This window comes from Streptomyces sp. NPDC023541 (genome assembly GCF_055559995.1).
The window spans coordinates 1-108,843 of the sequence record NZ_JBVHJO010000005.1; the positions used below are offsets into that span (position 1 = coordinate 1).

A 108,843-nucleotide genomic window follows, 5' to 3' on the forward strand; every position below is an offset into this window, starting at 1 on the left:
GAGCGCAGCGACATCGCGAAGCGACGCGAGGAACGAGCGCCCTTGAGGGACCGGCCCGACACGGAGAGACGATGGGACTGACGGGAAACCCCCAGCACATCCCTGACACCGCTCCAGCGGCTCCCGACCTCCCGAAGCCACCCCTCGCCCTTCCCTCACGGCCCGGGCGTCTCCCGCCCCCGCGAAGCCCCCGCGCCTCCTCCGTCCCCGCCCGCGTGGAACCCGCCCCCCGAAGCCCCCGCCCCGCCCCGCTCCCCTCCCCCGCCCGCCGCCCGCCCGCCTGGCCGCACGCCTAGCCGCACGCCCGCCCCCCACCACGCGCGGCAGGCCAGGCTCTCGGGTCCAGATCAGCCTTCCTCCGGCTTAGGTGCCTTCAGGACCTTGCTGACCCATTCCAGGGAGCCTTCCTTCATGCCCCGGACGTAGTGCCAGCCGTTGTGCTCGCCGTTCTGGATGTCGCGGATGGTGGTCTTGACCGGGCCCTTGCCGTACTGCTGCTGGAACTTCACCATTCGGTCCTTGCCGGACTCCTTGGTGCCGACCTGGAAGTTGATGTACACCTCGGGGCCCTTGGTGTCGATCAGCTTCTGGGCGAGCTTCTCCGGGTTGTTCGCGTCCATCTCCGCCTGGTGCCCCTTCCACAGCGGGGAGTCGGGGACTATCTCGCCGCCGGAGGCGATGACGGCCTTGAACTTGTCCGGGTGCTGGAGGACCGTCTTCATGCCGACGAACGCGCCAGAGGAGGAGCCCATGAAGGCCCACCCGTCACGGGACTTGTAGGTACGGAAGTTGGCCTTGGCGAACGCCGGGACGTCCTCGGCGATCCACGTGCCCATCTTGGCCTGGCCGGGGATGTCGGAGCCGTCGTAGTAGTACTTCGCGTCCGGGTTGAGCACCGGCATGATCACGATGTAGGGGAGGCTGGTGCCGGCCTTGACGCCCTCGTTGATGGCCTTCTGGAGCCCGAGGCTGGTGTCCGCCCAGTAGTTGTTGGGGAAGCCGTTGCCGCCGGGGAGCGCGATGAGCACCGGGAAGCCGCTCTTCGCGTACTTCGGGTCGTCGTACTGCTTGGGGGCCCACACCCACACGTCGCCCTCGAAGCCGGACTTCGCGCCCGCGAGGCGGGTCTTCGCGATGATCGTGCCGTCGTCCAGCTTGGCGGTCTGCTTGAAGTCCGACTTCGGGCCGGTCGGCATGAGCACGTCCGGGTCGCCCGAGGGCTTGGCCTCGGCGCTCGGCGTGCCCGCGTCGGACGCGCCTGCGGCCGGGGACTGCGGCGGGTTCTTGCCGAAGGTCACTGCTTCGCCGTTGCCCGAGAACCAGTCGAGCTTCCAGGCGGCGAACCCGCCGCCGCCGAGGAGGAGCGCGAGGGCGACCACGGCGCTGACCCATATTCGGCGCCGGGACCGCTCGGGCTGCCGGAGCTCGGTGTCGTGCTGGTACCCGGCCGCGGTGGGCGGCTCACCGTACGGCGGCCGGCCCGGGTAGGGCGAGGGCGTCTCGTACGACTGGTGCTGCTGCTGGCCCTGCTGCTGGTGCTGCTGGCCGCCATGCCCCTGGGGCGGGTAGTCCTGGTACGACTGCTGGTCGTCAGGCCGCGGGCGCTGCGGGTACTGGTGCACGAACTTCGCTCCGAACGGTCTTGACTGCCCCCGAGGGCAGAGCGGCTGGTCTCCCCTAAGTCCTGATGAGCAAACCACCCGCACAGTTCCAAATTCGAGCAAAAAACATACGTTGATCCGTGCGGGCGGAGAGATCACCGCTCGGCGTCGAGCACCTCCGCGCAGCGCCCGAGCAGCGCGATGAACAGTTCCCGCTCCTCCTCGGTGAACGCGGCGGCGAGGGCGCGCTCCACCCGTACGGCGCCCGTGTCCGCGAGTTCCATGGCCGCCCGGCCCACTTCGGTGAGCCGGGTCTCCAGCACGTTGCGGTGCCACTCGTGCGGGGTCCGCTCGATGAGCCCGCGCTCCTGGAGGTTCTTCAGCACGGTGTTCATGGTCGGCGGCGTCACCCCGCACAGGCGCGCGAGCGCGGCGGCCGAGATGCCGGGCTTCTCGGCGAGCCAGAGCAGGGCGGCGTACTGCGGAACCGTTACTGCGGCGGGCTTGCAGGCCGCGTTCTTCGCCGCGAGGAGTGCCTGCTCGGCGCGCTTGATGTGAGAGCCGATGCGCTCCTCGGGGGCCATGGAGGTCATTCCGGCATCCTACGGCCCGGCCCTTGCATGCATTAGAGCTCTAACATAGATTCATCCTCACATGATCAGTAGAGGACATCGAACGAGGCGGGCGATGACGCAGAAAACGAAGAGGGCCGCAGCGGAGAGCGCCGCAGCGGAGAAGGGCGCACCGAAGAAGGGCGCGGTGGCAACGGCCCTCAGGAGGAGGTCCGTCCTGGGGGCGGCCTCGCTGGCCGGGGCCCTCGCACTCGGCGCGGCGGCGCCGGCTCCGGCCCTGGCCCGGCCGCAGACGGCGTCCGGCGATGCCCGGATATCCACCGCCTTCGCCCTGCCCGGCGCGAAGGTCTATCCGGAGGGCATAGCCGCGGACCCCCGCACGCACACCGTCTACGTGGGCTCGTACGCGGACGGCACGGTCTACCGGGCCCGGCCCGGCCGGCACGAGGCCGAGGTGTTCCTGCCCTCGGGAACCGACGGCCGCCGTACGGCCAACGGCCTGCGGGTCGACGCCCGCGGCCGGCTGTGGGTCACGGACTCCACGAAAGGCGTGGCCGTCTACGACACCGCGACCGGGCGCCGGCTGGCTCACTTCGAGGTGGCCGCGGGGACCTCGGCGCGCTTCGTGAACGACCTGGTCCTCACCCCGGACGGCACCGCGTACCTGACGGACAGCAGCCGAGGCGTGATCTACCGCGTGACCCCGCGGCAACTGGCCGCCGGCAGCGGCATCCTGACCGAGGCCTACGACCTCACCCCTGCCCTGCGCCCCCGCCCGTCCGGCACCTTCAGCCTCAACGGCATCACCTCCGACCGCGCGGGCCGCTACCTCCTGACCGTCGACATGACGGCGGGCGACCTCTACCGCGTCGACCTGCGGACCGGCGACGTCCGCCGGGTCGCCCTCACCGGCGGCGACCTGAAGGCCGCCGACGGTCTCGACCTCGCCCCGGACGGCACCCTGCGCGTGGCGCACAACGCCACCAACACGCTGACCCGCTGGCAGGTCGGTGCGGACGGCACCCGCGCCAGGCTGACCCGTACGATCACGGACCCGTCGCTGCAGATCCCCACGACCCTCGCGCGCGTACCCGGACGCACCCTCGTGGTCCGCTCCCAGTTCGACAAGGGAGGCCCCATGGACCCCGGCACGGGCACCCCGACCACGTTCACGGTGGCCTCGGTGCGCGGCTTCTGAGCGGGCCGCGCCCGTCGCCGGACGGCACCGTCAGGCGGCGCCGTTCCTCCTGGCCCGTACGTCGGCGACGGCGTAGGGCAGCCCGGGCAGCAGCAGGAGCGCGGCAGCCCACAGCGGCACGGTGAACAGCGGCTCGTCACCAACCAGCCAGTCCGCGACAATCCCCGCGGGGAGCGCGATGAGGAGAGCGACGGCCCAGCTTCGGCGGATGCCGAGGCTGCCCCGCCGCAGCTTCCAGGTGACGGTGACCGTGGCAAGGACCACCCAGAAGACGGTGTTGCCGGGGGTGACGTCCAACTGCGTAGTCCACCGGATCAGGTACGCGATCAGCAGGACCCAGCCGGCGACGTAGCAGCCGAGGGAGGCGGTGCGCAGCACGCGGCGCGGCAGCGGGGAGCGGGCCCGCGCCCACGCGGCGGCGAAGGTGCGCACGTCGGGGCCGACGACGTCCTGCCCGGTGCGGCCGGCCGCCTCGGCGTCCTCCAGGTGCGCGGAGAGCTCGTCGAGCATCTCCCGCACAGACGCGTCGTCGATCCCGCGGTACTCCCAGTTGCTGCGGCAGGCCGCGAGTATCTGCGCGTTCGTCATGCCGTGTTCTCCCCCGTGGATGGCGTGGGCGTGGTGGTGGCGGTCACGATCCGGCCCACCGGTCCGGTGAAGGCCTGCCAGTCGGCGCGGCCCCGGCCGAGTTCGGCGTCCCCCGCCTCGGTCAGCCGGTAGTACTTGCGGGGGGCGCCGCCGCTCGGGGACGGGGCGCGGTACGAGGAGATGAGCCCCGCCCGCTCCATCCGGGCGAGCAGCGGATAGATGCTGCCGTCGCTGACGAGCTCCAGCCCGCCGGCGGCGAGCGCCTCGGCGAACTCGAATCCGTACCGGGGCCGTTCGGCGATCAGGGACAGCAGACACAGGTCGAGCACCCCGCGCAGGAGCTGGCTGCGCCGTTGGTCACCGGTCGCCGGCGGCTCCTTTGTCATGCGGCACAAGATACTCGCGCACTACCTTGCGCCACAAGACACTAGACGGCGCCCGCCGCCTACCTGGGCGCGGTGATGCGACGGGTGGCGGAACGCATGACGAGGGCCATCACCACTTCGAACACGCCGAGCAGGACGAGCCACAGGCCCAGCAGCCGCGTCAGGGCGACCGCGGAGTCCACCGGGAAGCAGAGCACGACGATTCCGGCGACGGTGCCGAGAGCGCCCAGGCCGAAGAGCAGCCCGCGGTGGACGAGGAGCCGGTCGGCGATCGCGACGTACGCCGTGAGCACGCCGGTGATCAGCCAGAACACTCCGACGATCAAGGACAGCGCGCCGATGGTCTGCATCGGGTGGCGCAGTACGAGGACGCCCGCCAGGAAGGCCAGTACCGCGACCAGCACGCTCGCCAGCCGGCTGCCGCCGGCGTCGTTGCTGTGCGAGAAGGCCGATACGAAGCGGAACCCGCCCGCAACCAGGAACTGCAGCCCGATGATCACGGCCAGGATGTGCAGGGTCTCGTCGGGCCAGACGAGCACGAGGATCCCCGGGATCAGGGTCGCGAGGGCGACACCGAGCGCCCAGTGCCATGAACTCCCGAGCTGGTTGAGCGTGTCCTCGGGATCATGCTGCGCGCGCTGCGGCGGCGCGTCGGGTCGTACGGACATCACGCCTCCCGAACCCACCTGGAGTACCTTTACACCCATTTTATGCCGATCTGCCCTACCCCGCGGCCCCACACCGCTCGCCCGCTACGCCTCGCCGGGGCCTGCTCCGAGCTGTGCCGTCCAAGCCGCCGCCTTCTCTGTGAGGGCGTCGGCCGGGACAACTGCTCTCGCCTGCCGACGGTTGTAGACGGAAGCCCGAAACGCGGCCGTCGTCGCTGAGACGGGAGCCGCCACGCAGGTGACCACCATGGCCACCTGGACCGATGAGTCACTCATGGCCGAACGCTGGGCGCGTGGCCGGTCATGGCACGGCAAGTTGCCGAAAACCACCGGATCGGGTTCGTTGGCTCTCCGGCTTGAGCCGCGGGCCGCTACCGTGAAGCCATGACCGCACTGCCCGACTGGATGCGCCCGCCGCGCGCGGAAGGCTGGTTCGCGGAGGACCTCGACCGCCTCCCCGAGGCGCCCCGCCACACCGAGCTGATCGACGGAGCCCTCGTCTTCATGATGTCGCCCCAGAGGTGGTGGCACGGCCACCTCGTCACCATGCTCACGGTCGCACTCATGGAGCAGGTCCCCGCTGACACCCGAGTCGGCCGCGAGATGACCATCAAGCTCGACCCGCGCAACCGTCCCGAACCGGACCTGCTGGTGACGACGGCCGACTTCGACGGCGACCGCACCTGGTTCGCACCGGAGGAGGTCCGACTCGTCATCGAGGTCGTCTCCCCCGAGTCCGCCCATCGCGATCGCACAGTCAAGCTCCGCAAGTACGCGGAGGCCGGCATCCCGCACTACTGGTGCATCGAGGACGAGGACGGGGCGCCCGTCGTCCACGCCTACGAACTCGACGAACCCACCGGCGCCTACGCGCCCGCCGGGATCTTCCGGGGCACCCTCCAGCGCCCGGTGCCCTTCGAGATCAGCCTGGACCTCGACAAGCTCACACCGCCGCGCAGCAGCTGAAGAGTCAGCGCCAAGTCGGCACGGGAATGCGGAAGGGGTCGGACTCACCGGAGTCCGACCCCTTCTGACTGCACGTTGACGAAATCATTCAACGTGCGGCAACGCGATGACTACACGTTGAAGCGGAATGTCTGCGGACCGATTCTGACCTGCGGCGGAGCCCCGCACAGCGCCCTGACCAGGCATTTCTCCGTTGGCGTGCGTTGGGTCCCGACGGCCGCTTACGGGTGTGCTGCGGACTCTCTGCGGACTGGCCGGGTGTGCCGAGGCGCGGAAATCCATGGCACGCCGACCGGACCGTCGACGAGACTGCGCAGGTGAGCCATCTGTACCCCTGTCCCTGCTGCGGGCACCGCGTGCTGGACGCCATGCCCGGCTCCTACGAGATCTGCCCCATCTGCTTCTGGGAGGACGACGGGGTCCAGTTCCGCTGGCCGGCCTCGCCCGTCGGAGCCAACAGGGTCTCCCTGATCGAGGCGCAGCAGAGCTACCAGGACTTCGGCGCCTGCGACCAGCACGGCAGCCAGTACGTCCGCCCTCCGGTAGCGGACGAGCCGCTCGACCCCGCCTGGCGCCCCATCGACCCGACACGCGACTCCTTCGAGGACTGGGACTCGGACGAACGCACCCCGTGGCCCGACGACCGCTCGGTGCTCTGCTGGTGGCTCCCCACCTTCTGGCGCCGCGACCACCCGGCGTCATGACGTCCCGCATCGACGCACTCAGCACGCGATCGACATCCTTATCGGAGACCCGCGTCTCCGGACCGGTGTGGGCCTCCATCGCCAACAGGGTGCGGATCCGGGCCCGCGCCTCGTGTGTCGCGCGTCGACCGGGCTTAAGCAGAGAGGCGATCTGCGTGTACTCCTCGTCGAGAAGAAGCGCAAGATCACCCGGAGGGTGGGCGGAGACGGGCAACACTCGCACCGGCAAGTGATCGGCAAGCGGTTCCTTGAACACTCGTTGAAGGAAGTCATCAAAGAGCGTCACGCCGGCACGAGCATGCACATACAGCAACTGCTCGGACACCTGGTTGAACCAATGCTGCTCGTCGTCCCGCATGGCATCAATCGCCCTGAGCATCCCGGCGTCCGCTTCGCTGAGCTTGATGTCGGTGTGCTGCATGGCCTTGCGCACACATGCCTCGAAGCCGATCGACCGACCCAGAGTCGGATCGAGTACGCGGATTCCCCTTTGGACAAGGGCGGCTTTCAACAGCATTTCGAAGGAGTGCTGAAGGTGCAACAGAACCTTCGTCGCGCGCCCGCGATCGTACGGCGAGTTGAACGCTTCCGCCGCAGCGACCATCGACGAGATGGCCTTCTCTTTCAGGACGCGAGTTTCTTGCCTAAGTCTCACCCGCAACCTCATTTGCTCCGGGCTTGCAGTGCCTGCCGCTGATCAGCGTAGAGGGATCACGCCAGGGACTGAACAGGTGAGCGAGGTCTGGGGCCGCAGTCAGGACGCAGCCGCAGCAAATCGGTAGCGGCGCTGCGGACTCTGCGCGGACAGCAAAAGCCGCCCAACCCGCTCCGTCGCAGGTCAGGCGGCCTTCGCCGTACGTGTTAGACGTTGAAGCGGAACGTTCAAGAGGCCTCCCACTCCCCAGTATTCCCAAGGGTTTCAGCCCTCTGAAGGGGTGCAGGGTCAGCACCAAGTCAGCACAGTGTCGGCAGGTCAGCACGTCACGCCGCCAGCTCGGTCGCCGACGCCTGACGGGGAAGCCCGGGGCGCAGTGCCTGCTGCATCACGTCCCGGCAGCGGTCCCACGCCTCCGGCACCAGGTGCCCGTACGTGTCGACGGTCGTCTTTATGTTGCGGTGCCCGAGCCAGCGGCTCACCTCATGGATCGGCACACCGTTCGCGAGTGCCGTCGAGGCGAAGAAGTGCCGCAGCGAGTGTGGCGTGTACTTCGGCTTCCCGTCCGGCGTCACCACGCCGGCACCCGTCAGCGCCTTGCGCCAGTGGTATCCGTACGTCGAGGCCGTGGGCATGTTGCCCTTGCCTCGCTCACGCGGAGCGAACAGCACCTCCAAGCCGTCGATCTCGACCGTCCCCCAGCGCTTCAGGTGCAGCCCGATCTCTTGATCAAGGAAGACCGGCGTGGGCACATCCCGGAACTCCTCCGGCGTGCGGTGCTTCAGCGGCACGAAGCGCGTCACGCATTCGCCCTGGTTCGCCTTGGCGCTGATCTGCCGACGCAGCCGGAGGAAGCCGTCTCGCTGACAGTCGGCGGAGAAGCCGAGGGCCTCGCTGATGCGCAGCCCTGCGCCCGCCTGGAGCCACACGGTAAGCCGGTACTGCTCAGACATGGCGGCGGCGATGGCGTACACCTCAGCAAGCGTCGGGATCTCGTCCGGGTCGACCGCAGCGCCCGCGGTCTTGAGCGGCGGCACCTCGTCGCACGGGCTATCCGGTATGCGGCGTTCCTTCACGGCCGCCGTCATCATGCTGCGCAGGATGTGGCCGAGTACTTGGGCAAGAAGCCCGCCTGGATCTACAACAACCACCGGATGCTCGGCATCCCGTCACGGAAGGTCGGCGGCAGCCTGCGCTTCCGGCTATCAGAGGTCGACCGCTGGATCGATCGGGAGTGCCCGGTCTCGGCCTGACCAGCGCATCCCCATCACCGAAAGCCAACCGAAAGGAGGCACATGTCCCGCCGTCTGGCGGGGATCACTGGCGCACCCGCGTGCGCCACACAGAGACGGAGTCACGCTCTTGATGAGCGAGCACAAGCCACGGATTCAGCTCAAAGAATGGGCTGCCATCTCCCGTCCGGAATTCCGCCGTATGGCCACGGTGCCCGATTGGCCGCTCCCTCTTCGAGCCTTCTTCGCCGCCCTGGGCAGGGCAAACCAGATCGGCCACGCTGAGCTAGGCCCAGGCGAACTTGCGAACATCCTCCGCCGCAAGGACGGCTCGGAACAGACGAAGCAAGGGGTGAGTCGCGCTGTCCGCGAAGCCAAAGTCCGCCGGCTGCTGCACGCGTCATCCACTGCCCGGTGCCTCGTCCTCCCCTCACACATGTACGACATGGGGCAAGGGTCCCTGTCCTGCCGAGAACACGGCATTCGCCGCGCTGCCTGACCCGAGGTAGGCGACGAGCGCCTACTCGGTAGACGCGTCGCGCCTACCTCTACGGCCTCATTCCATAGGAAAACGATCCTGCCCTCTATATCTATATGTGCAGCAGCGGATCCGCCCTCCTCCGCGCAGACGCATAACTACACGTCTGCGTTGAACCGGGAAGGACGGAGAGGCCGCGTCGCGGCCCCAGCGGCAGGCAGGACGGAGCGATCCGGCCCCGGCAGGGGCCGAAAAAGCAGGTCCGGCTCGACGGCGAAGTAGCTACTGGGAAGCGTGCAGGGGCGGCCGACAGGCCGCCACAGAAGGAAAACGGGTAGCGGCTTCCTTCGGCCCCTTCCGGGGCCGCATCACGAAGCCCAGCAAGCCAGCAATGGGGGCGCTGACGCGCCCCGTCTAGCGATGGAACCAGCGCGCCAACGCGGCCCCGACAGAGGCCACACAGACAACGAAGAGTGGACCAAGCTCTTACGTTGGGCCGCTACGCAACCAAAATGTGAAGCCCCTGAGGCTTCCACCGTTACTTACATCGGGGCCACCATGGCGGCTACTCGACAGGTTCTGTCCAGGCTTCACTTCAATGGTCTGCACCGCCGTTGCGTACGTCATGCTACTCCAGGATGTCGAGCGCCGGGAGAGCATCCACGATCTTCATCGTTTCCAGGCTGACGGTGACGATCCGCTTGAGCAGGTCGATGATGTATCGCGGATTGTCGGACCAGTCGTTGGGATCGTCGACGATCTCCGACGCCTTGTCGACTTTGACCTGGTAGCGATCGATGATCCACTCGATCGCGGAACGTGCGCCGAGCTGGTAGCGGTACGCCTCCTCTGGAATGTTGGCCAGTTTGATCCGGTTGTTGTAAATGATGGTCGACCGGTCAGCCTGGCCCTTGACCTTCGGGATCTTCATCTTGGCGACGCGGTACAACTCGTTCGGCGGGGTTACCGAAATGTCGCCAGTCGGCGTCTCAACGATGCCCTTGTACGGCTCAGCCTGCTCATAGTTGATGTGCAGGTCAGCGAGCTTACGCCCGGCCTCCGCGAAGCCATGGAAGTCTCGCACCTTGGGGATGCGTGGCAGGGACCTCTTCAAGTCTGCGGCAAACCGCTTGCGATACTCCGCGGAGTGGAGCAGGGCGTACACGTAATAGAAGACGTCATCCTTGGTAATGGCAGGGTCTGTATACACCTTGCGGTAGTCAGCCAGAGCAACATCGGTGATGTTGTCGACACGCTCGTAGCTGGCATCGCCTTCGCTGAAGTCGAAGCCGCCATCGACAGACAGTTCGTGGTACATGTAACGGACGAAGTGCGGGCCGACACTCTTGGTGCCAACAGCATGTAGGTCCGGCACAGCATCCGTCATCAGGAGCGAGAACGGCTCGTCGGACCCAGTACCGGTGGTATAGAAGCCGAAGTTCTCGTGATCCGGTGTCGGGAACATTTGCGGCAACTTGCCGGGACGGTGATTGAGGTCGCGGTCAAAGTACACCGCACGGCGATCGAAGGGCCGGTACGTACCGACGATGGCGCGCTCCGCCACGTACTCGATCTTCTTTCCCTGCATCAGCTTGGAAATCAGGCTCGACGACCAGCTGATCCGCATCGGATTGCGATCGATGAACTTCTCGGCATCTGCAATGCTGGGTTTGGAGATCCCCAGGGCATTGCAGTGTACCCGAAAGCCCTCTGCCTGCGTGTTGTAGAAATCGATGAGCGCCTCAACATTCTCGCCAAGTTTCTGACGAGAATGGTTGTAAACCCAAGCGTCCCTATTGGTCTGCAGTCCGGGGGTGTACAGCGCAAAGATCGCCTTTTCTGCCGCCTTCTTATCCTTCTCCCCGATCGCCTGGAATTCAACGAACCGCTCATCTCGCTGATTTATCCAGTCACCCTCGGCGTTCGGGCTGACCCTCTTCCACTCGACGCTGCCCAGACTCTGTGTGCGGAGCTTGTTCAGCTTCTCCTCGCGGGTGAGGTAGTCATCGACCTCGTGGTAGTACAACTCGCACCCGGACGCAGAGACACCATTCTTGTCGCCCTTGGCGAGAATCAAGATGGCGACGGTGTTCTGGCTCCCCGAGCCAAAGATCTTGCCGCCTTCTCGCTTCCAGTCGTGTGTGCGCTGATTGCCACGCAGGTTGTAACAGTAGATAGCGTCGAACTCCTCGACGAGCGACTTGCGTAGTCCGTCCGCTGTATTGCCGTCGATGTAGCCACCGTTGGAGACGAAAGCGACCACGCCGTCATCCTGAATGCGGTCGGATGCCCAGCGGATAGCTCGGATGTAGGAGTCATATAGCGAGTTCTTATTTGTCGCTGTCGACTTGGCGGCGTACGTCTCCTGGATACGCGTGTCCAGGGTTTCGTACTTGAGGTTCTGGTTGTCGTCGTTCTGGCTGTCCTGCCCCACTGAGTACGGCGGGTTCCCGATGACGACCGTGATTGGCTGGGCCTTCTGCTTCTTCGCCCGTTCGCTGTTACCTTCCAGGACCTCCATGCCGTCGAGCTGCGCCGTCCCCTCGGCGAGCTGGAAGGTATCCGCGAGCACGATGCCCTCGAAGGGCTGGTACTCCCCGCCGGCGATGTCGTGGAAGGCAGCTTCGATGTTGACAGCAGCGATGTAGTAAGCGAGCAGCACGATCTCATTGGCGTGCAGTTCGCTCGTGTACTTGCGCAAGAGGTCTTCGGGCTTGATGAGACCGGACTGGAGGAGGCGTACAGGGAAGGTGCCAGTGCCAACGAAGGGGTCGATGATCTGGACCCCCTGGTCGGACAGGGACTTACCGAAGTGCTTCGCGAGGGCCTGCTCCGTGGAGCGGATGATGAAGTCGACAACCTCGATGGGGGTGTAGACGATGCCGAGCGCGTCAGCGGTCTTGGGCAGGGCGGTCTTGAAGAACTTGTCGTACAGCTCGACGATGACGCGCTGGCGGCCCTCGTGGTTGTCAATGCCCTCGGCGCGCACGCGCACCGACTCGTAGAAGCTCTCCAGGGTCTGGGCCTCGGCGTCGAGACCGGTGTCGTCGAGGACGTCAAGCATGCCCTGCATGGCCTTGGACACCGGGTTGTGCTCGGCGAAGCCGTAGCTGCTGAACAGGGCATCGAAGACGGGCTTAGTGACGATGTGCTGGGCGAGCATGTCGACGGCAGCGGCCTCGGTGACGCCGGGGTTTATCGTCGCCCGCAGTTCAGTGACGAACTCCTGAAAGGCCACCTGCTTCTCGGGGATGTTCAGCGCAGCCTTGATGCGGGTGACGTGGCGGTCTGCGATCTGGGCGATGTCCTTGGCCCAGTCCTCCCAGTAGTGGCGCTCGCCGACCTTGTCGACGATTCGGGCATAGATGGCCTCACGCCAGTCGGCCACGGAGAACAAGGCGTCCTGGATGTGCTGGGCGCTCTGGGCTTCCTGGTCCTTAGCGGCCTTCGCGCTGTCTTCGGTGCTGGAGCCGTCCTGGTCGCCGACCGTCTCGTCACCGGCACAGATGTGACCGATGCCGATCGTGTCGGGCTTGGCCTTGTTCAGCTCGATCTGGTTAACCGTCGCGTTGAAGCGGTCGTCGTGGGCGCGGAGCGCCTGAAGAACCTGCCAGACGGTCTTGAAGCGCCTGTTGTCTGACAGGGCCTGCTCGGGTGTCATTCCAGCCGGGACGGCCACCGGCAGGATGATGTAGCCGTAGTTCTTGCCGGGCGCAGTGCGCATCACGCGGCCGACGGACTGGACGACGTCCACCACAGAGTTGCGCGGGTGGAGGAACAGCACCGCGTCGAGGCTGGGCACGTCGACGCCTTCGGACAAGCAGCGGGCGTTGGACAAGATGCGGGCGTTGGCCTGGCCCGGATCCTGCTTGAGCCAGTCAAGGAGCCGGTTGCGCTGGAGGGTGTTAAAGGTGCCATCGACGTGGTTGACCTCGCAGTGCAGCACCTCGTCGTCCGCGTCCTCGTAGGCATCGACGATCGCATTGAAGTTGTCAGCGACGCTCTTGGAATCGGCGATAGAGCGGGCAAAGGCGACGGCCCGCTTCATCGGGGCCTCGTCCTTGCCGAAGCCGGAGCCATCAGCGAAGGTTCCGGTGCGCTTGGCCATGGCGTTCCAGCAGCCGATGATCTTGGCGGCGTCATCGAGGTTCAGTTCGGAACCCCCGCCGGCGAAGCCCTCCTGGAGAGTCTTGGCGACCACGCCCTCGTCAATGGTGAGGATAAGGACCTTGTAGTCGGTGAGCAGACCCTGTTCGACCGCCTTACCGAAGCCGAGACGGTGGAATTCGGGGCCGTACTTCGTCTCGTCATCCATGGACGCGACGGCTGCCTGAGCGCCCTTGGCGTCCTGCTTGGCGTCGTCGTTGTACACGCGAGGCGTCGCGGTCATGTACAGGCGCCGGTCGGCACCGATGAAGCTGTCGTCGTGAACGCGGACGAACGCGGACTCGTCGTGACCGGAGAGAGTGACACCGGTGGTGCGATGCGCCTCGTCGCAGAGGATCAGGTCGAACCGGGACAGGCCCTTCTTCTGGGCCGCCGAGATGGTCGCGATCGACTGGTAAGTGGAGAACACCACCGTCAGGCCAGGGGCCGCCTCGACGCTCGCCATCTGCTCGACCAGCCGGTCCGCGTTAGTGGTAGCGGGCAGGGCCAGGTCATGGGTGGACATGTCCTTGTCGTCGCCCTGAGCCTTCTGCTTACCGACCTGGGCGTCCGAACAGACGGCGAAGGCATTCAGCGAGACCTCTGCCTCATACGACCACTCGCGCAGCGTCTGCGAAAGCAGCGCGATGGAGGGCACCAGGAACAGGACCGTGGTGTGTTCACCCTTACCGGCCTCGGCGCGCTCACGCCGCAAGCGCTCCACGAGCTTAAGACCGGTGAACGTCTTGCCGGTACCGCAAGCCATGATCAGCTTGCCCCGGTCGTGTTCGGCGAAGCCCGCGAAGACGTCGTCGATGGCCGCCTTCTGGTGCGGACGCGGTTTCTTCTTCTCCCGCAGCGTCATCTCGAACTCGACGTGCAGCCCAGGAGTGGGCATGTGCCACTCAACCGGACTGTTGGCGATGTCGGAAAGCCCGACGCGGGTCACGGGGACTTGCTGGTCGGTCAGTGCTTCCTCGGCGTGAACGCTCCACTTGTCGGTGGTGGAGATGATCATTCGGCGAGTGAAGGCGCCCTTACCGGAGGCGGTAAAGAAGGAGTCGATGTCCTCCTTGTGGATCGTGTGCTGCGGCTCGTAGAACTTGCACTGGATAGCGCAGTAGCCGCCGGTCTCCCGGTCCTGCGCGACCAGGTCGATGCCCGTATCCCTCTTGTCGTGCTCGGTTCCGGGCCAGTCAGTCCACATCCATACCCGGGTGAACTGCTCAGTCCACTGGGGGTCGGTGCTCAGGTACTGGACCATGAGTTCCTCGAAGCGGGTCCCCCGGTCACGGTTCACGGTGGAGCCGTCGCGGATCGCCTTGAGAACGTCGTGCACCGTCGTCGCAGTCGTGGTCCCGCTCAACGCGCCTCGCACCCCATCACAGTCAGTAGCGCGCGTATCCGCGCGCTACGTGGCTCACACCAGAATCGTCACAACACTACTGGCGAGTCCCTCAGCAAAGGCATCGAATCAGCCCCGCGACTGTCAGTGCCTGCTCGTACGCTCACTTCCATCTGTCGGGACTACGGGGAGGAACGCGATGGACACGGTCCGCCGCGGCGAGAGAGGCAAGCAGAAGACCTGGCAGTGGCTCATGGTCCTGACGGCGCATCGCGGCCTGTGCGTCTACTGCGGGCGATCTTCTGCCACCACCATCGACCACGAAAGACCCGTCGTCGACGAGGGAGCCGACATCTGGTGGAACTTCGTCCCAGCGTGCGAGCACTGCAACCGCTGGAAGAAGGGCCGTAGCGCCAGGGTCTGGGTACGCGACATGGATCTCCACGTCATGCACCCGACGGCCGGCTTTGCAACGCGCGCCATGGCCCCACGCGTCTACGCGGGCATCACACGGCGCGTGGAACGTGTGCAGCGAGAGATAGCAGACATGGACCGCCGAGAGTGGTTCGAGCTGCACTACGGCGACGCGAAGCACCGGAACAAGGACGAGCTGTTCAAGATCCTCGACCGCTGCAAGAAGGAGCTGCGGGGATACCCCATTACCCCTGGCGTACGCCGAACGTCGGCACGTCCGCGAGGCGATGCATGCGTCTGATCTGCTGTGGCTACCAACACCCAAACGCGGAGTTCCTGGTGGCCATCCTGGACCCCACAGACCGCGCCGCCCTGCGACGAGCGGCGTTCAACGAGCGGCTGCACGAGGGCGAGGTACTTGGCCGGATCATTCGGGAGTACCTCACGGACAAGCGACGCAAGCTGAGTGATGAAGCAGCGTAGTCTCGCATCAGCGACACGACGGAAGCATGCCTCGCATGGGGCCTGATCTGCGAATTCTCTCTACTCTGGCCTGCATCTTCAGTTCTCTCGTCGCCCCTGGAACCGTGGCAGAATCCGAGCTGCTAAGACACGGCGGACTGGAGCACAGGCCCAAAGGGGTCACACCCCACCCCCTTCGCTCTCTCCCGGTTCTCCGCCACCACCTCTACGATCCGACCCATGATCAAGCTGTCGTGGGCGCTGATAGCCCAGCACGTGGATGACTGGACCGGCGACGACACAGCAGAGGGCGCGGCCGTCCTCGAAGCGAGAGTGGGGGCCGTGGTGGACGCGAGCGGCATGAAGCCGGAGACCATCCAGCATTGGCGAACGACCTTCCTCGCGCCCGTGATCGAGTCTCTGCGCACTGAGGGGACAGCGGCTCTCGCACGGGGCGAGTCCTGGAGCAAGGCAGCTGGCCCTTTCCTGGCTTGTGCCTCCCCTGCGAGCTGACCTCAGCAAGGGGAGAGGCAGGCACCTGTCGCCCATGAAGGCTCTCCGCAGCAGCTCGCGCGGACCGGGCCCCGGGTCACACTCCTCAAGGGCCCTGTGGCGTATCCGCGTGAAGCTTGCCTCTTCCGTCTCGCGCCGCCGCGATCACGGAAGAAGCAGGCGCCTCGTGGGCCTCGTCTTCAGGGAAAATCCCGAACCACCGAAGCATGGCTCGGACCCACTCGTCGTCTCGCTCGGGCGCCTTGGCCAGCTCTCTCTCGATCCACTCTTCCTTCGTCATGAACGTCCCTCCTGGCTCGCATCGCCCAGTGACTCCGTGCGGCGATTGCCACGTACGACCGACGGCCTCCGTAGCTGCCTTCTGGCGGGGTCCTCGCCACTCGACAGGACGAGCCCTGCTTCGGTGCCGTCCCTCATCACCATGGCGAACGAGGTGCACACGCGGCGGAAGCCTCTGTGTCCGCTGCGTCCGGTGTGTCCCATGCACTCGACGTCCACGGCTGCCCCGTCCTCGGACGGATTTGCCATCCACGCGCAGTGGAGGCACTCGGCCTCGAACGTCACGTCGGTGTCCGGGTGCTGGGTGATCCGGTGCGTGACGTAGCGCAGGACAGCGCGGGTCATTGCTCGCCCCCGTGCTGGTCGCGCAGGTGGGCGCGCAGGGTCACGTTCATGTCGGACACCTTGGAGTAGTCCCAGACCGACCCGGCGTTGGCCCGTTGTACCGCGAGGCCGAGGCAGTCCCGGCAGCCCGGGACGGGTTCCGGCCGTGCCGGCGGTAGGGAAGAAGCCACCGGCTCCGGCAGCGTCGACGGTTCTCCGTGCATCTCGTATGCCTCCCCGCATCTCGTCGAGAAGGCCATGGTCAGCCGGTCCGAGGGGCCGAAGCTAGGGCGTTTCCCGTTCGCGCAAGAACGCGTCCCGAATGCCCTCGACTAGGTCGCGCATTGCGTCCCCGGCAAGGGACACGGAGGCGAAGCGGTCGAACTTCTCGACGTACAGGGAGACGTCCCGTGGGTCGGTGACGACCACCTCGGCGTGTGTCGTCTCGACCGTCACCACACGGTCGTCCCGGATGACGAAGGAGTGACCGGGCACGTCGCGCTGCGGCGCGTCGAGGGGGACCACGCGCACGTCCACGTTCGGCAGGCGGGACACCGACACGATGCGGTCCAGCTGGCCCGCCATCATCGCAGGCGGAAGGAGACGCCAGCGCAGGACGGGTTCCGTAACCACGAAGTGCAGGGTTTTGCTGGTGTCGTACAGGACGCGTTGCCGCTCGATCCGGGCGGAGACCGTACGGGAGAGCTGTTCGTCCGTGAGGCCCTTCGGCTCCAACACTGCCCGGATGTATTCGGGCGTCTGGAGCAGACCGGGAACCAGGGACGGCTGGAAGAGGCGCAGGAGCGTCATCGAGGACTCCAACGCCCTGATCTGCTCCTGCTTCTTGTGGTAGCCCATGCGCCGAAAGAGGCGCCATGCGGTTGCCTCTGTGGCCTGTGCGCGGGCTACAGCGAGGTACTCGGCCTTGATCTCCGGGGACACGTCCAAAGCCGTGAGGATGCGTTCCACATCCGCCGTCGCCGGGGCGACACGGCCGTTCTCGATCTTCGACAGCTTGGCGGTCGACATGACTGCGCTGCGGGCGACGACCTTGGCCTCCTTGCCGGACGCCTGCCGCAGCGCCCGCAGCGCGGCACCGAGTTCTGCCTGATTCACGCTGCTCCGTGCTTCCCCCACCACTCGGTGAAGGGCACCGACATGGCCAGGGCGACGCTTCGATACGTCGCGTACTCGGACTCCTCGCCCGTGGGCAACGCCCCCGGTGCCGGGACGAACGTCGGCCCGGTGAACGCGCCGTTCTCGTCGTAGTTGAGCACCACAGGCTCGCGGCCGTCGAAGAGCCAGAAATCGGGCACACCCTCCAGCGGATTCGGGTGGTCGGTCGTGTCGAGGATGTGGAACTCCTCACCCGCCGTCATGTTCGTCTGGTAACCCCAGCTCAGCTCGTAGCGGAGGTACGGCGTGAGCGGGCGGGACAGGACGTGGACGCGCACCATGCGCTTACCGCTCTCCGTCGCCTTTCGCACGGTCTCCAGCCAGTCTGCGTTGTAGTCGGCGGGCTTGGTCTCCCCCGCGAGGAAGGCACGGAAGGCGGCAGGGTTGCCCGAGTTGCTGTAGTCGTCGAGAGTCTCCAGCCGGAACGCCTCCTCCTGGAAGGTCGAGAAGCGGGCAGCCAGGTCGTTAGATGCGCTGATCACGGATTGCCTTCCGGATGAGGTCCATCGGGATTTCCACCAGGGATTCGCCCTCCGGCACGTCGAGACCGTGTCCCGTCGGCACGCCTCCCTGCACGATCAGGGTTCCCTTGTCGGTGCCATACAGGGTGGGACAGTCCCCGTTCTCACAGGTGGTGGCCAGCTTCGTCAGCCTCATACGGTGCCCCCTCGTTCCCGTGCTCCGGTGTCCCGTTCATCGTTCCCAGCCGGCGGCTTGCACAACAAGAGGTTCGGGTTTCCAGAACGGGAAACCGGTCCGCCGTCGCTTCGTCCGGGTCAATCCCTTCGGCTGTCCTCCCCTCTCCCATCGGAGCCCCAGGTCAGAGCTTCTGAGAGTCGCAGCCAGGGTCAGCACCAAGTCAGCACACGCCCCAGAAACAGCCTGAATCCGCAGGAGAAAACAGGAAGGGGCCAGACCCGATGATCTGGCCCCTGACCTGGGGATTCATGCCCTGACCAGCCGCGTTAGCCGATCAAGGAATCAGGCACTACACGTTGAAGCGGAACTCGACCACGTCGCCGTCCTGCATGACGTAGTCCTTGCCCTCCATGCGGGCCTTGCCCTTGGCGCGGGCTTCGGCCACCGAGCCGCAGTCGACCAGGTCGGCGAAGGAGATGACCTCGGCCTTGATGAAGCCGCGCTGGAAGTCGGTGTGGATCACGCCGGCCGCCTCCGGGGCCGTCGCGCCCTGCTTGATGGTCCAGGCGCGCGTTTCCTTCGGGCCGGCCGTCAGGTAGGTCTGCAGGCCCAGCGTGGCGAAGCCGACGCGGCCGAGGGTTGCCAGGCCCGGCTCTTCCTGGCCGACCGACTGGAGGAGCTCCAGGGCCTCCTCGTCGTCCAGCTCGGCGAGGTCCGCCTCCAGCTTGGCGTTGAGGAAGATCGCCTCGGCCGGGGCGACGAGCGCGCTCTGCTCCGCCTTGAAGGCGTCGTCCGTCAGCTCGTCCTCGTCGACGTTGAAGACGTAGAGGAAGGGCTTGGTGGTGAGCAGGTGGAGCTCGTGCAGGAGGTCACCCTGCTCCGTGCCCTTCGTGATGCCCTTCGAGAAGAGGGTCTCGCCGCCTTCCAGGATCTTCTGGGCGGACTCGACGGCGGCGAGGACCGCGATCTTGTCCTTCTGGAGGCGGGACTCCTTCGTCAGGCGCGGGACGGCCTTCTCGATGGACTGGAGGTCGGCGAGGATCAGCTCGGTGTTGATCGTCTCGATGTCGTCCTTCGGCGAGACCTTGCCGTCGACGTGGACGACGTTCTCGTCCTTGAAGGCGCGGATGACCTGGCAGATGGCGTCCGACTCGCGGATGTTCGCGAGGAACTTGTTGCCGAGGCCCTCGCCCTCCGACGCGCCGCGCACGATGCCCGCGATGTCGACGAAGTCGACCGTCGCCGGGAGGACCCGCTGCGAGCCGAAGATGCCCGCGAGGACGGCCAGGCGCGCGTCCGGGACGCCGACGACGCCGACGTTCGGCTCGATGGTGGCGAACGGGTAGTTGGCCGCCAGCACGTCGTTCTTGGTCAGGGCGTTGAACAGGGTCGACTTGCCGACATTCGGCAGGCCGACGATTCCGATCGTGAGCGACACGTTGGCGACTTCCCGTAGCTGGAGGGGCGGCGGCCCGGGAGTGGGCCACCGGACAGTTTACTTTCCGATGAGTGGGGGTGGATGTACGCGTGTCCGGGCCCGGTCCGGCCGCCGTCCCGCCTAGTTTGGTGGGGTGGAGCAATACAGGACGCGACCGGCGCCTCACCCGCAGCGACCCCCGGCCCAGCGCAGGGGCCCGCGGCCCGCGGGCGTGCCCGCGCAGGGCGGCGCCCCGCGGCCGGCGCCCGTGCGCCGGATGCCCCGCCCCCGGCTGACGGGCCTGGGCGGCGGGCTGTTCGCGTGCACCGCGATGGTGCTCGTCGCCGGCATCTGCTGGCTGCTCTTCAGCTCCTCGCTCTTCGTCTACGGGCTACTCTTCCCGCCCGTCGCGGCCGCCACCGCGCTCTGGGTGCGGCCGGCTGACCTGATCACCGCGCCGATCGGCGTCCCCATCGCCTTCGCCGCCGGAGTGTGGCCCATCTCGGGCGGCTCCGGCGGCTTCGGCGGTCAGCTGATGGGGCTGGTCTCCGCGCTGTCCCTGCACGCGGGCTGGCTGTACGCGGGCACGCTCGTCGCCGCGCTCATCGCACTGGTGCGCAAGGCCGTGCTCATCGGCCGGCGCCGCCTCCCCCGCCGTGTCGCTTGACCACGGACAGGCGGGTCACCCCTTCGCCGCCATCGCCGCTCCGACGATGCCCGCGTTGTTCTGCAGCCTGGCCGGGACGATCTCGGCCCGGACGCCTTCGATCAGGGGCAGGAACTTCTCCGGCTTGCGGCTGACGCCGCCGCCGATGATGAACAGGTCCGGGGAGAACAGCATCTCCACGTGCTGCATGTACCTGCTGAGCCGGTTCGCCCAGCGCTCCCAGGTGAGGTCCCCGTCCTCCTTGGCCTTCACCGACGCCCGCGTCTCCGCGTCGTGGCCCTTCAGCTCCAGGTGGCCCAGCTCCGTGTTCGGGACCAGCCGTCCGTCCGTGAAGAGCGCGCTCCCGATGCCCGTGCCCAGCGTGAGCAGGAGGACCGTGCCGCCCCGCCCGCGTCCGGCTCCGTAGGTCATCTCCGCGACGCCCGCCGCGTCCGCGTCGTTCAGCACCGTCACCGGCCGGCCGCCGAGGCCGCGCGAGAGCAGCGCCGCCGTGTCCACGCCGATCCAGGACTTGTCCATGTTGGCCGCCGTGCGGGTGACCCCGCCCGTGACCACGCCCGGGAAGGTCACGCCGACCGGGCCGTCCCAGTCGAAGTGGCGCACCACCTCGACGACACAGCCGGCCACCCCGTCGGGGGTGGCCGGCTGTGGTGTCAGTACTTTGTGGCGCTCCTGCGCCAGGTCGCCTCGCTCCAGGTCCACGGGAGCGCCCTTGATCCCTGATCCGCCGATGTCCACGCCGAAGATCTGCATGGACATACGGTACGAAACGAGTTACTTGTCGGCGACCAGTTCCGCCGCCTCGGTGCGCAGGTCGCGGCGGAGCTCCTTGGGCAGGGAGAAGGTGATGGACTCCTCCGCCGTCTTGACGATCTCCACGTCCGCGTAGCCGCGCGCGGCCAGCCACTCCAGGACCTCCTCGACCAGGACCTCAGGCACCGAGGCGCCCGAGGTGAGGCCGACGGTGGTGACGCCCTCCAGCCAGGCCTCGTCGATCTCGCTCGCGAAGTCGACGAGGTGCGCGGCCTTGGCGCCGGCGTCCTTCGCGACCTCGACCAGCCGGATCGAGTTCGAGGAGTTCTTCGAGCCGACGACGATGACCAGGTCGGAGTCCGCGCCCATCACCTTGACGGCGGCCTGCCGGTTCGAGGTGGCGTAGCAGATGTCGTCGCTCGGCGGCGAGACGAGCAGCGGGAACTTCGTCTTCAGCGCGTCGACCGTCTCCATGGTCTCGTCGACCGACAGCGTGGTCTGCGAGAGCCAGACGACCTTGGACTCGTCGCGGACGGTGACCTTGTCCACGTCGTGCGGGCCGTCGACGATGGTGATGTGGTCGGGGGCCTCGCCGGAGGTGCCGATGACCTCCTCGTGGCCCTCGTGGCCGATGAGGAGGATGTCGAAGTCCTCGTTCGCGTACCGGATGGCTTCCTTGTGGACCTTGGTGACCAGCGGGCAGGTCGCGTCGATCGTCGCGAGCTTGCCGCGCGCCGCCTCCTCGTGGACGACCGGGGCGACGCCGTGGGCGGAGAACATCACGATGTTGCCCTCGGGCACCTCCTCCGTCCGCTCGACGAAGATGGCGCCCTTCTTCTCCAGGGTCTGGACGACGTACTTGTTGTGCACGATCTCGTGGCGGACGTACACCGGCGCCCCGTACTGCTCAAGGGCTTTCTCGACGGCGATCACGGCTCGGTCCACGCCCGCGCAGTAGCCGCGGGGCGCGGCGAGCAGGACACGGCGGGAAGCGGGAGCAGGGGCGGGAGCAGTCATGTGCTCCATCGTACGGGGGTCTCCAGCAGGCCGGACGTCGCCCGTTCGGCACAGACTGACCGGGAGGCCCCGTGAGGACGTCCCACCCGTCACCCGGAGGAATGATGGCGTCCGCGACGGATTCCAGCAGGGCCCCGGCGCCCGCGGCACTGCGGCGGAGCCTCGGCTTCCGGGATCTGGTCGTCTACGGGCTGCTGTTCATCGCCCCCATGGCCGGGGCAACGGCCGCGGCGTCCGACACTTCCGACACTTCCGACACCGGAACCGACACCGGAACCGACACCGGCACCGACACCGGAGGCAGAGCCTGAGACGCTGTCAGCGGCTCCGGATAGCCTGCGCACATGGGTCTGAATACGTCGGCCGAGGCGCCGCTGCCGGTGGGCCAGGTGTCCCGGCTCATCGGGGGCTGGATCGAGCGCCTCGGGCAGGTGTGGGTGGAGGGGCAGATCACGCAGCTCTCGCGGCGGCCGGGGGCGGGGGTGGTCTTCCTGACGCTGCGCGATCCCTCGCACGACATCTCGGTCAGCGTGACCTGCTTCCGCCAGGTCTACGACGAGGTCGCGGACGTCGTCTCGGAGGGCGCGCGGGTCGTCCTGCTGGCCAAGCCCGAGTGGTACGCCCCGCGCGGGCAGCTGTCCCTGCGGGCGACGGAGATACGGCCGGTCGGCATCGGGGAGCTCCTGGCCCGGCTGGAGCGGCTCAAGCGCTCGCTGGCCTCCGAGGGGCTCTTCGCTCCGGAGCGCAAGAAACCGCTGCCCTTCCTGCCGCAGCTGATCGGGCTGGTGGTCGGACGGGCCTCGGCGGCCGAGCGCGACGTCCTGGAAAACGCCCGGCGCCGCTGGCCGGCGGTCCGCTTCGAGGTGCGCAACGTCGCCGTCCAGGGCGTGCACGCCGTGCCGCAGGTGGTCCGGGCCGTCAAGGAGCTCGACGCCTTGGACGAGGTCGACGTGATCATCGTGGCGCGCGGCGGCGGCAGCGTGGAGGACCTGCTGCCCTTCTCCGACGAGGAGGTCGTACGCGCCGTCGCGGCGGCCCGTACCCCGGTGGTCTCGGCGATCGGCCACGAGCCGGACTCGCCGCTCCTGGACCTGGTCGCGGACCTGCGGGCGTCCACGCCCACGGACGCGGCCAAGAAGGTGGTCCCGGACGTCGGCGAGGAGCTGGAGCGCGTACGCCAGTTGCAGGGCCGGGGGCTGCGTGCGGTGAGCTCGCTGCTCGACCGGGAGGAGCGGGGGCTCGCGCACGCCCTGGCCCGGCCGGTGTTCGTTCACCCGCAGCGCATGGTGGAAATGCGGGAGGACGATCTGGACGCGCTGCTGGCGCGCAGCAGGCGCACGCTGGGGCACCTGCTGGACCGGGCGGACTCGGAGCTGGCCCACACGCTGGCCAGGGTGGTGGCGCTGTCGCCGGCCGCGACGCTGGAGCGCGGGTACGCCGTACTGCAGCGGGCGGACGGACACGTGGTGCGCTCGCCGCAGGAGGTGTCGGCCCGGGAGGTGCTGCGCGCCAGGGTTGCGGCGGGCACCTTCACCGTGGAAGTCGCCCCGGCAGAGGCCCCGGACGGGACCGCGGACGGGACCTCGGACGGGACCTCGGAGGGCTCGGCCGCCGGCGAGGCGGTCGCTTCGGAGTAACGACACACTGCCGCAATCACGTGGTCGCACTACACACATAGGGTGGAAAAGGGAATGACAGAGGCCGAGACGGCGCTGGGTTACGAGCAGGCCCGCGACGAACTCATCGAAGTGGTCCGCAAGCTCGAAGCCGGGGGAACCTCGCTGGAGGAGTCCCTCGCGCTCTGGGAGCGCGGCGAGGAGCTGGCGAAGGTCTGCCGGCACTGGCTGGAGGGGGCCCGGGCCCGGCTGGACTCGGCGCTGGCGGCGCGCGAGGCCGCCGGGGAGGAGTGATCCGGATCACGGCCACACCGATTTAGTTGAAAATTCATCTACTTCGACCGTAGAGTCGTGGACATCGCTTCACCTCCGTATGGAAGAAGGCTTTCCGATGTCTCTCGTACTTGACTCCGCCGCGCAGGACCTGCTGTTCCGCGAGGCCCGCACCGCCAACTCGTTCTCCGACGAGCCGGTGACCGAGGAGCAGGTCCAGGCGATTTACGACCTGGTGAAGTACGGCCCCACCGCTTTCAACGGCACGCCGCTGCGCATCACGCTGGTCCGCTCCGCCGAGGCCCGTGAGCGCCTCGTGCAGCACCTGGCCGAGGGCAACCAGGCCAAGACCCTCGCCGCGCCGCTGGTAGCGATCCTCTCCGCGGACAACGAGTTCCACGAGGAGCTGCCGCGCCTGCTCCCGCACTTCCCCCAGGCCAAGGACCTCTTCTTCGCCGAGCGCCCGGCCCGCGAGCAGTCCTCGCTGGTCAACGCCTCGCTGCAGGCCGCGTACTTCATCCTGGGCGTCCGCGCCGCCGGCCTCGCCGCGGGTCCGATGACCGGCGCCGACTTCGCGGGCATCCAGAAGGAGTTCCTGGACGACGACCACACGCCGATCATGGTCGTCAACATCGGCAAGCCGGGCGAGGACGCGTGGTTCCCGCGCTCCCCGCGCCTGTCGATCGACGAGGTCATCACCACCGTCTGAGCGCGGCCGCGGCCCCGTGGCCGCAGCACGCGAGAAGGGCCGTGGGGGGCGGGGGGCCGCGGGGGCCGGGCCCGGGGGCGGGGGGGGGGGGCCGGCGGGCCGCCGCGCGCCCCCCCGGGGGGGTGGCGAAGGGGGGCGGCCGGGGGGGGGGGCCGGGGGCCCCCCCCCCCCCCCCCCCCCCCCCCCCCCCCCCCGCCGCGGGCCCCCCCCCCCCCCCCCCCCCCCCCCCACGGCCCTTCGCCGTGACTGCCGCGCACTGCCGGCGCCACCGCGCGTCGTCGGCGGGGCCCCCCGTCGTGCCTGTTGCCCGCCTGATGGGACTTCTTCGCCCGGGTCGGCGGCACCGAGCAGCCGCGGGTCCGGCGGGCCGGCGGGCGCCGCGGCCTTCGCCGTCCTCGCGGTGGTCGGTTGCGTCTGCACGCTGCGGCTGCCGACCCGGGGCGGGCGGCGACCGGTTCCCGATCCGGCAGCAGGCCGGAGCCGCTCCGCCCTACGCCCTGATCGCAGTGGTCGGCGCCTTCCCGAGTTCGCCGAGCCGTTCGGGCTGCGGCCCGTCCGGGGCGAGGCGCTGATCCTGATCGGCCTGATCCGCCTGGGGCCCCGCCCTGGTCTGGCCGCTCATGGCCGGCGAGGGCCGGACCGCCGAGGGCTGAGAGGCCCGAGACTGCACACCGGTCCCTCGGCCCTACCGGCCCTGCTTGAACTCCAGCGCCGCAGCCAGCGTCCCGAGCTGCTCGAAGGAGGCCGTGCCCGTCACCACCGTGACGTGGCCCTGCTCCCGCCGGACGAGGGCGTCGTACTTCTCGCCCTCCCAGCGCTCCCATGCCGCGTCGCCGACCTGCTGCGTCTGCCCCGAGGCCGTGGCGTTCCTGGTGACCCGTTCGAGGTACTTCACGGAGGTGTCGCTGGACTGCTCGACCGCCGCGTACTGCTGCTCCGGGTCGAGGAAGCCCAGGTGCCAGGCGTCGGCCTTCTTGCGCTCGTACGTCACCGAGGTCGCCCGCCACTGCTCCGGAAGGCCCACCGGGGCCGCCACCGGATACGGGGCCGCGCGCCGGGCCGTGAGGGTCTCCACCCGGTAGTCGACCGTGCGCGTGGGATCGGCCTTGTCGTCATGCGGGACGAAGACGTAGATCCCGGCGACGACGACACCGATCACCGCCAGCGACCGGACCATGTCCCAGACCGTCTGCTTGCCTTTCATACCTGCCACGGCACCATCGTCCCGCATCACCGGGCGGCGATCACCGCCGGGGTCGCGCGGGCGCGCCGCACGGCGCACCCTTGAGTCGCCCGCCGAGTCCGCGCACGGGCGCGCAAGGCGTCCGCTCAGGACAATCGAATGACCGATATTCCGCTCATACGTGACCCGCCCTGCTCAATATGTCGACGTACCGATAGAGTTCCAGCACCCTCACTTCCCGGCCGTCGCCGTACAGAAAGGTGCGCTCCGATGACCGAGCACAACCTGCCGCCCCAGCTCGAAGTCTCCCCGGAGGCCCCTGACCGCAACCTCGCGCTCGAACTCGTACGGGTCACCGAGGCGGCCGCCATGGCCGCCGGCCGGTGGGTCGGCCGCGGCGACAAGATCGGCGCGGACGGCGCCGCGGTCAACGCGATGAGGACCCTGATCTCCACCGTCTCGATGAACGGCGTCGTCGTCATCGGCGAGGGCGAGAAGGACGAAGCCCCGATGCTCTTCAACGGGGAGCAGGTCGGCGACGGCACCGGTGCCGAGGTCGACATCGCCGTCGACCCGATCGACGGCACCACCCTGAACGCCAAGGGCATGCCGAACGCCATCGCCGTCCTGGCGGCCGCCGACCGCGGCACGATGTTCGACCCGTCCGCCGTGTTCTACATGGACAAGCTGGTCACCGGCCCCGAGGCCGCCGACTTCGTCGACATCAACGCCCCGGTCTCGGTGAACATCCGCCGGGTCGCCAAGGCGAAGGGCATGGCCGCCGAGGACGTCACGGTCGTCATCCTGGACCGCCCGCGCCACGAGGGCATCGTCCGGGAGATCCGCGAGACCGGCGCGCGCATCAAGTTCATCTCCGACGGCGACGTGGCCGGATCCATCATGGCCGCCCGCGAGGGCACCGGCGTGGACCTGCTCCTGGGCATCGGCGGCACCCCCGAGGGCATCATCTCGGCCTGCGCGATCAAGTGCCTGGGCGGTGTGATCCAGGGCAAGCTGTGGCCGAAGGACGACGCCGAGCGCCAGAAGGCACTCGACGCCGGCCACGACCTCGACCGGGTGCTCACCACCACCGACCTGGTCTCGGGCGACAACGTCTTCTTCGTCGCCACCGGCATCACCGACGGCGAGCTGCTGCGCGGCGTGCACTACCGCTCCGAGACGGCGACGACGTCCTCGCTGGTCATGCGCTCCAAGTCGGGCACCATCCGCAAGATCGACTCCACGCACCGGCTGTCGAAGCTGCGCGCGTACAGCGCGATCGACTTCGACCGCGCCCAGTAGAGGGCGGGGGCACAACGCGAGAGGGGCGGTCACCCTGTGCGGGGGTGACCGCCCCTCTCGCGTGTCCGCGTACGAGGCGTGGGAGACGCACCGGGACGTGCGTGGCATGCGTACGTCCGTGGGGCGTGTGGCGTGCGACGCGGACCAGGACCTGCCCGCCGGGGCGGCAGCCGGCTCAGCCCGCCGCGGCTATGGGCCCCGCGCCGGGGGCCTGCCGCAGCTCGGCGGACCTGCGCCGCATCCGCGCCAGCACCACGCGGCGCTCGGCCGCGGTGAGCCCGCCCCAGACCCCGTACGGCTCGGGCTGCAGCAGTGCGTGTTCGCGGCAGGCGACCATCACCGGGCAGCGGGCGCAGACGCGCTTGGCGGCCTCCTCGCGGGAGAGCCGGGCGGCCGTCGGCTCCTTGGACGGCGCGAAGAACAGCCCCGCCTCGTCGCGGCGGCACACCGCCTCCGCGTGCCATGGGCCGTCTTCCGCCGCCCTGGCCGGCACCCGCGGGCTCGGCACGGCCGAAGGGCGTGCCCCAGGACCCTGAAGGCTCTTCACGGCGGCTACCTGCAGGGACTGATGCGGCGGAAGCGGCACGGTCTACTCCTGACGACGTATACGTGAGCGAGAGACGACGCACCTGTCCCTACCCGCTGTACGCGCCCCTATGCACTGTGTGCCACGGGGCGCCCGGGGTTCGTCCGAAACGAGACCCTCCGCCTCCGGATGCGCTGCCGCCGCGTTTCAGCCGTCAGCCGTCGAGGTTCTTGCGGAGCTTGCGCGCCAGGTCGACCAGGCGGGCGCCCAGCTTGGGCCGCGCCTCGATGTTGCCGAGCAGGGAGAAACCCCGGACGATCACCACCGGCGCCTGCGGGTCCGTCTCCCCGCGGCTCTCGCCGCGCACCTCGAAGTTGCCGAGGACCCCGCTGCCGTAGCCGCGCAGGGTGACGTTCTCGGGGACCAGGACCTCCACGTTGCCGAGCACGCAGGTCACGTTGATCTCGGTGACCTGCTGCTCGAAGACCGCCTGGGTGAGGTCGATGGTGATGTCGCCCATGACCGAGACCGCACGGGTGTGTGCGCCCGGCCTCCAGCGGCCCTTGCGGCTGGAGCTGCTGCACACGGCGACGATGGTCTCGGCGGCCGGACCGGCGGCCCCCCCGTACGAGGACGCGGCTGGGGCCGGGGCATGGGCGGTGCCGGGCGCGGGCAGATCCCGTACGAGCACTTCCAGCTCGCCGACCGTCTTGACGGCGTACAGCGTGTCCAGGCGCTCGGAGTGCTCCTCGGCGGTCAGCCTGCCTTCGGCGACGGCGTCGCCGAGGATCTGCGCGATCCGGTCCCGGTCGGCGTCGGAGGCGCGCAGCCCGGCGTGGGCGGGGGCGGCGGGGGGCTTTTCCAGGTGTTTTTCCAGGTGCTTTTCCAGGTCCACGGCGCCAGCATAGCGAGACACGATAGATCGCGATACTACCGAGTGAGCCTTACCTCACAGACACACGCCGGACGGGAGGTCCTACGCTGGTGGACTGCGCTGCCAAATTGGTCGTCAGTGCTGTCTGCCGAGTGAGGAATGGCCCCAATGCCGGAGTTCGCGTACACCGACCTGCTGCCCCTGGGCGAGGACACCACCCCCTACCGGCTGGTGACCGCCGAGGGCGTGTCCACCTTCGAGGCGGACGGCCGTACGTTCCTCAAGGTCGAGCCGGAGGCGCTGCGCAAGCTCGCCGAGGAGGCCATCCACGACATCCAGCACTTCCTGCGTCCCGCGCACCTCGCGCAGCTGCGCCGCATCATCGACGACCCCGAGGCCTCCTCGAACGACAAGTTCGTGGCCCTGGACCTGCTGAAGAACGCGAACATCGCGGCGGCCGGCGTCCTGCCGATGTGCCAGGACACGGGTACGGCGATCGTCATGGGCAAGCGCGGCCAGAACGTGCTCACCGAGGGCGGTGACGAGGCGGCCCTCTCCCGCGGCATCTACGACGCGTACACCCGCCTCAACCTGCGCTACTCGCAGATGGCGCCGATCACCATGTGGGAGGAGAAGAACACCGGCTCGAACCTGCCGGCGCAGATCGAGCTGTACGCGACCGACGGCGGCGCGTACAAGTTCCTCTTCATGGCCAAGGGCGGCGGCTCCGCCAACAAGTCCTTCCTCTACCAGGAGACCAAGGCGGTCCTCAACGAGGCCTCCATGATGAAGTTCCTGGAGGAGAAGATCCGCTCGCTGGGTACGGCGGCCTGCCCGCCCTACCACCTGGCGATCGTCGTCGGCGGCACCTCCGCCGAGCACGCCCTCAAGACCGCGAAGTACGCCTCCGCCCACTACCTGGACGAGCTGCCGCGCGAGGGCTCGCCGCTGGGCCACGGCTTCCGCGACGAGGCGCTGGAGCAGCAGGTCTTCGAGCTGACGCAGAAGATCGGCATCGGCGCCCAGTTCGGCGGCAAGTACTTCTGCCACGACGTCCGCGTCGTGCGCCTGCCCCGCCACGGTGCCTCCCTGCCCGTCGCGATCGCCGTGTCCTGCTCGGCGGACCGCCAGGCCACCGCGAAGATCACCGCCGAGGGCGTCTTCCTGGAGCAGCTGGAGCGCGACCCGGCCCGCTTCCTGCCCGACACCACGGACGAGCACCTGTCCGAGTCCTCGGACGTCGTCTCCATCGACCTGAACCAGCCGATGGACGACATCCTGGCGACCCTGACCGAGCACCCGGTCAAGACCCGCCTGTCGCTGACCGGCCCGCTGGTCGTGGCGCGCGACATCGCGCACGCCAAGATCAAGGAACTGCTGGACTCGGGCGCGGAGATGCCGCAGTACCTGAAGGACCACCCGGTCTACTACGCCGGCCCCGCGAAGACCCCCGAGGGCTACGCGTCGGGCTCCTTCGGCCCGACCACGGCCGGCCGCATGGACTCCTACGTCGAGCAGTTCCAGGCCGCGGGCGGCTCCAAGGTCATGCTGGCCAAGGGCAACCGCTCCCAGCAGGTGACGGACGCGTGCGCCGCGCACGGCGGCTTCTACCTCGGCTCGATCGGCGGCCCGGCGGCCCGCCTGGCGCAGGACTGCATCAAGAAGGTCGAGGTCCTGGAGTACGAGGAGCTCGGCATGGAGGCGGTCTGGAAGATCGAGGTCGAGGACTTCCCGGCCTTCATCGTCGTGGACGACAAGGGCAACGACTTCTTCACCTCGCGTGAACCCGAGCAGCCGACCTTCACCAGCATCCCGGTGCGCGGCCCGGGGCTGTAGTCCTCAGCCCGTTCCGAGGGGCGCTCTGCCGAACGGCAGAGCGCCCCTCGGGCGTTTCCGCCGATCGGCAGATGGAGCGGGGCACGCCGGACGGCGAGGCTCTACCCGTAACCAAAACCACTTTGGAAAACGGGAGTTCACGATGAAGAACCGTACGCGGAAGAACCGTACGCGCGCCCTTGCCGTCGCCGGATCGGCCGCGCTGCTGGGCACCCTGATGGCGGCCGCCCCGGCTCCGGCGGCGCCTGCCGCGCCGAAGGCCGCCTCGGTGCACGGGGGCGGCACGGTGCACTACCCGTACGTGCCCGCCTCGCACGACATCCGCTTCACGGTCGACGCCGAGTCGGTGCCGTGGAGCAGGCCGCTGAAGGGCGAGAACCTGGAGCACGGTCTGCCGACGGACGCGCGCGGCCGGGTGACCGTCTACCACGCCATGCCGGACCAGGACTTCACCGGCGTCGCCGAGGCCGAGGTGGACTGCATGGTGACGGGCGGCAGGACGGCCACGATCACCGCGGTGGTCAAGAGCTCGAACGTCGGCTGGGAGGGCAGGCGGATCGGCCTGAGCGTCCAGGACGGCGAGCGCGGCGCACCCGACCGCGTCGGCTTCTCCTGGGGCATCGTGAACGTCGACGCGAAGCCCGACGGCTCGGTCGCCGAGCCGACGGTGGGCACCTGCATGGCCCCGGCGCCCTTCACGGAGGTCACCAAGGGCGGCTTCAAGATCGCCCCGGCCCCGCTGACCCCCCGTCCGCAGCCGTAGCCACGGCCGTAGCCGCAGCCACAGCCATCAGGTACCGGGCCTCAACGGGGGTGGCCCGGTACCCCTCCGTCCGTGCGGCCACGGCCTCGGCGATGCTCAGGCCGTACACCCGGCGCAGCAGCGCGATCGGTACTCCGTCGGGCCCGCCGACCGCCAGGTGGACCGATCCCTCGCGGGCGAGGATGCGCTCCCGGACCTCCGGCGGCGGTACGCCCGTGCCCCGGTCGCAGGCGTAGACCTCGTTGCGCGGGCAGTGCTGGTACCCCTCCCAGCGCAGCTCGCCGGCCTGGACGAGCTGCCAGTCCTCCTCGACGCAGTCCTCGCAGGGGCCGCAGTGCGTCCACGCGTGCATGTGCTGTTCCGCCATCCGGGCAGCATGCGGTACCGGGGCGTTGCGCGCATGCCGATAGCGTCGGGGGCATGACGCACACGCAGCTCCGTACCGACCGCGCCGTCCGGGTCGTCGCCCATCGCGGGGCCTCCCACGAGCATCCCGAGCACACCCTGGCCGCCTACCGGCAGGCCATCGCGGACGGTGCCGACGCCCTCGAATGCGACGTACGGCTCACCGCCGACCGCAAGCTGGTGTGTGTGCACGACCGGCGCGTGGAGCGGACCTCCGACGGGCGCGGGGTGGTGTCCGGGATGACGCACGAGCAGCTGTCCGCCCTGGACTTCGGCAGCTGGAAGGGCGAGGAGCACCGCGGGGCGCAGGTGCTGCTCTTCGAGGACCTGCTGAAGGAGGCGCTGGCCGCCGACCGGCCCGTCGGGCTGGCGGTCGAGACCAAGCACCCCACCCGGGCCGGCGGCCGGCTGGAGGCCGAGCTGGTGCGGGTGCTGAAGGACCACGGGCTGGCCGACGGCTCGACGGGCCTGGTCGAGGTGATGAGCTTCTCCCGCAACGCTCTGATCAGGCTGAACCGGCTGGCGCCCGGCCTGCCGGCCGTCTACCTGATCGAGCGGCGGCTGCGGCCGGCCCGGCCGCCGTTCGCCGGGCACGCCGGGCCGGGCATCGACCTGGTGCGCAAGGATCCGGGGCTGGTGGCCCGGCTCAAGGCGAAGGGGCTGCGGGTGCGGGTGTGGACGGTGGACGAGCCGGAGGACGTGGAGCTGTGCCTGCGGCTCGGTGTGGACACCCTGATCACCAACCGGCCGCGCGAGGTACGCGCACAGCTGGACGCGAACTAGCGGGGGCGGCGGCCCGGCTCCGTGGTGGGGAGCCGGGCCGGATTCCCTCGTCCCGCTCAGCTCGGGTTCGGGTGGTAGTTCCAGGACGCGTTGTTGTTGTACGTCACGGAGAGGTTCCGCTTCGACTGGGCGGTGACCACGTCGTAGGGACCCTTGTACCAGCTGTTGTAGTGGACCCGGACGGCCTGGGTGGCGTAACGGCTGTCGGCCGAGGCCGCGTTGTTCTTGATCTGCTGGCCCGCCCCGTTGCCGGTGCCCGGGCTGAACACGCCGGCGAAGTCCCAGGACGGCATGCCGTCGATGTGGTTCATCGTGGCGACGGCGCCGGCCTGGTTGGAGTTGTAGTAGACGCAGGCGAGGCCCGGGTAGCAGCGCTGGGTGGGCGCGGCCTCGGCCGCGGTCGGCAGTGCCATGACCAGCACGCCGGAGGCTGCGACCGCCGTGACGGCAGCACGCATGGTCTTCATGGAAGTGATCCCCCTAGATGGTGGTGCTCGGCTCCGGGTGGCGGAGCCGGGCGGACCGCAGCGCCTTCGTGCGGCCTCAGCGGGTGGCGGCCCCCTACTGGACGTGGGCCAGGGCGGTCTGCTTCGCCTTCTTGACGGCGTCCATCTCCTTCGCCTTGGCGTTGATCATCTTTTGCTGGATCTGCGCCTCGGCCCCGTGCCAGACGTCGACGAGCTTCGTCTCGTTCTTGCAGGCCACGTCCGCGCCGGCGACGGCGATCTCCTCCGCGGAGGCCGTCGGCGCGGCGAACTTCGGGTCGTCGTTGGCCTGCATCGGGTCCTTGTAGCTGTACCCCTTGCCCTTCATGCAGGCGGACCAGGCCGCGAAGGCCTTGGTGACGCGGGGGTCCTTGAGGGACTCCTTGTAGGACTGGCCGTTGATGTCCTGCGCGAGGTCCGCGTACAGCTGCTCGCCGCCGCCGGTGAGGGTGCGCGTGGACTCGGCGATGCAGCCGCCCGGCGGGATGTCCTTGCCCTGGACCTGGCTGGGCGCCGCCTGCCTGGCCTTGGCGGTGTCGCCGGCTTCCTTGGTGGTGCCGGTCATCGCGAGCCACTCCGCGTCGTTCAGCACGGGCTCGGCCGCCGCGGAGGGGGCCGGGCCGTCGGCCGCGGCGGCCGCGGCCGGGCCGCCCGCCTTGGCGGTCTGCCGGGCTGCGACGAACGCCGGCTTGTAACCGGAGCGGGCCGCCTGAGCGGCGTCGACCGTGCCGTACCGCAGGTCGGTGAAGGTCTCGCGCGGGTCGGCCGGACCCTGCTCGGGCGCCTGGAAGGAGGCAAAGCCGAGGCCCTGCATGCACTTCTGCTGGAGCTTCCCGCCGGCCTGGCTCAGCTTCGCGAACTCGGCGGGCGTCGGCAGGTACTGCTCGATGGGCAGGGTGCGGACCTTGGCGGAACCGGCGATCGCGGTCGCGTCGGCGCCGGCGTCGGTACCGGCGGAGGCGGCGTAGCCCGCCATCACCGCTGCGGAGGCGACGGCCGTCGCGAGAAGGGAAATACGGGTGCGCTTCTTGTTCATTTCGCTCAGCATTCTCTCTCGGTCCTCAGACGCCGTTCGGGTGGTAGTTCCAGGACGCGTTGTTGTTGTACGTCACGTTCAGATTCCGCCTCGTCTGAGGCTCGACCACGTCGTAGGGACCCTTGTACCAGCTGTTGAAATGAACACGGACCGCCTGGTTCCAATAGCGGCTGTCCGCCGAGGCGGCGTTGTTCTTGAGCGGGGTCCCCTCCCCGTTCCCGGTGCCGCGGTTGAAGACCACATTGTCGAACGTGTAGGCCGGGTAGTTCTCGATGTGGTACAGCTGCGACAGGGCGCCCGCCTGGTTCGAGTTGAAGTAGAGGCAGGCCATGTCCGGATAGCACCGACCGGTGGGCGCAGCCTCGGCCGCGGACGGCAGCGCGAGAACCAGCACCCCGGACGTCGCGAGCGCCGCTGCGGCAGCACGCATGGACTTCATGAAAGCAATCCCCCCTTGGATGGCACTTCTGGGGGACGGTCAGACCCCCCGCGGTGCGACAACGCCAAGATCGTATGCACGGAATACGGAAAAGAGCACCCGGAAAATTATCGGCTGGCATATTTTCGGCCATGGCTAAAGCCGCGCATAAGGCAGGCGTAATGCGACGCTAAAGCCGAGCATGAAAACACCCGGCCGGGGTGCGCCGGCCGGGCGTGGGGGAATCGGGTGGAGCGGGGGCGGTTTATGCGAAGCGCTGGCTCGCGGATCCGTTGCAGGCCTGGAGGCGCAGCGGGTCGTGGGCGGCGGCCACGGTCAGGCACATGCCCGGCGCGGCGGCGGGCCGCAGGGTGGCGCCGTCGCGTACGAACTGCTGGTTGGCTCCGCCGTGGCAGTTCCAGATGATCAGGCCGGTGCCGGGGCCGTAGTCGGCGCCGGGGGCGTCGAGGCAGCGGTCCTGGGTCAGTTCGATGTGGACGGACTTGCGGGCGCTGTCGTACCACCAGCCCTGGTTGCGGCCGCCGTGGCACTCCCAGCCCACGATCTTGGTGTCGTTGGCGCTGGAGCCGCCGAAGGAGTCGAGGCAGTTGCCGGTGGCCTCGTTCCTGAGCGGCTTGAACTGGTCGTCCCAGGCCCCGGCCTGGAGGACGGGCGTGCCGGTGCTCGCGGGATCGGCGCAGGAGGCCTCGCGCAGGCCCGAGGCGTACAGCTGGGTCAGGCAGGACGCGAAGGCGCCGTGTCCGCGGTAGTTGGGGTGGAAGGACTGGCGGGCGGTGTTCTCGTCCCACGGGAAGTGGTCCCCGAGGTCCAGGTACAGCCCGCGGGCCCAGGTGTCCTCCATGCACACCTCGTGGCCGTGGAAGAGCCGGGAGTTGTCGAGGTAGACCGCGCCGGAGGCCAGGGCCGCCGCGCGCATGCCCTTCTCGAAGGCGGGTACCGCGTAGTTGCGGCCCCAGGTGGCGTCCGAGTCGTAGCCGGCGCAGCCGCCGGGCAGTTTTCCGGGGAAGCCGGGGTTGTCGTGGAAGTCGGGGCCGATGGGGCTGGGGTAGCCCATCAGGACGAGCTTGTAGTCGGCGTCGGCGTAGCCGGCGTCGCGCATGACCGTCCTGAGGTCGGCGACCGTGGCCTCGACCTTGGGCTTCAGGCCGTCGACGCGGGCCTGCCAGCCGGGGGCGTACTTGGGCTCGCAGGTGCCCTGGCTGAGGACCCAGCGGGTCACGCAGTCGGTCATGACCGGACCGAACTGCAGGTCGTCGTTGGCCCCGGCGACGAGCAGGACCATCTTGATCCTGGTGTTGCGGGCCTTGATGGCCAGGCTGTCGCTCTGCACCAGCTCGTCGGCGTACTGCTTGCTGCCGCCGATCCTGATGTTTCCGGTGTAGCCGCCGGAACAGGCGACGTTGAAGGTGAGGTCGGCCGGTATGCCGGTGCGGTGGATCGCCGCGTCCGGCGAGCGGTGGCACTGGTTGTCCGGCGTGTTGGTCGCCGGGTCGTAGGTGCCGACGCCCTCGCCCGAGATCTCGCTGTCGCCCAGCGAGATCAGGCCGGTCCTGCGGTCGGCCTGCGGGCGCACGGCCGGGTCGCCGTAGATCTTGACGGCCTCGGCGGCGCGGATCGCCTCCAGCTCGGGCGGGAGCGGTTTGACGACGCCGGCGGTGGTGGCCGCCTGGGCCATGGGGGTGACGGCGGTGACACCCCCCAGGGCGGCCGCGATCGCCGCGACGGCGGCGAAGGTAGATCTGAGCATGGGTTTCGTACGGGCACGTGCCATGGACGCCTCCCCGGACGGTCAGTGTTACCCACGGTATTTACTGGTCGGTAGGGGAGTTGGGAACACTCGCAACAAGAGAATTGCTCAACTTTTTGAGGAGGCAACAGACATGACAGACAATCAGCACGCCGACGGGTTCCGGACCGAGCACGACTCCATGGGTGACGTACGGGTGCCCGTGCACGCCAAGTGGCGGGCGCAGACCCAGCGCGCCGTGGAGAACTTCCCCATCTCCGGACAGCGGCTGGAGCGGGCCCACATCGGGGCCCTCGCCCGGATCAAGGCCGCGGCGGCCCTCGTGAACGCCCGGCTCGGCGTGGTGGACCAGGACGTCGCCGAGGCGATCCGGTCCGCGGCCGGCGAGGTGGCGGACGGCCGCTGGGACGACCATTTCCCCGTGGACGTCTTCCAGACCGGATCGGGGACCTCGTCCAACATGAACACCAACGAGGTGATCGCCACCCTGGCCACCGAGCGCCTCGGCCGGGACGTGCACCCCAACGACCACGTCAACGCCTCGCAGAGCTCCAACGATGTCTTCCCGTCCTCCATCCACATCGCCGCCACCGCCGCCGTCGCGAACGACCTGGTGCCGGCCCTGGAGCACCTCGCCGCCGCGCTGGAGCGCAAGGCGACCGAGTTCGACCGGGTGGTCAAGGCCGGCCGCACCCACCTGATGGACGCCACCCCGGTCACCCTCGGCCAGGAATTCGGCGGTTACGCGGCCCAGATCCGCTACGGCGTCGAGCGGCTGCGCTCGTCCCTGCCCCGCCTCGCCGAACTCCCCCTGGGCGGAACCGCGGTGGGCACCGGCATCAACACCCCGGCCGGGTTCTCGGCCGCCGTGATCGCCGAAGTGGCGGTCGCCACCGGCTTGCCGCTGACCGAGGCCCGCGATCACTTCGAGGCCCAGGGCGCGCGCGACGCGCTGGTGGAGACCTCGGGAATGCTCCGTACGGTCGCCGTCTCGCTCACCAAGATCTGCAACGACCTGCGCTGGATGGCGTCCGGGCCGCGGACCGGATTGGCCGAAATCAGCCTCCCGGACCTCCAGCCCGGCTCCTCGATCATGCCCGGGAAGGTCAATCCCGTGGTCCCGGAGGCCGTCCTGATGGTCGCCGCTCAGGTCATGGGGAACGACGCCACCGTCGCGGTGGCGGGCGCCGCCGGGAACTTCGAACTCAATGTGATGCTCCCGGTGATGGCCAGGAACCTCCTCGAATCGATCCGGCTGCTGGCCGCCGCCAGCCGGCTGCTCGCCGACCGCACGGTCGACGGGATCACCGCCGACGAGGCCCGGGCCAGGGAGTACGCCGAGTCCTCGCCCTCCGTGGTGACCCCGCTCAACCGCTACATCGGCTACGAGGAGGCCGCGAAGGTGGCCAAGAGGTCCCTCGCCGAGCGCAAGACGATCAGGGAGGTGGTCCTGGAGTCCGGCTACGTGGAGCGCGGCGCCCTCACCCTGGAGCAGCTCGACGAGGCCCTGGACGTCCTGCGCATGACGCGTCCCTGACCGGCCGTCCCGCGCCTCCGGGCGGGGTCCGGATCCGGTCGTTCCTCGTCCCCGAATCGCCTGGTGACCTGCACCGCAGCGGGCGTACGGGCCCCCGCCCTAAGATCTGCGCATGACAGGTACTTTCAAGCCCGGGAGCGGCCGGGCGCCGGACGCGCCGACCGGCCCCGCGCGCGGGACGCGCTGGGAGCCCGGGGACCAGATCCTCTGGCGCTACCGCGACCACGCCCCGGGACTGAAGGGCGCGGTGCACATCTGCCGCCCGGTGACGGTGGTGCAGGACACCGACGAGATGCTCGCCGTCTGGATGGCGCCGGGCACCGAATGCGTCAAGCCGGTGCTCGCCGACGGCACCCCCGTGCACGAGGAGCCGCTGGCCACCCGCTACACCGCGCCGCGCACCACCGTGCGCTCGCGGTGGTTCGGCGGCGGCGTCCTGAAACTGGCGCGGCCCGGGGACCCGTGGTCGGTCTGGCTGTTCTGGGGGCCGGGCTGGCAGTTCAAGAACTGGTACGTGAACCTGGAGGAGCCGCGGGCGAGATGGGCCGGCGGAGTCGATTCCGAGGACCACTTCCTGGACATCGCCGTCTACCCCGACCGCAGCTGGAAGTGGCTGGACGAGGACGAGTTCGCCGAGGCCCAGCGGTCCGGCCTGATGGGCCGTGAGCAGGCACGGCGGGTACGGGAAGCCGGCCGCGCGGCGGTCGCGGTGATCGAGGAATGGGGCGTTCCGTTCTCGGCCGGCTGGCAAGACTGGCGGCCGGATCCGGCCTGGAGGATTCCGGCCCTGCCCGAGGACTGGGACCACCCCCCGGCGCATATGACCTCATGAGACCCTTGATGCGCCCCCGGGGTTCAAACGTAGGATCGTCCTCCACGAGGTCGCGCGCGCGGAACGGTGCGATCGGGTCGCACCCCAGCAAGTGTCGTTCTGTTCACGGGATCTGACCGGAGGTCGACACACGAGGAAGTTCGAGCGAGGAACCTCTGGGCGATGGTGCCCGGGCCGCTGAGCGGGTATACCGCGACTGACCGAGTTGAGTGCAGCGCACATCGAGCGCAAACGGACGGAATTCCACGCGTGACGGAGTACCCCACCTCCCAGGAGGGCCCGCAGCCCGTCGCCTCCGGCGGAGGTACGGACGAGGCCGGCCACGGCAAGGCGCCCATCGCCGCCGCCGAGGCCGTACGCACGCACGCCGCCGGCGCCGGTACCGGCCCTGCGGCCGACCCGGGCGCGGCGGCCGCCGCGGCGGCTTCCGACGTACGGGCCGCGCGCTCGGCGGCGGGCGCGGCCTCGGGTCTCCCCCGGCCGCGCGGAGCGGCGGCGGAGGTTCCCGCCGCCGCGGGCTCCGGTCCGGGCCAGAACCACGACAACGCCCGTCCCCGGGACGCCGCGGACGCCGTGGACGCCCACGACGCCGCCCGCGGCGCCGGGGCCGGCCCGGCTCCCGCCGGTGCGGGGAGCGGCGCACCGGGCTTCCAGGGGGCCGGCGGGCCCGCCGTGCCGGGCGGGGGCGCCCCGGACGCGACAGCCGCGCGCCGCGAGGGGGACCGGCTGCGTTTCGTGGGCGCCGCCACCCGGCGGATCGCCCGCGGCATCGACCTCGACGAGATCGTGCTCGGCCTGTGCCGGGCCACCGTCCCGACCTTCTCCGACGCCATCCTCGTCTACCTGCGCGACCCGCTGCCGGTCGGTGACGAGCGGCCCGTCGGCCCGGTCGTTTTAAGGCTGCGCCGCACCGACCGGCTCCGGCCGATCGACGACCTGACGGACATCAGCAGCACCATCGGCGCGGGGATGGACCTCGCCGGGGCCGCGGGGGCCACCGGCGAGCTCGACTTCAGCCAGCTGCCGCTGGTCGGCCCGCAGGGTGACCTGCCCGCGGCGGAGCTGTGCGAGATCCGGCCCGGCGGCGCGCTCGCCGAGGTGCTGCGCGGCGTACGGCCCGTCTTCGCGTCCTCCGCCGGCGCCCGGGCGGCACTGCCCGAGCTGCTCGGCGCGGACCATCCGCTGCCGCGCGGCAACCGCGCGGTCCTGGCGCCGCTGCGCGGCCGCCGGCGGGTGATCGGCGCCGCCGTGTTCCTGCGCAGCCCGGAGCGTCCCGCCTTCGAGCAGAACGACCTGCTGGTCGCCGCCCAGCTGGCCACCCACACCGCGCTCGGCATCGACAAGGCGGTCCTGTACGGCCGCGAGGCGTACATCGCCGACGAACTGCAGCGCACCATGCTGCCCGACAGCCTCCCCCAGCCCACCGGTGTGCGGCTGGCCTCCCGCTACCTGCCCGCGGCCGAGACGGCCCGGGTGGGCGGCGACTGGTACGACGCCATACCGCTGCCGGGCAGCCGGGTCGCGCTCGTCGTCGGCGACGTCATGGGCCACTCCATGACGTCGGCCGCGATCATGGGGCAGCTCCGCACCACCGCCCAGACCCTGGCGCAGCTGGACCTGCCGCCCGCCGAGGTGCTGCACCACCTGGACGAGCAGGCGCAGCGGCTGGGCTCGGACCGCATGGCCACGTGCATGTACGCCGTGTACGACCCCGTCGCGCACCGGATCACCATCGCCAACGCCGGCCATCCGCCGCCGGTGCTGCTGCACCTGGGCGGCCGGGCCGAGGTGCTGCGCGTACCGCCCGGCGCGCCCATCGGCGTCGGCGGCGTGGACTTCGAGGCCGTCGAACTGGACGCGCCCGCCGGGGCCACCCTGCTGCTGTACACCGACGGTCTGGTGGAGTCGCGCCTGCGGGACGTGTGGACGGGCATCGAGCAGCTCCGCGAGCGGCTGGCCACGACCGCGCAGCTGACCGGCCTGGACCATCCGCCGCCGCTGGAGGCCCTGTGCGACGACGTGCTGGACATGCTGGGCCCGGGTGACCGGGACGACGACATCGCGCTGCTCGCGGCCAGGTTCGACGGCATCGCGCCCAGTGACGTCGCGTACTGGTTCCTGGACCCGGAGGAGACCGCTCCGGGCCGCGCCCGGCGGTTCGCCCGCCGGGCACTGACCCGTTGGGGCCTGGAGGACCTGAGCGACTCCCTGGAGCTGTTGGTCAGCGAGGTGGTCACCAACGCCGTCCGGTACGCGGAGCGGCCCGTGACGCTGCGTCTGCTGCGTACGGACGTGCTGCGCTGCGAGGTCGGGGACGACTCCCCGCAGCTGCCCCGCCAGCGCAGGGCCCGGGACACCGACGAGGGCGGCCGTGGCCTGTTCCTGGTGAACCGGCTGGCCCGGCGCTGGGGTGCGACCCGGCTCAGCAGTGGAAAGGTCGTCTGGTTCGAACTCCCGCTGCCGGGCGCCGGCGAGCGGCGCTGACCGCTCGTCCAACGGCCGGCACGAGCACGGAACAGCGCCGCCCCGCAGCCTTCTCGGCTGCGGGGCGGCGCTCTCGTTTCAGTTGGCCGGGTGCTCGCCCAGGACCGGCGGGTCCGGCGGCTTGGGGCCGCCCGTCTTGGTGGCCGTGGCCGTCGGGGACGTCGTCCCGCTGGGCGTCGGACCCGTCTTGGTCGCGGTGGGCGTCGGCGACGTCGTCGGGGACTGCGTCGGGCTGTTGGTGACGGCCGGCGGGCTGGAGGACGGGCTCGCCGAGGCCGTCGGCGAGGCGCTGCGGGACGGCGTCTGCACGGCGCCCATGTCGGCCTCGGACAGCTGGAACTTGCCGGCGTTGCCGCCCTTGAGGGCGGCGGTGGTGTACGCCTTCCAGATCGAGGCGGGGAAGCTGGAGCCGCCCAGACGGCCGAGGCCGGCGGTGCCGGTCAGGGTGACCTGCCTGGCGGTGCCGGGCTCCTCACCGAAGATCGCGACGACGGTGACCAGCTCGGGGGTGTAACCGGCGAACCAGCCGGAGAAGTTGTTCTCGGTGGTACCGGTCTTGCCGGCGGCCTCGTAGGCGCTGCTGCGGACCTTGTTGCCGGAGGCGCCGTCGTCGTTGACGACGCCCGTGAGCACCTTGGTGACGGTGTCGGCGGTGCGGCGGCTGATGGCCTGAGTGCCGATCGGCTGGACGGGCTCGACCTCGCGGTCCTTGTGCTCGGCCGTCTTGATGATGGTCGGAGTGACCTTCTTGCCGTGGTTGTCGAAGGTGGCGTAGACGGCCGCCATCTCCACGGTGTTGGCGCTCATCGTGCCGAGGGCCATGGCGGGCTTGTCCGCGGGCCAGCCCTCACGGTCCTTCATGCCGACCTGGATCGCGGTCTTCTTCACGTTGGGCGGCTCGACGTCCACGATCATCTGCGCGTAGACGGAGTTCACCGAGGAGTTGGTCGCGTCCTGGACCGTCATCATCGGGTCGCCGAAGTTGCGGTTCTCCTGGTTCTGCGGGGCGAACGGGATGTCGCTGCCGACGACCGCGCGCTTGCTGGTGCCGTCGTAGAGCGCGTTCGGGGTGATCGGCTTGCCGTCCTGGGTCTTCGCCCCGTTCTCCAGGGCGGAGGCCAGCACGATCGGCTTGAACGTCGAGCCCGGCTGGTAGTCCTTGCGCAGGGCGTTGCTGGACCAGTGGTCCTTCAGACCGGTGCCGCCGTACATGGCGACGATGTGGCCGGTCTTGGGGTCCACGGAGGTGGCGCCGGCCTGCACGCTCTGGTCCTGGGGCCGGCCCTTGGTGTCCTTGCGGTCGAGCTTGGACTCCAGCTCCTCCTGGACGGCCGTCTCGAGCGCTTCCTGCTTCTTCGGATCGATGTTGAGCGTGAACGTCCAGCCGCCGGCGTCGATCAGCTTGCGCTCGACGCCCTGGGCGTTGAGCTCGGCCTCGGCCGCCTGGACCAGGTAGCCCTTCTGGCCGTCCATGCCCATCGGGGGCTGCGGGGGGATCGGCTCCGCGAACTTCATCCCCTGGCGCTTGGTCTCGTCCAGCTTCTTCATGTCGACCATGTTGACGAGCGTCGCGTCGTAGCGGATCTTGATCCGCTTCTTGGTGTCGTCGCCGGCGGTCGACCAGTCGTACTGGCTGGGTGCCTGGACGAGGGTGGCCAGGTAGGCGCCCTGTTCCAGCGTCAGCTTCTCGGCGTCGACGCCGTAGTACGCCTGGGCGGCGGCCTGGATGCCGTAGGCGCCGCGGCCGAAGTAGCTCGTGTTGAGGTAGCCCGCGAGGATCTCGGGCTTCTTCATGCGCTGGTCGACCTTGAGGGAGATCACCAGCTCCTTGAGCTTGCGGGTCGGCGTCTGCTCCTGCGTCAGGTAGTAGTTCTTGACGTACTGCTGGGTGATCGTGGAGCCGCCGGCCTTGCCGCGGCCGGTGGCGGTGTTCCACAGACCGCGGGCCAGGCCCTTGAAGTCGACGCCGCCGTCGCTGCGGAAGGACTTGTTCTCGATCGCGATGAACGCCTCCTGCACGTCCATCGGGATCTTGTCGATGGGCAGGATCTCGCGGTTGACCTTGCCCTTGGTGGCCATGATCGTGCCGTCTGCGTACTTGTAGACGTTGCTCTGCTGGAGCGCCTGCTTGTTGGGGTCCGGCTCTTCCACGTAGAAGTACAGGGCGACCAGCGCGCCCATACCGAGCAGGGCAAGCGTGAAGAACGTGCCCAGGACCTTCTTCCAGGTGAAGAAGCGGCGTATGCCGGTGCGCTTGCCGGTACCCCCGCTCCCGTTGGCGCCCTTCGCGCGTCCGCTCGGCGCCCGCCGCGCACCGCGCTGCTGCGCCTTACGCACTTCTGCTCGGCCCATCGCTCCCGCTCCGCTCGATTACCCCCCCGACGTCAACTCAGAAAGCTAACACCGCAGGCTGTGACAAACTTTGGTCAATGCGGACCAATTCTGGTCATTTCGGACGTGAGAATCAGCACCCACGTCACAGGAACCGACGCTCAGATAAGCGGATGGGTTGCCATTGCGCAAAAAAGTGATATCACTTTGCTAGGCGGCTCGACCGGCCGCGCGCACAGAAACGGGGCGAAACATGACGAACCACATAGCCACTCCGGACGGAGTACGGGAGTTCACCGCGCGCAGCATGGGCGGCGGGCTGGCGCTGCTGCTCGGCCTGGCCGGCCTGCTCGCGGGCGCGGGGCTGGTCGTGGCCGGCGCGGCGGCGGGCGCGACCGGGGCCAAGGTTGGGCTGATCGCGAGCGGCGTGCTCCTGGGCCTCGCCTCCGTGATCGCGATGAGCGGCCTCAACACGGTGGCGCCGGGCGAGGCCCGCGTCGTCCAGCTCTTCGGCCGCTACCGCGGCACCATCCGCACCGACGGCCTGCGCTGGGTCAACCCGCTGACCTCGCGCGAGAAGATCTCCACCCGCGTGCGCAACCACGAGACGGCCGTCCTGAAGGTCAACGACGCCTACGGCAACCCGATCGAACTGGCGGCGGTCGTGGTCTGGCGGGTCGAGGACACCGCTCGCGCGGTCTTCGAGGTCGAGGACTTCACCGAGTTCGTCGAGACGCAGACCGAGGCCGCGGTCCGGCACATCGCGATCGAGTACCCGTACGACGCGCACGAGGAGGGCGGCCTGTCGCTGCGCGGGAACGCCGAGGAGATCACCGAGAAGCTCGCGGTGGAACTGCACGCACGGGTGGACGCCGCCGGGGTGCAGATCATCGAGTCCCGGTTCACGCATCTCGCGTACGCTCCTGAGATCGCCTCCGCGATGCTCCAGCGCCAGCAGGCGGGCGCCGTCGTGGCGGCTCGCAAGCAGATCGTGGAGGGCGCGGTGGGCATGGTCGAGCTCGCCCTGACCCGTCTGGCGGAGGAGGAGATCGTGGACCTGGACTCGGAGCGCAAGGCGGCCATGGTCTCGAACCTGATGGTCGTCCTGTGCGGCGACCGCGCCGCCCAGCCGGTCCTCAACACGGGCACCCTCTACCAGTGACCCCCTCCGGCGAGGAGAAGCCGGCGGGCCGGCAGGCGCGCAAGCAGGTGCTCCTGCGACTCGACCCGCAGGTGTACGACGCGCTGGCCCGCTGGGCGGGCGAGGAACTGCGCAGCGCCAACGCACAGATCGAGTTCCTGCTCCGCCGGGCCCTCGCCGAGGCCGGCCGGCTCCCCTCCGCCCCGGGCCCCATTCCCCGCCGGGGCCGGCCGCCGAAGCCCTCGGACTGACCGCCGCTCCCGTGCCGCGCACGGGAGCGGCTTTCGCGCTTCCGCAGCGGGCTTCTATACACTCCGCGTATACACGCAATGTATAGTCGGTGGCATGTCCATCGGTCACACCCTCCTGGGCCTCCTAGAGGCCGGCCCGCGCCACGGCTACGACCTGAAGCGGGCCTTCGACGAGAAGTTCGGCCACGACCGCCCCCTCGCCTACGGGCAGGTCTACTCGACCATGTCCCGCCTCCTGAAGAACGGCCTCGTCGAGGTCGAGGGCATAGAGGCGGGCGGAGGTCCCGACCGCAAGCGGTACGCCATCACGGACGCCGGGATCACCGACGTCGAGGCCTGGCTCTCCCAGCCCGAGAAGCCGGAGCCGTACCTCCACTCGACCCTCTACACCAAGGTCGTCCTCGCACTGCTCACCGGCCGCCGCGCCGACGAACTGCTGGACACCCAGCGGGCCGAGCACCTGCGCCTCATGCGCATCCTCACCCAGCGCAAGCGCAAGGGCGACACCGCCGACCAGCTCATCTGCGACCACGCCCTGTTCCACCTCGAAGCGGACCTGCGGTGGCTGGAGCTCACCGCGGCCCGGCTCGACCAGCTCGCGCGGGAGGTCCGCCGATGATGACCCCGGCCGGCTCCCTGCTCGCAGCCACGGACCTGCGCAAGGCGTACGGGACCACCAACGCCCTGGACGGCGCCGAGTTCTCCATCCACGCGGGCGAGGTCGTCGCCGTCATGGGCCCCTCCGGCTCCGGCAAGTCCACCCTGCTGCACTGCCTCGCCGGGATCGTCCCGCCCGACTCCGGCTCCATCACCTACGCCGGCCGCGAGCTCACCACCCTCGACGACGCCGAGCGCAGCGCCCTGCGCCGCACCGAGTTCGGCTTCGTCTTCCAGTTCGGGCAGCTCGTACCCGAGCTGACCTGTGTGGAGAACGTCGCCCTCCCGCTGCGCCTGACCGGCGTCAAGCGCAAGGAGGCCGAACGCACCGCCCTGCACTGGATGGAGCAGCTCCAGGTGGAGGACCTCGGCGCCAAGCGGCCCGGCGAGATATCCGGCGGCCAGGGACAGCGCGTGGCCGTCGCCCGCGCCCTCGTCACCGGCCCCCGGGTGATCTTCGCCGACGAACCCACCGGAGCCCTCGACTCCCTCAACGGCGAACTCGTCATGCAGCTGCTCACGGAGGCCGCCCGGTCCGCGAACGCCGCCGTCGTCCTCGTGACGCACGAGACGCGCGTGGCCGCCTACTCCGACCGCGAGATCGTCGTACGCGACGGGAAGTCCCGCGACATGGAGCGCATCGTATGACCCGGCTCCAGGTCTGGACCCGCGACCTCGGCATGGGCGCCCGCTTCGCCTTCGGCGGCGGCCGCGAGGGCTGGATCCGCACCCTGCTCACCGGTGTCGGCGTCGGTCTCGGCGTCGCGCTGCTGCTGATCAGCACCGCGATCCCCGGCGCCCTGACCGCACGGTACGAGCGCGGCGACGCGCGGTCGACGCTGCACTCCGACACGGCCGACGCCCCCGGACCCGACACCCTGCTGATCGCCCGGATCGGGCAGACGTACCACCACAAGGACATCGAGGGGCACGTGGTGCGGGCCGAGGGTCCGGACGCCCCGCTTCCGCCCGGCCTGAAGAAACTCCCGGGCCCGGGCGAAATGGCCCTCTCCCCCGCCCTGGACGAGTTCCTGAAGTCCTCCGAAGGCGCCCTGCTGCGCGAGCGGCTCGACGCGCGGGTCAGCGAGATCGTCGGCGACCCGGGCCTGGTCGGCCCCGGCGAACTGCTCTTCTACCTGGGCAGCGACACCCTCCGCAAGAACGGCCCCGAGGACTACCGCGTCGAGCGCGTCACCGGCTTCGGCTACGAGGCGGACCGCGAGAGCCTCGACCCCGTGCTCATGCTGATGGTCGTCCTGACGTTCGTCGCCCTGCTGATGCCCGTCGCCGTGTTCATCGCCACCGCCGTCCGCTTCGGCGGGGAGCGGCGCGACCGGCGGCTCGCCGCGCTGCGGCTGGTCGGCGCGGACAGCAGGATGGTGCGCAGGATCGCGGCCGGTGAGGCGCTGGGCGGCTCCCTGGTCGGACTGGCCCTGGGCACCGGCTTCTTCGCCGTCGGCCGCTCACTGGTCGGCAGCGTCAGCCTGCGGCAGCGCAGCGTCTTCCCCGCCGACCTCGACCCGGCGCCCTGGCTGGCGGTACTGGTCGCCCTCGCGGTGCCCGCGGCGGCCGTGGCCGTGACCCTGTTCGCGCTGCGCGGTGTGGTCATCGAGCCGCTGGGCGTCGTCCGCACGGCCAAGCCGTCCCGCCGCCGCATCTGGTGGCGGCTGCTGCTGCCACTGGTCGGGCTCGGCCTGCTCCTGCCCATGGACGGCCGCGGCAACGACCAGGGCAGGTTCAACCAGTGGCAGGTCAGCGGCGGCGTGGTGCTGCTGCTGGTCGGGATCACCGTGCTGCTCCCCTGGCTGCTGGAGCGCTTCGTGGGGAAGATGTCCGGCGGCCCGGTCTCCTGGCAACTGGCCGTGCGCCGGCTCCAGGTCGACAGCGGCGGCGCCGCCCGCCTGGTCAACGGCATCGCCGTGGCCGTCGCGGGCGCCATCGCCCTCCAGATGCTCTTCGCGGGCATCGAAGGGGACTACACCGAGTCGACCGGCCAGGACCCCTCCCGGGCCGCCGTCGCCGTCATGGCCAACCGCGAGTCGGACGCCCCGATCGACGACCTCGCGCATCGGATCGCCGCCGTACCGGGCGTCACCCGCGCGGTCCCGCTGACCTCCACGCAGGCCGCGCACCGGATGCCCGCGGAGGAGGACACGGTCCAGGTGACCGTCGGCACCTGCGACGCGCTCCGGGAGGTCGCCACGCTCGACTCCTGCGAGGAGGGCGACGCCTTCGTCCTGACCGGACCCTCCTCCACGGGGACCTACGGGGGCACGGCGAAGCCCGGCGACGAGCTGTTCGTCGGCAACGTCCGGCGGTACGAGTCCGATCCGGCCGACCGGCCCGGGCCGGTGAAGTGGCAGGTCCCGGCGGGCACCCGTAAGGTCCCCGCCCGGGAGGACCCCTCCGGGTCCGTGCGCGACGGCCTGCTGGTGACTGCGTCGGCCGCGCCGAAGGAGCTGGGCGACTTCCCCGACGCGCGGATCTTCGTCCAGGTCGACGATTCCGGTCCCGACGCCCTGGACCGGGCGCGCAACGCCGTCTTCAAGGCGGACCCGCTCGTCGTGGCGCTGACGCTGCGCCACTCCGAGCAGGCCGCCGGCTTCTCATCGATCCGCACGGGGCTGTTCTTCGGCGCCGCAGCCGTGCTGGTCCTGATCGGCGCCAGCCTGTTCGTCTCACAGCTGGAGCAACTGCGCGAGCGCCGGCGGCTGCTGTCCTGCCTGGTCGCCTTCGGCACCAAGCGCTCCACGCTGAGCCTGTCGGTGCTGTGGCAGACGGCCGTGCCGATCGTCCTGGGCCTGGTGCTGGCGGCCGCGGTGGGCACCGCGCTGGGCGCCGTCCTGATGGGGATGGCCGCCCTGCCGGTCCGGATCGACTGGCCGTCGGTCCTCGGGATGACCGGGGTCGGCGCGGGCGTCGTCGCGGCCGTGACCCTGCTCAGCCTGCCGCCGCTGCTGCGGCTGATGCGCCCGGACGGCCTGCGCACGGAGTGACCCCTGTGCCCGCCCGCCCCCGTACGCCCGCCTCCTGATCCGGCCCGACCTACAAGCCGCCTCCTAGTCGGTGGGCCAGACGGGGAGCGGGCGTACGGCTTCGCGCAGGGCGGCGGCGATCGCCTCGAACTCCTCCTGGCGGGCGGTCCCCGTGCGCATGGCCAGGGCGATCCGCCGTGAGGGGGCGGGCTCGGCGAAGCAGCCGGTGGACAGGTACTCGTTGCGGGCCGTCTCCAGCCGCAGGGCGGTGCGCGGCAGCAGGGTCACCCCGAGGCCGCCGGCGACGAGCTGCACGAGCGTGGACAGCCCGGCGGCGGTCGTCGTGACGTCCGCCCCGGTGGTCCGCCCGGCCTCCCGGCAGATGTCGAGGGCCTGGTCCCGCAGGCAGTGCCCCTCGTCCAGCAACAGCAGCTGCAGGTCGCGCAGTTCGTCGAGGGGGATGTCCCGGCGTCCGGCCAGCGCGTGCTCGCGAGGGGCGAGGAGGACGAAGTCCTCGTCGAAGAGCGGCAGTTCGGTGACGCCGGGGACCCCGAGCGGCACCGCCAGCAGGAGCAGGTCCAGGCGCCCGGCGGCCAGCCCCTCCAGCAGCGAGCCGGTCTGCTCCTCGTGCACCTGGAGGTCCATCCGGGGGTAGCGGCGGTGGAACAGCCCGAGCACGGTCGGGAGCAGGTACGGCGCCACGGTGGGGATCACCCCGAGCCGCAGTATCCCGGTGAAGGGCGCCCGTACCGCCTCGGCCTCCTCCAGCAGTCCGCCGACGGCGTCGAGCACCACCTGCGCCCGGGCGGCGATCCGCTCGCCCGCCGGGGAGAGGAGCACCTTGCGGGTGGTGCGTTCCAGCAGCTGCACGCCGAGGGCCTCCTCCAGCGCGGACACCGCGCCGGAGAGCGCCGGCTGGCTCATGCCGATGGCCGCGGCCGCGTCGCGGAAGTGCAGGTGCTCGGCGACGGCCGTGAAGGCGCGCAGCTGAGCCAGGGTCGGTTGCTTCGCTCCCCTATTACCGACAGCCACTGATAGGTACCTCCGATCACCCGCATCAAGACTAGCTATTTCCATAATCAATGCAGGTTGTGCCAGCATGTGAGACACGTCCAACCCCATCGGAAAGCCCCCAAAAGGGGTCTGTTTCCATTGAAACAAGGAGAGCGCGTGCTCACTGTTGGTGACAAGTTCCCCGCCTTCGACCTGACCGCCTGCGTCTCGCTCGAGGCCGGTGCCGAGTTCGCGCAGATCGACCACAAGACCTACGAGGGCAAGTGGAAGGTCATCTTCGCCTGGCCTCTGGACTTCACCTTCGTGTGCCCGACGGAGATCGCCGCCTTCGGCAAGCTGAACGACGAGTTCGCCGACCGCGACGCGCAGGTGCTCGGCTTCTCCCTCGACTCCGAGTACGTGCACCACGCCTGGCGCAAGGACCACGCCGACCTGCGTGACCTGCCCTTCCCGATGATGTCGGACATCAAGCGCGAGCTCTCCGCCGAGCTGGGCATCCTCGGTGAGGACGGCCTGCCGATGCGCGCCGTCTTCGTCGTCGACCCGAACAACGAGATCCAGTTCTCGATGGTGACCGCCGGTTCCGTGGGCCGTAACCCCAAGGAGGTCCTGCGGGTCCTCGACGCCCTGCAGACCGACGAGCTGTGCCCCTGCAACTGGAACAAGGGCGACGCCACGATCGACGCCGGCGCGCTGCTGGCCGGTGAGTGACGGATGTCCCTCGACTCCCTGAAGGCGTCCGTCCCGGACTTCGCCAAGGACCTGAAGCTGAACCTCGGTTCGGTCATAGGCAACAGCGACCTCCCGCAGCAGCAGCTGTGGGGCACCGTCCTGTCCTGCGCGATCGCCGCCCGCTCCCCGCGCGTCCTGCGTGAGCTGGAGCCCGAGGCGAAGGCGAACCTCTCGCCGGAGGCGTACACCGCCGCCAAGTCCGCCGCCGCGGTCATGGCGATGAACAACGTCTTCTACCGCACGCGGCACCTGCTCTCCGACCCGGAGTACGGCACGCTGCGCGCGGGCCTGCGGATGAACGTCATCGGCAACCCGGGCGTGGAGAAGATCGACTTCGAGCTGTGGTCACTCGCCGTCTCCGCGATCAACGGCTGCGGCCAGTGCCTGGATTCGCACGAGCAGGTCCTGCGCAAGGCGGGCGTCGACCGCGAGACGATCCAGGAGGCCTTCAAGATCGCCTCGGTGATCCAGGCCGTCGCGGTCACCCTCGACGCCGAGGCCGCCCTCGCCGGCGAGTAGCAGCACCCCGTACGACGGCCAGGGCGCCCGCGACCGGAAACGGCCGCGGGGGCCCTGGCGTTGCCAGCCGTCAGTGGTCAGTCCTTGCGCAGGGCGGCCATCAGCGCCCGCGCGTCCTCGACCGCCGCCGCCGTGAGGGCGTCCTGGTCGGGCGGCGCCGCTTCCTTCACCGGGAGGCCGGGTTCGCCCTCCGTCCGGTTGAAGAACATCGCCAGGAAGGTGAACACCGCCCCTCCGTCACGGACGCGCAGCCGAAGATCGCTGCTGCCATCGGACGACCCGACCAGAGCCTGCTCACCCAGCCCGGGCACCTCCTCCCACCGGAGGTCACTGTCGAACATCCGGTCGGACTGCGAGCCCAGGGCGAACTCGGGCGCCGGATCGGACTTCTTGTGCAGTTCGACCATGGCCACCACCATGAACCTGCCCGACCCGTCCTTGCTGTCACCGCTGCGGCTGCACGACGCCCAGTCCAAGGCCGGCTGACGGCCGGCCTTCCGCGGGGTGGAGTCCGTGAACGCGCCCAGCGCCGCCGCGAGGGCCGGCGCCTTGAACCGCCCGCACAGGTCGTCCGTGACCGCGTAGCGGACCTCCGGCTCCGCGAGCCGGTCCCCGAAGGCGTACAGCCCGCCCGCCCACAGCGCGGAGGTGGCCGCGACCGCGGCGGCGATCCCCCACCACGGCCGCAACGGCCTCCGCGGGCGCACGGCCTCGTCCTGTGCGAGCTCCGCCGGACGCGCCGACTCCCACGCCCCGTCGAGCTCGGGTTCGCTGATCATCACGCCGCCCCCTACTTCTTCGGCGCAGCCATCAGCGCGCGGGCGTCCTCGGCCATCGCCGCATGGAGCGCGGCGGTGTCGGCCGGGGCGTTCTGCGCACGGCCGCTGCCGTAGGCCTCGATCGTGAACACCGCACCGCCGTCCAGAACTCTGAGCTGTACGGTCGCGTCGCCGGGGCTCACGAGGACGACGGCGCGCTCACCGAGTCCCTCAACCGCCTCCGTACGCCCCGCGCCGATATCGGCGGCGAGCCAGAGCGACGGTACGTCGAACTCGGCTCCGGGGTCGGTCTTCTTGTGCAGGTCGACCTGCGCCCGCACGGTGAGGGTCGACACCGACTCACCGTTCTGCAGCACGCATATCGCCCCGCGCACGGCCGGGTGGTCGTTCTGCTGGTTCATCGGCCGGTACCGGTGCAGGTCTCCCGCGATCCTGCCCAGCGCCTGGGCCCGGAAGTCCTCGCACAGGTTCTCCGTCGCCCGGTACGAGATCTCCGGCGCGGCGAGCTTCTCCCCGAAGGCGTACAGGCCGCCCGCCCATACCGCCGAGGCGGCCACGGCCCCGCCCAGCGCCCACAGCCACGGCCGGCGCGCCCCCGCGGCGCCCTCCGCCCGTCTGCGCGGCGCGAGTTCCTCCGCCCGCTCCCCCGCGTGCTCGGCCTCCCACGCGCCGTCGAGCTCCGGATCGGTGATCATGCCTGTCCCCCCTGTCGTACCGCTGCGGGCGCCACCGGCGGCGCCCGCCCGTTCTCGCCCCGGCCTGGTCAGGGCCTGGGGCGCTCCTCGTCGACGGGCCCCAGGCCCAGGGCCGTCGCGCCGTGCGGCGCGGGGCCGACCATCCCGGTCCCGAGATGGTGCTGGTCCCGCGAGTACGCCCTCAGGTAGCCCACCACCGTGTTGGTGACGGCCACCAGCGGAACGGCGACCACCGCCCCTCCGATGCCCGCGACCATCCCGCCGGCGGCCACCGCGAGAACCACCGCGAGCGGGTGTACCCGTACCGCCCGGCCGAGGATGAAGGGCTGGAGCACGTGCCCTTCGATCTGCTGCACCGCCAGGACCACCAGCAGCGCCATCAGGGCGGTGAACACGCCCTGGGTCACGAGCGCCACGACCACGGCGAGGGCGCCCGAGATCACCGCGCCGACCAGCGGGATGAAGGCGAAGAGGAAGATGAACACGGCCAGGGGCACCGCCATCGGAACGTCCAGGAAGTACAGCCCCAGGCCGATGAAGATGGCGTCGATGAGGGCGACGATGACCGTGCCGCGGACGTACGCGGTCAGCGTGCGCCAGGCGCGCGGACCGGCGCCGGCGACTCCGGCGCGGGCGGCGGCCGGGACCAGGCCCAGCGCCCAGTTCCAGATGCGCTTGCCGTCGTAGAGCAGGAACAGCGTCGAGAACATCGCGAGCAGCATGCCCGTGAGGATTTCGACGAGGACCGTCACGCCCTGGAGCCCGGCGGAGGTGATCTGCTCGGTGTTGGTGCCGATGGTCTCGCTGAGGTTCTTCGCGATGTCGTTGATCTGCTTCTCGGTCACATGGAACGGACTGTCCAGTGCCCAGAGTTTGAGCTCGTTGATGCCGTCGCGGACCCGGTCGGAGAGGTCGTCGAGGTTCTCCATGACCTGCCAGACCACGAACCAGCCGACGAGCCCGATGACGACGAAGCCGAGGACCGCCGTGACGGCCGTGGCCAGACCACGCGGCAGGCCCAGTCTGCGCAGGCGGACGACGAAGGGCTGGAGCATCGCGGTGACGAGCATGGCGGCCGCGAAGGCGAGGACGACCAGGCGGACTTCACTGATCACCTTCATCAGCACCCAGAGCATCCCGGCGAGCAGCAGCAGCCGCCAGCTGGCCTCGGCGGCGACACGCATCCCCCACGGGACCACGCTCGCCGGATCGGGCCGCTCGGGGCGCTCGTAGCGCGCGGGAGCGGCCGTCGTGGCCCCGCTCCCCTCCGCCGGTGCGTCGGCCCGCTCAGCGGCCGCCGGAGCCGCCTGCGCCGCCTGGGCCGGCCGGGACCGCCCGGGCAGGTCGCCGCCGGTCTCGGCCTCGACTTCGGCGCGCCGCTCGTTGAGCCGCGCCTCCATCGCGTTCAGCCTGTTGCCCAGCCGGCCGAGCCAGCCTTCCCTCTTCGCCATGTCAGCTTCCTTCCCCCGCCCCCCGGTCTACGGGCACACCCCGATGACCGTACACGCGGGTAGCCCCGCACCGTACGACGGTGCGGGGCTACCCGGGACGAGCTGTGGCGCCGCGGTGCGGCGGCGGCCGTCAGTACCAGCCGTTGGCCTGGTGGAAGCTCCACGCGGCGCAGGGGCCGCCGTAGCGGTCTTCCATGTAGTTCAGGCCCCACTTGATCTGCGTGGCGGGGTTGGTACGCCAGTCGGCGCCGGCCGAGGCCATCTTCGAACCGGGGAGCGCCTGGACCAGGCCGTAAGCCCCGGAGGACTTGTTCACGGCCAGGTAGTTCCAGGTGGATTCCTGGTTGATGATGTTCGAGAAGCACTGGAACTGGCCGGCCGGGACCATCTGCTGGGCGATGGCCTTGACCTGAGCGACCGTGTAGGAGCTCTGGACGGCGAAGTCACCGGCGTCGCGGGCGGCGGAACGGCTGGCGACTTCCTTCGCCTCGCGTTCCCTCTTCGCCTTCTCGTCGGCGGCCTTCTGCGCCTCGGCCTTCTTGGACTTGGCGTCCTCGGCGGCCTGGAGGCGGGCGGCCTCCTCTGCCGAGCGCTTGGCGTCCGTGTCGGCGGCGTGCGCGATGGTGTCGGCCTGCTGCGTCAGGGCGCCCTGGACCTGCGCCTGGTCGCCGACGGGGATGTCTGCGAGGAGGGTCGCCCCGGACGCGGTCGTCTCGAGATCGTTCGTGGGGTCGCCGGTGGCAACGCCCACGACTGCGCCGACGGTGGTGACCGCGGTGGCCGAAGCCACTGCGAACCCCCGGACCGAGATCCGGCTCACACGGTGTCCTTCCAGCAGCGTCCGCAGTGACCGCGCGGGCGCAAAAGTGCCCTCGACTCTGGCCTCCGTGGTTCTACGGTCACTGGAGGCGCGGGCCCGTGGGCAACTCCCCTGCGGGGGCTGCCGCGTGTAGCTCCGGGCGGCATACGGCCATCGGCTGTGGAGTTGTGGTGCTGCGCGTACCTCACGGGAGATACAGGTGTGCCGTATGCGGGGCCTGACGGAAACCAGACTCTGCCGGACCTCACACCGCAAGGCAATTCTCCGTTGCGTGGGAAAGGTCACACCTGGCACGTCGCCGTCGATTTCCCCAAAGGGCTGTGCAGCACGGCGCCGCCCGGCTAGGCTCTCGGGCCTTTGCCGGGCGGCGCCAACTCACCTTCCCGCTATGGGGCTTTTGACCGGTTCGACCGCCCCGGGGGGCGGGGTCGCGGGCTCACCCGGGTCAGAGGGTCTCCAGCATCTCGGTGACCAGAGCGGCGATCGGGGAGCGCTCGGATCGCGTCAGCGTGACGTGCGCGAAGAGCGGATGCCCCTTCAGCTTCTCGACCACGGCGACCACTCCGTCGTACCGGCCGACCCGCAGGTTGTCCCGCTGGGCGACGTCGTGGGTCAGAACGACCCGCGAATTGGCCCCGATCCGGGACAGAACGGTCAACAGGACGTTCCGCTCCAGCGACTGCGCCTCGTCCACGATCACGAAGGCGTCGTGGAGCGAGCGACCGCGGATGTGCGTGAGCGGCAGGACCTCCAGCATCCCGCGGTTCAGCACCTCCTCGATGACCTCGCGTCCGGCGACCGACGAGAGCGTGTCGAAGACCGCCTGCGCCCAGGGGCTCATCTTCTCGGAGGCGTCTCCGGGCAGGTAGCCGAGGTCCTGGCCGCCCACCGCGTACAGCGGCCGGAAGACCATCACCTTCTGGTGCTGCCTGCGCTCCAGCACCGCCTCCAGGCCGGCGCAGAGCGCCAGCGCGGACTTGCCGGTGCCGGCCCGGCCGCCCATCGAGATGATCCCGATCTCGGGGTCGAGCAGGAGGTCCAGCGCGATGCGCTGCTCGGCGCTGCGCCCGTGCAGCCCGAAGGCGTCGCGGTCGCCCCGTACGAGCTTGACGTTGCCGTCAGCGGTGACCCGGCCCAGGGCCTTGCCGCGCTCGGACTGCAGGACCAGTCCGGTGTGCACGGGCAGTTCCGCGGCCTCCGGGACGTAGAGCCGCTCCTCCGAGTAGAGGAGGTCGACCTGCTCCCCGGAGAGGCCGATCTCGGTCATGCCGGTCCAGCCGCCGTCGGTGATGGCGAGTTCCGCCCGGTACTCCTCCGCGATCAGCCCCACGGAGGAGGCCTTGATGCGCAGCGGGAGATCCTTCGAGACGACCGTGACGTCGTAGCCCTCGGCCTGGAGGTTGCGGGCGACGGCGAGGATCCGAGAGTCGTTGTCCCCCAGGCGGAAGCCGGCGGGCAGGACGCCCGGGTCGGAGTGGTTGAGCTCGACGCGCAGCGTGCCGCCCAGATCGCCCAGCGGGATGGGGGCGTCCAGGCGACCGTTGCGAACCCGGAAGTCGTCGAGCAGGCGCAGGGCCTGACGCGCGAAGTAGCCGAGTTCGGGATGGTGCCTCTTTGCCTCCAGCTCGGTGATCACCACGATCGGGAGCACGACCTCGTGCTCGTCGAAGCGGGAGATCGCATTGGGGTCTGCCAGCAGGACGCTGGTGTCGAGGACGTAGGTCCGCCTGTCTGACAGGCGGCGCTTAGTGCTGGTCACCACGGAAGGACGTACCCCCTCGGAAGAGGTCGGGCCATGAAGACCGGACCGGTCATCGGCACCCATGCCAGGGCCGATTCCCGGCCCTCCACTGCGTCCGTGCGAACCGCACGTGCGTCCTGGTGCAAAGGGCCTCCCGGGCGGACGGCCCCATGCCGTCCGCTGAGACTCGACACCCGTGGATCGGGCATCGACCTGAAAGGGATATTCCCCGAACAGGCCAGGACATGCCATGGCATATGACGGACGCTCGGTGAATGCCTGGTGAAGGCTTCGAGGGGAGGGGGCGGCGGGGCTGAGGGGGCTCCCCGACGGCCGGAACCCTCCAGGGGGTGTCCGGCCTGATCGGCCGGCACCCCCTACGAGGCATCAGGTGCCGTAGCGCCGGTGGCGGGCGGCGTAGTCGCGCAGGGCACGCAGGAAGTCGACCTTGCGGAAGGCCGGCCAGAACACCTCGCAGAAGTAGTACTCGGAGTGCGCGCTCTGCCACAGCATGAATCCGGACAGCCGCTGTTCGCCGCTGGTGCGGATCACGAGGTCCGGGTCGGGCTGGCCGCGGGTGTAGAGGTGCTCGGCGATGTGGTCGATGTCGAGGATCTCGGCGAGCTCCTCGAAGGAGGTGCCCTTCTGCGCGTGCTCCAGCAGCAGCGAGCGCACCGCGTCGGCGATCTCCTGGCGGCCGCCGTAGCCGACGGCGACGTTGACGAGTATCCCGTCGACGTCGTGGGTCGCCTGCTCGGCCTCCTTGAGGACGCGCTGGGTCCCGGCGGGCAGGATGTCCAGGTTGCCGACGTGGTGGACGCGCCAGCGGCCGTCCGCGGCGAGGCCCCGCACGGTGTTCTCGATGATGTTGAGCAGGGGGCGGAGCTCGACCTCCGGCCGGTCCAGGTTGTCCGTGGAGAGCATCCACAGGGTGACGACCTCGACGTCCGTCTCGGTGCACCAGCCGAGCATCTCGGAGATCTTGTCGGCTCCGGCCTGGTGGCCCTGCTCCGTCGTACCTCCGGACGCCTTCGCCCAGCGACGGTTCCCGTCCAGGATGACGCCGATGTGCTTGGGCGCCGCGTCGTGGTCGAGGCGGCCTTCCACCCGGCGTGCATAAAGCCTGTACACCAGGTCGCGCAGCTTCACGATCTTCCAGCCCCTCCGTGCCTTGCCCCCGTGCGAAATGCGGTCCCTCCCCCGAGGCCGCCACATTACTGCGCGCCGGGATCGGGTACCCAACTCGGTCTGTCACAACTCCGTGATAGGGAGGACAACGTGACTGATACCAATCCCTATCGGGCAGAGCCCTCGCGCTACGACTCCATGGAGTACCGGCGCACCGGCCACAGCGGCCTCAAGCTCCCCGCCATCTCCCTGGGCCTCTGGCACAACTTCGGTGACGACCGGTCGCTGGAGTCCCAGCGGGCGATCCTGCGCCGGGCCTTCGACCTCGGGGTCACCCACTTCGACCTCGCGAACAACTACGGGCCGCCGCCCGGCTCGGCCGAGCTGAACTTCGGCAAGATCTTTTCGCAGGACTTCGCCTCCTACCGCGACGAGCTGATCCTGTCGACCAAGGCCGGCTACCTGATGCACCCCGGGCCGTACGGCGAGTGGGGCAGCCGCAAGTACCTGCTCAGCTCGCTCGACGCCTCGCTGAAGCGGATGGGCGTGGACTACGTCGACATCTTCTACTCGCACCGCTTCGACCCGCAGACCCCGCTGGAGGAGACCATGGGCGCCCTCGCGTCCGCGGTCCAGCAGGGCAAGGCGCTCTACGTCGGCGTCTCCTCCTACACGGCCGAGCAGACGGCCGAGGCCGTGCGGATCCTGCGCGGAATGGGCGTGCGCCCGCTCATCCACCAGCCCTCCTACTCCATGATCAACCGCTGGACGGAGGAGGACGGCCTGCTGGACGCCCTGGAGGACGCCGGCATGGGGTGCATTTCCTTCGCGCCGCTCGCGCAGGGCCTGCTGACCGACAAGTACCTCAAGGGGATCCCGGCCGACTCGCGGGCCGCCCAGGGCAAGTCGCTCAACCCCGACCTGCTCTCGGCCGACGTGCTGCGCCGGCTGGCCGGGCTGAACGAGATCGCGTCCCGCCGCGGCCAGTCCCTGGCCCAGCTGGCACTCACGTGGGTGCTGCGCGACGAGCGGATGACCTCGGCCCTGATCGGCGCTTCGAGCGTCCGGCAGTTGGAGCAGAACGTGGCCGCCCTGGCCGGCGCGCCGCTCTCCGAGGCGGAGCTGAAGGAGATCGACTCCTTCGCCGTGTCCACGCCCGGGACGAACATCTGGGCCCAGCGCGGCTGACCTGCATCTTTGCCCCAACACCCGTACGGGAGACGGGTGAACGAAAAACGGGCCGGTCCGTGGGGGGGATACGGACCGGCCCGAGGGGGGGGTTCCACCATAACCCTTCGTAAAGCATGGTGCGTGCATCGGCGCGAGATGATTACGCTCCGAAACCACCCAGCAGCACTCCGGTGAGTGCTCCGGCCGCCATGAAGGGGCCGAAGGCGAAGCCCTGCTCACGGGTCGCGGAGCCGCGCAGGAGCAGGGTCAGGCCGTACAGGGAGCCGTAGAGGAGCCCGAGGAAGGCGCCCGCGGCCCATACCCCCCACCCGTACCACCCAAGAGCGACCCCCAGCGAGAGCGCGAGCTTGACGTCCCCGAAGCCCATGCCGGCCGGGTTGATCAGATGGAGCAGCAGGTACGCGGCTCCCAGCGCGCCTCCGCCCAGCAGGGCGAACCGCCAGGAGCCGGCCGAGCCGGGCAGCAGGGCGGCGATCCCGAGCAGGGCGGCCGCTGCGGCGGCGAGCGGCAGGGTCAGGACGTCGGGCAGGCGGTGCACGGCCCGGTCGACGAGTGCGAGCAGGACCAGGAGCGGGGCCAGGGCCGCGTACGCCGCCGCTTCGGGCCGCGCCCCGACGGCCGCCGCGATCAGGGCGCAGACCCCTCCGGTGAGGGCGGCCGGGAGCACGGCCCTCCGCCCGTAGACGTGCGCCGGACTGTACGTCGTCCCCCGGCCGGCCCGCTCCGCCCCGGCCGTGCGGCAGCGGGCCGGGCCGAGCCAGCCGCGCAGCCGGTGCCCCTGCGGGCAGTGCCCCCGCCAGGGGTCACCTGGTTCCACCGACAAGCGGTAGGCCGCGCGCGGCAGCAGCAGCCCGGCGGCCACGCCGTACGCGGCGGCGAGAACGATCACGACCACACCCATCCGGCGAAGGTAGCGGTCCCCTAGGGTGGCCGCCATGGCGCACTGGCATGACGGGCCCGCCGCGTTGCGGGTCGGCACGGACCCCACGCGGATCCCGCTGGAGGTCGCCGCCTCCTACCGGGCGAGGACGCGCGGCCTGCTCGGCCGGGACGGGATCGAGGGGGCGATGCTGCTCACCCCTGCGGCGAGCGTGCACACCTTCCGGATGCGGTTCGCGATCGACGTGGCGTACCTGGACCGGAGTCTGCGCGTGCTCGACGTGGTCACCATGGCGCCCGGCCGGATCGGACTGCCCCGGCCGCGCGCCCGGCACGTCCTGGAGGCGGCGGCCGGCGCCATGGCCGGCTGGGGGCTGAGGGCCGGGACCACGCTGGAAGTGGACACCCCTTAGGGGTTGGCCCCCGGCGGCAGTAGGTTGGGGCGGTTGAGCTGGGGCAACAGGGGAGCGGCATGACGGAGAACGCGCGGATCAAGGCGCTGGAGCAGATCATGCCGGCGACGCACGGCGCCGACGAGGACGTCGACTGGCCCGCGGCCGAGGCGGCCTGGGGGACCCGGTTCCCGGCGGACTTCATCGCGTTCATGGGCCGTTTCGGCGCCGGCTCCATCAACGGCGAGGCCAGCGTCCTGCTGCCGCTGCCCAAGCCCGGACTCCAGTGGGACCCGGCCGAGATGGCCGAGGAGACGGACAACGCCCGGCAGGCGTGGGAGGCGGAGGGCGGCCGTTCGGCCTTCGACGCGGATCCGGAGTCGATCATCGCCTGGGGTGTCACCGGCGGCTCGGACATCCTGTGCTGGCTGACCTCCGACCCCGATCCGGACCGCTGGCCGGTCCTGGTGTGCGGCCGGCACACCGCCGACTCCTTCGCCGTGTACCCGTACGGCATGGCCGAGTTCCTCTACCGGCTCTGCTCCGACGAGTTCGACGTGAGCCCCGTCAGCATCACCTTCTGGGACGGCGGCCACCTGAGCTTCGTGCACTGGCGCAAGGCGCAGCGCCGCTGGCAGGAGGGCCGCAACCCGGAGACGGGCGAGCCCGACCCGTACGCGGGCGAATTCGCCGACTGACCGGCCGTCGCGCCGTCGCCGCCCCCTGAGCCCGTTTCCCGACCGGAAACGGGCTTTTCGGCATGTCTACGCGCGTCCGCATGGTCGATCACATATCGGAAAACACCACTCGGAAAAGCGCCGATTGGAGCAATGAACACAAGTGCGGACCCAATGGAATCAACCACCCTCCGACAGGAGAGAATTCCGGCCAACGGGCCATCGAGGGATCAGCCGGCCCGGAGCAACCCATAAGTAACAACGGGACACAAAAGAAATTCAGGGGAATAGACCCGTGCGACGGAGAATTTTCGGCACGACCGCCACCGCGGCCGTGCTCGGTCTGCTGATACCGCTGGCCGGATGCGGCGCTTCAGGGGACGACGCAGGTGACGGCGGTACGCTGCAGCTCGTCGCCGCCGAATACGGCGACAGCCCCGCCACCAGTTCCAAGCCCTTCTGGGACAAGGTGACGACTGATTTCACCAAGGAGAACCCGGGAATCAAGGTCGAGGTCACACTCCTGCCGTGGGCCGACATCGACCGCGAGGTCTCCCGTATGGTCAAGGCCGGCAAGGCGCCGGACATGGCGCTCATGGGCTCTTACTCTGACTTCGCCGCCCGGGGCGAGCTCTATCCCGCGGACGAACTCCTCTCGGTCACCGCCGAGGCGAATTTCCTGCAGCCGCTGGCCGATGCCGGTTCGGTGGGCAGCACCCTCTACGGCCTGCCCTTCGTGGCGAGCAGCCGCCTCCTCTTCTACAACGAGGCGCTGTTCGGCAAGGCCGGCATCAAAGAGGCCCCGAAGACCTGGTCCGACCTGAAGGCCGCCGCCAAGGCGCTGAAGGACAAGGGCGTGAAGTACCCGTACGCCCTGCCGCTGGGGCCCGAGGAGGCGCATGCCGAGGCGATGATCTGGGAGCTGAGCAACGGCGGCGGCTACGCCGACAGCAGCGGCAACTACAGCTTGGCCTCCGACCAGAACATCAAGACCTGGGAGTGGGTCAAGAGCAACATGGTCGCGACCGGGTACACGGGCCCGACGGCGCCGTCCCAGCTGAACCGGGCCGACGCCTTCGCCGCGTTCACGCGCGGCGAGGTCGGCATGCTCAACGGCTACCCCTCGCTCGCCCACGAGGCACGCGCCAAGGGCATCAGCGTCGTCACCACCGCCATGCCCGTCTCGGACGACCTCGGCACCGGGGAGATCCCGCCGGCCGTCGGCGTGGCCGACTGGATGATGGCCTTCAAGCAGAACGGCAAGCGCGCGGAGATCGGGAAGTTCCTGGACTTCGTCTACCAGGACCGGAACCTGTCGGACTTCGCCAACCGCTACCACCTGCTGCCGTCAACCGTGTCCGCCTCGCGCACGCCGGCCGGCGGCGGACTCGACAAGAACGACCAGCAGTTCCTGAACGCGCTGCGCGGCGCCCAGCTCTACCCGGTCAACGACCCGTCCTGGGTGACGGTCAGCGACACCATCAAGCGCAACATCGGACGCGCCGTGGAACCGACCGGCGACCCCAAGGGCGTCCTGGAGGACATCGCCGCGCAGGCCGCCCAGGCCTCCAAGAAGCACTGAGCGCACCGAGAGCACCGAAGTTCCGCACGACACGGGACCTTCGACCCGGGCCGCAGACCACCCCGTGCGGCACCATGGCCACTACGGCACTTGATCCAAGGCCGCGGCCCAGCCGCCCGCCGAGCACTCACGAGGTGCGCGGGGCGGCCGGTCCCCGACGGGAGCGTCAGCGCTGCTTCCCGTGGTTCTGGGAGAAGGCCGTCCGGTACTGCTCGCAGCTGGAGTTCCAGCGCAGGGAGCCCTTGAGCGTCCCGTAGCCCGAGCGCGTCACCGACCACTCCACCGTGTACTCACCGGTGTCGCAGGCGATCCGCCTGTCGCCCGCGACCTTCTCGCGTCCCGTCGCCGGCTTCCCCGCCAGCTCCCTGCGCACTTCCGCCACCGTGGACCGGTCCGCGCGGCGCAGTACGGCGTGCACGACGATCGGGTGCTCGCCCTCCTTGACCGTCACCGCCTTCTTCACCACGGTCGAGTCCGACACCGACCAGGCGAACTCGTACGAGGGCTGCCACGCGAGCGTCGAGGGGTCGCCGGCCTTCCGCTCGTAGTCCGGCGCGGCCGCGGGGCCGGGGCGGGTGACCGTCTTGTACTGGACCCCCGGGTGGAAGCGGAACTGCCCCTCCACCTTGTGCCTTTCGTCCTTGGTCCACATCGACTTCATGCTCTTCTCGCCGCCCGCCGGGTCCTGGAGGTAGGCGCCCTCCGCGGCGGTGGCCTGCTGGACGAGGACGGGGGCGAGGGCCGCGGCGGCCGTGGCGAGGGCGAGAGCGGCGGTGCGGGTGCGCTTCATGTCGGGACCAACGGCGCCCCGGCGCGGGCCGGAACGACGCGGCGGGGCCTTTCACCCGTAAGGGAGTCGCCGATCACCGGAATATCCGGTGATCCACTTCGGTTCCGAGCCTGCGGAACGACGATCCGATGCGAGGGGGACGCAATGGGCGGGAACGGTGTGAACGGCACGGTGGCGGCCGGGTGGGAGCGGGTACGGGAGGAGTTCGAGGCGTTCGCGGCGGCGGAACCGCATTCGCCCGAGGCCCAGCTCGCCGTCCACCACCGGGGCCGGCGCGTCGTCGACCTGTGGGCCGGCGAGGACACCGACGCGGACACGCTGAGCGGGGTCTTCTCGATCACCAAGGGTGCCGCGCACCTGGTGGTGGCGCTGCTCGTGCAGGACGGCACGCTGGAGTTGGACCGGCCGGTGTCGTCGTACTGGCCGGAGTTCACCGGGCACGGCAAGGAGCGGCTGACGCTGCGGCAGCTGATCAGCCACCAGGCGGGGCTGCTCGGTGTGGACGGCGGCTTCGACTACGACGAGATCGCGGACGACGCGCTGATCGCCGCCCGGCTGGCCGGGCAGAAGCCGTACTGGGAGCCGGGGACGGCGTACGCCTACCACGCCTTCGTGATCGGCGCCCTGACCGGCGAGGTGGTGCGGCGCGCGACGGGCAGGTCGATCCAGGAGGTGTACGAGGAGCGCGTGCGCGCCCCGTACGGGCTGGACCTCTACATGGGGCTCCCGGCCTCGGAGGAGGGCCGCTGGAAGCCGGTCCTGGAGATGATCCCGACGCCCGAGCAGGCCGCGGCGCAGGCGGCAGCCGGGCCGGTGCCGGAGCTGCTGGCGGTGGCCTTCAACTGGCACCGGGAGCCGCCGATGGACCTGGTGACCCACGCCAACCACCCCCGGACGCGGAAGCTCGGCCCGGCCTCGGCGGGCGGCATCGGCTCGGCGCGCGGCGTCGCGGGGCTGTACGCCGCGGCGATCAGCCAGGTGGGGGCCCGGGCCGCGCTGCTGAAGCCGGAGACGGCGGCGGAGTTCGCAACGCTGCAGATGGCGGGCCAGGAGGTGCTGACCGGTGAGACCGACCACTTCGGGCTGGGCTTCGAGCAGCAGCACGCGGTGGGGCCGCAGGCGTTCGGGCACTGTGGCGCGGCGGGCGGGCAGGGCTTCGCCGACCCGGTGACGGGGATCGCCTACGGGTACACGCGCCGCCGCTTCGGCTTCCCGGGCGGGATCGCCCCGGAGAACGAGCGCCTGACAGCGGCGGTGCTGGAAGTGGCGCGGGGGCTCTGAATCAGGCCTGGCCGGTTTCGAAGCGGCTGATGCGGCCGCCGCCGGGGGCGATGGTGAAGCGCCAGGCGGTGCGCATCTCGCCCCAGGTGTCGTTGCGGTAGTTGACGACGAGGGTGCGGCCCCCGTCGGACTCGGACTGGACGTCCATGTGGCCGCTGGAGTCGAAGATCTCTCGGTCGATCCACTCGTGGAGGTCGCGGTCGGATCCGTCGTCGGACATGGTCGCGTCGGCGGTCAGGAGCTTCAGGAAGGCGTCCTTGTCGTGCGCGTTGACGGCGGCGACGAGGGCGCCGACCACGGGGTCGGACAGTTTGGCGGGGGCGATGGCCACAGGACCTCCTGGTCGGGCGTACGTGCGTCCGTGCCGGACCAGGTAACAACGCGGTCGGGTCGGCGTCGTCGACCCTCACCCGTTCGCACGGTGGACGGCGTGTCAGGAGCGGGGGGCCTCGGGAGCGGGGGCGGGGCCTCAGGAGCGGAGGCGGGCCTCAGGAGCGGGTGGCCGGGCGGCTCAGGAGCGGCTGGGCGGGCGGCGACTCACGGGGTGTCGGGGGCGGTGCGGACCGGGAAGCCGGTCGGCCGGCCCTGTTCCCGGAGCCAGGCCAGCACCTGGTCGAGGGCCTCGACGGTCTGGGCGCGGTTGCCGCCGCCGTCGTGGAAGAGGACCGTCGGGCCGTTGCCCGTCTCGCGCTTGACGGCGTCGACGATGGCGGCCGTGCCCGGCTTCTCGAAGTCCTTGGTGTCGACGTTCCAGCCGAGCGGACGCATCCCGTTCGCGGCGGCGATGCGCCGGCTGTCGGGGGTGAAGGCGCCGCCGGGGGCCCGGTAGTACTCGACCTTCGCGCCGTTGCCGGCGGCCTCCTCTATGAGCTTCTTGGCGTCGAGTATCTGCCGTTCCTGGTAGTCGACGGGCTTCTTGTCCATGGCCGTGTCGTGGTCCATGGTGTGGTCGCAGAGCCGGTGGCCGGCCGCGACCACCTTCTTGACGAGGTCGGGGTGGGCCTTGGCGCGGGGGCCGACCATGCAGAAGGTCGCCTTGGCGTCGTGCTCGCGCAGTACGTCGAGCACCTCGGGGGTCCAGCGCGGGTCGGGGCCGTCGTCGATGGTGATGTTGACGGCGTTCCCGCCGCTCTCCGAGGCGTGGGCGATGCCCTCGGGTATCCCCTGCGACTGCTGCCCCGGCCCACCCGCCCGGCCGTGGCCGGAGTTGTCCGTTCCGTTCGGTTGGGACACGTTCTGGCGGGAGGCGGCGCCGGCACCGCCCGGTTCCACGAGGGTCGCCACTGCCCAGGCCGTCGCCGCCACGGCGACGGCCGACGCGACGATGGCCGCACCGGCCCGGACGCCGTTCTTGTTCGTGTGCGTCGTGAATCCCATGAACCGTCCACTCCCCATCCGCTGTGCGAGCGTTCCGTGGATCAGGACGTTCGCCGCCTCGGAGGAGTTCCAGTCAAATCACCTGTAAGTTCCCCGTAATGGGACTGACAGGACCGATGGGACTGACAGGACTGATGGGGCTGATGGGGCTGATGGGATGTCGGTCCTCGATCGTCCGGAGCTCCTTCCCGGCGGGCCGCGGTGAAAACGGGCCGGCCCCGGTGGACGCGTTCGTCCGCCGGGGCCGGGATCGTTCAATGTGCGGGGTCAGTGCGCGACGGACTCTTGTGCCGCGGAGGCGGACTTGCCGTCGGCCGGGGCCGCGGCGGGAGCCGGGCCGGCGCCGCGCAGCGGGACCTCCTTGACGAACCAGGCCGCCAGGAAACCCAGTACGGCGACGCTCGCGCCAAGCAGGAACGCGGAGTGCGTGCCGGCGGCCACCGCATGCTGGTACGCCTCGCGCACGGCTTCGGGCAGCTTGGCCAGGCTCGCCGCGTCCAACTGGGCAGAACCTGCGGCTCCGGCGGCCTCCGGGCCGAGGCGCTCGGACATGGTGTCCGTGACCCGGGAGGTGAAGAGGGAGCCCATCAGCGCCACGCCGAAGGAGCCGCCGAGCGTACGGAAGAGGGTCGCCGACGACGACGCGACGCCCATGTCCTTCATGTCGACGCTGTTCTGCGCGACCAGCATGGTGATCTGCATCAGGAAGCCGAGCCCGGCACCGAGAACGGCCATGTAGACGCCGGACACGAGGCGGGAGGTCCCCGTGTCCATGGTCGCGAGCAGGAACATCCCGACGACCATGAGCGCACCGCCGACGATCGGGAAGATCTTGTACTTGCCGCTGTTGGTGGTGACGCGTCCGGCGATCAGCGAGACGAGCATCATCGAGAGCAGCATGGGCAGGAGCAGCAGGCCCGAGTTGGTGGCCGAGGCGCCCTGCACCGACTGCTGGAACAGCGGAAGGTAGAGCACGCCGCCGAACATGGCGAAGCCGACCAGGAAGCCGATCAGGGACATGAGGGTGAAGTTGCGGCTGCGGAAGATGTGCAGCGGCATGACGGGCTCGGCCGCCTTGGTCTCCACGTAGAGGAAGGCGGCGGTGGTCAGCACGCCGACGGCGACGAGGCCGAGGATCTGGGCGGAGCCCCAGGCGTACTCGTTGCCGCCCCACGTGGTGACGAGCACGGTGGAGGTGATGGCGACGGTGAGCAGGGCCGCACCGAGGTAGTCGATCTTCGGGCGCTGCCGCTCCGCGTGCTTGGGCAGGTGCAGGACGGCGGTCACCATGGCCAGGGCCACCGCGCCGAGGGGCAGGTTGATGTAGAAGGACCAGCGCCAGCCCATGTGGTCGGTGATGGTGCCGCCGACGAGCGGGCCGCCGATCATGGCGAGAGCCATCACGCCGGCCATCATGCCCTGGTACTTGCCGCGCTCGCGGGGCGGGATGAGGTCGCCGATGATCGCCATGACACCGACCATCAGACCGCTGGCGCCGAGGCCCTGGATCGCGCGGAAGCCGATGAGCTGGCCCATGTCCTGGGCCATGCCGCTGAGGGCGGAGCCGATCAGGAAGATGACGATCGAGGTGAGGAAGGAGCCCTTCCGGCCGTACATGTCGCCGATCTTGCCCCAGATGGGGGTGGAGGCGGCTGTGGCCAGGGTGTAGGCGGTCACCACCCAGGACAGGTGCGCCAGGCCGCCGAGTTCGCCGACGATAGTGGGCATCGCCGTACCGATGATCATGTTGTCGAGCATCGCCAGCAACATTGCGATCATGAGTGCCATGAGGACGACCCGCACGCTGCGTGGCTTCACCTCCTGCGAGGTCTCCGCGGGCTTGCTTGTCTCCACCATTTCCTGTCCACTCCCCTGGGTACTACCTGCCGGAACGGCACTTACTTGCCGACCGGCTAGTTCACTACAATGGGGACGGTAGACCCGTAACTTGCCGGGCGTCAAGTAAGTAATCGAGGAGAGTCATGTCCAGCAGCAGTCCGCAGCGCCGTCGTGGCGACACGCGCCAGCGCATCCAGGACATCGCACTGGAGCTCTTCGTCGAGCAGGGATACGAGAAGACGTCGCTGCGCGAGATCGCGGAGCGGCTGGAGGTCACGAAGGCGGCGCTGTACTACCACTTCAAGACCAAGGAAGACATCATCATCAGCCTCTTCGAGGACGTCACGCGTCCCATCGACGAGCTGATCAAGTGGGCGGAGCAGCAGCCGCGCACGCTGGAGACCAAGCGCGAGGTGCTGCGCCGCTACAGCGAGGCGATGGCGGCCGGCGCGGCGCTGTACCGCTTCATGCAGGAGAACCAGGCGACGACGCGCGAGCTGAGCATCGGCGAGACGGTGAAGAAGCGGCTCTACCGCCTGGTGGAGCTGCTGCGCACGGACGACGGCCCGCTGACGGACCAGGTGCGCTGCGTCAGCGCCCTGTTCACGCTGCACGCCGGGATGATGTTCCTCCAGCACGTCGAGGGCGACCCGGAGGAAACCCGCCTGGCCGCCCTGGAGGTCGCCACGGACCTCATCACGCAGGCCCACCACGAGGAGTCGTGAGCAACCACGCGGATGCGTGAGCCGCGGCTGGCCCCACCCGGACGGCGACGCCCACCCGGAGGGCGACGCCCCACCCGGGGTTCAGGACCGGCCGGAGCAGGGCGGCGGCCGGCCCGGGGCTCAGGACCGGCCGGAGCAGGGCGGCGGCCGGCCCCGGAGAGGACACCCGTCAGGTCGGGGCCGCCCCCGTCGTCCGCGCGGACGGCCGCTCCGCCCGTAGAACAGGCACGGGGTTCAGCTACCCGCCCATTCCTGCAGGGCGTCGAGCGAAGGCGCGTCACGGATCTCGGCATCAGCCCCCGACAGTTCGGACTCCGACCGTGCCGCCGCCGCGAGGGCGTCGAGTGCTGCCGATCCGGCTCGACGCGCCTCGGCGAAGGCCAGGAGCAGGGGTACACCGGCGGTGAAGGCGATCTCCCCGGCCGCGGGGCGCGGCTCGTATGCCGCACTGCCGTCCTTGCCCGCCCAGAGCAGGCCCACGGTGTCACCGCTCCGGCGAACCTCGATGTACTTGACCGGGCCTTCGGTGAACGCCTCGTAGGACTGTTCCTGGTAACCCTTCGGCAGGAGGCGCAGCATGCGCTGCCATCTGGCCGGTACGGCGAAAGTGCTCCAGGGGTCGATGTGGTCGGTGCCCTCCTCCGAGAGGTCCTCGAAGCCGGAGGCCGTGGGCCTGCCGTAGTAGGTGGGATCCCCGGGATCGACCTCGGCTCCCAGCAGCTCGGAAACGCCGCTCAACAGGGATGCCAGACGCGGCGCGTTCGCCGCGGCGACCTCGGGCTGCGGGCGCTCCCTCAGGTCCAGGGTCATCCAGGCGTCGGAGTACGCCGCCAGCGACACGACGGTGTGCCCGCCGGGCCAGAGGAGCAGCCGCAGTGCGAAGAGACGCTCGGAGCGGTGCGCCCCGCCGTCGGAGTCCAGCCATGCGCCGGGCAGCACGCTCCACAGGTGCAGCGTCGCGTCATGGTCGAACCACGCCCGGCTTTCCTCCACCGCGCCGTCGAGGCGGCCGTTGCCCTCCCACACGTACCGCGTCTCCCGCGGCGCCTGCAGCGTGACGACCTTGACGCCCCCGTGTCCCCAGCCGTCGACGAGACCCAGGCCGGAACCGAGGGAATGGATCCGGTCGAAGAGACGGAGCGCCCGGTCCGCGCCCTGCTGCCCGGATCCGGCGGTCGTCGTCTCCCAGAACCATTCGCCTACAGGGTCGGTGGTGATCACAGCATGTCCTTCGGATCGGTCTTTGAGCCCGGGGGAACGACCAGCGTTCCGTCGTCGAGCCGGATGACGAAGGTCACGTCCTTGCCGGCCTCGAAGCGGCCGCGACCGTTCTGGTGGATCTCCATCAGCCTGTCGACAGCGCCTTCGGCTGTCCACTTGGCGACGCTACCCTGCCCGTCGACGAGCATGACGCGGTGATCGCCCGCCGAGTGGGTCAGCTGTCCGAGGTTCTTGCCCCGGGTGATTTCGGATACGGGGTCCAGCGGGTTGTTGAGCCGCTTCATCTGGTAGACGAAGGCATTGCCGTCATCGTCCAGCAGGCGTACGTCGGCGTCCCCACCCGCATCGTTCTTGATCTCGAAATCGATTCGATCACCTGCGAACCCGCTCCGCGCCAGGTCGTCGGCCAGAATGATCTGATCAATTCCCGGTTCGGCCATCTGTACCTTCTTGGCACCCAGGCTGGACACGACCTGACCGAAGTTCTCGCTGCCGTTGAAGCGCCCCGAAGCGATGATCTCGGCAACCTGCTGACCGCGAGGGTTGTCCCCGAGAACTTCGAGGACCCGTTCGAACACGGGAACCTTCGGACGTGAGGCGCCGGGGATGCCCTTCACCGCGTCACGGACTGCTTGCTCGAGTTCTCCCCCGCGCGGCATGGGGGCCGGCTCGATCTCAGGACCCGGTGTCGCTCCGCCGGGCGCGGAGCCGTCCGGCGGTGACCCCGCATCGTCTGCGGCGCCTCCCGGAACGGCGTCGTCGGCCGCACCTGCACCGCCCGGAACCTCAGGCTCGTGACCACCGCTGGACGGGCCGTCCGTGTGGCCGGAACCGCCACCGGGGCCGTCCGTGTGCCCGGAACCACTCGGGCCGTCGGGGTGACCGCCACTGCCTGGCGTTTCGGGGTGGGCTCCGCCTCCGGACGGAGTCCGGCCGTGGCCACCATCGTTCAGCGGCTCCTGGCGGGGGCCGCCGTTCCCGCCGGCGGGGTTGTCCACGCTGTTGCGCGGCATGTTGTCCGGGGTGTGGCCGCCCGGGGTGGTGTCGGTGTTGCGGGGGCCGTTGTCGAGGGTGTGGAGCGGGCTGGAGATGTCGGAGCTGAGGTTGATGCCGTTGTCGCCGCCGCGACCGCCGACGCCGGCGAGTTCGAGTTCCGGGACCCTGGCGGTGGAGGGGGTGTCGACCTTGGGGGCCTCGGTGCGCGGTACGCCCGCGTCCGTCTCCGGCGAGGGCTCCTTCGGGGAGTCCTTGCCGGCCTGGGAGAGCGTGCCGTCCGCCTCGTAGATGTTGCCCTTGGGGTCCATGAACTGCGCCGGGCCGTCGACCGGGAGCTTGACCGTGCCCGGGGGGAACGTGGTGGTGCCCTCGGGGAGTTTGATGTTGCCGTCCGGGAGCTTGGCCGCCCCTTCGGGGATCACCGCGCCGGACGGGAGGTGGATCGCGCCGTCGGGTAGCATCACGGCGCCGTCGGGGAGGGCGATCGCGCCGTCGAGGTTGATGCTCGGGACCTCGAACTTGCCCGCGCCCTTGAAGATGTACGTCATCGGGTCGATGGCGTGGCTGGCCTTGCCCGCGACCGAGAGCGCCTTCGCCACGGCGCCCGCCTTGCCCGCGCCCGAAACGGCACCGCCCGTGCCGCCCGTGGCAATGGTGGTGATCACGTTGAAGGTGACCGCGCCCGCCGCACGCCCGGGGTTGGAGCCCCACTGGTCCCACGCGAGCAGAGCCTTGCCCGTCTCCTTCATCGCGGTACGGGACTCACGCAGGTAGGCGGGAAGCTTGTCGTCCGGGGCCGCCAGGTACAGCGCACCCACGCCGGGGATCATGGCGATCGACAGGCCCGTCCCGAGCTTCGCCAAGCCCGCCCACGACTGCTTGAAGGTGTCCCAGCCCTGCAGGCCGACGAGGCCCCCGAGACCTTTGAGGGTGCCCCACACACCGTCGACGAAGAAGCCCTTGCCGAACTCCCAGGCGTGCTCCCACACCTGCCATCCGGGGATCGACTCCTCCACCGCGTCGCCCCACGGCAGGGACTTGGCCTGCTTCATCGCCTCGGCGTCGTAGCCGTACATGTCCGGGGCATTGGAACCGTCGTTCACCCGCAGCGGCTTGCCGCCGACCAGCGCGACGATCGCCACTTGTCGTCGTCGGCGACCTTCGTGCGGAACGCTTCGGCCTCCGCCTTCAGGTTCTCCAGCTTCTTGATGACCGGTGCGGCGTCACGCGAGTACGTGCCCAGGGCGCCGGCGATGGTGCACATGTCGGAGCTGAGCTTCAGGCCCAGGTCGGAGACCGGCTTCGTCGTCGCGAAGAGCTGGTCCGCCTCGGGCGCCTGGTAGAACGCCTGCAGGCCGCCGAAACTGCTGTGAGCGTCGGACGCCTTCGTCGAGACGGCCGCCCCGCCCGACGAGATCTCCTTCACCTTCACATCGAGAGTCTCCAGATTCCCCGTGAAGACCGGTACCTCTGCCGGATCGACCGGCGCGTCCCCGCTCACTTCTTCCCTCCGGTCTTCTCACGCAGGATGTCGAGGTTGACGGACTTCGCCGCGTCCTGGGCGGCCTTCGCCTGGTCGAGGTCGCCCTCCAGGTACTCGTTCGTCGCCGCGACCGCGCCGAGGATGCACGCCTCGATCCGCTCCGCCATCGACTTGAACTCGGGCTTGCGGGCAGTGAGGTACTCGCCGAGGGCAGCCGCGACCGGCCCCATCGCCTTCTGCGGCGCCACAAAAGCCGAACCCGGTGCCGGTCCCGCACCCGGAGCCAGCGGACCCTGCGGAGTCATCCCCGACTGCGAACCCGGCACCGCCGTCCCCGCCGCCTGAGCCGCCTCCGACATGGCCGTGAGCAGGGCGTTCAAGGCCTTCTCCAGCTCACCGGCGTTCCCGCCGACGGTCTTCAACTGACCTTGCACACCCTGCGGCTTGATGTCCCACGACGTCATCGACAACCCACCCCCGTGCCCCCGATTTCCCTGCTGATGTGCTGAAACGATCCTGCTCAGCCGATGTTGTCGACCGCGGCCTTCGCGCGCTGCAGCGTCTGCCGCGCGGTCGCGTCGTTCTTCTCCAGCGTCGTGTTCAGCAGCTGGATGATGTTCTTGACCTCCTGCGAGGCGTTCTTCCACCGCAGCTCCTTGGCGTGGTAGTCATCCGCCACACCGTCCGCCGCGAAGTCCGACATCGCCGCCGCCACCTGCGCCTCACGCGCCGCGATCACCTGCTCCAGCTGCCCGATCACCGCCTTGATACCGCCCTGCACCTCCGTCGAGGCACCCACGTCGTACGCACGACGGTCCGTCCCACCCGCACCCATCACAACCACACTCCCCGTGAGATGTAAGAAGATCGAAGAAGACCCGAGAAGGCCCGAGAAGACTCAGGCTCAGCGACCGCGGAAGCGGGCCGCGTCGAAGTTCGCCGAGCCCTGCGTCTGACGGGCGTTCTCGCCCTGCTCCTGGTCACCCGACCCGAACGCCTGCTCCATGCCCGACTGACCGCCCAGGATCGCCGCCAGCGACGCGTTCAGCTCCTTCGCGATCCCGTCCGCACGCAGCTTGAACGAGTCGAACGCCACCTTGCCCTGCCCCTGGAACTTGCCCTCCAGCGGCTGCGCCGCCACCACCAGCTGCTTCACCAGCGAACCCAGATCGGTATTCGAGGTCCGCGAACCCGACATCAGGTTCGTCAGAACCTGCGTCCCCATGCTTACCCATGACAAACCGCCAGGTGCGTGCACGCGCGGTATCCGCGCGGCACGCATCCGGCGGACGGCGGGTCAGGAGCGGTCTGCGGAGGCCGTCGAGGCGAGGAAGGCGAGGAGGTTGTCGGCGTAGCGCTGCGGGGCGGTGAGGTGGGGTACGTGGCCCTCGCCGCGCAGGGTCCGCGCCTGCGCGCCGGGCAGCACCTGCGCGAGCCGGTCGACGATCGCGCCGAACCACGCCGGGCTGTCGGTGCCCTTGCTCAGCACGGCCGGGCCGGTGTAGCCGGCCAGCCGGGCGAGGTCCACGGTGTCCCAGTCCGGGTCCCTCTGTTCGTCGGCGGCGGTGGGGGCGTTGGTGACGAACGTCCGGCGGGCCGCGTCCGGCATCCCGTCCCATGCACCCGGCCCGAACACGACCTCCTCGACGAACCGGCGCGCGCCGCCCTCGGAGTCGCCCGCGCGCACGTCCGCCATGATGGCGTCGATGGGCGCCTGCGCGTTCCGCATCAGCCGGTCGAGCTCCGGATCGCCGGCGACGACGGCGGTCAGGGGCGGCTCGTGCACCGCGAGGCTGCGCAGCAGTTCGGGGCGGCGGGCGGCGAGGCCGAGCGCGACCGAGCCGCCGAAGGAGCTTGCGGCCACGTGGGCGGGGGCGCCGAGCATCTCGATGAGCGCGGCCAGGTCGTCCTCGTCCTGGGTCCGCGTGCCCTGGCCCGGCGGGCGCTCGCTCCGGCTGTGGCCTCGGCGGTCGTAGACGAGCACGCGGTGGGTGCGGGTGAGCTGCGGCAGGACGGCGTGCCAGCTGTGGTGGTCGGTCCAGGAGCCGTGGACCAGGACGAGCGGTTCCCCGTCGCCCTGGATCTCGTAGAAGAGCTCGACGCCGTTCACCTGAGTCCGCGCCATGCCTGGTCCCCCTGCCCGATGCCCTGCCGCCCGGCGTCGTGCCGGGCCTCCCCCGTGGAGCGTTGATCATCTTGGCAGACGCGCACACCCGGCGGGTCGGACTTCGGTCAAGAGCCGTGGCGGCGAGGTCAGGAGCCCACGGTCAGGCGATGCGGCGGTCCTCGGCGGTGATCGGGACGTCGTTGATGCTGGCTTCCCGGCGGCGCATCAGGCCGTCGTCGTCGAACTCCCACTGCTCGTTGCCGTGGCTGCGCCACCACTGGCCCGAGGCGTCGTGCCACTCGTACTCGAAGCGGACGGAGATGCGGTTGCCGGTGTGGGCCCAGAGCTCCTTGCGCAGCCGGTAGTCGAGCTCGCGCTCCCACTTGTCGGCGAGGAAGGCGCGGATCTCTTCGCGGCCGGTCAGGAAGCGGTCGCGGTTCCGCCAGACGGAGTCCTCGGTGTAGGCGAGGGCGACGCGCTCGGGGTCGCGGCTGTTCCAGGCGTCCTCGGCAGCCTGGACCTTGGCGCGGGCGGTTTCGTCGGTGAAGGGAGGCAGGGGCGGACGGGTCATGGCGCATCCTTCCGGCAGAGGAGCGGAGAACGATCGTTCTCGCAGTCGCCGCCAGCCTAGGAGAACGACCGTTCTCGCCGCAAGCGAAATCCGGCTACCCTGCCTTCATGGACGACGAAGAGGCACGCACCCGGCTTCTGGACGCGGCGGAGGAGCTGTTCTACCGCCACGGCATCCAGGCGGTGGGCATGGACCGCATCCGCACCGCGTCCGGAGTGCCCCTCAAGCGCCTGTACCGGCTCTACCCGGCGAAGGAATGCCTGGTCACGGCCTACCTGGAACGCCGCGACCGGCGCTGGACGACGAGCCTGCGCGAGTCGGTGGCGGCGTCCGCGCAGCCGCCGGTCCTGGCCCTCTTCGACTGGCTGGCGCGATGGTTCTCGGAGCCGGACTTCCGGGGCTGCGCGTTCCTCAACACGTACGGGGAACTGGGCGCGGCCGCGCCGGAGGTCGTCCGCGTCCACAAGGCCGAACTGCGCTCGCTCCTTGCCGAATGGGCCCCGGCCGCGGCCCCGCCAGCGCTGGCCGACCAGCTCTTGGTCCTGGTCGAGGGTGCCACGGCGGTGGCCGCCCTGAGCCCCGGCCCGGAACCGGCCCGCCGGGCGCGCGAGGTGGCGGAGATCCTCCTGGCGAAGTGACGCAGGTCACTGCTCGGCGCTTCGACGGGCTGTCACATCCGTCCGGTGCGATCCGTCAGAGCTGTGCAACCGTCTACACGGCAGGGAGAATCACCATGGATGCCCGACTCAACTTCTACGGCAACCCCGTCGCCACCAAGTTCGCCAGGTACATCAACTCCGCAGGCAAGGCCGTCTCGGACTCGACCCTTCCTGCGGCCACCCAGGAGCTGGTGAAGATCCGGGCCAGCCAGATCAACGGCTGCGGCTTCTGCACCGACATGCACACCAAGGACGCCGCGCACGCCGGGGAGACCGCGCAGCGCCTCCACCTGGTGGCGGCCTGGCGCGAGGCGAAGGTGTTCACCGACGCCGAGCGGGCGGCCCTGGAGCTGACCGAACAGGGCACGCGCATCGCCGACGCGGCCGGCGGGGTCACGGACGCGGCGTGGGCGGACGCCGCGAAGCACTACGACGAGGACCAGTTGGCCGCGCTGGTGTCCCTCATCGCCCTGATCAACGCCTACAACCGGATGAACGTGATCATCCAGCAGCCGGCCGGCGACTACCGGCCGGGGCAGTTCGGCTGACGGTACGGAACACGGACCTGGGTACGCGTACTCAGGACGGCAGCCCGCGGGCTCCCGACCATGGACGGATGAACGCTCGTACGCTCGTCCGCCTGACCTTCGCGAACCCCGCTTCAGGGATCTACCTGGGCCTCGTCGGCGTCGCCGTGGCCATCGCGACGGCCGTCACGCTGTTCGCCCCGGATCCCGGCTTCGTGTGGGTGCTGCCCGCCCTGTTCGCGTTCCCGCTGTTCCTCGTCGTGGCGCTCGCCCAGGGGGCGGTCCACGGGGAGGGGCAGCCCGAGACGTGGCTCTTCCTGACTGAGCTGGTGGTGTGCGTACTGGTCCAGTCGCTCGTCCTCGGCACGATGGTCGAAGCCTCCCGCGGCCGCCTCCGCCTCCGGCGGCGGCCGCGGCCGCGGTTGCGGTTGCGGTTGCGGTTGCGGACGGGCGACTAGCCGGCGGCGCCGCGCGGGAAGGTGATCTCCACCCGGCGGTTCTTCTTGCGGCCTTCCTCGGTGCCGTTGTCGGCGATCGGGTAGTCCTCGCTGTACCCGCGGACGTCGAAGACGACGCTCGGGTTCGTCACGGTCTTGGCCAGCTCGTTGTGCACGGCATCGGCCCGCTGCTTGGACAGCTCCTTGCCGTGCTCGTAACTGCCCTGGTCGTCGGTGAAACCGAAGACCCGGATGCGGGTCGCCTTGGACTGGTTGATCTCGTTGCCGATGGCCTGGATGCGGGCGGCGGCCTGCGCGTTGAAGACGGCGCTGTCCTCGGGGAACAGCACCTCGGACTGCAGCGCCATCATGACGGTCTCGTTCGTCTCCTGCCGCCGCTGCTCCCCGCCGAGGTCTTCGACGACCTCGGCGATGTCGAGCACCTTGACCGGTGCGAGGGTTCCGCCCTGCGGGATCTTCAGCCCGGGGGCGTTGGAGTCGATCGCCACGGGCGCGGAGGCCGAAGGCTCCGTGCCGGGGGGTACGGACGGCTTCACGTCATCGGCGTGGGCGGCGGTGGCCCCGATGAGGTGTCCTCCTGCGATCACAAGACCGACAGCGGCCGTAGCGGCGACGGTGCGGCGGTGGGTTGTCATGGGGTCACCCCGAGATTTTGACTGTGGCCGTGGCAAAGGTGGGCAGGCTGAACTCCACCTCTGTGGTCGAGGTCGGCGGGGCAGGGAACTGCGCGAAAAACGGCACCACTTGGCCCGGGTCGACGCTCGAGATCCCCGTGGTGCACAGGCAACGCGCTTCGGTGTCCCGAAGTACGTAATAGCGCTTCTTGCCCGCCTTGTCGACAAGCGTGGCCCCCGCCACGGACTCCCCGCTGCCCTTCAGCTCGATTCCCCGCCATGCCGAAGTACCAGTGAAGGACTGGCTGCCGGTGTTCTTGATTTGTCCATTGATCGTCAGGAAGCCGCCAGGATCGCGCTGCAAGGAATGGATTACCAGCGTCATGCCACTCGCTCCGTTCACGGTGGCGATAACAGCGGTCGGTTCGGAACCCTGGCTCGCACTCGGCGCTGGGTTCTGCGCTCCCGATCCTTGAGACTGGGGCGCCGAGGGCTTCCGCTCACCCTTCGGCTTGTTGTCTTCGCCGTTGCCGCCACATCCGGCCAGCGTGAGGACCATGGCCGCCGCCCCTGCAACAGCCACTCCCCCGCGGACCTTCACCATGCGCCGCATGCTCATCTATGAACGCTTCCTTGTCTCTCGGTCCCTGTCAGCCGACGAGTCGCACGCTGAACAGTCTTCTGGTCAATCCGCTGAGCGAGCCCGGCTTGAGCGGGTCGAGTTTGATCAAATCTCCGCCGCAATCGAGGTTGACCGTTGACGAAGTCGGCGTCGGCGTCGCCGGGGGCGTCGAGCCGCCCCCGCCTGGCGTGGTGGGAGTGGGGATGGGGGTGGGCGCTGGAGCGGGTGCCGCGCCCAGGTGACACCTCGGCTTGATCACGGCCGTGGCTGTGGCGGTTCCGTGCATGCTCTCGGTCCCTGGAATCACCGATTGACCAACTGCTTTCTTGGTCTCCACTGTGACGGAGAATCTGGGGAGAGCGGGATCACACGATGTAACTGTCGCGTCGTTCTGCACAGCGAAGGCCGTGGCCTCGCCGCATGCTTCACCGACCTCGAAGGCCTTCCCTTCGAGGATCCTTTCCCAGTCCGCAGGCGCTAGAGCGGCCAGGTCCAGACCCAGCAGCACGTCGTCTCTGGCCGCTCGCCCGGCCGCCAGAGCTGCGGCGTCCGCGGCACCCTGGGCGTCGCTCCGAGTCACAGAAGCCTGGCCGACGACGAAGAACGCAAGCGCGGCAAAGAGCAGGCCCGCCACCACGATGACGTAGATGGGGAAGGCCTGCCCTCGGTCAGCCGTTCGCTGCCCAAGCGACGCCATCAGCCGGCTTTGATGTCCTTCACTGCCTGCTTGATCCTGGTGGTGATCTCCGTCCCGACACCAGAGCCGACGATCGCTCCGACGATCACGATCACCACCAGGATGATGCCGAGGTATTCGAAGGCCGTCTGGCCTCGGTCGAGGGTCGCGTGGCGCTGGCGAAGCCTTGTCACGGCCGTGTCCGCCCATCCGTTCACCCTGATCCGCGCCTCCACGGCGGCCTTCAGCAGCGTGTTCTGTGACATGGGGGTTCCCTCCCGGGCCGGTACCGGTGTCGATCTGCGGACGGTACGGCGAGTCACCAGTCGTAACCAAGGGTCCCGGGACCCAATTACGGACCCACTGCGCACTCTGTCTACCCATGACCGGTCACTCCTGGACGGGCGGTTCCCAGCCAGCGGGCTATCGCCTCGCTGCGCGTGGCGCTCCGGAGCTTGGCGAAGATGCGGTTGATGTGGTTCTTGACCGTCTTCTCGCTGATGAAGCAGGCGGCGGCGATCTGCTGATTGCTCATCCCGGACGCGATCAGATCCATGATCTCCACCTCCCGGGAACTCAGCCCGAAGACAACAGAGTTGTGCATCCGCTCGGACGACTGTGCCACATCGCGTTGCGGATGCGAAGAGGCCCTGAGTTCCGCCAGCAGGGCACTCGCAGCCGTCGGGGTGAAGTGGGGGCGGCCCAGGGGTGCGTCGTGAACGGCCCTGACCAGCTCGTCGGCCGTGAACTCCCCGTGCACGAGGTAGCCGCCGGCGCCCAGCAGCAGGGCCTCGCGCACGATTTCTGCTTCCCTGCTGTACGTCAGCATCAGTACGGGCGCCAGCTGCACCAAGTGCGGCAGCGCCGAGATCCCGTCCACCCCCGGCATCCGGACGTCCAACAGGACCACGTCCGGAGCGTGCCGGCGGGTCAGGCTCAGGGCCTCGCGGCCGTCCGCGGCCTGCGCGGTCACGTCGACGTCCCCGGCCGCGCCCAGGATGGCCGCGAGGCCCGCCCTGATGACCGGGTTCCCGTCGGCGATGAGCACGCTCAGCCGCGCCATCGTTCAGCCACCCCCGAACAGCGCGCCGAAGTCGACGTTCGCGCCGTAGACGAAGCCGCACACCAGCAGGATCAGCGTGCCCGGCAGCATGAACATCGTCACGGCGAAGGTCGCCTTCGGGACGGCCCGAGCCGCCCGCCGGCGGGCGTTCTGGGCGTCCGTACGGCGCATGTCCTCGGCGATCGCGATCAGTGTGTCGACGATCGGGGAACCGAGTTCCTCGCCCTGCTGCAGGGCTGTCACGAACTGCGCGACCTGTTCGCTGTCGTTGCGACGCCGCAGCTCGTCGAAGGCCTGACGGCGGCTGACGCCCATGTCCATCTGCTGGAGGGTGATGCGGATCTCGTCCGCCCACGGCCCCTCGTACTTGCCGGCCACCCGGTCCAGCGCCTGCCGGAAGCCCAGCCCCGCGCTCACCACCACGGCGAGGACGTCCAGGAAGTCCGGCAGCGTCCGCTCGATGTGGTCGCGGCGGACCCGGATGGCCGACCACAGGCCGACCTCCATCCAGAACAGACCGAACGCCACCATCAGCAGGGCCGCGACCAACTGGCCGTTGACCAGCATGGAGAAGGCACCCGCGGCGCCCAGTACCCCGTACACCGCGCGCCGCGCCGCGTACCGGTCGATCGTCAGGCCGGCCGGGTTGCCCGCCATGTCGATCTGCCGGCGCTTGCGGGCCACCCGGGTCGCGCCCATCGCGCGCAGGACCAGCGGCGCCCAGCGGATGCCGATGCGGTCGACCAGCGATCCGACCGCCGTCGTACGGGTCGCTCCGACCTCCAGGGCCAGGGCGAGGTCGGTGGGGAGCTTCACGTCCGCCCGGTAGAGGCGGACGCCGTGGAACGCGCCGAACACCGAGAGGCCCACGGCGAGAGCGAGGAGAAGTGCGGTCATCGTCCCGTCCGCCCCCTCACACGTCGATCTTCGACAGGCGCCGGATGAGGATGAAGCCCAGCGCGAAGAGGCCGAGCGCGACGAGGACGGCCGTCTGTCCGAAGAACGCGCCCGTCATCCGGTCCAGCGCGCCCGGCATCATCATGTCGACGAGGAGCAGCGAGCCGAGCCCGATGGCCGGGACCAGGTAGGCCGTCACCGTGACCTGGGACAGCTGGGTGCGGATCTCGCGACGTGTCTCCTTGCGCTGCTCCAGCGTCACCGTCAGGTTGCGCAGGCTGTCCACGATCGCGCCACCGGCCCGCGCCGACAGGACGAGGGTCGAGACGAGGACGACGAGCTCGCGCGACGGAAGGCGCTCGGTGAGCTCACCGAGCGACTCCTCGATGGAGTGGCCGACGGCGAGGCGGTCGGCGACCCGGGCGAGTTCCTCGCCGGCCGGCGCCTCCAGCTCCTCCGCCGCGATGCCGATGGCGGTACGCAGGGCCAGCCCGGCCTGGGTGGCGTTGGCGAGGATGCGGGCCAGGTCGGGGAGCTGGTTGATGAAGCGCTCCGTACGCCGTGTCCGCTGCCAGTTCAGGAACGCGTTCGCCGCCCAGATGCCGATGAGGCCGGCGACCGGTCCGAAGAACGGCGCGAGGAGGGACGAGGCGATGAGCCAGACGCCCGCGATGGAGGCGAGCATGTGGACGAAGAACTCGCCGGGCGTGAGGTCCAGGCCGGTGGTCGCCAGCTTCTGCTCGATGCGCCGGCCGAACTTCGTCTTCCGCAGCCGGCGGTCGATCTTCCGGAAGCGGCGTACCCGGCCGAGCGGCTCGGGGACGCCGCTCGCCGAGAGCCGTTCGACGAGGGCGGCGTGCTGTGCGCGTCCGGCCGCGTACGCCTGGAGGCCGACGACCGCGAGTGCACAGGCAAGCAGCGTGATGCCGAGGGTGAGGAGGATCAGTGGGTTCACAGGGCGGTCCGTGTGATGTGCGGGGTGGTGAGGGGGTCGTCGGGCAGCGCGACGCCGAAGGCCTGCGGGATGGGCTGGTTGTTCATGTACAGGCGTTCGGCGATGCGGCGGGGCAGCGGGTAGTACTGGAAGTAGCCCTGGACGCGGCCGTCCGGCCCCATGGGCTGGGCGACGAACCGGCAGACCGTGGTGATCCGGAAGGGTTCGCGGCCGTGTGATTCGAGGATGGAGATCTCCGTGATGCGGCGCGAGCCGTCGCCGAAGCGCGTCAGCTGCACGATGACGTTGACGGCGCTGTTGATCTGGTCCTGGAGGGCTTCGAAGGGGATTTCGACCTCCGACATGGAGGCCAGGGTCTGCAGGCGCGTCAGGGCGTCGGAGGAGCTGTTGGCGTGGACGGTGGCCAGGGAGCCGTCGTGGCCGGTGGACATGGCCTGGAGCATGTCCAGGGTCTCGCCGCCGCGGACCTCGCCGACGATGATGCGGTCGGGGCGCATGCGCAGGGAGTTGCGTACGAGGTCGCGGATGGTGATCTGGCCCTTGCCCTCGACGTTCGCCGGCCGCGATTCCAGGCGGATGACGTGCGCCTGCTGCAGCTGCAGTTCGGCGGAGTCCTCGATGGTGATGATGCGCTCGCCCTCCGGGATCAGGCCGGAGAGGGCGTTGAGGAGGGTGGTCTTGCCAGTGCCGGTGGCGCCGGAGACGATCACGTTCATCTTCGCCTGGACCAGCCCGGACAGCAGCAGGAGCATCTGCTCGTCGAGGGAGCCGAGGGCGATCATCTCGTGCAGGGTGAAGGCGCGCGGGAAGCGGCGGATGGTGAGGGTGGCGCCGGTCAGGGAGAGCGGCGGGATGATGACGTTGACGCGCTCGCCGCTCGGCAGGCGCGCGTCGACCATGGGATTGGCTTCGTCGACGCGGCGGTTGACGGTCGAGACGATGCGCTCGATGGTCTGCATGAGCTGTTCGTGCGAGGCGAAGCGGAGGGGGAGCTGCTCGACGCGGCCGGACCGCTCGACGAAGATCTGGTCGGGTCCGTTGACCATGATCTCGGAGATGGAGGCGTCTTCGAGGAGCGGTTCGAGCACGCCGAGTCCGAGGGCCTCGTCGACGACGCGGCGGATGAGCTGCGCGCGTTCGACGGTGGACAGGACGGGACCCTCGCGGCTGATGATGTGCCCGAGTACGCGTTCCAGGCGCGCCCGGCGCTCGGCGGGTGCGAGCGCGGACATCTCGGCGAGGTCGATCTCCTCCAGCAGCTTGGCGCGGTAGGAGGAGACCAGCCGGCCGTCCTCGCGGGGGCTGTGGCGGTCGTCGGGGGTGCTGACCCGGGAACGCAGGCTCATGGTCCGGTCACCTCGGGGTCGTCGTTGGGCATGACGGCTGTGGCCCTGGCCGGATCGGGGTCCAGCCCGGGGATGATCGAGTTGATGCGGATGGTCACGGTCGCGGTCACCGCGTCGCGTCCCGGGTCCACGTCGACCACCGCCGGAAGTCCCTCGCGGATGGCGGCGTGTCCGGCCGCCGCGCCCCGGCCCGGGTGCTGGGCCTCCACGCGCGCCGCCGTACGGGCGGCCGTGTCCGCCTGCTCGTGGACGTACGCGACCCAGCCGAGCTGGATCGCGCACAGCGCGACGAACAGCAGGATCGGTATGAAGCCGATGTACTCCAGGGCCACTTGGCCCCGGTCGGAGCGGATGCGCCGTCTCATGTCACTCGGCCTCCTTCTCCAGCGCGGCGCCGCCGGTGCCGTCGATCTCGCCGAAGTTGAGCGCCGGGTGGAGGACGGGAAGGGACAGGCGCACCCTGGCCCGGTAGATGTCGCCCGACCTGCCGCAGTCCACCTGGAGGTCCCACGCCTCCCCGATGTGCTCCCTCGCCGCCGCGTCGCAGGCCGCACCCCCGTGCACCGCCCCCGCCCGGGCCGCCTCGTCCGCCGCGTTGCCCGCCAGGGAGAAGGCGTATCCGATCAGGACGCACTCCCATACCGCCGCCACCAGGAGCAGGATCAGCGGTACCGTGCCGGCGAACTCGATCGCCACCTGGCCCCGGTCGCCCCGGGCTCCTCTCCGGGCGGGCATCCGTCAGCCCTCCCGGCCGCGGCGCAGGCGGGAGACCGTGCCCGCGGCGCGCAGGGTGAGGGCGCCGCCCGGCGGGGCGGGGGTCGCCGGGGTGTCCGGGGCGGCGGCCAGGAGGCCGAGTTCGCCGGCCAGGGTCCACAGGGCCTGCTTGACCGTCGAGCGGTTGTCGAGGTCCTGGACGCGGCCCGCGTCGACCACCGCCTGCAGCTCCTTGAAGGCGGCCGGGACGGGGGTGCGGGTGGCACGGGTCTTGGTGATCTTCTCGATGAGGGCGGGCTGGATCTCGGTGTGCTTGCTCCAGCGGTTGACGACGACCGAGGTGTCCTCGGCCTTGCGGACCTGGAGCCGCTCCCACAGCCGGACCATGCGCTTGGCGGCCCGTACCGCGATCACGTCGGGGGTGGTGACCAGGACCGCGACGTCCGCCATCTCCACCGCGGCGGCGTTGGCACCGGTCACCTGGGTCCCGCAGTCGACGACGACGAGTTCGTAGCGGCTGCGAAGGGCGCCGACGATGTGGCGGGCGGCCCGGTCGTCGACCTCCTCGCCGCGTTCGCCGTCGGCCGGGGCCAGCAGCAGCGCGAGTCCGGTGCGGTCCTCGTAGACCGCGTCCTGGAGGACCCGCGTCGAGATGTCCTGGATCCCGGCGAGGTCGGCGATGGAGCGCCGGAACTGCACGTCGAGGTACGAGCCCACGTCGCCGGCCTGGAGGTCCATGTCGACCAGTGCGGTACGCCGTCCCGAGGCGGCCGCGGCGAGCGCGAACTGGACGGCGGTGAAGGTGGTGCCCACACCGCCCTTGGCCCCGGTGACCGTGACCACCCGTCCGCCCGGCCCGGTGGGGGTGTCGGCGGGGCCCCTGCCCAGGTGGCGGCGGACGCCGACGGCCCACTGGGCGGCGGCATGGACGCGGGCGGCGAGTTCCTCGTAGGACAGCGGCAGGCCGACGAGGCCGCGGGCGCCGGAGTCCATCGCGGCGGAGAAGAGCGCGGGGCCGGCGTCCGAGGAGACCAGGACGACACCCACGGCCGGGAAGCGGAGGGCGACTTCCCGGATGAGCTCCAGTGCGGGCACCGGGCCGATCCGCTCGTGGACGAGGACCACCTCGGGGAGGTCGTCGAGGGAGTCGGCTGCGAGCCGGGCGAGGGTGTCCAGCAGGGTGGTCGAGTCGGCGACGGCAGCAGCGGGCTCCGCCGACGGGAGCTGGCTCAGGAGGGTGGAGAAGATGCGGGCGGCGTCCGGGTCTGCGACCGCGGGGAGGATTCGGGTGGTCATCCGGGCCTCACTTGTCCCCGTCGAGGGTGTACGTACGGTCGCCCGCGGCGGGCGCGGAGTCGGTGCCGGGGGCGACCAGCGCCAGCCGCACGTGCTCCGCGAAGGACTCGGCGTACGCGACGCGCTGGGTGTCCTTGGTGCTGAGGGCGAAGGTGATGGGGACGGCCTCGGAGGGGCCCTTGCGGTCGCTGTCCTTCTCCAGGGCGGTGAGCTTGCCGACGTTCAGGACCCGGGCGTTGGCGACGATGATCACCGAACGGGAGGGTTCGGTGTCCTTGGCGCCCTTGAAGGTGGCGATGATGTTGACCTTGGCACCGGAGGTGATCTTCCCGGCCACGCCCGTCGCCGCGTCGATCATGATCGCGATCTCCTGCTCGCCGGGCTGGAGCTGCGGCCGGTCGACGAACATGTCGCTCTGGAGCAGCGAGCCCTTCTTCAGCGTGGTGAGCGCGATCTTGTCCCTGAGCGCGCCGAGGTCGGTGACGGCCGTGTCGGACAGCCACCGCTCGGGAACCCTGATCTCCTCGAACTGGCCGGCCGCCAGCGGGGTGTACGGGGCTATGTCGGCCTTGGCGCGGTAGGCGACGACCTCGGAGCCGACCTTGGAGTTGACGTCGCCGATCACCACGAGGACTCCGGCGAAGGCCCCCAGGGCGCACAGGACCGACAGGAGCAGCAGAATGACGCCGCGGCGCTGGCGTGAGTTCATAGGCCGTACTACCTCGCCGTTCTTTCTTCATTCGTACGTTCGGTCGTCGGTCAGGGTCTGGAGCGGCCGTTGCTCGCCGGCACCGCCGCGGGCGGCGGTGGGGCGGTGAGCGGCGCGGCGCAGAAGCCGCAGCGGTCGCCGATGAGTTCCAGGCCGCACCAGCGGCACCGCTCGCGGCGGACCGAGGCGACCAGTTGGTAGAGCACGGACAGGTCCGGGATGCCGGCGGCGAACTCGACGAGCTTGGGGGTGCCCCACCAGGCGGGTGAGGCGGCCGGCAGCGGGTTCTCCAGGACGCCCTGCACCTGCCAGGCGGGGGCGAGTTCGGCGGCGACCCAGTCGGAGGCGAGGTGGCCGCGCGCGAAGGTGAGGTGCGTGGCGAAGTCGGGTCCGGCGGGCAGGTCCGCGGCCCCGCCGTGGGAAGCGCCGTGCGGCCCGCCGTGCGACGTACCGCTCGGCCCACCGTGCGCCCCGCCGTGGGACGGACCGTTCGGCCCGCCGCCCGACGCCGCGCGTGAGCCGGCGCGTGAGCCGTGTGACGCGCCGTGTGAGCCGTGCGACCCGCCGCGGCCGCTGCGCCCGCCGCCGGCGGACCCCAGCTTGGCCAGATATGGGGTCGGGTGGGCGAGTACGGCGAACTGCGCGCTCGGCGACCAGGACCGGGCGTGCGCCCCCAGTCCGACGGGCACGCGGACCCGGTCGAGCTTGGCGACCGAGCCGAGCAGGGCGCCCGCGTAGATGTAGTGGGACAGCAGCCGGGCCGCGGAGGCGATGACTCCGGGGCTGAAGTCACAGACGCTGAGCTGGCGCAGCTGACGGGCCAGCAGGGCCGTTGCCAGCGGCGGCAGATCGATGTCGAGCAGCGCGATCCGGTCGGTTTCCAGGATGGCCCGTACGGTGTGCAGCCGCTGGACGGTGGGCCGCGGCAGCCAGGGCGGTACGAGGGCCACGACGTGGCCGTGCCGCTCCAGCAGGGCGCTGGTTTCGGCGAGGGCGGACTCCAGGTCGTGCTGTTCGGGCGGGTGCAGCAGGGCGGCCCCGGGTGTGTGCCGGTCAGGGGCCGGCAGCACCAGGTCGGCGCTGGTGACAGCGATGGCGGTCGGCACGCGAATTCCCCCGTTCCCCCACGTTCTCCCCGTACGCCCGGACTTTCGCGCGCTCGACGGGGACGCGTCGCAGCCGAGTCGCGTGCGCGCACCACTGCACGACCGCGGACGGCCCGTCGCCCATCCCCCCTTGCCCCAGCACCATAACCGCGTCACCCCTGGCAGGTCAGGGGCTTGGTGATTCCCGTGTGTAAGGCAGCGGTCACAGGTGACGAAAAACCTGGACAACAGGGATCACACAATCAGCCATTTCAAGCCACTTTGCGAAGACCCTTGACACGAGGATTGGTCTGGACCAACTTGGCAGCGCACGCCGTGAGTCGGCCCCACCCCACACGGTCCGGCTCTCGCCTCCCCACCACACCTCCCCCCACGGAGCCCACGTGAACCGCATACGCTCCCTCTCCCTGCCGCTGGCCGTCACCGTCGCCGCCGGGGCGCTGACGGCTCTGGCCGCCGGTACCGCACAGGCCGCGGACGTCAACGTCGCCCGCAACGGCGGCTTCGAGTCGGGTCTGGCCGACTGGTCCTGCACCGGCGGGAGCGGCGCGGCAGTGTCCTCGCCCGTCTACGCCGGGGCCGGCGCCCTGAAGGCCGCCCCGGCCGGTTCCGACAACGCCCGCTGCAGTCAGACCGTCACGGTCAAGCCGAACTCGACGTACACGCTGAGCACACAGGTGCAGGGCAGCTACGTCTACCTCGGCGCGACCGGGACGGGCACCCAGGACGTCTCCACCTGGACCCCCGGCTCGGGCGGCGGCTGGCAGAAGCTGTCCACCACCTTCACCACCGGCCCCTCCACCACCCAGGTCACCGTCTACACGCACGGCTGGTACGGCCAGCCGGCTTACACCGTGGACGAGTTCAGCGTCTTCGGCCCGGACGGCGGCGGGGGCACCGACCCCGGCCCGGGCATCCCGGGCGCACCGGCCGGAGCCGCCGTTTCCGGCCAGGGCGCGAACGGACTCACCCTTTCGTGGAACCCCGTCAGCGGGGCGACCGGCTACCACGTGTACCAGGACGGCGCCCGCGTCCGGACGGTGTCCGGGACCTCCGCCCCGATCACCGGGCTCACGCCCGCCACCTCGTACTCCTTCCAGGTGAGCGCGTACAGCGCGGCGGGCGAGGGTCCCAAGTCCGCTCCCGTGACCGGGACCACGACCGGCGGCGGGAACCCGGGGAACCCGGCCGTCCCCAAGCACGCCCTGACCGGCTACTGGCAGAACTTCAACAACGGCGCGACCGTCCAGAGGATCTCCGACGTCTCCGCGCAGTACGACATCATCGCCGTCTCCTTCGCCGACGCCACCACCACACCCGGCGCCATCACCTTCAACCTCGACTCGGCCGGCCTCGGCGGCTACACGGTCGCCCAGTTCAAGGCCGACATCGCCGCGAAGAAGGCGGCCGGGAAGTCGGTCATCCTCTCCATCGGCGGCGAGAAGGGGACCATCACCGTCAACGACCCGGCCTCCGCGACCAACCTGGCGAACTCGGCGTACGCCCTGATGCAGGAGTACGGCTTCACCGGCATCGACATCGACCTGGAGAACGGCCTCAACCCCACCTACATGACGCAGGCGCTGCGCGCCCTGTCGGCGAAGGCGGGCCCGTCGCTGGTCATCACCATGGCGCCGCAGACGATCGACATGCAGTCCACGCAGGGCGGCTACTTCAAGACGGCGCTCAACATCAAGGACATCCTCACCGTCGTCAACATGCAGTACTACAACAGCGGCTCGATGAACGGCTGCGACGGCAAGGTCTACTCCCAGGGCTCGGTGGACTTCCTCACCGCGCTGGCCTGCATCCAGCTGGAGGGCGGGCTCGACGCCTCCCAGGTGGGCATCGGCGTCCCGGCCTCCCCCAGCGGCGCCGGCAGCGGCTACGTCTCCCCGACCGTCGTCAACAACGCCCTGGACTGCCTGGCCCGCGGCACGAACTGCGGATCCTTCAAGCCGTCGAAGACCTACCCGGGCCTGCGCGGCGCGATGACCTGGTCCACCAACTGGGACGCCAAGGCGGGTAGTGCTTGGTCGAACTCGGTGGGTCCCAAGGTCCACGGGCTCCCGTAGGCGGTACGTGTGGGGGTGGCCGGATCGGTTCGGCCCGCACCTGAGGTCCTTGACCGGGACATGCCACGAGAGGACGCTGAGCGCGTCCGCACGGCTACCCCCACACTCCCCACCCAGGAGAACGCATGCGGCTCCATACCCGCCGGAGGGCCGGCCTGACGGCGGCCCTGCTGGCGCTCGCGCTGGGCGCACCCGCCTACGGCATGAGCGCGACGGCAGCGCCACCGCCCAGCCCGTCCACCGCCACCCAGGACGAGGCCATCGTCCAGTACCGGATCCACGGCCCCTCCACCGTCGCCGACCGCACCGCCCTGCTCCGTACGGGCGTCTCGATCGACGAGGTGGACGACCACACCGTGGTGGTCAGCGCCGACACCATGCAGGCCAGGAAGCTCAAGGAGCTCGGCTACAAGCTGACCGCCCTTCCCGGGCCCCCGGACCGCTCGCTGCCCGGCATCGCCGCGAGCCCGATGGACTTCCCCTCGGCGGACTCCAAGTACCACAACTACGCCGAGGCGACCGCCGAGATCAACCAGCTCGTCGCGCAGTACCCGGCGATCGCCTCCAAGCGGGTGATCGGCAAGTCGTACCAGGGACGGGACCTCCTCGCCATCAAGATCAGCGACAACGTCGCGGCGGACGAGTCCGAGCCCGAGGTGCTCTTCACCGCGCACCAGCACGCCCGCGAGCACCTGACCGTCGAGATGGCGCTCTACCTGCTCAAGGAGTTCACCTCCAAGTACGGCACCGACTCCCGCGTCACGAACGCCGTCAACGGCCGGGAGATCTGGATCGTCCCGGACCTCAACCCGGACGGCGGCGAGTACGACATCGCCACCGGCTCCTACCGCTCCTGGCGCAAGAACCGGCAGCCCAACTCCGGATCCTCCTACGTCGGCACCGACGAGAACCGGAACTGGAACTACAAGTGGGGCTGCTGCGGCGGCTCCAGCAGCAGCAAGAGCTCCGAGACCTACCGAGGCGCGGCCGCCGAGTCCGCGCCGGAGGTGAAGGTCGTCTCGGACTTCGTGCGCAGCCGGGTCGTCGGCGGCAAGCAGCAGATCAAGGCCGCGATCGACTTCCACACCTACAGCGAGCTCGTGCTGTGGCCCTTCGGCTACACCTACAACGACACCGCCCCGGGCCTGACCGCCGACGACCTCGCCGTCTACAAGAAGATCGGCACGAGCATGGCGGCCAGCAACGGCTACACGCCGGAGCAGTCGAGCGACCTGTACATCACGGACGGGACGATCGACGACTGGCTGTGGGGCAACCAGAAGATCTTCTCCTACACCTTCGAGATGTACCCGGAGAGCGGCGGCGGCGGTTTCTACCCGCCGGACGAGGTGATCGACCGCGAGACCGCCCGCAACAAGGACGCGGTGCTCCAGCTCCTGGAGAACGCGGACTGCATGTACCGCTCGATCGGCAAGGAAGCCCAGTACTGCTCATAGCGGGGCACGCGGGCACCTGAACCGGGGGCGCCCCGCCGCCAGGGGGCGTCCCCTTCCCCTGCGGCGGGGCGTCGGCCCCTGTCCCCGTGCGCGCGGGACGTCAGCCCAGGACGGCGAGGGCGTCGACCTCGATGAGCAGCCCGGCCGGCAGGCCCACGTACACGGTGGTGCGGGCAGCCGGGACCTCCTGCAGCCCCTGCTCCTGGAAGTAGGCGTTGTACAGGTCGTTCATCTCGGCGAAGTGCGCCGTGTCGGTGAGGTAGACGCGGATCATCATCACGTCGTCCCAGCCCGCGCCGCCCGCCTCCAGCACGGAGCGGACGTTCTCCAGCGTCTGGAGGGTCTGCTCGCGCAGCGTCGGCCCGGCCGGCGTCGGCGGTCGGCCCTCCACGTGCGGCAGGAACCCGACCTGCCCGGCCACCTGCAGGATGTTCCCCTTGCGCACCCCGTGCGAGAACTTCGCGGGCGGGACGGTGTGGGTGGCGGGGGTGATGGCGGTCTTCTCGGTCACGCTGTCTCCTGTACTCCTGAATAATCCTGGCTGATGGCACCGGCGGTGCGCAGTACCTGCGGCAGCAGTTCGAGCAGCCCCTCCGCCGGGACGACCACGCCGGGCGCGGAGACGGACAGCGCGGCGACGACCCGCCCGTCGGGCCCCCGCACGGGCGCGCCCAGACAGTTGATCGACTCCTCGTGGCCGCCGAGGTCGGTGGCCCAGCCCTGCTCCCGTACGAGGTCCAGTTCGCGGAGGAAGGCCTCGGCGTCCGGGGTGGAGCGGGCGGTGTAGCGGGGGTACTCGATGCGGTGGGCGAGAGCCCGGCGTTCGCCCTCGGGCAGGTCGGCGAGGAGCAGCTTGGCGACGGCGGCGACGGTGAGGGGCACGGGCCTGCCGATGCGGGAGTACATGCGCACCGGGTAGCGGCTGTCGACCTTGTCGACGTACACGACCTCGTCGTCCTGGTGCAGGGCGAGGTGCACGGTGTGCCCGGTGGCCTGGTTCAGCTCGGCCAGATGGGGACGGGCGACCTCGCGGACGTCGAGGTTCTCGATGGCCTCGGCGGCGAGCGCGAAGAGCTGCGCGCCGAGGCGGTAGCGGCCGTCGGGCCGTCGGTAGACGAACCCGCGCTCGTTCAGGGTGCGCAGCAGGCGCAGCGCGGTGCTCTTGTGCACGCCCAGGTCGTCGGCGACGTCGCCGAGCCCGGCGGGTCCCTTCGCGAGCAGCGGCAGGACCGCGAGTGCCCGTTCCACCGACTGGCTCATACCTCGTCCTCCGGATTCAGGCCCGCCTGCGTGTGAGGCGCGCAGGTCCGGGGGCGGAGCCCCGCGACGGCCCCGCACGTTGACCGGTCGTCACCGGGGATGTTAGACAGCATGCAGTGGTACACGCAACGATCGTTGCAGCCAACGCAACACACCCGGGAGGCATCCGCATGGCCAGCGCCAGCGACCCCGTCAAGGACCTCGCCGACGAGCCGGTCGACCACCGGTTCAAGGGACTGCCCCCGGACGCCCAGGCGGACGGCCTCACTGTCGGACAGCTCGCCGCCCAGCGCCGCGACCTGCACACCGGCGGGTTCACCACCCCGGTCCTGACCCTCGACGCGGACGCACTGGAGCACAACCTCGCCGCCCTCGGTACTTACGCCGCCCGCCACGACCTCGCCTTCGCCCCGCACGGCAAGACCTGCATGTCCCCGCAGCTCTTCCGCCGCCAGCTGGACCACGGCGCGTGGGGCATCACCGCCGCGGTCCCCCACCAGGCCCGCGTCTACCGCGCCTTCGGCATCCGGCGGATCTTCCTCGCCAACGAGCTCGTCGACGCGGCCGCGCTGCGCTGGGTGGCCGGCGAACTCGCCGCCGACCCCGGCTTCCGCTTCGTCTGCTACGTCGACTCCGTGCGCGGGGTCCAGCTCATGGACCGGGCCCTGCAGGGCGCGCCCGCCCGCATCGACGTCGTCGTCGAGCTCGGCGCCGGCGAGGGCGCCCGTACCGGTGCCCGTACCGACGAGGACTGCCGGGCCGTCGCCGACGCGGTCGCCGCCACCACCACCCTGCGCCTGGTCGGCATGGGCGGCTACGAGGCCGAGGTACCCGAAGCCGACCCCGCGCGCGTCCACGCGTACCTGCGCCGGCTGACCGCCCTCGCCGTCGAGTTCGACAAGGCGGGCCGGTTCGCGGCCGACCTCGACGAGATCGTCGTCAGCGCCGGCGGCTCCGCCTGGTTCGACGCCGTCGCCGATGTCTTCGCCGAGCTCCCTGAGCTCTCCCGGCCGGTCCTCAAGCTGCTCCGCTCGGGCGCATACGTCTCCCACGACCACGGCTGGTACACCCGCCTGACCCCCTTCAACCGCCACCCCGAGGAGGGCGGCCTGCGCCCGGCGTTCCGCCTGTGGACCCAGGTCGTCTCCCGACCCTCCCCCACCCAGGCCTTCGTCAACGCGGGCAAGCGCGACATCGCCTACGACCTGGGCCTGCCCGAGGCCGAACTGGTCCGTGACCCGCTCACCGGCGGGGAGCGGCCCGCCACGGGCATCCGCGTCGTGAAGCTGTCCGACCAGCACGCCTGGCTGGAGACCGGATCGGCCGACGACGTCCAGGTCGGCGACTGGGTGGCCCTCGGCATGTCCCACCCGTGCACGATCTTCGAGAAGTGGCCGCTGATCCCGGTCGTGGAGGCCGACGGCACCGTCACCGACTTCGTCCGCACCTTCTTCTAGGGCCGGCCCGGCCGTGGACCTGGTCCTGCGGGGCGCCCGTGTCGTCGACGGCACGGGCGGCCCCTCGTACACCGCGGACGTCGGCGTCCACGAGGGCCGGATCGCCGCCGTCGGCAGGCTGTCCGGGGGCCGCGAGACCCTCGACGCGCACGGTCTCGTCCTGGCCCCCGGCTTCGTCGACATGCACGCCCACAGCGACCTCGCCCTGCTCCGCGACCCGGACCACAGTGCGAAGGCCGCCCAGGGCGTCACGCTCGAAGTCCTCGGCCAGGACGGCCTGTCCTACGCGCCCGTCGACGACCGCACCCTCGACGCGGTACGGGCCGCCATCGCCGGCTGGAACGGCCCCGGCGACGACATCGACTTCGACTGGCGCACCGTCGGCGAGTACCTCGACCGGCTGGACCGCGGCTTCGGCGGCGAGGGCGTCGCGGTCAACGCCGCCTACCTCGTCCCCCAGGGCACGGTCCGCGCCCACGTCGTCGGCTGGGACGACCGCCCGGCGACCGCGGCCGAACTGGACCGGATGCGCGCCCTCGTCGCCGACGGCCTCGCCCAGGGCGCCGTCGGCATGTCCTCCGGGCTCACCTACACCCCGGGCATGTACGCCTCCGGCTCCGAACTGGCCGAACTGTGCCGCGTGGTGGCCCACCACGGCGGCTACTACTGCCCCCACCACCGCAGTTACGGCCGCGGCGCCCTCGCCGCCTACGCGGAGATGGTCGACCTGACCCGGGAGGCCGGCTGCGCCCTGCACCTCGCGCACGCCACCATGAACTTCGGCGAGAACGAGGGCCGCGCCCCCGAACTCCTCGCCCTCCTCGACGCGGCCCTGGACGCGGGCGCCGACATCACCCTGGACAGCTACCCCTACACCCCCGGCTGCACCACCCTCGTGGCGCTGCTGCCCAGTTGGGCGAACGCGGGCGGCCCGGAGGCGGTCCTCGCCCGGCTGCGCGACGACGACCAGGCCGCGCGGATCCGCCACGCGCTGGAGAACGAGGGCGCCGACGGCTGCCACGGGGTCCCCGTCGACTGGTCGACGATCGAGGTCTCGGGCGTCGCCGATCCCGCGTACTCCGCTCACGTCGGCACCCGCGTGGACGGCTGGGACACCGCCCGCCGGCTGCTGATCGGCGACCGGCTCGCGCCGACCATCCTCCAGCACGTCGGCCACGAGGAGAACGTCCGGACGATCATGCGCCACCGCGCGCACACCGGCGGCTCCGACGGCATCCTCCAGGGCGCGAAACCGCACCCGCGGGCGTACGGCACCTTCCCGTACTACCTGGGCCACTACGTCCGCGAACTCGGGCTCCTCTCCCTGGAGGAGTGCGTCGCGCACCTGTCCGGCCGCCCCGCCGCGCGGCTGCGTCTGCCCGACCGCGGCCTGGTCCGCGTGGGCCACCGCGCCGACCTCGTCCTCTTCGACCCGGACACGGTCGCGGCCGGCTCCACGTACGAGCGGCCCCGCACGCTGCCCACCGGGATCCCGCACGTCCTGATCGGCGGACGGTTCGTGATGCGCGAGGGGCGCAGGACCCAGGTGCTGGCCGGACGTTCGGTGCGCCGGACCGGCGCCGACCCCCGGTGAACCGGCCGCCGTCCGCGGTGGATCCGCCACCTACGATGGCGCCATGGTCGCCTTCGCCCTCGCCGCCCTGCTCTTCCTCGCGTTCTGCATAAGCGTCCGGCAGGACCGGCGCCGCTTCAGCAACGCCGTGCTCCTGGGACTGACCTTCCTCACGGCCTTCTCGGCCCTCTTCCTCCAAGTGGGCAAACTGCCCTTCTGGGCGGGCGTCACGGTCGCCGTCCTCACCTTCGCCTCGCCCGCGTTCGGCATCCTGGCGCTGGGCGTCCTCCTCGTACGCAACGGCATGACGATGGTCCGCAAGGAGGGTTTCCGCCCGGCCAACCTGCTGTCGATGCTCGCGGGCCTCGCGATCTTCGCGCTGATCGCGTTGCTGGTCCTCGTCGCCGTGGTCGGCTCCCCCGTCCTCGGCGGCATCGCCGGAACCCTCACCGTCGTCGCTGGCTACGTCTCCTTCGTCTTCTTCTGCTTCCTCGGCTACGCGTTCCTCTACGGCCGGATCAAGGTGCGCGGCGACATCGACCACGTGGTCATGCTGGGCTCGGGCCTCATCGGCGGGGACCGCGTGCCGCCGCTGCTGGCCTCACGCCTGCGCAAGGGGCAGCAGATCTACGCGGGTCAGCTGGCCCGCGGCGGCCGGCCGCCGGTGCTGCTCGTCTCGGGCGGCAAGGGCTCGGACGAGAAGGTCGCGGAGGCCCGGGCGATGGCGGACTGGCTGATCTCGGAGGGCGTGCCGGCTGACCACATCGTGCTGGAGGACCGGTCCACCACGACCGAGGAGAACATGCGCTTCAGCCGGGAGATCATGGAGGCGCACGATCCGGCGTACCGGTGCGTGGTGGTCACCAACAACTTCCACGCCTTCCGGGCCGCGATGCTGGCACGCAAGACCGGCGTCAACGGGCAGGTGCTGGGCTCCCCCACCGCGAAGTACTACTGGCCGAGCGCCACCATCCGGGAGTTCGTCGCGGTCTTCTGGGAGCACCGGACCGTGAACCTGGCCATCTGCGGCCTGCTGACCGTCTTCGGCGCGCTCGGCACGCTGGCCGCGGTCCTGGTCTGACGCGCGCGGCGCACGGGGAAGGTGCCGTGACTCCCCCCTTGGCAGTCACGGCACCGGTCACCGAACCGATCAGACCCGCTGCCAGAGGGCCGGGACGTTCGGCGGCTCCCAGCCGGTCTGGGCCTGGTGCCCCTGGATGCAGCGGTAGGTCGCACCGCCGTGGGTGGCGGTCGCGCCGGCCGCGTAGACGGTGCCCGCCTTCCAGGTGCCGCCCGGCTCGGGCTCGCCGGGACCGGGGCCGGGGCCCGGATCGCCGCCGCCGACCTTGAGGGTCAGCCCGTACGCCGACAGGATCGGGTTCAGCGGCTGGAAGAAGGTGGTCCCGCCGCTGGAGCAGTTGCCGGAGCCGCCCGAGGTCACGCCCTGGGCCTGGCTGCCGGAGATGTAGGAGCCGCCGGAGTCGCCCGGCTCGGCGCAGACCGTCGTACGGGTCACGCCGGAGATGGTGCCCTCGGGGTAGGTGACGCTGGTGTTGTGCTGCTGGATCGTGCCGCAGTGCCATCCGGTGGTCGAGCCGGACCGGCACACAGAAGCCCCCACCGGCTGCAGCACCGAGCCCGCGACCTGCACGTTCGCGCCGCCGCTGCCCTTCACGTACGGGGTCGAGGTCCAGTTCGTGTTCGCGGCGACCCAGGCCATGTCGTTGCCGGGGAAGACCGAGGCCTGGAAGGAGCCCTGGGCGAGCTGGTTGAAGCCGGTGGTGGTGGTCCCGGCGCGCCCGCAGTGCCCGGCGGTGGCGAAGCCGTTGACGGTCCCCTTGGTCACGGGGAAGCCGACGGAGCAGCGGCCGCTGCCGTTCATGTAGTAGGCGTCCCCGCCGCGCAGGTCGTAGAGCGGACGCGGGGCCTGGGTCGTACGGATCACCGTGACCAGGGCAGGGTCGGTGCCTGTCCCGGCGAGCAGCCGGGCGGCCGCACCCTCTTCTGTCTCCTCGACGACGAGCGTGTTGGAGCGCGGGTCGACGTAGCGGACGGGGGTCGCGGGGCCGGCGGCCCGGTCCAGTACCGCCTTGGCGCCGTCGAGGTCGGCCAGGGTACGGACGACCAGCTTCGCCCGGGCCCCGGCGGCCCGTATCGCGGTGGTGTCGCCGGCCCGCGTGGTGGCGACGGTGAGGGTGCCGGCGTCGGCCCCGTCCACCCAGGCCCCGGCGAAGGCCGCGCCGAGCCGGTCCCGGAGGCGGGCGGCGGTGGCCCCGGCCTCGGCTTCGTGTGCGAGACGGGCCTTGGCCTGCGTGGGGGTCAGGCCGAGGTCGCGCTGCATGGCGGCGAGCAGCTCGGGGGGTGCGTCGGCGGTCCGCAGGGTGGTGGCGGCGGAGGGCACCGCGGGGGCGGGGGCCGGGTCGGCGACGGCGCCGCCGGTCCCGGCCAGCAGCAGCCCGGCGGCGGCCAGGGCGGTACACGCCGCGCGGGCGTGTCGCTTGAGCATGGGGGATCTCCTCGGTTTCCGGTGGGGGGTCTGCGGAAACCGTAGAAATCCGAACCTTCCTGCGGGAGCTGCCGGTTGGCCCCTCCCCCGGTGGTATGCCCGTCGCCCCGCGAAGGTCGAAGTGCGTTCATGGGGCGGCGGCCGGAGTATGGGGGCAGGGAAACCGTAGGAGGTACGCGATGGTCAGTGAACCCGACGAGCAGCCCACACGGTCGGACCGGCTCTTCACGGGCGGGGAACGACCGTACGACCCCGAGGACCTCGTGATGGCGACAGGCCACGACCCGACTCCGGAGCGGGTCGAGAAGGCCCGCCAGTTGATCGAGAAGGAGGGCCCGCAGGTCATCGAGCGCTACCTGCCGTAGGCCCGGCACCGCCCGAAGGCTGCCCCCCACGCCCCCGGCCCCGCCGGGGGCGTCGCCGTCCCGCCGCACCAGCCCAACCCGCCGGCGTTCGAGGCGCGGGAGCCCGGGGGCACGGCACCGCACCGATCCAGCCCCGCCGGCGTTCGAGGCGCGGGGGCCCGGGGCAGCGCCGCCGCACGGCCCGGGCCTGCCCGGCCCGGCCCGGCCCGCACTACGCCGCAGGCCACGGCTCGGCCGGCCGCAACGCCCCCGAGACCGGAGCCGCCCGCAGGGCCGATCCCCCGCCCGCCGCCCGCCCCAGGGCCTCGGCATGGGCCGCCCTCGCATGCCCCAGCACCTCCACCGCCCGCGCAGCGACCCGCGCGGCGGGGTGCCATCCGAGCACGTGCCGCCACACCAGCGGAGTCCCGGCGAGCGGCCGGGTGACCACCCCCGGGGTCGCCGGGAAGGTCGCCCGGCACAGGCCCACGGCCCGCCCCACCTGCACCAGGTGCACGCAGGAGGCCGTGTCGGTCTCGTAGACACGGGCGGGCGTGAATCCCGCCCGCACGCACGCCGCGGCGAAGCAGTCGCCGAAACACCCGTCACCGGGGACGTCCGTCCAGGCCTCGGCAGCCAGCTCTGCCAGTGCGACCTCCTCGCGCGGCGCGCGCCCCAGGGCCAGCGGGTGCTCCTCGGCCAGCATCACGTGCACCGCATCGCGCGCCACTTCCATCCACGCCAGCCGCCCGGGTTCCGGCGGCGCGCTCTCGCCGCAGACTCCGACCAGCGCGAAATCCAGGCGCCCCTCGGCCACGCCCCCGGCGACCTCCCGCTCCGACCAGGAGGTGTACGTAGTCACCGGAACCCCGGGCTCCTCATCGGCGAGCCGGTCCACGAGCCCGCCGAGCAGCGGGCCGTGCGTCCCGCCGAGCCGATAGCCCTGCGCCCCCTGCCGTGCGAACCTCTGCGCCTCCTCCTGGAGCTCGCACACCGCGGGCAGCAGCACCCTGGCCCGCTCCAGCACCAGCTCCCCGAGCGCGGTGGCCCGTACGCCCTCCCGCCCGCGCACGAACAGCGTGCCGCCCAGCGCCCGCTCCACCCGCTTCAGCTGCGCGCTGAGCGCGGGCTGCGCCAGACCGAGCACGGTGGCGGCGCGGGTCAGGCTCCCGGCGTCGGCGACTGCCCTGACGATCTTGAGATGCCTCAGCTCCAGATCCATGACACGGAGCTTGGTCCAGACTTATAGACGCGCGCTACGGGTCGTACGCATCCAGAATCGTTAATGCTCGTTAGCCGCCAGGGGGCCACGACCCTAAGGACAGGTAAATGCACACACTCGAAGTCGACTGGGACCACCCCACGGACCCGCGACCCGGCCCACGGCTCGACCACGTCCGCGCCTACGTCAGCACCGCCGGCGCCGACGGGCACCTGTGGCACGGCGTCCCCACGCTGCTGCTCACCACGCTCGACCGCACCACCAACACCACCGTACGCATCCCGCTGATCTACGGCGAGGACGCGGGCCGCTTCCTCGTCGTGGCCTCCGCCGACGGCGCCCCGGACCACCCCCACTGGTACCGCAACCTCACCGCCCACCCGGAGGTCCGCCTCCAGGTGGGCGCCGCCGCTTTCGAGGCGACGGCGCACACCGCGACCGCGACGGAACGGGAGGTGTACTGGGAGATGATGACCGCCCTGTGGCCCCCGTTCGAGGACGACCAGTCGGCCGCCCGGCCCCGCCAGATCCCCCTGGTGATCCTGGAACGCCTCCCGGGCCGCTGACCGTCAGGCGTCCGCCGCCCGTCGGGCGGCGATCTCACGGAGTTCCTCCTCCTTGAGCGCGATCCCGAACACCGTGCGCAGGGTTCCGTCCAGCGCCTCCGCGGCGATCTCCTCGGTGGTGCTCGACCCGTCGGGGAGGGTGGTGACGAGCGTCAGGTCGTCCAGGCTGTGGTGGGCGGCCGGGGTCATGCGCTGCGCGAAGAGCCGGCGGACGAACGGGGAGCGCGCGTTCGTGCCCACGAAGTGGCTGCCGACGACGTAGTCGATCGGGTACTGGGCGGTGAGGGTGAAGGTGTGACGGTCGACCCAGGGCGTCGGCGCGCGCCCGGGGTCGTCGTCCGGCCCGGACGGACGAGGGGCGGTCTGGAACAGCCACCACTGATCGATGCCGTGGGCGCCCGGCCGCCGCTCCAGCCGGTGCCGCCAGCCGTCGTACGCGACGTGGGCGCCGTCGGCGAGTTCGATCGGCCCGAGCGGACCGGCCCCGAAGCCGACGTCACACAGCCACTCGCGGTCGTCGTCGCGGGCGGTCACGGCGAGCAGGCCGTGCGTGGCGGGAAGCACCTTGGGCGCGCCCAGGCTGACCCGGCCGATCATGCCGGTGACGTGGAACCCGAGGCGTTCGACGGCGGCCGCGAAGAGGAGCACGTGCTCGAAGCAGTAGCCGCCGCGACGGTCCCGTACGAGCCGGGCCTCGACGGAGGGCAGGTCGAGCGGCAGGTCCCGGCCGAGGACGGCGTGGACGTTCTCGAAGGGGATGCCGGTGGTGTGGGCCCGCTGGAGGTCCCGCAGCACGGCGAGGGTGGGCTCGCGGGGACCTTCGTACCCGATCCGGGCCAGATAGGCGTCGAGGTCCAGCAACCCGCCGGACCACCGGTCGGGCCGGTGGTCGGTCGGGCTGGGGACGGTGACAGGGGCGGTTTTTACGGGGGCGGTTAGGGGGGCGGTTACGGGGATGTCGGCTGACCGGATGTCCATGACTCCAGCCTCCTACCTCGGCCTACCCCGCGGTCAAACCGGAATGCGGCCCTTCCGTACACAACCGCGGTCCGAGCCGGGACCGCAGGGCCCGGGCGGTGGACCGCACCTCGTCGTCCATGGAACCACCCGCGACGACGTCGAGCACGGCGAGCACGAGGTCGGCCTCCGCCCGGGTGAGGAGGGGCAGGCGTTCGGGTTCGGCCGGGGATTCGATCTCCTCGGCCACGATGCTGGTGTACAGGTCGTCGAGCGTCACGTGGGAGAAACGCGCCGACCCGGCCCCGGTCACGGCCGGATCGGTTCAGCCCCGGTCGTAGACGGTCACCTCGACGTCCCGCTCGCACAGCGCCCCGCTGATCAACGGCTCGACGCGCGACCAGACCCCGCCCGCCAGCCCGCATCCGATCCTCGGCATGTGCACGCTCGCACCCAGCTCGACGGCGTGCCCGGCCAGCGCGACCAGGCAGCGCTCCAGGGCGTCGTAACGGATCGGCGGGCCCCCGCTCCCGGTCCGCATCCCGCGCTGCCCGACCATGTTGGCCACCCACACGTCGGGCTTCACCCGCACCAGCTGCACGGCGCCCAACCCGAAGTCGTTGCCGCTGCGCCCCCGGTGCCAGGCCCGGTACGCAGCCTCCGGCTCGGGCCACCGCTTCGAAACGGCCAGCACGAACCCCTTCCCCCACCCCCCGAGGTCGTTGCAGACATGAGCAATGACTTTGGGCCCTTTGGCCTGGGGACTCGTCGCATCCCCCGCGATGATCCGCAGCGACTTCACTCCCCGACGATACGACGCCCCACCGACAACGCCCGCCCGGCAAGGGAGGCTTACCGGCACCCGGTGGCCGCCACTTGCTGCGCTGCGCAGACGCGCTGTCGGCAGGGCGGGGGGAGGCTTCGCGGGCAGCGGGAGCCGCGGGGGCGGGAGCCGCGGGGACGGGAGCCGCGGGGACGGGAGCCGCGGGGACGGGAGCCGCGGGCAGCGGGAACCGCGGGGACGGGAGCCGCGGGCAGCGGGAACCGCGGGGACGGGAGCCGCGGGGACGGGAGCCGCGGGACGGGAGCCGCGGGGACGGGAGCCGCGGGGCGGAGCAGGAAGGGCGAGGGGAGGCTTCGGGAGGTCGGGAGCCGCTGGAGCGGTGTCAGGGATGTCCTGGGGGTTTCCCGTCAGTCCCATCGTCTCCCCGTGTCGGGCCGGCCCGTCAAGGGCGCTCGTTCCTCGCGTCGCTTCGCGATGTCGCTGCGCTCCACCCTTGACCGACCGTCCCGCCACGGAAATCCGAAAGACTGCCGGGAAGCCCCCAAAGGAACGGGCCGGGACCAGATTTCAGGACGGGGCGTCGGATGCGTCCGGGCAGAGCCCGGTGCGCGTCCAATCGCTACGCGCTCCTGCGAGACGGCGTCAGCGAGCCGCTTGGGCTGGTCATAAGCCGCCGCAAATCGCTACGCGCTCCTGCCAGACGGCGCCTGCGAGCCCCTTGGGTTGGGCATAGGCCGCCATCGATCGCTACGCGCTCCTGCCGGACGGCGTCAGCGAGCCCCTTGGGCTGGTCATAGGCCGCCACCAATCGCTACGCGCTTCTCGACGACCGCGTCCGCCCCTCATCTGGGGTCGATAGGGGCCCTATCGCGGGGCGGAAGGGCGATCCATCGGCTCAGCCGAACCCAACCCCCATCAAGACCACCATGGGATCCCAGCCGTCGGTACAGACAGGGGCAATTGGGGCGAATTGACGGCTCTTCGAGGCACACACCCGCCCAGACATGGATTGGCATCGCTCCAGCCGTCGTCTGACGCCTTTCCTCCCCCACACAGGGGCCAGACGCTGTCCATGAAGAGTGGAGGAAGGTTTCTGCGGCCCGCGACCAGCCCCAGACGGATCGCAGACGCCTGATCGACAAGCGCGTAGCGGTTGGTGGCGGCTTATGCCCAGCCACAGGGGCTCGCAGGCGCCGTCCCGCAGGAGCGCGTAGCGATTTGGGGCGGCTTATGTCCAGCCACAAGGGGCTCGCGGACGCCGTCTCACAGGAGCGCGTAGCGATTGGACGCGCACCGGGCTCTGCCCGCGCATCGCTGGCCGCCCCGTCTCTTGCTCGATCCCCCGGCCCGTTCCTTTGGGGGCTTCCCGGCTGTCCTCGTATGTCCGGGGCGGGACGGTCGGTCAAGTGTGGAGCGCAGCGACATCGCGAAGCGACGCGAGGAACGAGCGCCCTTGACGGGCCGGCCCGACAGCGGAGAGACGATGGGACTGACGGGAAACCCCCAGCACATCCCTGACACCGCTCCAGCGGCTCCCGACCTCCCGAAGCCTCCCCTCACCCTTCCCTCTCCGCCCGAGCGTCCCCCGCCCCCGCGAAGCCCCCACGCCTCCTCCGTCCCCGCCCGCGCGGAACCCGCCCCCTGAAGCCACCCCACACCCTCCCGGCTCCGCCCGAGCGTCCCCCGACCCCGCGAAGCCCCCGCGCCTCCTCCGTCCCCGCCCGCGCGGCTCCCGATCCCCCGAAGCCCGCCCACCGGAGCCCCCGGCCTGGGAGGGGCCCGGGCCCCGTCAGAGGTATTCGCGGGCGAACTCGACCGCCCACTCGATCGCCGCCACCGGGACGCTGGCCGCCGCCGGGTCGATGGTCAGGCGGGCGCCCTCCCAGCCCTGGCCGTGCTCGCGGAAGATCGCGAAGTGTCCTTCCTCCAGCGTCCCTTCCGGCCTGACCAGGAACTCGATCGCCCGGTCGTCGCCATCCGTGCCGACCGTGGTGATCGCCATGTCACCGACTACGAACTCCACTGCCCCGCGCTCCTTGGTTGCCGTCGTTCAGGCATCACTCGCCCTGGTTCAGGACCCCAGCCTCTCCCGCGGGCCCCGCGCCCGCATGAGTGCGCGTACTCAGCCCGGGTACTCAGTCCCCCCACGTTCCACCCAAGGTGACGAGGGCAACACGCACCCCGGCGCGCAGGTCGGCCTCACCCATTTCCGTAGGTCGGACGACGGCCGCGCCCCGGATTCCAAGGGAAGAGCGCACACCCACCCGCCCATCGCGCCAAACGGGATAAATCGGCCTTCGAGTCTCTCCCGAAAAGGCAGGTCGAGCCCGCACCCGGCCCCGTAAGCTCCCGTCATGCAGGTGATCCAGTCAACGAAACTCGCCAATGTCTGCTACGAGATCCGCGGCCCCGTGCTCGAAGAGGCGATGCGGCTCGAAGCAGCAGGTCATCGCATCCTCAAGCTCAACACGGGCAACCCCGCGGCCTTCGGCTTCGAGTGCCCGCCGGAGATCCTCGAGGACATGCTCCGCAACCTGGGCTCCGCCCACGGCTACGGCGACGCGAAGGGCCTGCTGTCCGCGCGCCGTGCGGTCATGCAGCATTACCAGACCAAGGGCATCGACTTGGACGTCGAGGACATCTACCTCGGCAACGGCGTCTCCGAGCTGATCACGATGTCGATGCAGGCGCTGCTCGACGACGGCGACGAGGTCCTGGTCCCCGCACCGGACTACCCGCTGTGGACGGCGTCCGTCTCCCTCGCCGGCGGTACGGCCGTGCACTACCGCTGCGACGAGCAGGCCGACTGGATGCCGGACCTCGCCGACATCGAGCGCAGGGTGACCGACCGCACCAAGGCGATCGTGATCATCAACCCGAACAACCCGACGGGCGCCGTCTACGACGAGGAGATGCTGCGCGGGCTGACGGACATCGCACGCCGCCACAACCTGGTCGTCTGCTCGGACGAGATCTACGACCGGATCCTGTACGACGGCACCAAGCACTTCAACACGGCCGCCATCGCCCCGGACGTCCTGACGCTGACCTTCAACGGCCTGTCCAAGAACTACCGGGTCGCCGGCTACCGGGCCGGCTGGATGGCCGTGTGCGGCCCGAAGAAGCACGCCACCGACTACATCGAGGGCCTGACGATCCTCGCGAACATGCGCCTGTGCGCGAACATGCCCTCGCAGCACGCGGTGGCCACCGCGCTCGGCGGCCGGCAGTCCATCGAGGACCTGGTGCTGCCCGGCGGGCGGATCCTGGAGCAGCGCAACGTCGCCTACGACCTGCTCACCCAGATCCCGGGCGTGACCTGCGTGAAGCCGAAGGGTGCGCTGTACGCCTTCCCCAGGCTGGACCCGGCGGTCTACAAGATCAAGGACGACCGGCAGATGGTCCTGGACCTGCTGCGGGCCGAGAAGATCATGGTCGTGCACGGTACGGGCTTCAACTGGCCCGAGCCCGACCACTTCCGGATCGTCACCCTGCCCAACGCCAAGGACCTCGCGGACGCCGTGACCCGGATCGGGAACTTCCTGGACGGCTACAGCCAGGTCTGATCCCGGCCAGAAGCGATCACACCGGCCAACATCAGGATCCAGCTCAACTTTAGAACCAATCCAATGTAGGATGGCCTCCTGACCACGCAGGAGGCCTCCTCATGTACGAGCCGATCCGCACGAAGCCGGTCGTCCAGCGCATGGGCGGCACCACGGTCGACTACCCCCACAGCAGCCGCGCCGAAGCGCTGGACATCCAGCTCGCCGGCCACCTCGCGGCCCTGCTCGCCGTCACCGACGAGCTCGGGCTCGACGAGGCCGCCGAGTCGATCGCCGCCCAGATCGCCCGGCTGCGCGGGTCCCTGCCCACCCGGGCACCCCGGCCGCCCGTGGGGGACGCCGCCGCGCTGCACCGGCGCGCGCACGACCTCGCCGCCCGTGCTCTCCTCGTCGCCGCGTCCCGCGCCGACACCACCGTCGCGATCCTCACCGCCGAGCGCATGGACGCGCATGCCGCCGCCCTGGAGTCCCTGGACCTGGCCGACGCCCTCTAGACGGCCCCGGTCCGGGGCCGCGGAGGCTCCGGACCGGGTGCCATGACCGCCGGACGGCCCTCCGGGGCCCACCCTGCCGCACGCCCCGCCGCCCGGCCCGCGGCCAACGAATTGGACAGATCCCCGCGCTCCGAACACGATGTTGGCTGAAACATCGCGGCAGCACGGGGGAGGCCGCTCATATGGTCCATCTCCTCCACTCCGCTTCGTCCCCGATCGAGCACCCTGGAGAGATACGCCAATGAGCTTCGGCGATCCGAACAACCCCTACGGCCAGCAGCCCCCGCAGGGCCAGCCCGGCTACGGGCAGCAGGCCCCGCAGGGCGTCCCCCCGCAGTACGGCTACCCGCAGCAGCCGGCGCCGGGCGCGGCCCCGCAGTACGGCTACCCGCAGCAGACCCCGCCGCAGGCGAACTACGGCGCGTACCCGCCTCCGGGCATGCCCGGCATGCCCTCCGGGATGCCGCCGCTGGCCCACTGGGGTCTGCGCTTCGGCGCGTACCTGCTCGACATGCTGATCATCGCCGGCCCGATGTACGCGCTGATCGGCCTCGGTTCGGCGTTCGCCGGCGACGAGGCGGGCGACACGATCGCCGGCGTGCTGAGCCTCGTCGGCATGCTGTACGCCTTCGGCATGGCCATCTTCCAGCTCTACAAGGAAGGCACCACCGGCCAGACGCAGGGCAAGAAGATCGTCGGCATCAGCCTGCACCGCGAGGCCGACGGCGCGACGCTCGGCTTCGGCATGGCCTTCGTCCGCAAGCTGGCGCACTTCCTGGACAGCATGGCCTGCTACCTCGGCTGGCTCTGGCCGCTGTGGGACGCCAAGAAGCAGACCTTCGCCGACAAGGTGTGCAGCACCGTCGTCGTCAAGGTGAACTGAACCGCGACGCCTGAGCGGGCATCAGCCTCACCCGCCCCACCCGCTACGGGACCCCGGGTGCCGGGGTCGCCGGCGTGAACTCCGCGCCGGCGACCCCGCACCAGGGCACCGTCGCCACCGGCCACACCGGGCCGACCGCCTCCGCGTACTCGGTCGCACCCGGGGCCACACCCGGGATCCTCACCAGCGCCTGCGCCGCGCGCCCTCCCGGGTCCGCTTCGGCGCGGTCGCGGAACTCCACCGTCACGACGTAGGCGCCGGCGCCCCCGGCCCGCCCCGTCGCCTCGACCGCGGCCGCCACCCGCCGGCTGGCCGGATCGACACGGCAGCCGGTGACCCGTACGTCCTCCACCGCCGCCCGCGGCGGCGCCTCCTGCGGTTCACCGCCGCTCGCCCACACGTACAGGCCCAGCGGGGCGAACACCAGCAGCCCGGCGATCGTCACCAGGCCGACCAGCCAGCCCTGCCACTTCAACGCGCTCACGCCCATGCCCCCGATCCTCCCGGGCGGCCGCCCCGCCCACCAGCACCCGCGAACTCACACAGCATTTCGAAGTGGGACCGCCTGGACACCTGACGTTCACCCAAGAGGGCGCGGAATGTGGGTTTCCGTGAGCACGCTGCACCCGTGAGACGCATCCTAGGAATCGTCCTGGGCCTCCTCCTGATCGGTGGCGTGCTCTACGTCGTCGCACTGCAGGGGCAGGGTCACCCAGAAACCACGGCAACGAAGACCGTGCGTGGCGTCATCGGTTCGGAGAAGTCCGAATTCTTCCGCGACCCGGACGTCGTCAAGGCCCTTGCCGCCAAGGGCTACATCGTGAAGACAGAGACCTCGGGCTCCTGGGCGATGGACCAACTCGCCCTCGACGAATTCGACTTCGCCTTCCCCGGCAGCAGTGAACCCGCCAAGGAGGTCGCGGCGGCCGCCGGGCTCAAGGGAGCCCAGGAGACCAAGCCCTTCTACTCCCCGCTCGTCGTGGTCGCCCGCCCGAAGGCGGCCCGGGTGCTGGCCGCCAACGGCCTCGCCACCATGACCGGCAAGAACTCCGGGACCCTGCTGATGGGCCCCTTCCTCAAGGCCGCCGCCGAGGACCGCACCTGGCAGCAGCTGCCCGGCTCCTCCGCCCACGCCGAACTGACCGGCACGGTGTTCGTCAAGACCACCGATCCGGCCTCCTCCAACTCCGGCGCGCTCTTCCTCGCCGCCACCTCCAACGTCGCGAACGGCAACAGCGTCGTCGCCGACGACGCCGGCATCGAGCGCACCGCGCCCCTGATGCGCAAGCTGATCTCCGTCCAGGGCGCCCTGGAGACGAGCACGGACGACCCCTTCCGGGCCTTCATCAGCGGCAGCGGCGAACCGCTGATCCTGGTGTACGAGTCCCAGGTCGCCTCGCTGTTGCTGCAGAAGCAGGACCCCGGCGAGATGGTGGTGCTCTACCCGGACACCACCGTGAACACGGCGCACACCTTTGTCCCGCTCAGCGACGACGCGAAGGAGCTGGGCAGGCTCCTCACCACCGATCCGAAGCTTCGGGAGCTGGCCGTGCTCCGCGGGTTCCGCCCGCAGGACGGGGTGGCCGAGTTCACGGCCGCGACCGCCCCGCACGCCGACCACCTCAACCCGGGGCTGAGCGGGATCCGCCAGGTCGGCACACCCACCGTCAAGATCCTCATGGCGCTCGCCCAGCGCGCCAAGGGCTAGGGGACACACCATGACACTGACACCTCCCGAGGACGCCCCGTTCGTCCTCAGCGCTCCCGAGCCCGTCGCCCCCGTCCGCAAGGAGCAGGCCACCGGCCTGGTACCGCTCCAGGACGGGGTCCGCGACGAGATGGCCCGCCGGGCCGGGGAGTACGTCGGCTCGCTCGCCGGGATCGACGCCCGCTCCCCCGAGTTCGCGCAGCGCATCGGCGAGATCACCGCGCTCGGCTCGGCCGACATCCGCACCGCAGCCCAGCAGTCCAACCGGATGCTGGAGCGGGCCGTGCGCTCCCTCGGCTCCGACGGCGGGGCCGACGCCCAGGCGCGCGTCGCCGGCTCCCTCGTAGAACTGCGGCGCACCGTGGAGGACCTCGACCCCCGGGACACGCCCGCCAAGGGCGCCCGCAAGCTGCTCGCGAAGCTGCCGGGCGGCAACAGGTTCCGCGACCACGTGGCGAAGTACGCCTCCTCGCAGGCCACCTTGAACCGGATCGTTGGGGCGCTGCGCAGCGGGCAGGACGAGCTGCGGCGCGACAACGCGGCCCTGCACACCGAACGCTCCCGGCTGTGGGAGACGATGGGCAAGCTGCAGGAGTACGCCGTCCTGACCGAAGCCCTGGACACCGCCGTCGGGCAGCGCGTCGCCGAGGCCGAGCACACCGATCCGCAAGGAGCCGGCGCGCTGCGCGCGGACGTGCTCTTCCCGGTCCGCCAGAAGCACCAGGACCTGCTGACGCAGCTGGCCGTCTGCGCCCAGGGCTACCTGGCGATGGACGTGGTCCGGCGCAACAACGACGAGCTGATCAAGGGTGTCGACCGGGCGGCGACCACCACCGTCTCGGCGCTGCGCATCGCGGTGATGCTGGCCTCCGCACTGGACAGCCAGCGCACGGTGATCGAGCAGGTCAACGCCCTGAAGGGGACCACCGAGGACCTGATCCGGGGGAACGCGGACATGCTGTCGACACAGAGCGGAGAGATCCAGCGGATGGCGGCAGATCCGGCGGTGGGCGCGCAGACGCTGCGGACGGCCTTCGCGCAGATCTACAAGACGCTGGACGCGATCGACACCTTCAAGGTGCAGGCCACCGACAACATGGCCGCGACGGTGGAGTCCCTCGCCGGTGAGCTGCAGAACGCGTCGGCGTACCTGGCGCGGACGCGGACGGCCGGCGCGCTCGAAGGCGGTGCCCTGTGAGCGGGCGCGCCGGCCGCGCCTGGATCGCCGGTGTGGTCCTCGCCTCGCTCGTCGGCGCGAGCGGCTGTACCTCCGGCGGCGAGGCCGAACCGGGGCGGACGGCGTACAAGGAGGGCACCCTGCGGGTGCTGGCCTCCAGTGAGCTCGCGGACATGGAGCCGGTGCTCCAGCAGGCCCGGAAGGCGACCGGGGTCACGGTGGAGCTCACCTGGTCCGGGACGCTGGACGCCGCCGAGCAGGTCGCCTCCGGGCAGGCCGACGGCAAGTACGACGCGATCTGGCTGTCCTCCAACGACTACCTGCGGCTGCGGCCCGAGGCCGCCGGGAAGCTCTCCAGCGAGACCCCGGTGATGTCCTCGCCCGTCGCCCTCGGCGTGAAGCCGGAGGCGCTGGCCCGGCTCGGCTGGAAGCCCGGTGAGGTCACCTGGCCGGCGGTGCACGAGGCCGTCGCCGCGGGGAAGCTGACGTACGGGATGACCGACCCGGTGCGCTCCAACTCCGGTTTCTCCGCGCTGGTCTCGGTGGCGTCGGGGCTGTCGGGGGCGCAGGCGGCGTTGAGCGACGCGGACGTGAAGGCGGCCACGCCCCGGCTGAAGGAGTTCTTCGCGGGGCAGAAGCTGACGTCGGGCTCCTCGGGGTGGCTGGTGGCCGCGTACGGCAAGCGCGGGGACGTGGACGCGCTGGTGAACTACGAGTCGGTGCTGCTGTCCATGAACCGTGACGCGAAGGGCGGCGGGGCGCCGCTGACGGTGGTCCGGCCGCGGGACGGTGTGGTG

Annotated in this window: 116 protein-coding genes and 1 pseudogene (1 of these 117 only partly in view); 49 read left to right on the forward strand and 68 right to left on the reverse strand. The window is 70.3% G+C overall.

The genetic code is table 11. The features are described from left to right. Positions 1-347: 347 nt before the first annotated feature. Positions 348-1,394, reverse strand: a complete 1,047-nt coding sequence (locus tag ACZ3X1_RS13450) for an alpha/beta hydrolase (RefSeq protein WP_467280047.1) — start codon at positions 1,392-1,394, stop codon at positions 348-350. A gap of 362 nt (positions 1,395-1,756) precedes the next feature. Continuing rightward, positions 1,757-2,194, reverse strand: coding sequence for a MarR family winged helix-turn-helix transcriptional regulator (locus ACZ3X1_RS13455; RefSeq protein ID WP_467279565.1), 438 nt, complete (start codon positions 2,192-2,194; stop codon positions 1,757-1,759). 94 nt (positions 2,195-2,288) lie between these two features. Here ACZ3X1_RS13455 and ACZ3X1_RS13460 point away from each other — a divergent pair, with 94 nt between their 5' ends. Then, a complete protein-coding gene (locus ACZ3X1_RS13460) occupies positions 2,289-3,371 on the forward strand; it encodes an SMP-30/gluconolactonase/LRE family protein (RefSeq protein WP_467279567.1) in 1,083 nt (360 codons plus the stop codon). 30 nt (positions 3,372-3,401) lie between these two features. Here ACZ3X1_RS13460 and ACZ3X1_RS13465 read toward each other — a convergent pair whose 3' ends face one another. Genes ACZ3X1_RS13465 through ACZ3X1_RS13475 form a run of 3 tightly spaced genes read right to left on the reverse strand, consistent with a single transcriptional unit; the run spans position 3,402 to position 5,013 of the window. Continuing rightward, positions 3,402-3,959 (reverse strand): hypothetical protein, encoded by a 558-nt coding sequence (locus tag ACZ3X1_RS13465; protein WP_467279571.1) that lies wholly within the window; start codon positions 3,957-3,959, stop codon positions 3,402-3,404. Then, positions 3,956-4,345 (reverse strand): PadR family transcriptional regulator, encoded by a 390-nt coding sequence (locus tag ACZ3X1_RS13470; RefSeq protein WP_390077836.1) that lies wholly within the window; start codon positions 4,343-4,345, stop codon positions 3,956-3,958. The genes ACZ3X1_RS13465 and ACZ3X1_RS13470 overlap by 4 nt, the downstream gene beginning before the upstream one ends. Positions 4,346-4,404: 59 nt before the next feature. Next, entirely contained in the window at positions 4,405-5,013 is a 609-nt protein-coding gene (locus ACZ3X1_RS13475; RefSeq protein ID WP_356813949.1) for an HdeD family acid-resistance protein, read from the reverse strand. Positions 5,014-5,397: 384 nt separating this feature from the next. Here ACZ3X1_RS13475 and ACZ3X1_RS13480 point away from each other — a divergent pair, with 384 nt between their 5' ends. Both ACZ3X1_RS13480 and ACZ3X1_RS13485 read left to right on the forward strand, forming a co-directional pair. Beyond that, complete coding sequence (locus tag ACZ3X1_RS13480) at positions 5,398-5,979, forward strand: Uma2 family endonuclease (RefSeq protein ID WP_356813926.1); 582 nt, start codon at positions 5,398-5,400, stop codon at positions 5,977-5,979. Between the two features lie 317 nt (positions 5,980-6,296). Beyond that, positions 6,297-6,683, forward strand: a complete 387-nt coding sequence (locus ACZ3X1_RS13485; protein WP_356813925.1) for a CPCC family cysteine-rich protein — start codon at positions 6,297-6,299, stop codon at positions 6,681-6,683. Between the two features lie 265 nt (positions 6,684-6,948). Here ACZ3X1_RS13485 and ACZ3X1_RS13490 read toward each other — a convergent pair. Beyond that, positions 6,949-7,350: pseudogene (locus ACZ3X1_RS13490) on the reverse strand (DUF3644 domain-containing protein); the annotation flags it as partial. Positions 7,351-7,664: 314 nt separating this feature from the next. Continuing rightward, positions 7,665-8,429, reverse strand: a complete 765-nt coding sequence (locus ACZ3X1_RS13495; RefSeq protein ID WP_467279576.1) for a tyrosine-type recombinase/integrase — start codon at positions 8,427-8,429, stop codon at positions 7,665-7,667. 12 nt (positions 8,430-8,441) lie between these two features. Between ACZ3X1_RS13495 and ACZ3X1_RS13500 the strand changes: the two genes are divergently transcribed. Both ACZ3X1_RS13500 and ACZ3X1_RS13505 read left to right on the forward strand, forming a co-directional pair. Next, entirely contained in the window at positions 8,442-8,591 is a 150-nt protein-coding gene (locus ACZ3X1_RS13500; RefSeq protein ID WP_467279578.1) for a helix-turn-helix domain-containing protein, read from the forward strand. A 112-nt stretch (positions 8,592-8,703) separates the two neighbouring features. After that, entirely contained in the window at positions 8,704-9,069 is a 366-nt protein-coding gene (locus ACZ3X1_RS13505) for a hypothetical protein (RefSeq protein ID WP_467279580.1), read from the forward strand. A gap of 607 nt (positions 9,070-9,676) precedes the next feature. Here ACZ3X1_RS13505 and ACZ3X1_RS13510 read toward each other — a convergent pair. After that, positions 9,677-14,560 (reverse strand): DEAD/DEAH box helicase, encoded by a 4,884-nt coding sequence (locus ACZ3X1_RS13510; RefSeq protein ID WP_467279582.1) that lies wholly within the window; start codon positions 14,558-14,560, stop codon positions 9,677-9,679. Positions 14,561-14,738: 178 nt separating this feature from the next. Here ACZ3X1_RS13510 and ACZ3X1_RS13515 point away from each other — a divergent pair, with 178 nt between their 5' ends. From ACZ3X1_RS13515 to ACZ3X1_RS13525, 3 genes are all read left to right on the forward strand, one after another. Beyond that, the gene (locus tag ACZ3X1_RS13515) at positions 14,739-15,254 is read left to right on the forward strand and encodes an HNH endonuclease (RefSeq protein WP_467279586.1); all 516 of its coding nucleotides are present in this window, start codon (positions 14,739-14,741) and stop codon (positions 15,252-15,254) included. 38 nt (positions 15,255-15,292) lie between these two features. Then, the gene (locus ACZ3X1_RS13520) at positions 15,293-15,436 is read left to right on the forward strand and encodes a hypothetical protein (protein ID WP_467279589.1); all 144 of its coding nucleotides are present in this window, start codon (positions 15,293-15,295) and stop codon (positions 15,434-15,436) included. 219 nt (positions 15,437-15,655) lie between these two features. Then, on the forward strand, positions 15,656-15,928 hold the full coding sequence (locus ACZ3X1_RS13525) for a hypothetical protein (protein ID WP_030145788.1): 273 nt from the start codon (positions 15,656-15,658) through the stop codon (positions 15,926-15,928). Positions 15,929-16,013: 85 nt separating this feature from the next. On the opposite strand, the gene ACZ3X1_RS13530 is transcribed toward ACZ3X1_RS13525, so the two are convergent. From ACZ3X1_RS13530 to ychF, 7 genes are all read right to left on the reverse strand, one after another. After that, complete coding sequence (locus ACZ3X1_RS13530; protein WP_467279592.1) at positions 16,014-16,208, reverse strand: hypothetical protein; 195 nt, start codon at positions 16,206-16,208, stop codon at positions 16,014-16,016. Next, a complete protein-coding gene (locus tag ACZ3X1_RS13535; protein ID WP_467279595.1) occupies positions 16,205-16,552 on the reverse strand; it encodes a DUF7848 domain-containing protein in 348 nt (115 codons plus the stop codon). The genes ACZ3X1_RS13530 and ACZ3X1_RS13535 overlap by 4 nt, the downstream gene beginning before the upstream one ends. Beyond that, a complete protein-coding gene (locus ACZ3X1_RS13540; protein ID WP_467279596.1) occupies positions 16,549-16,755 on the reverse strand; it encodes a hypothetical protein in 207 nt (68 codons plus the stop codon). Before ACZ3X1_RS13540 ends, ACZ3X1_RS13535 begins: the two co-directional genes overlap by 4 nt. A 61-nt stretch (positions 16,756-16,816) precedes the next feature. Further along, entirely contained in the window at positions 16,817-17,647 is an 831-nt protein-coding gene (locus ACZ3X1_RS13545) for a helix-turn-helix domain-containing protein (RefSeq protein WP_467279598.1), read from the reverse strand. Beyond that, positions 17,644-18,189, reverse strand: coding sequence for a DUF6879 family protein (locus ACZ3X1_RS13550; RefSeq protein ID WP_057603183.1), 546 nt, complete (start codon positions 18,187-18,189; stop codon positions 17,644-17,646). The genes ACZ3X1_RS13545 and ACZ3X1_RS13550 overlap by 4 nt, the downstream gene beginning before the upstream one ends. After that, on the reverse strand, positions 18,173-18,364 hold the full coding sequence (locus ACZ3X1_RS13555) for a hypothetical protein (protein WP_467279601.1): 192 nt from the start codon (positions 18,362-18,364) through the stop codon (positions 18,173-18,175). Before ACZ3X1_RS13555 ends, ACZ3X1_RS13550 begins: the two co-directional genes overlap by 17 nt. A gap of 331 nt (positions 18,365-18,695) precedes the next feature. Next, a complete protein-coding gene (gene ychF / locus ACZ3X1_RS13560; protein ID WP_356813918.1) occupies positions 18,696-19,784 on the reverse strand; it encodes a redox-regulated ATPase YchF in 1,089 nt (362 codons plus the stop codon). Positions 19,785-20,040: 256 nt separating this feature from the next. Here ychF and ACZ3X1_RS13565 point away from each other — a divergent pair, with 256 nt between their 5' ends. Further along, complete coding sequence (locus ACZ3X1_RS13565; RefSeq protein ID WP_356813917.1) at positions 20,041-20,430, forward strand: DUF6542 domain-containing protein; 390 nt, start codon at positions 20,041-20,043, stop codon at positions 20,428-20,430. 15 nt (positions 20,431-20,445) lie between these two features. Here the strand turns inward: ACZ3X1_RS13565 and ppgK are convergent, their stop codons facing one another. After that, entirely contained in the window at positions 20,446-21,183 is a 738-nt protein-coding gene (gene ppgK / locus ACZ3X1_RS13570; protein ID WP_356813916.1) for a polyphosphate--glucose phosphotransferase, read from the reverse strand. 21 nt (positions 21,184-21,204) lie between these two features. Next, positions 21,205-22,209: a 4-hydroxy-3-methylbut-2-enyl diphosphate reductase gene (locus ACZ3X1_RS13575; protein WP_390077843.1), complete on the reverse strand. Its 1,005-nt coding sequence runs from the start codon at positions 22,207-22,209 to the stop codon at positions 21,205-21,207. Between the two features lie 95 nt (positions 22,210-22,304). Here ACZ3X1_RS13575 and ACZ3X1_RS13580 point away from each other — a divergent pair, with 95 nt between their 5' ends. The 4 genes from ACZ3X1_RS13580 (at position 22,305) to ACZ3X1_RS13595 (ending at position 24,798) form a co-directional block, all read left to right on the forward strand. After that, positions 22,305-22,511, forward strand: a complete 207-nt coding sequence (locus ACZ3X1_RS13580) for a hypothetical protein (protein ID WP_390077900.1) — start codon at positions 22,305-22,307, stop codon at positions 22,509-22,511. Between the two features lie 33 nt (positions 22,512-22,544). After that, the gene (gene xseA, locus ACZ3X1_RS13585; RefSeq protein WP_467279607.1) at positions 22,545-23,837 is read left to right on the forward strand and encodes an exodeoxyribonuclease VII large subunit; all 1,293 of its coding nucleotides are present in this window, start codon (positions 22,545-22,547) and stop codon (positions 23,835-23,837) included. A 54-nt stretch (positions 23,838-23,891) separates the two neighbouring features. Beyond that, a complete protein-coding gene (locus ACZ3X1_RS13590) occupies positions 23,892-24,110 on the forward strand; it encodes an exodeoxyribonuclease VII small subunit (protein ID WP_030029069.1) in 219 nt (72 codons plus the stop codon). A gap of 97 nt (positions 24,111-24,207) precedes the next feature. Then, positions 24,208-24,798, forward strand: a complete 591-nt coding sequence (locus ACZ3X1_RS13595) for a malonic semialdehyde reductase (protein WP_356813912.1) — start codon at positions 24,208-24,210, stop codon at positions 24,796-24,798. A 685-nt stretch (positions 24,799-25,483) separates the two neighbouring features. Here the strand turns inward: ACZ3X1_RS13595 and ACZ3X1_RS13600 are convergent. Then, entirely contained in the window at positions 25,484-26,002 is a 519-nt protein-coding gene (locus ACZ3X1_RS13600; RefSeq protein ID WP_234308684.1) for a DUF4245 domain-containing protein, read from the reverse strand. Positions 26,003-26,251: 249 nt separating this feature from the next. On the opposite strand from ACZ3X1_RS13600, the gene glpX reads away from it, so the two are divergent. Then, positions 26,252-27,283, forward strand: coding sequence for a class II fructose-bisphosphatase (gene glpX, locus ACZ3X1_RS13605; protein ID WP_030029065.1), 1,032 nt, complete (start codon positions 26,252-26,254; stop codon positions 27,281-27,283). Between the two features lie 175 nt (positions 27,284-27,458). On the opposite strand, the gene ACZ3X1_RS13610 is transcribed toward glpX, so the two are convergent. Then, complete coding sequence (locus ACZ3X1_RS13610) at positions 27,459-27,869, reverse strand: WhiB family transcriptional regulator (protein WP_436842081.1); 411 nt, start codon at positions 27,867-27,869, stop codon at positions 27,459-27,461. Between the two features lie 154 nt (positions 27,870-28,023). After that, positions 28,024-28,704, reverse strand: coding sequence for a DUF1707 SHOCT-like domain-containing protein (locus ACZ3X1_RS13615; RefSeq protein ID WP_467279622.1), 681 nt, complete (start codon positions 28,702-28,704; stop codon positions 28,024-28,026). A 147-nt stretch (positions 28,705-28,851) separates the two neighbouring features. On the opposite strand from ACZ3X1_RS13615, the gene ACZ3X1_RS13620 reads away from it, so the two are divergent. Further along, complete coding sequence (locus ACZ3X1_RS13620; protein ID WP_362626452.1) at positions 28,852-30,519, forward strand: fumarate hydratase; 1,668 nt, start codon at positions 28,852-28,854, stop codon at positions 30,517-30,519. 142 nt (positions 30,520-30,661) lie between these two features. Beyond that, positions 30,662-31,282 (forward strand): hypothetical protein, encoded by a 621-nt coding sequence (locus tag ACZ3X1_RS13625; RefSeq protein WP_356815628.1) that lies wholly within the window; start codon positions 30,662-30,664, stop codon positions 31,280-31,282. Here the strand turns inward: ACZ3X1_RS13625 and ACZ3X1_RS13630 are convergent. Beyond that, positions 31,239-31,649 (reverse strand): hypothetical protein, encoded by a 411-nt coding sequence (locus tag ACZ3X1_RS13630; protein ID WP_356815627.1) that lies wholly within the window; start codon positions 31,647-31,649, stop codon positions 31,239-31,241. The genes ACZ3X1_RS13625 and ACZ3X1_RS13630 overlap by 44 nt on opposite strands. Before the next feature lie 53 nt (positions 31,650-31,702). Here ACZ3X1_RS13630 and ACZ3X1_RS13635 point away from each other — a divergent pair, with 53 nt between their 5' ends. Continuing rightward, the gene (locus ACZ3X1_RS13635; protein WP_356815626.1) at positions 31,703-32,470 is read left to right on the forward strand and encodes a glycerophosphodiester phosphodiesterase; all 768 of its coding nucleotides are present in this window, start codon (positions 31,703-31,705) and stop codon (positions 32,468-32,470) included. A 56-nt stretch (positions 32,471-32,526) separates the two neighbouring features. Here the strand turns inward: ACZ3X1_RS13635 and ACZ3X1_RS13640 are convergent, their stop codons facing one another. The 4 genes from ACZ3X1_RS13640 to ACZ3X1_RS13655 form a co-directional block, all read right to left on the reverse strand. Continuing rightward, positions 32,527-32,937: a peptidase inhibitor family I36 protein gene (locus ACZ3X1_RS13640; protein WP_467279632.1), complete on the reverse strand. Its 411-nt coding sequence runs from the start codon at positions 32,935-32,937 to the stop codon at positions 32,527-32,529. 94 nt (positions 32,938-33,031) lie between these two features. Further along, positions 33,032-33,991, reverse strand: a complete 960-nt coding sequence (locus ACZ3X1_RS13645; protein WP_467279635.1) for a hypothetical protein — start codon at positions 33,989-33,991, stop codon at positions 33,032-33,034. Positions 33,992-34,016: 25 nt separating this feature from the next. Then, positions 34,017-34,421, reverse strand: a complete 405-nt coding sequence (locus ACZ3X1_RS13650; RefSeq protein WP_356815623.1) for a peptidase M23 — start codon at positions 34,419-34,421, stop codon at positions 34,017-34,019. A gap of 253 nt (positions 34,422-34,674) precedes the next feature. After that, entirely contained in the window at positions 34,675-36,177 is a 1,503-nt protein-coding gene (locus tag ACZ3X1_RS13655) for a ricin-type beta-trefoil lectin domain protein (RefSeq protein ID WP_436840890.1), read from the reverse strand. 133 nt (positions 36,178-36,310) lie between these two features. On the opposite strand from ACZ3X1_RS13655, the gene ACZ3X1_RS13660 reads away from it, so the two are divergent. From ACZ3X1_RS13660 to ACZ3X1_RS13670, 3 genes are all read left to right on the forward strand, one after another. Then, complete coding sequence (locus tag ACZ3X1_RS13660; RefSeq protein WP_356815619.1) at positions 36,311-37,714, forward strand: class II fumarate hydratase; 1,404 nt, start codon at positions 36,311-36,313, stop codon at positions 37,712-37,714. 112 nt (positions 37,715-37,826) lie between these two features. Beyond that, positions 37,827-38,546 carry a cytidylyl-2-hydroxypropylphosphonate hydrolase gene (gene fomD, locus ACZ3X1_RS13665; RefSeq protein WP_356815617.1) on the forward strand — a complete coding sequence of 240 codons (720 nt, stop codon included), beginning with the start codon at positions 37,827-37,829 and terminating at the stop codon, positions 38,544-38,546. A gap of 249 nt (positions 38,547-38,795) precedes the next feature. Then, entirely contained in the window at positions 38,796-41,030 is a 2,235-nt protein-coding gene (locus tag ACZ3X1_RS13670) for a SpoIIE family protein phosphatase (RefSeq protein WP_362626468.1), read from the forward strand. A 78-nt stretch (positions 41,031-41,108) separates the two neighbouring features. Here ACZ3X1_RS13670 and ACZ3X1_RS13675 read toward each other — a convergent pair whose 3' ends face one another. Then, entirely contained in the window at positions 41,109-43,382 is a 2,274-nt protein-coding gene (locus ACZ3X1_RS13675; RefSeq protein WP_467279644.1) for a transglycosylase domain-containing protein, read from the reverse strand. A gap of 232 nt (positions 43,383-43,614) precedes the next feature. Between ACZ3X1_RS13675 and ACZ3X1_RS13680 the strand changes: the two genes are divergently transcribed. From ACZ3X1_RS13680 to ACZ3X1_RS13700, 5 genes are all read left to right on the forward strand, one after another. Then, a complete protein-coding gene (locus ACZ3X1_RS13680; protein ID WP_356812829.1) occupies positions 43,615-44,523 on the forward strand; it encodes an SPFH domain-containing protein in 909 nt (302 codons plus the stop codon). Next, positions 44,520-44,753, forward strand: a complete 234-nt coding sequence (locus ACZ3X1_RS13685) for a type II toxin-antitoxin system antitoxin (protein WP_030658696.1) — start codon at positions 44,520-44,522, stop codon at positions 44,751-44,753. The genes ACZ3X1_RS13680 and ACZ3X1_RS13685 overlap by 4 nt, the downstream gene beginning before the upstream one ends. A gap of 94 nt (positions 44,754-44,847) precedes the next feature. Next, entirely contained in the window at positions 44,848-45,372 is a 525-nt protein-coding gene (locus ACZ3X1_RS13690; protein ID WP_356812832.1) for a PadR family transcriptional regulator, read from the forward strand. After that, on the forward strand, positions 45,372-46,058 hold the full coding sequence (locus ACZ3X1_RS13695) for an ABC transporter ATP-binding protein (protein WP_390077898.1): 687 nt from the start codon (positions 45,372-45,374) through the stop codon (positions 46,056-46,058). The genes ACZ3X1_RS13690 and ACZ3X1_RS13695 overlap by 1 nt, the downstream gene beginning before the upstream one ends. Further along, positions 46,055-48,406, forward strand: coding sequence for an ABC transporter permease (locus tag ACZ3X1_RS13700; RefSeq protein WP_356812834.1), 2,352 nt, complete (start codon positions 46,055-46,057; stop codon positions 48,404-48,406). Before ACZ3X1_RS13695 ends, ACZ3X1_RS13700 begins: the two co-directional genes overlap by 4 nt. A 63-nt stretch (positions 48,407-48,469) precedes the next feature. On the opposite strand, the gene ACZ3X1_RS13705 is transcribed toward ACZ3X1_RS13700, so the two are convergent. Further along, positions 48,470-49,417: a hydrogen peroxide-inducible genes activator gene (locus tag ACZ3X1_RS13705; RefSeq protein WP_356812835.1), complete on the reverse strand. Its 948-nt coding sequence runs from the start codon at positions 49,415-49,417 to the stop codon at positions 48,470-48,472. Between the two features lie 138 nt (positions 49,418-49,555). Between ACZ3X1_RS13705 and ACZ3X1_RS13710 the strand changes: the two genes are divergently transcribed. Both ACZ3X1_RS13710 and ACZ3X1_RS13715 read left to right on the forward strand, forming a co-directional pair. Then, on the forward strand, positions 49,556-50,110 hold the full coding sequence (locus ACZ3X1_RS13710; RefSeq protein WP_030658686.1) for a peroxiredoxin: 555 nt from the start codon (positions 49,556-49,558) through the stop codon (positions 50,108-50,110). A gap of 3 nt (positions 50,111-50,113) precedes the next feature. Further along, positions 50,114-50,650: an alkyl hydroperoxide reductase gene (locus tag ACZ3X1_RS13715; RefSeq protein ID WP_356812836.1), complete on the forward strand. Its 537-nt coding sequence runs from the start codon at positions 50,114-50,116 to the stop codon at positions 50,648-50,650. Positions 50,651-50,727: 77 nt separating this feature from the next. Here the strand turns inward: ACZ3X1_RS13715 and ACZ3X1_RS13720 are convergent, their stop codons facing one another. The 6 genes from ACZ3X1_RS13720 to ACZ3X1_RS13745 all read right to left on the reverse strand — a co-directional run bounded on the left by ACZ3X1_RS13720 (position 50,728) and on the right by ACZ3X1_RS13745 (position 57,285). After that, a complete protein-coding gene (locus ACZ3X1_RS13720) occupies positions 50,728-51,429 on the reverse strand; it encodes a hypothetical protein (protein WP_467279654.1) in 702 nt (233 codons plus the stop codon). Positions 51,430-51,440: 11 nt separating this feature from the next. Continuing rightward, positions 51,441-52,124 (reverse strand): hypothetical protein, encoded by a 684-nt coding sequence (locus ACZ3X1_RS13725; protein ID WP_467279657.1) that lies wholly within the window; start codon positions 52,122-52,124, stop codon positions 51,441-51,443. Between the two features lie 68 nt (positions 52,125-52,192). Further along, on the reverse strand, positions 52,193-53,575 hold the full coding sequence (locus ACZ3X1_RS13730) for an AI-2E family transporter (protein WP_467279659.1): 1,383 nt from the start codon (positions 53,573-53,575) through the stop codon (positions 52,193-52,195). A gap of 130 nt (positions 53,576-53,705) precedes the next feature. Continuing rightward, positions 53,706-54,395: an aggregation-promoting factor C-terminal-like domain-containing protein gene (locus ACZ3X1_RS13735; RefSeq protein WP_356812841.1), complete on the reverse strand. Its 690-nt coding sequence runs from the start codon at positions 54,393-54,395 to the stop codon at positions 53,706-53,708. A gap of 445 nt (positions 54,396-54,840) precedes the next feature. Further along, complete coding sequence (locus tag ACZ3X1_RS13740) at positions 54,841-56,157, reverse strand: PhoH family protein (RefSeq protein ID WP_356812842.1); 1,317 nt, start codon at positions 56,155-56,157, stop codon at positions 54,841-54,843. A 366-nt stretch (positions 56,158-56,523) separates the two neighbouring features. Further along, a complete protein-coding gene (locus ACZ3X1_RS13745) occupies positions 56,524-57,285 on the reverse strand; it encodes an isoprenyl transferase (protein WP_356812844.1) in 762 nt (253 codons plus the stop codon). Positions 57,286-57,414: 129 nt separating this feature from the next. On the opposite strand from ACZ3X1_RS13745, the gene mgrA reads away from it, so the two are divergent. Next, entirely contained in the window at positions 57,415-58,452 is a 1,038-nt protein-coding gene (mgrA, locus tag ACZ3X1_RS13750; protein ID WP_467279662.1) for an L-glyceraldehyde 3-phosphate reductase, read from the forward strand. Positions 58,453-58,594: 142 nt separating this feature from the next. Here mgrA and ACZ3X1_RS13755 read toward each other — a convergent pair whose 3' ends face one another. Beyond that, on the reverse strand, positions 58,595-59,356 hold the full coding sequence (locus ACZ3X1_RS13755; RefSeq protein WP_467279665.1) for a prepilin peptidase: 762 nt from the start codon (positions 59,354-59,356) through the stop codon (positions 58,595-58,597). Between the two features lie 34 nt (positions 59,357-59,390). Here ACZ3X1_RS13755 and ACZ3X1_RS13760 point away from each other — a divergent pair, with 34 nt between their 5' ends. The 3 genes from ACZ3X1_RS13760 to ACZ3X1_RS13770 all read left to right on the forward strand — a co-directional run bounded on the left by ACZ3X1_RS13760 (position 59,391) and on the right by ACZ3X1_RS13770 (position 61,985). Then, positions 59,391-59,747 (forward strand): DUF192 domain-containing protein, encoded by a 357-nt coding sequence (locus ACZ3X1_RS13760; protein WP_356812846.1) that lies wholly within the window; start codon positions 59,391-59,393, stop codon positions 59,745-59,747. A 59-nt stretch (positions 59,748-59,806) separates the two neighbouring features. After that, positions 59,807-60,424, forward strand: coding sequence for an SMI1/KNR4 family protein (locus tag ACZ3X1_RS13765; protein ID WP_467279669.1), 618 nt, complete (start codon positions 59,807-59,809; stop codon positions 60,422-60,424). A gap of 274 nt (positions 60,425-60,698) precedes the next feature. Beyond that, positions 60,699-61,985, forward strand: coding sequence for an extracellular solute-binding protein (locus ACZ3X1_RS13770; RefSeq protein ID WP_356812847.1), 1,287 nt, complete (start codon positions 60,699-60,701; stop codon positions 61,983-61,985). Positions 61,986-62,151: 166 nt separating this feature from the next. Here ACZ3X1_RS13770 and ACZ3X1_RS13775 read toward each other — a convergent pair whose 3' ends face one another. Continuing rightward, entirely contained in the window at positions 62,152-62,775 is a 624-nt protein-coding gene (locus tag ACZ3X1_RS13775; RefSeq protein WP_356812848.1) for a hypothetical protein, read from the reverse strand. Positions 62,776-62,919: 144 nt separating this feature from the next. On the opposite strand from ACZ3X1_RS13775, the gene ACZ3X1_RS13780 reads away from it, so the two are divergent. Next, a complete protein-coding gene (locus tag ACZ3X1_RS13780) occupies positions 62,920-64,056 on the forward strand; it encodes a serine hydrolase domain-containing protein (protein ID WP_467279673.1) in 1,137 nt (378 codons plus the stop codon). Position 64,057: 1 nt separating this feature from the next. On the opposite strand, the gene ACZ3X1_RS13785 is transcribed toward ACZ3X1_RS13780, so the two are convergent. From ACZ3X1_RS13785 to ACZ3X1_RS13795, 3 genes are all read right to left on the reverse strand, one after another. Beyond that, on the reverse strand, positions 64,058-64,387 hold the full coding sequence (locus ACZ3X1_RS13785) for a nuclear transport factor 2 family protein (protein WP_356812850.1): 330 nt from the start codon (positions 64,385-64,387) through the stop codon (positions 64,058-64,060). Between the two features lie 206 nt (positions 64,388-64,593). After that, entirely contained in the window at positions 64,594-65,433 is an 840-nt protein-coding gene (locus ACZ3X1_RS13790; RefSeq protein ID WP_467279676.1) for a polysaccharide deacetylase family protein, read from the reverse strand. Between the two features lie 267 nt (positions 65,434-65,700). After that, the gene (locus ACZ3X1_RS13795; protein ID WP_467279678.1) at positions 65,701-67,290 is read right to left on the reverse strand and encodes an MDR family MFS transporter; all 1,590 of its coding nucleotides are present in this window, start codon (positions 67,288-67,290) and stop codon (positions 65,701-65,703) included. Between the two features lie 125 nt (positions 67,291-67,415). Here ACZ3X1_RS13795 and ACZ3X1_RS13800 point away from each other — a divergent pair, with 125 nt between their 5' ends. Next, positions 67,416-67,997, forward strand: coding sequence for a TetR/AcrR family transcriptional regulator (locus tag ACZ3X1_RS13800; RefSeq protein WP_364853683.1), 582 nt, complete (start codon positions 67,416-67,418; stop codon positions 67,995-67,997). 234 nt (positions 67,998-68,231) lie between these two features. Here the strand turns inward: ACZ3X1_RS13800 and ACZ3X1_RS13805 are convergent, their stop codons facing one another. The 8 genes from ACZ3X1_RS13805 to ACZ3X1_RS13840 all read right to left on the reverse strand — a co-directional run bounded on the left by ACZ3X1_RS13805 (position 68,232) and on the right by ACZ3X1_RS13840 (position 74,375). After that, entirely contained in the window at positions 68,232-69,218 is a 987-nt protein-coding gene (locus ACZ3X1_RS13805; RefSeq protein ID WP_467279681.1) for a hypothetical protein, read from the reverse strand. After that, the gene (locus ACZ3X1_RS13810; RefSeq protein ID WP_467279684.1) at positions 69,215-71,356 is read right to left on the reverse strand and encodes a hypothetical protein; all 2,142 of its coding nucleotides are present in this window, start codon (positions 71,354-71,356) and stop codon (positions 69,215-69,217) included. The genes ACZ3X1_RS13805 and ACZ3X1_RS13810 overlap by 4 nt, the downstream gene beginning before the upstream one ends. After that, complete coding sequence (locus tag ACZ3X1_RS13815; RefSeq protein WP_467279686.1) at positions 71,314-71,715, reverse strand: hypothetical protein; 402 nt, start codon at positions 71,713-71,715, stop codon at positions 71,314-71,316. Before ACZ3X1_RS13815 ends, ACZ3X1_RS13810 begins: the two co-directional genes overlap by 43 nt. Then, positions 71,712-72,161: a DUF6507 family protein gene (locus tag ACZ3X1_RS13820; protein ID WP_467279688.1), complete on the reverse strand. Its 450-nt coding sequence runs from the start codon at positions 72,159-72,161 to the stop codon at positions 71,712-71,714. Before ACZ3X1_RS13820 ends, ACZ3X1_RS13815 begins: the two co-directional genes overlap by 4 nt. A gap of 56 nt (positions 72,162-72,217) precedes the next feature. Further along, positions 72,218-72,532 (reverse strand): pore-forming ESAT-6 family protein, encoded by a 315-nt coding sequence (locus ACZ3X1_RS13825; protein WP_356812858.1) that lies wholly within the window; start codon positions 72,530-72,532, stop codon positions 72,218-72,220. Between the two features lie 69 nt (positions 72,533-72,601). Next, entirely contained in the window at positions 72,602-72,922 is a 321-nt protein-coding gene (locus tag ACZ3X1_RS13830; protein WP_467279690.1) for a hypothetical protein, read from the reverse strand. Between the two features lie 72 nt (positions 72,923-72,994). Continuing rightward, positions 72,995-73,822 (reverse strand): alpha/beta fold hydrolase, encoded by an 828-nt coding sequence (locus ACZ3X1_RS13835; protein ID WP_467279692.1) that lies wholly within the window; start codon positions 73,820-73,822, stop codon positions 72,995-72,997. 142 nt (positions 73,823-73,964) lie between these two features. Further along, positions 73,965-74,375, reverse strand: coding sequence for a nuclear transport factor 2 family protein (locus ACZ3X1_RS13840; RefSeq protein WP_467279694.1), 411 nt, complete (start codon positions 74,373-74,375; stop codon positions 73,965-73,967). A gap of 107 nt (positions 74,376-74,482) precedes the next feature. Here ACZ3X1_RS13840 and ACZ3X1_RS13845 point away from each other — a divergent pair, with 107 nt between their 5' ends. From ACZ3X1_RS13845 to ACZ3X1_RS13855, 3 genes are all read left to right on the forward strand, one after another. After that, positions 74,483-75,013 carry a TetR/AcrR family transcriptional regulator gene (locus tag ACZ3X1_RS13845; protein WP_467279697.1) on the forward strand — a complete coding sequence of 177 codons (531 nt, stop codon included), beginning with the start codon at positions 74,483-74,485 and terminating at the stop codon, positions 75,011-75,013. A 95-nt stretch (positions 75,014-75,108) separates the two neighbouring features. Then, the gene (locus tag ACZ3X1_RS13850) at positions 75,109-75,582 is read left to right on the forward strand and encodes a carboxymuconolactone decarboxylase family protein (RefSeq protein ID WP_356812862.1); all 474 of its coding nucleotides are present in this window, start codon (positions 75,109-75,111) and stop codon (positions 75,580-75,582) included. Positions 75,583-75,650: 68 nt separating this feature from the next. After that, entirely contained in the window at positions 75,651-76,019 is a 369-nt protein-coding gene (locus tag ACZ3X1_RS13855) for an SCO4225 family membrane protein (protein WP_467279699.1), read from the forward strand. On the opposite strand, the gene ACZ3X1_RS13860 is transcribed toward ACZ3X1_RS13855, so the two are convergent. The 13 genes from ACZ3X1_RS13860 to ACZ3X1_RS13920 form a co-directional block, all read right to left on the reverse strand. Next, entirely contained in the window at positions 76,016-76,654 is a 639-nt protein-coding gene (locus ACZ3X1_RS13860; protein WP_362626543.1) for an OmpA family protein, read from the reverse strand. The genes ACZ3X1_RS13855 and ACZ3X1_RS13860 overlap by 4 nt on opposite strands. A 4-nt stretch (positions 76,655-76,658) precedes the next feature. After that, positions 76,659-77,252, reverse strand: coding sequence for a hypothetical protein (locus ACZ3X1_RS13865; RefSeq protein WP_467279702.1), 594 nt, complete (start codon positions 77,250-77,252; stop codon positions 76,659-76,661). Positions 77,253-77,283: 31 nt separating this feature from the next. Next, on the reverse strand, positions 77,284-77,952 hold the full coding sequence (locus ACZ3X1_RS13870; protein ID WP_467279704.1) for a pilus assembly protein TadG-related protein: 669 nt from the start codon (positions 77,950-77,952) through the stop codon (positions 77,284-77,286). Beyond that, the gene (locus tag ACZ3X1_RS13875) at positions 77,952-78,197 is read right to left on the reverse strand and encodes a hypothetical protein (protein WP_362626551.1); all 246 of its coding nucleotides are present in this window, start codon (positions 78,195-78,197) and stop codon (positions 77,952-77,954) included. Before ACZ3X1_RS13875 ends, ACZ3X1_RS13870 begins: the two co-directional genes overlap by 1 nt. A 110-nt stretch (positions 78,198-78,307) precedes the next feature. Beyond that, positions 78,308-78,994, reverse strand: a complete 687-nt coding sequence (locus ACZ3X1_RS13880) for a response regulator transcription factor (protein ID WP_356812868.1) — start codon at positions 78,992-78,994, stop codon at positions 78,308-78,310. Between the two features lie 3 nt (positions 78,995-78,997). Further along, positions 78,998-79,891 (reverse strand): DUF5936 domain-containing protein, encoded by an 894-nt coding sequence (locus ACZ3X1_RS13885; protein WP_356812869.1) that lies wholly within the window; start codon positions 79,889-79,891, stop codon positions 78,998-79,000. A gap of 16 nt (positions 79,892-79,907) precedes the next feature. Then, positions 79,908-80,846 (reverse strand): type II secretion system F family protein, encoded by a 939-nt coding sequence (locus ACZ3X1_RS13890; RefSeq protein WP_467279707.1) that lies wholly within the window; start codon positions 80,844-80,846, stop codon positions 79,908-79,910. Further along, entirely contained in the window at positions 80,843-82,192 is a 1,350-nt protein-coding gene (locus ACZ3X1_RS13895; protein WP_356812871.1) for a CpaF family protein, read from the reverse strand. The genes ACZ3X1_RS13890 and ACZ3X1_RS13895 overlap by 4 nt, the downstream gene beginning before the upstream one ends. Next, positions 82,189-82,557: a TadE/TadG family type IV pilus assembly protein gene (locus tag ACZ3X1_RS13900; RefSeq protein ID WP_356812872.1), complete on the reverse strand. Its 369-nt coding sequence runs from the start codon at positions 82,555-82,557 to the stop codon at positions 82,189-82,191. Before ACZ3X1_RS13900 ends, ACZ3X1_RS13895 begins: the two co-directional genes overlap by 4 nt. A gap of 1 nt (position 82,558) precedes the next feature. Further along, the gene (locus tag ACZ3X1_RS13905; RefSeq protein WP_467279709.1) at positions 82,559-82,927 is read right to left on the reverse strand and encodes a TadE/TadG family type IV pilus assembly protein; all 369 of its coding nucleotides are present in this window, start codon (positions 82,925-82,927) and stop codon (positions 82,559-82,561) included. 3 nt (positions 82,928-82,930) lie between these two features. Next, positions 82,931-84,202, reverse strand: coding sequence for an AAA family ATPase (locus ACZ3X1_RS13910; RefSeq protein ID WP_467279712.1), 1,272 nt, complete (start codon positions 84,200-84,202; stop codon positions 82,931-82,933). A gap of 7 nt (positions 84,203-84,209) precedes the next feature. Continuing rightward, the gene (gene cpaB / locus ACZ3X1_RS13915) at positions 84,210-84,911 is read right to left on the reverse strand and encodes a Flp pilus assembly protein CpaB (protein ID WP_467279715.1); all 702 of its coding nucleotides are present in this window, start codon (positions 84,909-84,911) and stop codon (positions 84,210-84,212) included. A gap of 50 nt (positions 84,912-84,961) precedes the next feature. Further along, the gene (locus ACZ3X1_RS13920) at positions 84,962-86,017 is read right to left on the reverse strand and encodes a hypothetical protein (RefSeq protein WP_467279717.1); all 1,056 of its coding nucleotides are present in this window, start codon (positions 86,015-86,017) and stop codon (positions 84,962-84,964) included. Between the two features lie 383 nt (positions 86,018-86,400). On the opposite strand from ACZ3X1_RS13920, the gene ACZ3X1_RS13925 reads away from it, so the two are divergent. Continuing rightward, the gene (locus tag ACZ3X1_RS13925) at positions 86,401-88,092 is read left to right on the forward strand and encodes a chitinase (RefSeq protein ID WP_467279720.1); all 1,692 of its coding nucleotides are present in this window, start codon (positions 86,401-86,403) and stop codon (positions 88,090-88,092) included. A gap of 125 nt (positions 88,093-88,217) precedes the next feature. Further along, on the forward strand, positions 88,218-89,549 hold the full coding sequence (locus ACZ3X1_RS13930; protein WP_356812879.1) for a M14 family metallopeptidase: 1,332 nt from the start codon (positions 88,218-88,220) through the stop codon (positions 89,547-89,549). Positions 89,550-89,649: 100 nt separating this feature from the next. On the opposite strand, the gene ACZ3X1_RS13935 is transcribed toward ACZ3X1_RS13930, so the two are convergent. Continuing rightward, a complete protein-coding gene (locus ACZ3X1_RS13935; RefSeq protein ID WP_467279724.1) occupies positions 89,650-90,060 on the reverse strand; it encodes a RidA family protein in 411 nt (136 codons plus the stop codon). Next, positions 90,057-90,809: an IclR family transcriptional regulator gene (locus ACZ3X1_RS13940; protein WP_356812881.1), complete on the reverse strand. Its 753-nt coding sequence runs from the start codon at positions 90,807-90,809 to the stop codon at positions 90,057-90,059. Before ACZ3X1_RS13940 ends, ACZ3X1_RS13935 begins: the two co-directional genes overlap by 4 nt. A 170-nt stretch (positions 90,810-90,979) precedes the next feature. Here ACZ3X1_RS13940 and ACZ3X1_RS13945 point away from each other — a divergent pair, with 170 nt between their 5' ends. From ACZ3X1_RS13945 to ACZ3X1_RS13955, 3 genes are read left to right on the forward strand one after another with little or no spacing between them, the layout of a single operon-like run. Next, positions 90,980-92,266, forward strand: coding sequence for an amino acid deaminase (locus tag ACZ3X1_RS13945; RefSeq protein ID WP_356812882.1), 1,287 nt, complete (start codon positions 90,980-90,982; stop codon positions 92,264-92,266). Between the two features lie 13 nt (positions 92,267-92,279). After that, entirely contained in the window at positions 92,280-93,860 is a 1,581-nt protein-coding gene (locus ACZ3X1_RS13950; RefSeq protein ID WP_467279729.1) for an N-acyl-D-amino-acid deacylase family protein, read from the forward strand. 43 nt (positions 93,861-93,903) lie between these two features. Next, complete coding sequence (locus ACZ3X1_RS13955; protein ID WP_356812884.1) at positions 93,904-94,920, forward strand: YdcF family protein; 1,017 nt, start codon at positions 93,904-93,906, stop codon at positions 94,918-94,920. Between the two features lie 69 nt (positions 94,921-94,989). Here ACZ3X1_RS13955 and ACZ3X1_RS13960 read toward each other — a convergent pair whose 3' ends face one another. Then, positions 94,990-96,345 carry a carbohydrate-binding protein gene (locus tag ACZ3X1_RS13960; protein ID WP_467279733.1) on the reverse strand — a complete coding sequence of 452 codons (1,356 nt, stop codon included), beginning with the start codon at positions 96,343-96,345 and terminating at the stop codon, positions 94,990-94,992. Positions 96,346-96,524: 179 nt separating this feature from the next. On the opposite strand from ACZ3X1_RS13960, the gene ACZ3X1_RS13965 reads away from it, so the two are divergent. Further along, positions 96,525-96,710 (forward strand): hypothetical protein, encoded by a 186-nt coding sequence (locus ACZ3X1_RS13965; RefSeq protein WP_356812886.1) that lies wholly within the window; start codon positions 96,525-96,527, stop codon positions 96,708-96,710. A 211-nt stretch (positions 96,711-96,921) separates the two neighbouring features. Here ACZ3X1_RS13965 and ACZ3X1_RS13970 read toward each other — a convergent pair whose 3' ends face one another. Further along, positions 96,922-97,911 (reverse strand): LysR family transcriptional regulator, encoded by a 990-nt coding sequence (locus tag ACZ3X1_RS13970; RefSeq protein WP_467279737.1) that lies wholly within the window; start codon positions 97,909-97,911, stop codon positions 96,922-96,924. A gap of 107 nt (positions 97,912-98,018) precedes the next feature. Here ACZ3X1_RS13970 and ACZ3X1_RS13975 point away from each other — a divergent pair, with 107 nt between their 5' ends. After that, positions 98,019-98,477: a nitroreductase/quinone reductase family protein gene (locus ACZ3X1_RS13975; RefSeq protein ID WP_467279739.1), complete on the forward strand. Its 459-nt coding sequence runs from the start codon at positions 98,019-98,021 to the stop codon at positions 98,475-98,477. Positions 98,478-98,480: 3 nt separating this feature from the next. On the opposite strand, the gene ACZ3X1_RS13980 is transcribed toward ACZ3X1_RS13975, so the two are convergent. The 4 genes from ACZ3X1_RS13980 to ACZ3X1_RS13995 all read right to left on the reverse strand — a co-directional run bounded on the left by ACZ3X1_RS13980 (position 98,481) and on the right by ACZ3X1_RS13995 (position 102,241). Continuing rightward, positions 98,481-99,338, reverse strand: coding sequence for an arylamine N-acetyltransferase family protein (locus ACZ3X1_RS13980; RefSeq protein ID WP_467279741.1), 858 nt, complete (start codon positions 99,336-99,338; stop codon positions 98,481-98,483). Positions 99,339-99,477: 139 nt separating this feature from the next. Then, positions 99,478-99,747: a hypothetical protein gene (locus ACZ3X1_RS13985; protein WP_467279743.1), complete on the reverse strand. Its 270-nt coding sequence runs from the start codon at positions 99,745-99,747 to the stop codon at positions 99,478-99,480. Between the two features lie 12 nt (positions 99,748-99,759). Further along, positions 99,760-100,236 carry a macro domain-containing protein gene (locus ACZ3X1_RS13990; protein WP_356815979.1) on the reverse strand — a complete coding sequence of 159 codons (477 nt, stop codon included), beginning with the start codon at positions 100,234-100,236 and terminating at the stop codon, positions 99,760-99,762. Positions 100,237-102,007: 1,771 nt separating this feature from the next. Next, positions 102,008-102,241 carry a hypothetical protein gene (locus ACZ3X1_RS13995; protein WP_030665735.1) on the reverse strand — a complete coding sequence of 78 codons (234 nt, stop codon included), beginning with the start codon at positions 102,239-102,241 and terminating at the stop codon, positions 102,008-102,010. Positions 102,242-102,572: 331 nt separating this feature from the next. Between ACZ3X1_RS13995 and ACZ3X1_RS14000 the strand changes: the two genes are divergently transcribed. The 3 genes from ACZ3X1_RS14000 (at position 102,573) to ACZ3X1_RS14010 (ending at position 105,161) form a co-directional block, all read left to right on the forward strand. Continuing rightward, positions 102,573-103,784 (forward strand): pyridoxal phosphate-dependent aminotransferase, encoded by a 1,212-nt coding sequence (locus tag ACZ3X1_RS14000; protein WP_356813023.1) that lies wholly within the window; start codon positions 102,573-102,575, stop codon positions 103,782-103,784. A gap of 101 nt (positions 103,785-103,885) precedes the next feature. Then, complete coding sequence (locus ACZ3X1_RS14005) at positions 103,886-104,278, forward strand: SCO4983 family protein (RefSeq protein WP_467279749.1); 393 nt, start codon at positions 103,886-103,888, stop codon at positions 104,276-104,278. Positions 104,279-104,519: 241 nt separating this feature from the next. Next, positions 104,520-105,161, forward strand: coding sequence for an RDD family protein (locus ACZ3X1_RS14010; RefSeq protein WP_356813025.1), 642 nt, complete (start codon positions 104,520-104,522; stop codon positions 105,159-105,161). A 43-nt stretch (positions 105,162-105,204) separates the two neighbouring features. Here ACZ3X1_RS14010 and ACZ3X1_RS14015 read toward each other — a convergent pair whose 3' ends face one another. Further along, positions 105,205-105,651 (reverse strand): hypothetical protein, encoded by a 447-nt coding sequence (locus ACZ3X1_RS14015; RefSeq protein WP_362625320.1) that lies wholly within the window; start codon positions 105,649-105,651, stop codon positions 105,205-105,207. A gap of 138 nt (positions 105,652-105,789) precedes the next feature. On the opposite strand from ACZ3X1_RS14015, the gene ACZ3X1_RS14020 reads away from it, so the two are divergent. The 3 genes in view from ACZ3X1_RS14020 to ACZ3X1_RS14030 are tightly spaced (at most 10 nt apart) and all read left to right on the forward strand, a layout consistent with a single transcriptional unit that may run on beyond the window. Then, on the forward strand, positions 105,790-106,869 hold the full coding sequence (locus tag ACZ3X1_RS14020; RefSeq protein ID WP_467279754.1) for a hypothetical protein: 1,080 nt from the start codon (positions 105,790-105,792) through the stop codon (positions 106,867-106,869). Between the two features lie 10 nt (positions 106,870-106,879). Continuing rightward, on the forward strand, positions 106,880-108,067 hold the full coding sequence (locus ACZ3X1_RS14025) for a toxic anion resistance protein (RefSeq protein ID WP_467279757.1): 1,188 nt from the start codon (positions 106,880-106,882) through the stop codon (positions 108,065-108,067). After that, on the forward strand, positions 108,064-108,843 hold the 5' end (the start) of the coding sequence (locus ACZ3X1_RS14030) for a substrate-binding and vWA domain-containing protein (RefSeq protein ID WP_362625314.1). It continues 858 nt past the right edge of the window; 780 of the gene's 1,638 nt are visible here — the first part of the coding sequence; it begins with the start codon at positions 108,064-108,066; the stop codon falls past the right edge of the window. The genes ACZ3X1_RS14025 and ACZ3X1_RS14030 overlap by 4 nt, the downstream gene beginning before the upstream one ends.

Excerpts from the sequence above, each read along its gene's own strand:
- ACZ3X1_RS13455 (WP_467279565.1), bottom strand. The coding sequence starts at position 2,194 with ATGACCTCCATGGCCCCCGAGGAGCGCATCGGCTCTCACATCAAGCGC.
- ACZ3X1_RS13460 (WP_467279567.1), top strand. The coding sequence starts at position 2,289 with ATGACGCAGAAAACGAAGAGGGCCGCAGCGGAGAGCGCCGCAGCGGAG.
- ACZ3X1_RS13465 (WP_467279571.1), bottom strand. The coding sequence starts at position 3,959 with ATGACGAACGCGCAGATACTCGCGGCCTGCCGCAGCAACTGGGAGTAC.
- ACZ3X1_RS13470 (WP_390077836.1), bottom strand. The coding sequence starts at position 4,345 with ATGACAAAGGAGCCGCCGGCGACCGGTGACCAACGGCGCAGCCAGCTC.
- ACZ3X1_RS13475 (WP_356813949.1), bottom strand. The coding sequence starts at position 5,013 with ATGTCCGTACGACCCGACGCGCCGCCGCAGCGCGCGCAGCATGATCCC.
- ACZ3X1_RS13480 (WP_356813926.1), top strand. The coding sequence starts at position 5,398 with ATGACCGCACTGCCCGACTGGATGCGCCCGCCGCGCGCGGAAGGCTGG.
- ACZ3X1_RS13495 (WP_467279576.1), bottom strand. The coding sequence starts at position 8,429 with ATGATGACGGCGGCCGTGAAGGAACGCCGCATACCGGATAGCCCGTGC.
- ACZ3X1_RS13505 (WP_467279580.1), top strand. The coding sequence starts at position 8,704 with ATGAGCGAGCACAAGCCACGGATTCAGCTCAAAGAATGGGCTGCCATC.
- ACZ3X1_RS13515 (WP_467279586.1), top strand. The coding sequence starts at position 14,739 with ATGGACACGGTCCGCCGCGGCGAGAGAGGCAAGCAGAAGACCTGGCAG.
- ACZ3X1_RS13525 (WP_030145788.1), top strand. The coding sequence starts at position 15,656 with ATGATCAAGCTGTCGTGGGCGCTGATAGCCCAGCACGTGGATGACTGG.
- ACZ3X1_RS13530 (WP_467279592.1), bottom strand. The coding sequence starts at position 16,208 with ATGACGAAGGAAGAGTGGATCGAGAGAGAGCTGGCCAAGGCGCCCGAG.
- ACZ3X1_RS13535 (WP_467279595.1), bottom strand. The coding sequence starts at position 16,552 with ATGACCCGCGCTGTCCTGCGCTACGTCACGCACCGGATCACCCAGCAC.
- ACZ3X1_RS13540 (WP_467279596.1), bottom strand. The coding sequence starts at position 16,755 with ATGCACGGAGAACCGTCGACGCTGCCGGAGCCGGTGGCTTCTTCCCTA.
- ACZ3X1_RS13555 (WP_467279601.1), bottom strand. The coding sequence starts at position 18,364 with ATGAGGCTGACGAAGCTGGCCACCACCTGTGAGAACGGGGACTGTCCC.
- ACZ3X1_RS13565 (WP_356813917.1), top strand. The coding sequence starts at position 20,041 with ATGCCCCGCCCCCGGCTGACGGGCCTGGGCGGCGGGCTGTTCGCGTGC.
- ppgK (WP_356813916.1), bottom strand. The coding sequence starts at position 21,183 with ATGCAGATCTTCGGCGTGGACATCGGCGGATCAGGGATCAAGGGCGCT.
- ACZ3X1_RS13575 (WP_390077843.1), bottom strand. The coding sequence starts at position 22,209 with ATGGAGCACATGACTGCTCCCGCCCCTGCTCCCGCTTCCCGCCGTGTC.
- ACZ3X1_RS13580 (WP_390077900.1), top strand. The coding sequence starts at position 22,305 with ATGGCGTCCGCGACGGATTCCAGCAGGGCCCCGGCGCCCGCGGCACTG.
- xseA (WP_467279607.1), top strand. The coding sequence starts at position 22,545 with ATGGGTCTGAATACGTCGGCCGAGGCGCCGCTGCCGGTGGGCCAGGTG.
- ACZ3X1_RS13590 (WP_030029069.1), top strand. The coding sequence starts at position 23,892 with ATGACAGAGGCCGAGACGGCGCTGGGTTACGAGCAGGCCCGCGACGAA.
- ACZ3X1_RS13595 (WP_356813912.1), top strand. The coding sequence starts at position 24,208 with ATGTCTCTCGTACTTGACTCCGCCGCGCAGGACCTGCTGTTCCGCGAG.
- ACZ3X1_RS13600 (WP_234308684.1), bottom strand. The coding sequence starts at position 26,002 with ATGAAAGGCAAGCAGACGGTCTGGGACATGGTCCGGTCGCTGGCGGTG.
- glpX (WP_030029065.1), top strand. The coding sequence starts at position 26,252 with ATGACCGAGCACAACCTGCCGCCCCAGCTCGAAGTCTCCCCGGAGGCC.
- ACZ3X1_RS13620 (WP_362626452.1), top strand. The coding sequence starts at position 28,852 with ATGCCGGAGTTCGCGTACACCGACCTGCTGCCCCTGGGCGAGGACACC.
- ACZ3X1_RS13625 (WP_356815628.1), top strand. The coding sequence starts at position 30,662 with ATGAAGAACCGTACGCGGAAGAACCGTACGCGCGCCCTTGCCGTCGCC.
- ACZ3X1_RS13630 (WP_356815627.1), bottom strand. The coding sequence starts at position 31,649 with ATGGCGGAACAGCACATGCACGCGTGGACGCACTGCGGCCCCTGCGAG.
- ACZ3X1_RS13635 (WP_356815626.1), top strand. The coding sequence starts at position 31,703 with ATGACGCACACGCAGCTCCGTACCGACCGCGCCGTCCGGGTCGTCGCC.
- ACZ3X1_RS13640 (WP_467279632.1), bottom strand. The coding sequence starts at position 32,937 with ATGAAGACCATGCGTGCTGCCGTCACGGCGGTCGCAGCCTCCGGCGTG.
- ACZ3X1_RS13645 (WP_467279635.1), bottom strand. The coding sequence starts at position 33,991 with ATGAACAAGAAGCGCACCCGTATTTCCCTTCTCGCGACGGCCGTCGCC.
- ACZ3X1_RS13650 (WP_356815623.1), bottom strand. The coding sequence starts at position 34,421 with ATGCGTGCTGCCGCAGCGGCGCTCGCGACGTCCGGGGTGCTGGTTCTC.
- ACZ3X1_RS13655 (WP_436840890.1), bottom strand. The coding sequence starts at position 36,177 with ATGCTCAGATCTACCTTCGCCGCCGTCGCGGCGATCGCGGCCGCCCTG.
- ACZ3X1_RS13660 (WP_356815619.1), top strand. The coding sequence starts at position 36,311 with ATGACAGACAATCAGCACGCCGACGGGTTCCGGACCGAGCACGACTCC.
- fomD (WP_356815617.1), top strand. The coding sequence starts at position 37,827 with ATGACAGGTACTTTCAAGCCCGGGAGCGGCCGGGCGCCGGACGCGCCG.
- ACZ3X1_RS13675 (WP_467279644.1), bottom strand. The coding sequence starts at position 43,382 with ATGGGCCGAGCAGAAGTGCGTAAGGCGCAGCAGCGCGGTGCGCGGCGG.
- ACZ3X1_RS13680 (WP_356812829.1), top strand. The coding sequence starts at position 43,615 with ATGACGAACCACATAGCCACTCCGGACGGAGTACGGGAGTTCACCGCG.
- ACZ3X1_RS13690 (WP_356812832.1), top strand. The coding sequence starts at position 44,848 with ATGTCCATCGGTCACACCCTCCTGGGCCTCCTAGAGGCCGGCCCGCGC.
- ACZ3X1_RS13695 (WP_390077898.1), top strand. The coding sequence starts at position 45,372 with ATGACCCCGGCCGGCTCCCTGCTCGCAGCCACGGACCTGCGCAAGGCG.
- ACZ3X1_RS13700 (WP_356812834.1), top strand. The coding sequence starts at position 46,055 with ATGACCCGGCTCCAGGTCTGGACCCGCGACCTCGGCATGGGCGCCCGC.
- ACZ3X1_RS13715 (WP_356812836.1), top strand. The coding sequence starts at position 50,114 with ATGTCCCTCGACTCCCTGAAGGCGTCCGTCCCGGACTTCGCCAAGGAC.
- ACZ3X1_RS13720 (WP_467279654.1), bottom strand. The coding sequence starts at position 51,429 with ATGATCAGCGAACCCGAGCTCGACGGGGCGTGGGAGTCGGCGCGTCCG.
- ACZ3X1_RS13725 (WP_467279657.1), bottom strand. The coding sequence starts at position 52,124 with ATGATCACCGATCCGGAGCTCGACGGCGCGTGGGAGGCCGAGCACGCG.
- ACZ3X1_RS13730 (WP_467279659.1), bottom strand. The coding sequence starts at position 53,575 with ATGGCGAAGAGGGAAGGCTGGCTCGGCCGGCTGGGCAACAGGCTGAAC.
- ACZ3X1_RS13755 (WP_467279665.1), bottom strand. The coding sequence starts at position 59,356 with ATGGGTGTGGTCGTGATCGTTCTCGCCGCCGCGTACGGCGTGGCCGCC.
- ACZ3X1_RS13760 (WP_356812846.1), top strand. The coding sequence starts at position 59,391 with ATGGCGCACTGGCATGACGGGCCCGCCGCGTTGCGGGTCGGCACGGAC.
- ACZ3X1_RS13765 (WP_467279669.1), top strand. The coding sequence starts at position 59,807 with ATGACGGAGAACGCGCGGATCAAGGCGCTGGAGCAGATCATGCCGGCG.
- ACZ3X1_RS13775 (WP_356812848.1), bottom strand. The coding sequence starts at position 62,775 with ATGAAGCGCACCCGCACCGCCGCTCTCGCCCTCGCCACGGCCGCCGCG.
- ACZ3X1_RS13780 (WP_467279673.1), top strand. The coding sequence starts at position 62,920 with ATGGGCGGGAACGGTGTGAACGGCACGGTGGCGGCCGGGTGGGAGCGG.
- ACZ3X1_RS13790 (WP_467279676.1), bottom strand. The coding sequence starts at position 65,433 with ATGGGATTCACGACGCACACGAACAAGAACGGCGTCCGGGCCGGTGCG.
- ACZ3X1_RS13795 (WP_467279678.1), bottom strand. The coding sequence starts at position 67,290 with ATGGTGGAGACAAGCAAGCCCGCGGAGACCTCGCAGGAGGTGAAGCCA.
- ACZ3X1_RS13800 (WP_364853683.1), top strand. The coding sequence starts at position 67,416 with ATGTCCAGCAGCAGTCCGCAGCGCCGTCGTGGCGACACGCGCCAGCGC.
- ACZ3X1_RS13820 (WP_467279688.1), bottom strand. The coding sequence starts at position 72,161 with ATGACGTCGTGGGACATCAAGCCGCAGGGTGTGCAAGGTCAGTTGAAG.
- ACZ3X1_RS13825 (WP_356812858.1), bottom strand. The coding sequence starts at position 72,532 with ATGGGTGCGGGTGGGACGGACCGTCGTGCGTACGACGTGGGTGCCTCG.
- ACZ3X1_RS13830 (WP_467279690.1), bottom strand. The coding sequence starts at position 72,922 with ATGGGGACGCAGGTTCTGACGAACCTGATGTCGGGTTCGCGGACCTCG.
- ACZ3X1_RS13835 (WP_467279692.1), bottom strand. The coding sequence starts at position 73,822 with ATGGCGCGGACTCAGGTGAACGGCGTCGAGCTCTTCTACGAGATCCAG.
- ACZ3X1_RS13840 (WP_467279694.1), bottom strand. The coding sequence starts at position 74,375 with ATGACCCGTCCGCCCCTGCCTCCCTTCACCGACGAAACCGCCCGCGCC.
- ACZ3X1_RS13845 (WP_467279697.1), top strand. The coding sequence starts at position 74,483 with ATGGACGACGAAGAGGCACGCACCCGGCTTCTGGACGCGGCGGAGGAG.
- ACZ3X1_RS13850 (WP_356812862.1), top strand. The coding sequence starts at position 75,109 with ATGGATGCCCGACTCAACTTCTACGGCAACCCCGTCGCCACCAAGTTC.
- ACZ3X1_RS13855 (WP_467279699.1), top strand. The coding sequence starts at position 75,651 with ATGAACGCTCGTACGCTCGTCCGCCTGACCTTCGCGAACCCCGCTTCA.
- ACZ3X1_RS13860 (WP_362626543.1), bottom strand. The coding sequence starts at position 76,654 with ATGACAACCCACCGCCGCACCGTCGCCGCTACGGCCGCTGTCGGTCTT.
- ACZ3X1_RS13865 (WP_467279702.1), bottom strand. The coding sequence starts at position 77,252 with ATGAGCATGCGGCGCATGGTGAAGGTCCGCGGGGGAGTGGCTGTTGCA.
- ACZ3X1_RS13870 (WP_467279704.1), bottom strand. The coding sequence starts at position 77,952 with ATGGCGTCGCTTGGGCAGCGAACGGCTGACCGAGGGCAGGCCTTCCCC.
- ACZ3X1_RS13875 (WP_362626551.1), bottom strand. The coding sequence starts at position 78,197 with ATGTCACAGAACACGCTGCTGAAGGCCGCCGTGGAGGCGCGGATCAGG.
- ACZ3X1_RS13880 (WP_356812868.1), bottom strand. The coding sequence starts at position 78,994 with ATGGCGCGGCTGAGCGTGCTCATCGCCGACGGGAACCCGGTCATCAGG.
- ACZ3X1_RS13885 (WP_356812869.1), bottom strand. The coding sequence starts at position 79,891 with ATGACCGCACTTCTCCTCGCTCTCGCCGTGGGCCTCTCGGTGTTCGGC.
- ACZ3X1_RS13895 (WP_356812871.1), bottom strand. The coding sequence starts at position 82,192 with ATGAGCCTGCGTTCCCGGGTCAGCACCCCCGACGACCGCCACAGCCCC.
- ACZ3X1_RS13900 (WP_356812872.1), bottom strand. The coding sequence starts at position 82,557 with ATGAGACGGCGCATCCGCTCCGACCGGGGCCAAGTGGCCCTGGAGTAC.
- ACZ3X1_RS13905 (WP_467279709.1), bottom strand. The coding sequence starts at position 82,927 with ATGCCCGCCCGGAGAGGAGCCCGGGGCGACCGGGGCCAGGTGGCGATC.
- ACZ3X1_RS13910 (WP_467279712.1), bottom strand. The coding sequence starts at position 84,202 with ATGACCACCCGAATCCTCCCCGCGGTCGCAGACCCGGACGCCGCCCGC.
- cpaB (WP_467279715.1), bottom strand. The coding sequence starts at position 84,911 with ATGAACTCACGCCAGCGCCGCGGCGTCATTCTGCTGCTCCTGTCGGTC.
- ACZ3X1_RS13930 (WP_356812879.1), top strand. The coding sequence starts at position 88,218 with ATGCGGCTCCATACCCGCCGGAGGGCCGGCCTGACGGCGGCCCTGCTG.
- ACZ3X1_RS13940 (WP_356812881.1), bottom strand. The coding sequence starts at position 90,809 with ATGAGCCAGTCGGTGGAACGGGCACTCGCGGTCCTGCCGCTGCTCGCG.
- ACZ3X1_RS13945 (WP_356812882.1), top strand. The coding sequence starts at position 90,980 with ATGGCCAGCGCCAGCGACCCCGTCAAGGACCTCGCCGACGAGCCGGTC.
- ACZ3X1_RS13955 (WP_356812884.1), top strand. The coding sequence starts at position 93,904 with ATGGTCGCCTTCGCCCTCGCCGCCCTGCTCTTCCTCGCGTTCTGCATA.
- ACZ3X1_RS13960 (WP_467279733.1), bottom strand. The coding sequence starts at position 96,345 with ATGCTCAAGCGACACGCCCGCGCGGCGTGTACCGCCCTGGCCGCCGCC.
- ACZ3X1_RS13965 (WP_356812886.1), top strand. The coding sequence starts at position 96,525 with ATGGTCAGTGAACCCGACGAGCAGCCCACACGGTCGGACCGGCTCTTC.
- ACZ3X1_RS13970 (WP_467279737.1), bottom strand. The coding sequence starts at position 97,911 with ATGGATCTGGAGCTGAGGCATCTCAAGATCGTCAGGGCAGTCGCCGAC.
- ACZ3X1_RS13975 (WP_467279739.1), top strand. The coding sequence starts at position 98,019 with ATGCACACACTCGAAGTCGACTGGGACCACCCCACGGACCCGCGACCC.
- ACZ3X1_RS14000 (WP_356813023.1), top strand. The coding sequence starts at position 102,573 with ATGCAGGTGATCCAGTCAACGAAACTCGCCAATGTCTGCTACGAGATC.
- ACZ3X1_RS14005 (WP_467279749.1), top strand. The coding sequence starts at position 103,886 with ATGTACGAGCCGATCCGCACGAAGCCGGTCGTCCAGCGCATGGGCGGC.
- ACZ3X1_RS14010 (WP_356813025.1), top strand. The coding sequence starts at position 104,520 with ATGAGCTTCGGCGATCCGAACAACCCCTACGGCCAGCAGCCCCCGCAG.
- ACZ3X1_RS14015 (WP_362625320.1), bottom strand. The coding sequence starts at position 105,651 with ATGGGCGTGAGCGCGTTGAAGTGGCAGGGCTGGCTGGTCGGCCTGGTG.
- ACZ3X1_RS14025 (WP_467279757.1), top strand. The coding sequence starts at position 106,880 with ATGACACTGACACCTCCCGAGGACGCCCCGTTCGTCCTCAGCGCTCCC.